This is a genomic window from Desulfurobacterium sp. TC5-1, from assembly GCF_000421485.1.
GTDB lineage: Bacteria > Aquificota > Aquificia > Desulfurobacteriales > Desulfurobacteriaceae > Desulfurobacterium_A.
This window is the reverse complement of the sequence record NZ_ATXC01000002.1, coordinates 1-115,343: the sequence shown is the minus strand read 5'-3', so window position 1 is coordinate 115,343 and position 115,343 is coordinate 1. Positions and strand designations below refer to the sequence as shown.

Annotated in this window: 114 protein-coding genes, 8 tRNA genes and 1 rRNA gene (1 of these 123 running past the window's edge); 59 read left to right on the top strand and 64 right to left on the bottom strand. The window is 41.1% G+C overall.

Features of this window, described 5'->3' with window-relative positions; translation table 11 throughout:
* The 3 genes in view from H153_RS0108205 to H153_RS0108195 are tightly spaced (each overlapping or abutting the next) and all read left to right on the top strand, a layout consistent with a single transcriptional unit that may run on beyond the window.
* Positions 1-204: the 3' portion of a replication-associated recombination protein A gene (locus H153_RS0108205; RefSeq protein WP_022847641.1), read on the top strand. Its footprint begins 1,089 nt before the window's first position; the window shows 204 of its 1,293 coding nt (coding positions 1,090-1,293); its start codon lies beyond the left edge, outside the window; its stop codon occupies positions 202-204.
* On the top strand, positions 179-1,018 hold the full coding sequence (locus H153_RS0108200) for a shikimate dehydrogenase (protein ID WP_022847640.1): 840 nt from the start codon (positions 179-181) through the stop codon (positions 1,016-1,018). The genes H153_RS0108205 and H153_RS0108200 overlap by 26 nt, the downstream gene beginning before the upstream one ends.
* Positions 1,015-2,286: an MgtC/SapB family protein gene (locus H153_RS0108195; protein ID WP_022847639.1), complete on the top strand. Its 1,272-nt coding sequence runs from the start codon at positions 1,015-1,017 to the stop codon at positions 2,284-2,286. Before H153_RS0108200 ends, H153_RS0108195 begins: the two co-directional genes overlap by 4 nt.
* Here H153_RS0108195 and panD read toward each other — a convergent pair.
* The 4 genes from panD to H153_RS0108175 all read right to left on the bottom strand — a co-directional run bounded on the left by panD (position 2,283) and on the right by H153_RS0108175 (position 4,385).
* A complete protein-coding gene (gene panD, locus H153_RS0108190; RefSeq protein WP_022847638.1) occupies positions 2,283-2,663 on the bottom strand; it encodes an aspartate 1-decarboxylase in 381 nt (126 codons plus the stop codon). The genes H153_RS0108195 and panD overlap by 4 nt on opposite strands.
* Before the next feature lie 115 nt (positions 2,664-2,778).
* Positions 2,779-3,168 (bottom strand): large-conductance mechanosensitive channel protein MscL, encoded by a 390-nt coding sequence (mscL, locus tag H153_RS0108185; protein WP_022847637.1) that lies wholly within the window; start codon positions 3,166-3,168, stop codon positions 2,779-2,781.
* Between the two features lie 180 nt (positions 3,169-3,348).
* On the bottom strand, positions 3,349-3,894 hold the full coding sequence (locus H153_RS0108180) for a hypothetical protein (RefSeq protein WP_022847636.1): 546 nt from the start codon (positions 3,892-3,894) through the stop codon (positions 3,349-3,351).
* On the bottom strand, positions 3,891-4,385 hold the full coding sequence (locus H153_RS0108175) for a hypothetical protein (RefSeq protein WP_022847635.1): 495 nt from the start codon (positions 4,383-4,385) through the stop codon (positions 3,891-3,893). The genes H153_RS0108180 and H153_RS0108175 overlap by 4 nt, the downstream gene beginning before the upstream one ends.
* A gap of 163 nt (positions 4,386-4,548) precedes the next feature.
* Here H153_RS0108175 and H153_RS0108170 point away from each other — a divergent pair, with 163 nt between their 5' ends.
* The 3 genes from H153_RS0108170 (at position 4,549) to H153_RS0108160 (ending at position 8,872) form a co-directional block, all read left to right on the top strand.
* Complete coding sequence (locus tag H153_RS0108170; RefSeq protein ID WP_022847634.1) at positions 4,549-6,483, top strand: DUF505 domain-containing protein; 1,935 nt, start codon at positions 4,549-4,551, stop codon at positions 6,481-6,483.
* A gap of 21 nt (positions 6,484-6,504) precedes the next feature.
* Entirely contained in the window at positions 6,505-7,578 is a 1,074-nt protein-coding gene (locus H153_RS0108165) for a hypothetical protein (protein ID WP_022847633.1), read from the top strand.
* A gap of 100 nt (positions 7,579-7,678) precedes the next feature.
* Positions 7,679-8,872 carry an amidohydrolase gene (locus tag H153_RS0108160; RefSeq protein ID WP_022847632.1) on the top strand — a complete coding sequence of 398 codons (1,194 nt, stop codon included), beginning with the start codon at positions 7,679-7,681 and terminating at the stop codon, positions 8,870-8,872.
* Between the two features lie 191 nt (positions 8,873-9,063).
* On the opposite strand, the gene H153_RS0108155 is transcribed toward H153_RS0108160, so the two are convergent.
* The 4 genes from H153_RS0108155 to H153_RS10010 are packed head-to-tail and all read right to left on the bottom strand — an operon-like array spanning position 9,064 to position 11,460.
* Positions 9,064-9,501 (bottom strand): methylated-DNA--[protein]-cysteine S-methyltransferase, encoded by a 438-nt coding sequence (locus H153_RS0108155; protein WP_022847631.1) that lies wholly within the window; start codon positions 9,499-9,501, stop codon positions 9,064-9,066.
* Positions 9,501-10,172, bottom strand: a complete 672-nt coding sequence (locus H153_RS09690) for a uracil-DNA glycosylase (protein ID WP_022847630.1) — start codon at positions 10,170-10,172, stop codon at positions 9,501-9,503. Before H153_RS09690 ends, H153_RS0108155 begins: the two co-directional genes overlap by 1 nt.
* Positions 10,165-10,989: a diaminopimelate epimerase gene (gene dapF / locus H153_RS0108145; protein ID WP_022847629.1), complete on the bottom strand. Its 825-nt coding sequence runs from the start codon at positions 10,987-10,989 to the stop codon at positions 10,165-10,167. The genes H153_RS09690 and dapF overlap by 8 nt, the downstream gene beginning before the upstream one ends.
* On the bottom strand, positions 10,990-11,460 hold the full coding sequence (locus tag H153_RS10010) for a DUF2062 domain-containing protein (RefSeq protein WP_022847628.1): 471 nt from the start codon (positions 11,458-11,460) through the stop codon (positions 10,990-10,992).
* A gap of 117 nt (positions 11,461-11,577) precedes the next feature.
* On the opposite strand from H153_RS10010, the gene gspG reads away from it, so the two are divergent.
* The 13 genes from gspG to H153_RS0108075 all read left to right on the top strand — a co-directional run bounded on the left by gspG (position 11,578) and on the right by H153_RS0108075 (position 21,760).
* Positions 11,578-11,994 carry a type II secretion system major pseudopilin GspG gene (gene gspG, locus H153_RS0108135; protein WP_040371919.1) on the top strand — a complete coding sequence of 139 codons (417 nt, stop codon included), beginning with the start codon at positions 11,578-11,580 and terminating at the stop codon, positions 11,992-11,994.
* A complete protein-coding gene (locus H153_RS0108130) occupies positions 11,994-12,296 on the top strand; it encodes a prepilin-type N-terminal cleavage/methylation domain-containing protein (protein WP_022847626.1) in 303 nt (100 codons plus the stop codon). The genes gspG and H153_RS0108130 overlap by 1 nt, the downstream gene beginning before the upstream one ends.
* Positions 12,283-12,813: a type II secretion system protein gene (locus H153_RS0108125; protein WP_022847625.1), complete on the top strand. Its 531-nt coding sequence runs from the start codon at positions 12,283-12,285 to the stop codon at positions 12,811-12,813. Before H153_RS0108130 ends, H153_RS0108125 begins: the two co-directional genes overlap by 14 nt.
* Complete coding sequence (locus H153_RS0108120) at positions 12,810-13,673, top strand: helix-hairpin-helix domain-containing protein (RefSeq protein WP_022847624.1); 864 nt, start codon at positions 12,810-12,812, stop codon at positions 13,671-13,673. Before H153_RS0108125 ends, H153_RS0108120 begins: the two co-directional genes overlap by 4 nt.
* On the top strand, positions 13,670-14,719 hold the full coding sequence (locus tag H153_RS0108115; protein ID WP_022847623.1) for a hypothetical protein: 1,050 nt from the start codon (positions 13,670-13,672) through the stop codon (positions 14,717-14,719). The genes H153_RS0108120 and H153_RS0108115 overlap by 4 nt, the downstream gene beginning before the upstream one ends.
* On the top strand, positions 14,719-15,180 hold the full coding sequence (locus H153_RS0108110) for a hypothetical protein (RefSeq protein WP_022847622.1): 462 nt from the start codon (positions 14,719-14,721) through the stop codon (positions 15,178-15,180). The genes H153_RS0108115 and H153_RS0108110 overlap by 1 nt, the downstream gene beginning before the upstream one ends.
* On the top strand, positions 15,177-15,806 hold the full coding sequence (locus tag H153_RS0108105; RefSeq protein ID WP_022847621.1) for a hypothetical protein: 630 nt from the start codon (positions 15,177-15,179) through the stop codon (positions 15,804-15,806). The genes H153_RS0108110 and H153_RS0108105 overlap by 4 nt, the downstream gene beginning before the upstream one ends.
* The gene (locus H153_RS0108100; protein ID WP_022847620.1) at positions 15,803-16,639 is read left to right on the top strand and encodes a PDZ domain-containing protein; all 837 of its coding nucleotides are present in this window, start codon (positions 15,803-15,805) and stop codon (positions 16,637-16,639) included. The genes H153_RS0108105 and H153_RS0108100 overlap by 4 nt, the downstream gene beginning before the upstream one ends.
* Positions 16,626-18,566 carry a type II secretion system secretin GspD gene (gspD, locus tag H153_RS0108095; protein WP_022847619.1) on the top strand — a complete coding sequence of 647 codons (1,941 nt, stop codon included), beginning with the start codon at positions 16,626-16,628 and terminating at the stop codon, positions 18,564-18,566. Before H153_RS0108100 ends, gspD begins: the two co-directional genes overlap by 14 nt.
* 8 nt (positions 18,567-18,574) lie before the next feature.
* Entirely contained in the window at positions 18,575-19,996 is a 1,422-nt protein-coding gene (locus tag H153_RS0108090; protein ID WP_022847618.1) for a GspE/PulE family protein, read from the top strand.
* 2 nt (positions 19,997-19,998) lie between these two features.
* Positions 19,999-21,189, top strand: a complete 1,191-nt coding sequence (locus H153_RS0108085; RefSeq protein ID WP_022847617.1) for a type II secretion system F family protein — start codon at positions 19,999-20,001, stop codon at positions 21,187-21,189.
* Positions 21,190-21,538: 349 nt separating this feature from the next.
* Positions 21,539-21,614: transfer RNA gene (locus H153_RS0108080), tRNA-Phe, on the top strand.
* Positions 21,615-21,673: 59 nt separating this feature from the next.
* Positions 21,674-21,760, top strand: a tRNA-Leu gene (locus H153_RS0108075).
* Between the two features lie 4 nt (positions 21,761-21,764).
* Here H153_RS0108075 and H153_RS0108070 read toward each other — a convergent pair.
* The 5 genes from H153_RS0108070 to H153_RS10005 form a co-directional block, all read right to left on the bottom strand.
* Positions 21,765-22,727, bottom strand: coding sequence for a pyridoxal-phosphate dependent enzyme (locus tag H153_RS0108070; protein WP_081638856.1), 963 nt, complete (start codon positions 22,725-22,727; stop codon positions 21,765-21,767).
* Between the two features lie 12 nt (positions 22,728-22,739).
* Complete coding sequence (locus H153_RS0108065; protein ID WP_022847615.1) at positions 22,740-23,774, bottom strand: radical SAM protein; 1,035 nt, start codon at positions 23,772-23,774, stop codon at positions 22,740-22,742.
* 4 nt (positions 23,775-23,778) lie between these two features.
* Positions 23,779-24,978, bottom strand: a complete 1,200-nt coding sequence (locus tag H153_RS0108060) for a radical SAM protein (RefSeq protein ID WP_022847614.1) — start codon at positions 24,976-24,978, stop codon at positions 23,779-23,781.
* A gap of 108 nt (positions 24,979-25,086) precedes the next feature.
* Positions 25,087-26,691, bottom strand: a complete 1,605-nt coding sequence (locus tag H153_RS0108055) for a cation acetate symporter (protein ID WP_022847613.1) — start codon at positions 26,689-26,691, stop codon at positions 25,087-25,089.
* Complete coding sequence (locus H153_RS10005; protein ID WP_022847612.1) at positions 26,688-27,419, bottom strand: universal stress protein; 732 nt, start codon at positions 27,417-27,419, stop codon at positions 26,688-26,690. The genes H153_RS0108055 and H153_RS10005 overlap by 4 nt, the downstream gene beginning before the upstream one ends.
* Positions 27,420-27,583: 164 nt before the next feature.
* Here H153_RS10005 and waaF point away from each other — a divergent pair, with 164 nt between their 5' ends.
* The 3 genes from waaF (at position 27,584) to H153_RS0108035 (ending at position 28,810) form a co-directional block, all read left to right on the top strand.
* Entirely contained in the window at positions 27,584-28,603 is a 1,020-nt protein-coding gene (gene waaF / locus H153_RS09675; protein ID WP_022847611.1) for a lipopolysaccharide heptosyltransferase II, read from the top strand.
* Between the two features lie 40 nt (positions 28,604-28,643).
* Positions 28,644-28,719: transfer RNA gene (locus H153_RS0108040), tRNA-Val, on the top strand.
* 12 nt (positions 28,720-28,731) lie between these two features.
* Positions 28,732-28,810, top strand: a tRNA-Asp gene (locus H153_RS0108035).
* Position 28,811: 1 nt separating this feature from the next.
* Here the strand turns inward: H153_RS0108035 and H153_RS0108030 are convergent.
* The 6 genes from H153_RS0108030 to H153_RS0108005 form a co-directional block, all read right to left on the bottom strand.
* Positions 28,812-29,543 (bottom strand): hydroxymethylpyrimidine/phosphomethylpyrimidine kinase, encoded by a 732-nt coding sequence (locus H153_RS0108030; RefSeq protein ID WP_022847610.1) that lies wholly within the window; start codon positions 29,541-29,543, stop codon positions 28,812-28,814.
* Positions 29,544-29,545: 2 nt separating this feature from the next.
* Entirely contained in the window at positions 29,546-32,173 is a 2,628-nt protein-coding gene (gene alaS, locus H153_RS0108025; RefSeq protein WP_022847609.1) for an alanine--tRNA ligase, read from the bottom strand.
* A 43-nt stretch (positions 32,174-32,216) separates the two neighbouring features.
* Positions 32,217-32,651 (bottom strand): RecX family transcriptional regulator, encoded by a 435-nt coding sequence (locus H153_RS0108020; protein WP_022847608.1) that lies wholly within the window; start codon positions 32,649-32,651, stop codon positions 32,217-32,219.
* Positions 32,635-33,723, bottom strand: coding sequence for a PilT/PilU family type 4a pilus ATPase (locus H153_RS0108015; RefSeq protein ID WP_022847607.1), 1,089 nt, complete (start codon positions 33,721-33,723; stop codon positions 32,635-32,637). The genes H153_RS0108020 and H153_RS0108015 overlap by 17 nt, the downstream gene beginning before the upstream one ends.
* Complete coding sequence (gene recA, locus H153_RS09670; RefSeq protein ID WP_022847606.1) at positions 33,707-34,708, bottom strand: recombinase RecA; 1,002 nt, start codon at positions 34,706-34,708, stop codon at positions 33,707-33,709. The genes H153_RS0108015 and recA overlap by 17 nt, the downstream gene beginning before the upstream one ends.
* A gap of 80 nt (positions 34,709-34,788) precedes the next feature.
* Positions 34,789-35,502 (bottom strand): metallophosphoesterase family protein, encoded by a 714-nt coding sequence (locus tag H153_RS0108005; protein WP_231378267.1) that lies wholly within the window; start codon positions 35,500-35,502, stop codon positions 34,789-34,791.
* Between the two features lie 119 nt (positions 35,503-35,621).
* On the opposite strand from H153_RS0108005, the gene queF reads away from it, so the two are divergent.
* From queF to H153_RS0107980, 5 genes are all read left to right on the top strand, one after another.
* Positions 35,622-36,110 (top strand): preQ(1) synthase, encoded by a 489-nt coding sequence (queF, locus tag H153_RS0108000; RefSeq protein WP_022847604.1) that lies wholly within the window; start codon positions 35,622-35,624, stop codon positions 36,108-36,110.
* Positions 36,111-36,114: 4 nt separating this feature from the next.
* Positions 36,115-36,972: an MTAP family purine nucleoside phosphorylase gene (locus H153_RS0107995; RefSeq protein ID WP_022847603.1), complete on the top strand. Its 858-nt coding sequence runs from the start codon at positions 36,115-36,117 to the stop codon at positions 36,970-36,972.
* A gap of 21 nt (positions 36,973-36,993) precedes the next feature.
* Complete coding sequence (locus H153_RS10115; protein WP_022847602.1) at positions 36,994-38,043, top strand: GGDEF domain-containing protein; 1,050 nt, start codon at positions 36,994-36,996, stop codon at positions 38,041-38,043.
* A 119-nt stretch (positions 38,044-38,162) separates the two neighbouring features.
* Positions 38,163-39,191 carry a GGDEF domain-containing protein gene (locus H153_RS10000; RefSeq protein WP_022847601.1) on the top strand — a complete coding sequence of 343 codons (1,029 nt, stop codon included), beginning with the start codon at positions 38,163-38,165 and terminating at the stop codon, positions 39,189-39,191.
* A 12-nt stretch (positions 39,192-39,203) separates the two neighbouring features.
* Complete coding sequence (locus H153_RS0107980) at positions 39,204-40,637, top strand: aldehyde dehydrogenase family protein (protein WP_022847600.1); 1,434 nt, start codon at positions 39,204-39,206, stop codon at positions 40,635-40,637.
* A gap of 6 nt (positions 40,638-40,643) precedes the next feature.
* Here the strand turns inward: H153_RS0107980 and H153_RS09660 are convergent, their stop codons facing one another.
* Complete coding sequence (locus H153_RS09660) at positions 40,644-41,069, bottom strand: transcriptional repressor (protein ID WP_022847599.1); 426 nt, start codon at positions 41,067-41,069, stop codon at positions 40,644-40,646.
* Positions 41,070-41,263: 194 nt separating this feature from the next.
* Between H153_RS09660 and H153_RS0107970 the strand changes: the two genes are divergently transcribed.
* The 11 genes from H153_RS0107970 to H153_RS0107920 all read left to right on the top strand — a co-directional run bounded on the left by H153_RS0107970 (position 41,264) and on the right by H153_RS0107920 (position 52,277).
* Positions 41,264-42,058, top strand: coding sequence for a purine-nucleoside phosphorylase (locus H153_RS0107970; RefSeq protein WP_196799803.1), 795 nt, complete (start codon positions 41,264-41,266; stop codon positions 42,056-42,058).
* A 160-nt stretch (positions 42,059-42,218) separates the two neighbouring features.
* The gene (locus H153_RS0107965) at positions 42,219-42,587 is read left to right on the top strand and encodes a hypothetical protein (protein WP_022847597.1); all 369 of its coding nucleotides are present in this window, start codon (positions 42,219-42,221) and stop codon (positions 42,585-42,587) included.
* A gap of 37 nt (positions 42,588-42,624) precedes the next feature.
* Positions 42,625-43,737 (top strand): hypothetical protein, encoded by a 1,113-nt coding sequence (locus H153_RS0107960; protein WP_027720108.1) that lies wholly within the window; start codon positions 42,625-42,627, stop codon positions 43,735-43,737.
* A gap of 1 nt (position 43,738) precedes the next feature.
* Complete coding sequence (locus H153_RS0107955; protein ID WP_022847596.1) at positions 43,739-44,662, top strand: cytochrome c; 924 nt, start codon at positions 43,739-43,741, stop codon at positions 44,660-44,662.
* Entirely contained in the window at positions 44,662-45,402 is a 741-nt protein-coding gene (locus H153_RS0107950) for a hypothetical protein (RefSeq protein ID WP_022847595.1), read from the top strand. The genes H153_RS0107955 and H153_RS0107950 overlap by 1 nt, the downstream gene beginning before the upstream one ends.
* Positions 45,403-45,406: 4 nt before the next feature.
* Positions 45,407-46,213 (top strand): NHL repeat-containing protein, encoded by an 807-nt coding sequence (locus H153_RS0107945; protein WP_022847594.1) that lies wholly within the window; start codon positions 45,407-45,409, stop codon positions 46,211-46,213.
* Complete coding sequence (locus H153_RS0107940) at positions 46,213-48,741, top strand: cytochrome c3 family protein (protein WP_022847593.1); 2,529 nt, start codon at positions 46,213-46,215, stop codon at positions 48,739-48,741. The genes H153_RS0107945 and H153_RS0107940 overlap by 1 nt, the downstream gene beginning before the upstream one ends.
* Positions 48,742-48,764: 23 nt before the next feature.
* Positions 48,765-48,926 (top strand): hypothetical protein, encoded by a 162-nt coding sequence (locus tag H153_RS10215; protein WP_022847592.1) that lies wholly within the window; start codon positions 48,765-48,767, stop codon positions 48,924-48,926.
* A gap of 14 nt (positions 48,927-48,940) precedes the next feature.
* On the top strand, positions 48,941-49,111 hold the full coding sequence (locus tag H153_RS10180; protein ID WP_022847591.1) for a hypothetical protein: 171 nt from the start codon (positions 48,941-48,943) through the stop codon (positions 49,109-49,111).
* A 19-nt stretch (positions 49,112-49,130) separates the two neighbouring features.
* Positions 49,131-50,873 (top strand): ABC transporter substrate-binding protein, encoded by a 1,743-nt coding sequence (locus H153_RS0107925; protein WP_022847590.1) that lies wholly within the window; start codon positions 49,131-49,133, stop codon positions 50,871-50,873.
* A 57-nt stretch (positions 50,874-50,930) separates the two neighbouring features.
* Positions 50,931-52,277, top strand: coding sequence for a sodium:proton antiporter (locus H153_RS0107920; protein WP_022847589.1), 1,347 nt, complete (start codon positions 50,931-50,933; stop codon positions 52,275-52,277).
* 27 nt (positions 52,278-52,304) lie between these two features.
* On the opposite strand, the gene H153_RS0107915 is transcribed toward H153_RS0107920, so the two are convergent.
* Together H153_RS0107915 and rd are read right to left on the bottom strand one after the other, a co-directional pair.
* A complete protein-coding gene (locus H153_RS0107915) occupies positions 52,305-53,279 on the bottom strand; it encodes a glycosyltransferase family 9 protein (protein WP_022847588.1) in 975 nt (324 codons plus the stop codon).
* Positions 53,279-53,446: a rubredoxin gene (rd, locus tag H153_RS10110; protein ID WP_022847587.1), complete on the bottom strand. Its 168-nt coding sequence runs from the start codon at positions 53,444-53,446 to the stop codon at positions 53,279-53,281. The genes H153_RS0107915 and rd overlap by 1 nt, the downstream gene beginning before the upstream one ends.
* A gap of 132 nt (positions 53,447-53,578) precedes the next feature.
* Between rd and H153_RS0107905 the strand changes: the two genes are divergently transcribed.
* Both H153_RS0107905 and H153_RS0107900 read left to right on the top strand, forming a co-directional pair.
* Positions 53,579-54,577 (top strand): DUF475 domain-containing protein, encoded by a 999-nt coding sequence (locus tag H153_RS0107905; RefSeq protein WP_022847586.1) that lies wholly within the window; start codon positions 53,579-53,581, stop codon positions 54,575-54,577.
* A gap of 70 nt (positions 54,578-54,647) precedes the next feature.
* Positions 54,648-57,374 (top strand): methyl-accepting chemotaxis protein, encoded by a 2,727-nt coding sequence (locus H153_RS0107900; protein WP_022847585.1) that lies wholly within the window; start codon positions 54,648-54,650, stop codon positions 57,372-57,374.
* Between the two features lie 44 nt (positions 57,375-57,418).
* Here H153_RS0107900 and H153_RS0107895 read toward each other — a convergent pair whose 3' ends face one another.
* From H153_RS0107895 to H153_RS0107880, 4 genes are all read right to left on the bottom strand, one after another.
* The gene (locus tag H153_RS0107895) at positions 57,419-57,658 is read right to left on the bottom strand and encodes a KH domain-containing protein (protein WP_022847584.1); all 240 of its coding nucleotides are present in this window, start codon (positions 57,656-57,658) and stop codon (positions 57,419-57,421) included.
* Between the two features lie 21 nt (positions 57,659-57,679).
* Complete coding sequence (gene rpsP / locus H153_RS0107890; RefSeq protein ID WP_022847583.1) at positions 57,680-57,910, bottom strand: 30S ribosomal protein S16; 231 nt, start codon at positions 57,908-57,910, stop codon at positions 57,680-57,682.
* Positions 57,911-57,976: 66 nt separating this feature from the next.
* Positions 57,977-59,323: a signal recognition particle protein gene (gene ffh / locus H153_RS0107885; protein ID WP_022847582.1), complete on the bottom strand. Its 1,347-nt coding sequence runs from the start codon at positions 59,321-59,323 to the stop codon at positions 57,977-57,979.
* A gap of 12 nt (positions 59,324-59,335) precedes the next feature.
* Positions 59,336-60,046 carry an MBL fold metallo-hydrolase gene (locus H153_RS0107880; protein ID WP_022847581.1) on the bottom strand — a complete coding sequence of 237 codons (711 nt, stop codon included), beginning with the start codon at positions 60,044-60,046 and terminating at the stop codon, positions 59,336-59,338.
* 114 nt (positions 60,047-60,160) lie between these two features.
* Between H153_RS0107880 and H153_RS0107875 the strand changes: the two genes are divergently transcribed.
* The 4 genes from H153_RS0107875 (at position 60,161) to H153_RS0107860 (ending at position 62,301) form a co-directional block, all read left to right on the top strand.
* A tRNA-Leu gene (locus H153_RS0107875) sits at positions 60,161-60,247 on the top strand.
* 59 nt (positions 60,248-60,306) lie between these two features.
* Positions 60,307-60,840, top strand: a complete 534-nt coding sequence (locus H153_RS0107870; RefSeq protein WP_022847580.1) for a hypothetical protein — start codon at positions 60,307-60,309, stop codon at positions 60,838-60,840.
* Positions 60,803-61,618, top strand: a complete 816-nt coding sequence (locus H153_RS0107865) for an NAD-dependent deacylase (protein ID WP_155883453.1) — start codon at positions 60,803-60,805, stop codon at positions 61,616-61,618. The genes H153_RS0107870 and H153_RS0107865 overlap by 38 nt, the downstream gene beginning before the upstream one ends.
* Positions 61,615-62,301, top strand: coding sequence for a hypothetical protein (locus H153_RS0107860; RefSeq protein WP_022847578.1), 687 nt, complete (start codon positions 61,615-61,617; stop codon positions 62,299-62,301). The genes H153_RS0107865 and H153_RS0107860 overlap by 4 nt, the downstream gene beginning before the upstream one ends.
* Here the strand turns inward: H153_RS0107860 and radC are convergent.
* Together radC and ileS are read right to left on the bottom strand one after the other, a co-directional pair.
* Positions 62,279-62,953 carry a DNA repair protein RadC gene (gene radC, locus H153_RS0107855; protein WP_022847577.1) on the bottom strand — a complete coding sequence of 225 codons (675 nt, stop codon included), beginning with the start codon at positions 62,951-62,953 and terminating at the stop codon, positions 62,279-62,281. The two genes, H153_RS0107860 and radC, sit on opposite strands and share 23 nt — an antisense overlap.
* A gap of 39 nt (positions 62,954-62,992) precedes the next feature.
* Complete coding sequence (ileS, locus tag H153_RS0107850) at positions 62,993-65,800, bottom strand: isoleucine--tRNA ligase (protein ID WP_022847576.1); 2,808 nt, start codon at positions 65,798-65,800, stop codon at positions 62,993-62,995.
* A gap of 300 nt (positions 65,801-66,100) precedes the next feature.
* On the opposite strand from ileS, the gene H153_RS0107845 reads away from it, so the two are divergent.
* From H153_RS0107845 to H153_RS0107830, 4 genes are all read left to right on the top strand, one after another.
* Positions 66,101-66,634: a NapC/NirT family cytochrome c gene (locus tag H153_RS0107845; protein ID WP_022847575.1), complete on the top strand. Its 534-nt coding sequence runs from the start codon at positions 66,101-66,103 to the stop codon at positions 66,632-66,634.
* 21 nt (positions 66,635-66,655) lie between these two features.
* The gene (locus H153_RS0107840) at positions 66,656-68,206 is read left to right on the top strand and encodes a multiheme c-type cytochrome (protein ID WP_022847574.1); all 1,551 of its coding nucleotides are present in this window, start codon (positions 66,656-66,658) and stop codon (positions 68,204-68,206) included.
* Positions 68,207-68,327: 121 nt separating this feature from the next.
* Entirely contained in the window at positions 68,328-69,032 is a 705-nt protein-coding gene (locus H153_RS0107835; RefSeq protein WP_022847573.1) for a hypothetical protein, read from the top strand.
* 11 nt (positions 69,033-69,043) lie between these two features.
* The gene (locus H153_RS0107830) at positions 69,044-70,222 is read left to right on the top strand and encodes a HEAT repeat domain-containing protein (RefSeq protein ID WP_022847572.1); all 1,179 of its coding nucleotides are present in this window, start codon (positions 69,044-69,046) and stop codon (positions 70,220-70,222) included.
* Between the two features lie 43 nt (positions 70,223-70,265).
* Here the strand turns inward: H153_RS0107830 and H153_RS0107825 are convergent, their stop codons facing one another.
* The 22 genes from H153_RS0107825 to thrC all read right to left on the bottom strand — a co-directional run bounded on the left by H153_RS0107825 (position 70,266) and on the right by thrC (position 92,429).
* Positions 70,266-70,442, bottom strand: coding sequence for a 4Fe-4S binding protein (locus H153_RS0107825; protein ID WP_022847571.1), 177 nt, complete (start codon positions 70,440-70,442; stop codon positions 70,266-70,268).
* Between the two features lie 11 nt (positions 70,443-70,453).
* Positions 70,454-71,008, bottom strand: a complete 555-nt coding sequence (gene frr, locus H153_RS0107820) for a ribosome recycling factor (RefSeq protein ID WP_022847570.1) — start codon at positions 71,006-71,008, stop codon at positions 70,454-70,456.
* Positions 71,005-71,730, bottom strand: a complete 726-nt coding sequence (gene pyrH, locus H153_RS0107815) for a UMP kinase (protein ID WP_022847569.1) — start codon at positions 71,728-71,730, stop codon at positions 71,005-71,007. The genes frr and pyrH overlap by 4 nt, the downstream gene beginning before the upstream one ends.
* A 38-nt stretch (positions 71,731-71,768) precedes the next feature.
* On the bottom strand, positions 71,769-72,365 hold the full coding sequence (tsf, locus tag H153_RS0107810) for a translation elongation factor Ts (protein WP_022847568.1): 597 nt from the start codon (positions 72,363-72,365) through the stop codon (positions 71,769-71,771).
* Positions 72,366-72,367: 2 nt separating this feature from the next.
* Positions 72,368-73,105 carry a 30S ribosomal protein S2 gene (gene rpsB, locus H153_RS09655; protein WP_040371933.1) on the bottom strand — a complete coding sequence of 246 codons (738 nt, stop codon included), beginning with the start codon at positions 73,103-73,105 and terminating at the stop codon, positions 72,368-72,370.
* A gap of 252 nt (positions 73,106-73,357) precedes the next feature.
* Complete coding sequence (locus H153_RS0107800) at positions 73,358-74,305, bottom strand: acetyl-CoA carboxylase carboxyltransferase subunit alpha (protein WP_022847566.1); 948 nt, start codon at positions 74,303-74,305, stop codon at positions 73,358-73,360.
* Between the two features lie 10 nt (positions 74,306-74,315).
* Entirely contained in the window at positions 74,316-77,753 is a 3,438-nt protein-coding gene (dnaE, locus tag H153_RS0107795) for a DNA polymerase III subunit alpha (RefSeq protein WP_022847565.1), read from the bottom strand.
* A 137-nt stretch (positions 77,754-77,890) separates the two neighbouring features.
* Positions 77,891-78,190 (bottom strand): hypothetical protein, encoded by a 300-nt coding sequence (locus H153_RS0107790; protein WP_022847564.1) that lies wholly within the window; start codon positions 78,188-78,190, stop codon positions 77,891-77,893.
* A gap of 105 nt (positions 78,191-78,295) precedes the next feature.
* The gene (gene pstB, locus H153_RS0107780) at positions 78,296-79,075 is read right to left on the bottom strand and encodes a phosphate ABC transporter ATP-binding protein PstB (protein WP_022847562.1); all 780 of its coding nucleotides are present in this window, start codon (positions 79,073-79,075) and stop codon (positions 78,296-78,298) included.
* A 15-nt stretch (positions 79,076-79,090) separates the two neighbouring features.
* The gene (pstA, locus tag H153_RS0107775) at positions 79,091-79,933 is read right to left on the bottom strand and encodes a phosphate ABC transporter permease PstA (protein ID WP_022847561.1); all 843 of its coding nucleotides are present in this window, start codon (positions 79,931-79,933) and stop codon (positions 79,091-79,093) included.
* Positions 79,933-80,871, bottom strand: coding sequence for a phosphate ABC transporter permease subunit PstC (gene pstC, locus H153_RS0107770; protein WP_022847560.1), 939 nt, complete (start codon positions 80,869-80,871; stop codon positions 79,933-79,935). The genes pstA and pstC overlap by 1 nt, the downstream gene beginning before the upstream one ends.
* Positions 80,872-81,076: 205 nt before the next feature.
* Positions 81,077-81,871 carry a hypothetical protein gene (locus H153_RS0107765; protein ID WP_022847559.1) on the bottom strand — a complete coding sequence of 265 codons (795 nt, stop codon included), beginning with the start codon at positions 81,869-81,871 and terminating at the stop codon, positions 81,077-81,079.
* Between the two features lie 21 nt (positions 81,872-81,892).
* The gene (locus H153_RS0107760) at positions 81,893-83,011 is read right to left on the bottom strand and encodes a glutamine amidotransferase family protein (RefSeq protein ID WP_022847558.1); all 1,119 of its coding nucleotides are present in this window, start codon (positions 83,009-83,011) and stop codon (positions 81,893-81,895) included.
* Entirely contained in the window at positions 83,008-84,306 is a 1,299-nt protein-coding gene (locus tag H153_RS0107755; RefSeq protein WP_022847557.1) for an FAD-dependent oxidoreductase, read from the bottom strand. The genes H153_RS0107760 and H153_RS0107755 overlap by 4 nt, the downstream gene beginning before the upstream one ends.
* Before the next feature lie 2 nt (positions 84,307-84,308).
* On the bottom strand, positions 84,309-84,776 hold the full coding sequence (locus tag H153_RS0107750) for a 4Fe-4S dicluster domain-containing protein (protein WP_022847556.1): 468 nt from the start codon (positions 84,774-84,776) through the stop codon (positions 84,309-84,311).
* 11 nt (positions 84,777-84,787) lie between these two features.
* Positions 84,788-86,305 carry a glutamate synthase-related protein gene (locus tag H153_RS0107745; RefSeq protein ID WP_022847555.1) on the bottom strand — a complete coding sequence of 506 codons (1,518 nt, stop codon included), beginning with the start codon at positions 86,303-86,305 and terminating at the stop codon, positions 84,788-84,790.
* A 112-nt stretch (positions 86,306-86,417) separates the two neighbouring features.
* Positions 86,418-87,731 carry an HD-GYP domain-containing protein gene (locus H153_RS0107740; protein WP_022847554.1) on the bottom strand — a complete coding sequence of 438 codons (1,314 nt, stop codon included), beginning with the start codon at positions 87,729-87,731 and terminating at the stop codon, positions 86,418-86,420.
* 111 nt (positions 87,732-87,842) lie between these two features.
* Positions 87,843-88,409: a helix-turn-helix domain-containing protein gene (locus tag H153_RS09995; protein WP_022847553.1), complete on the bottom strand. Its 567-nt coding sequence runs from the start codon at positions 88,407-88,409 to the stop codon at positions 87,843-87,845.
* 252 nt (positions 88,410-88,661) lie between these two features.
* Positions 88,662-88,738 (bottom strand) — tRNA-Arg (locus H153_RS0107730).
* Positions 88,739-88,778: 40 nt separating this feature from the next.
* Positions 88,779-90,068: an adenylosuccinate synthase gene (locus tag H153_RS0107725; RefSeq protein WP_022847552.1), complete on the bottom strand. Its 1,290-nt coding sequence runs from the start codon at positions 90,066-90,068 to the stop codon at positions 88,779-88,781.
* Entirely contained in the window at positions 90,068-91,345 is a 1,278-nt protein-coding gene (gene hisZ / locus H153_RS0107720) for an ATP phosphoribosyltransferase regulatory subunit (protein WP_022847551.1), read from the bottom strand. The genes H153_RS0107725 and hisZ overlap by 1 nt, the downstream gene beginning before the upstream one ends.
* Positions 91,346-91,367: 22 nt before the next feature.
* Positions 91,368-92,429 (bottom strand): threonine synthase, encoded by a 1,062-nt coding sequence (gene thrC, locus H153_RS0107715; protein ID WP_022847550.1) that lies wholly within the window; start codon positions 92,427-92,429, stop codon positions 91,368-91,370.
* 106 nt (positions 92,430-92,535) lie between these two features.
* Here thrC and dapA point away from each other — a divergent pair, with 106 nt between their 5' ends.
* Genes dapA through H153_RS0107685 form a run of 6 tightly spaced genes read left to right on the top strand, consistent with a single transcriptional unit; the run spans position 92,536 to position 98,382 of the window.
* Positions 92,536-93,408, top strand: coding sequence for a 4-hydroxy-tetrahydrodipicolinate synthase (gene dapA, locus H153_RS0107710; RefSeq protein WP_022847549.1), 873 nt, complete (start codon positions 92,536-92,538; stop codon positions 93,406-93,408).
* The gene (locus tag H153_RS0107705; protein WP_022847548.1) at positions 93,409-94,341 is read left to right on the top strand and encodes a protoglobin domain-containing protein; all 933 of its coding nucleotides are present in this window, start codon (positions 93,409-93,411) and stop codon (positions 94,339-94,341) included.
* Positions 94,341-95,123, top strand: coding sequence for a 4-hydroxy-tetrahydrodipicolinate reductase (gene dapB, locus H153_RS0107700; protein WP_022847547.1), 783 nt, complete (start codon positions 94,341-94,343; stop codon positions 95,121-95,123). The genes H153_RS0107705 and dapB overlap by 1 nt, the downstream gene beginning before the upstream one ends.
* A gap of 10 nt (positions 95,124-95,133) precedes the next feature.
* Positions 95,134-95,862, top strand: coding sequence for a 1-(5-phosphoribosyl)-5-[(5-phosphoribosylamino)methylideneamino]imidazole-4-carboxamide isomerase (hisA, locus tag H153_RS0107695; RefSeq protein ID WP_022847546.1), 729 nt, complete (start codon positions 95,134-95,136; stop codon positions 95,860-95,862).
* Positions 95,859-97,154: a 30S ribosomal protein S12 methylthiotransferase RimO gene (rimO, locus tag H153_RS0107690; protein WP_022847545.1), complete on the top strand. Its 1,296-nt coding sequence runs from the start codon at positions 95,859-95,861 to the stop codon at positions 97,152-97,154. The genes hisA and rimO overlap by 4 nt, the downstream gene beginning before the upstream one ends.
* A gap of 13 nt (positions 97,155-97,167) precedes the next feature.
* Positions 97,168-98,382 (top strand): homocysteine biosynthesis protein, encoded by a 1,215-nt coding sequence (locus tag H153_RS0107685; RefSeq protein ID WP_022847544.1) that lies wholly within the window; start codon positions 97,168-97,170, stop codon positions 98,380-98,382.
* Positions 98,383-98,408: 26 nt separating this feature from the next.
* Here H153_RS0107685 and H153_RS0107680 read toward each other — a convergent pair whose 3' ends face one another.
* From H153_RS0107680 to H153_RS0107630, 11 genes are all read right to left on the bottom strand, one after another.
* Complete coding sequence (locus tag H153_RS0107680; RefSeq protein ID WP_022847543.1) at positions 98,409-99,569, bottom strand: alanine--glyoxylate aminotransferase family protein; 1,161 nt, start codon at positions 99,567-99,569, stop codon at positions 98,409-98,411.
* 46 nt (positions 99,570-99,615) lie between these two features.
* Complete coding sequence (locus tag H153_RS0107675; RefSeq protein ID WP_022847542.1) at positions 99,616-100,077, bottom strand: nucleoside deaminase; 462 nt, start codon at positions 100,075-100,077, stop codon at positions 99,616-99,618.
* Between the two features lie 72 nt (positions 100,078-100,149).
* Positions 100,150-100,226, bottom strand: a tRNA-Arg gene (locus H153_RS0107670).
* Positions 100,227-100,274: 48 nt separating this feature from the next.
* Complete coding sequence (locus H153_RS09990) at positions 100,275-101,147, bottom strand: GAF domain-containing protein (protein WP_022847541.1); 873 nt, start codon at positions 101,145-101,147, stop codon at positions 100,275-100,277.
* Between the two features lie 42 nt (positions 101,148-101,189).
* Positions 101,190-101,945 (bottom strand): hypothetical protein, encoded by a 756-nt coding sequence (locus H153_RS0107660; RefSeq protein WP_022847540.1) that lies wholly within the window; start codon positions 101,943-101,945, stop codon positions 101,190-101,192.
* Positions 101,929-102,735, bottom strand: a complete 807-nt coding sequence (locus H153_RS0107655; RefSeq protein ID WP_022847539.1) for a tetratricopeptide repeat protein — start codon at positions 102,733-102,735, stop codon at positions 101,929-101,931. Before H153_RS0107655 ends, H153_RS0107660 begins: the two co-directional genes overlap by 17 nt.
* On the bottom strand, positions 102,732-103,292 hold the full coding sequence (gene folE / locus H153_RS0107650) for a GTP cyclohydrolase I FolE (RefSeq protein WP_022847538.1): 561 nt from the start codon (positions 103,290-103,292) through the stop codon (positions 102,732-102,734). Before folE ends, H153_RS0107655 begins: the two co-directional genes overlap by 4 nt.
* A gap of 10 nt (positions 103,293-103,302) precedes the next feature.
* The gene (ftsH, locus tag H153_RS0107645) at positions 103,303-105,189 is read right to left on the bottom strand and encodes an ATP-dependent zinc metalloprotease FtsH (RefSeq protein WP_022847537.1); all 1,887 of its coding nucleotides are present in this window, start codon (positions 105,187-105,189) and stop codon (positions 103,303-103,305) included.
* Positions 105,186-105,716, bottom strand: a complete 531-nt coding sequence (gene hpt, locus H153_RS0107640; RefSeq protein ID WP_027720098.1) for a hypoxanthine phosphoribosyltransferase — start codon at positions 105,714-105,716, stop codon at positions 105,186-105,188. Before hpt ends, ftsH begins: the two co-directional genes overlap by 4 nt.
* Complete coding sequence (gene tilS / locus H153_RS09645; protein WP_040371918.1) at positions 105,685-107,022, bottom strand: tRNA lysidine(34) synthetase TilS; 1,338 nt, start codon at positions 107,020-107,022, stop codon at positions 105,685-105,687. The genes hpt and tilS overlap by 32 nt, the downstream gene beginning before the upstream one ends.
* Positions 107,023-107,043: 21 nt before the next feature.
* A tRNA-Met gene (locus tag H153_RS0107630) sits at positions 107,044-107,120 on the bottom strand.
* Between the two features lie 94 nt (positions 107,121-107,214).
* Here H153_RS0107630 and H153_RS0107625 point away from each other — a divergent pair.
* The 3 genes from H153_RS0107625 to H153_RS0107615 all read left to right on the top strand — a co-directional run bounded on the left by H153_RS0107625 (position 107,215) and on the right by H153_RS0107615 (position 110,434).
* Positions 107,215-108,417 carry an argininosuccinate synthase gene (locus H153_RS0107625; protein ID WP_022847535.1) on the top strand — a complete coding sequence of 401 codons (1,203 nt, stop codon included), beginning with the start codon at positions 107,215-107,217 and terminating at the stop codon, positions 108,415-108,417.
* Between the two features lie 13 nt (positions 108,418-108,430).
* Positions 108,431-109,723, top strand: a complete 1,293-nt coding sequence (tig, locus tag H153_RS0107620; RefSeq protein ID WP_022847534.1) for a trigger factor — start codon at positions 108,431-108,433, stop codon at positions 109,721-109,723.
* Between the two features lie 246 nt (positions 109,724-109,969).
* The gene (locus H153_RS0107615; RefSeq protein WP_022847533.1) at positions 109,970-110,434 is read left to right on the top strand and encodes a hypothetical protein; all 465 of its coding nucleotides are present in this window, start codon (positions 109,970-109,972) and stop codon (positions 110,432-110,434) included.
* Between the two features lie 6 nt (positions 110,435-110,440).
* Here H153_RS0107615 and gmk read toward each other — a convergent pair whose 3' ends face one another.
* The 3 genes from gmk to H153_RS0107600 are packed head-to-tail and all read right to left on the bottom strand — an operon-like array spanning position 110,441 to position 113,253.
* Positions 110,441-111,073, bottom strand: a complete 633-nt coding sequence (gene gmk, locus H153_RS0107610; protein WP_027720097.1) for a guanylate kinase — start codon at positions 111,071-111,073, stop codon at positions 110,441-110,443.
* The gene (locus tag H153_RS0107605; protein ID WP_231378268.1) at positions 111,074-111,934 is read right to left on the bottom strand and encodes a YicC/YloC family endoribonuclease; all 861 of its coding nucleotides are present in this window, start codon (positions 111,932-111,934) and stop codon (positions 111,074-111,076) included.
* A gap of 11 nt (positions 111,935-111,945) precedes the next feature.
* Positions 111,946-113,253, bottom strand: coding sequence for a peptidylprolyl isomerase (locus H153_RS0107600; RefSeq protein ID WP_022847530.1), 1,308 nt, complete (start codon positions 113,251-113,253; stop codon positions 111,946-111,948).
* A gap of 83 nt (positions 113,254-113,336) precedes the next feature.
* Here H153_RS0107600 and H153_RS0107595 point away from each other — a divergent pair, with 83 nt between their 5' ends.
* Both H153_RS0107595 and H153_RS0107590 read left to right on the top strand, forming a co-directional pair.
* Positions 113,337-114,587, top strand: coding sequence for a tetratricopeptide repeat protein (locus tag H153_RS0107595; RefSeq protein ID WP_022847529.1), 1,251 nt, complete (start codon positions 113,337-113,339; stop codon positions 114,585-114,587).
* Between the two features lie 289 nt (positions 114,588-114,876).
* Positions 114,877-115,343: ribosomal RNA gene (locus H153_RS0107590) — 16S ribosomal RNA — on the top strand; the annotation flags it as partial.

The window sequence follows — 115,343 nt, the reverse complement described above, 5'->3', positions numbered from 1 at the left end:
AGAGATTCTCATTATAAAGGTGCAAGGGAGATGGGACACGGTAACGGTTACCTCTATCCTCACAATTTTCCCAAACATTACGTTAAGCAGAAGTATCTTGCTGAGGATAGAAAATTTTACTCTGACGACGGGATTGGATTTGAGAAACAGTTAAAACAGTGGCTGGAGGAGATGAAAAGTGTTGAGGATAACGGGAAAAACTGACGTTTACGGTATTTTTGGATTTCCGGTGAAACATTCTCTTTCGCCTCTTATGCAGACGGCAGCTTTTGAAGCGCTGGGAATAGATGCCGTCTATGTGCCGTTTGAGGTTAATCCTGATAATTTAGGTGGTGCCGTTTCCGGACTTCGTGCGATGAATATAAAGGGAATAAACGTTACGGTGCCTTTAAAGGAGAAGATTGTTCCGTTTCTTGATAGAATAGATGAGGTAGCAGCATTTTTGGGAGCTGTTAATACTGTTAAAAACGAAAATGGTGTCCTCTCCGGTTACAACACAGACGGCGATGGTTTTGTTGATTCCCTTGAGGAAGAGGGAGTTGACGTAAGAGGAAAGACAGTTTTGCTTATAGGTGCCGGAGGTTCCGGGAAGGCGGTTGCCTTTGCACTTTTAAATAGGGGAGCAGGAAGGGTTATTATTGCCAATCGGACGCTGGATAGAGCGGTTGCTCTTTCGGAAAAACTTAAAAGTTACGGTGATGTGGAGGCTATCTCTTTAGAGGATGTTGAAAGGGTCTTAAGCAGTGCAGACCTGATTGTGAATACTACTTCAGTCGGTATGAGGGAGACCGATCCGCCACTTTTTGATTATGAGGTTATCCCGCCTTCAGTGGTCGTTGTTGACATCATATATAAACCTTTTAAAACAGAGCTATTGAAGGTGGCAGAAGAAAAAGGTGCGAAGATTATAAATGGTCTTGGCATGCTCGTTCATCAGGGTGCACGGGCTTTTAGAATATGGACAGGGAAAGAGCCGCCTGTGGACGTGATGAAGAGGGTCATTCTGGAGCAGCTATGATAGAGTTTATGAGGGAACTTGTTGATTCTTCCGTCTGGAATCAGTACGAACCCTACTTCCTGTCTATAATTTTCGGTGCTCTTGTAGGGATAGAGAGAGAGTATAAAAAGCAACTTGAGGGGACACCGACTTTTGGCGGTATAAGGACGTTTATTCTTATATCTCTGCTTGGAACTTTATCGGCGCATGTGGCTGACGCTGTATCGCCACTTGTCGTTCCCATCGTTTTCGCGGCGGCTTCAGCTTTTATCCTCATGGCTCAAAAGAGCGAGAAGGAGCCCGGTTTAACTTCAGAGTTTGCAGCTCTTGTTACTTTCTTCACGGGTGTTCTCTGCTTTTTCAGAGAGTATCAGATTGCAGCAGTTATATCTATTGCGGTCTTTTCCGTTTTGACATTTAAAAAGCCGATGCACGAATTTGTCAGACATATCACTCTTGACGATCTTTTTGCCTTTTTGAAGTTTGCCGTTGTAACGGTTCTTATTTATCCTCTCCTTCCTGATAAAACCTTCTACGGCGTTAATCCGAGAGATGTCTGGGCAATGGTTGTTGTTATTTCTACGATAGATTTTATCGGCTACGTGCTTACAAAGTTTGTTGGAAGCAAGAAGGGAACGGTTATTACTGGACTGATAGGCGGGCTTGTGTCGAGCACTGCCGTTACCGTCACGCTCTCTTCATTTGCAAAGAGGAATCCTGTTATAGTTAGTGAGTACGCTGCAGGGATAGTTGGTGCCTCTGCGATAATGTTTTTCCGCATACTGACACTTGTTTTTATCGTTAATACTTCTCTTATAAAGTTTTTCCTCTTTCCCTGCGTTGTTGCTACCATTTTTGGTCTCTTATTTACCTACGCCAGAGCCAGGATGACAAAGGGAAATGAAAAGATAGAAGTTGAGAATCCCTACGAACTTTCAACTGCACTTAAATTCGGTGTATTTTTTGGATTTGTTCTCTTTCTCACAAAGTTTGCTGCAAGGTACGTTGGTGCCTGGGGACTTTTTGCGATAGCTGCCGTTTCCGGCCTCTCCGATGTTGACGCCATAACGCTTTCTATGGCAAAACTTTACTCTTCTGGTGAAATTACAGCTCTTGTTGCAGTTGCAGCGATATTCATTGCAGCAACTGTAAATACTCTGTTCAAATGGTTCCTCACTCTATTTATTGGCGGTGAGGCAATATTTAAGGAAAGCACAAAAGGGTTTCTTTTACTCCTTGCAGGTGAAACTTTGGGACTTGCAGGCGTTTTTGCGATTCTCTTTCGTTAGACAACCACACCGCCGGATTGAGAGGTGATCTTTACAGGTCTGTTCTCATCATCGACCAGAACAACCGTTGGTGAAAAGTGTTCAAGCTCATTTTCCTCAAGTTCGCAGTAGGATACGATTATGACTTTATCCCCAACTTGAACTTTTCTTGCAGCTGCACCGTTAAGACATATAACGCCACTTTCCGGCTCACCGGGGATAACGTAAGTGGAGAAACGCTCGCCGTTCGTTATGTTATATATGTCAACCTTTTCATAGGGAAGAATGTCTGCAAGCTTCATAAGTGCCGAATCTATGGTAATGCTTCCTTCATAGTTAAGGTCAGCCTGTGTTACCGTTGCTCTGTGTATTTTTGACTTAAACATAAATCTTCTCATCCTGTCTCTCCGTTAGAGAGTTTATCCAGAGTAAATATATGTAAATTTGGTGTAAAAGTGCAAAGCAGAGGGTATGATGAATTATTGGTGAAAGCGGGCAGAAGCCCGCAGGAAGTTATTTTTCAGCCATTTTCATTAAAAGGTCTCTTATTTCTGAAAGCAGAATTTCTTCTTTTGAGGGTGCAGGTGGAGTTGATGGTTTCTCCTCCTCTTTCTTTTTAAGTGAGTTTATAGCTTTTATAGCTAAAAATATTGCAAAAGCTATAATTGTAAAATCAACGACAGATTGTATAAATTTTCCGTATTTAATGGTGGCTTTTCCTACAGAAATTGACAGGCTGGTAAAGTTTACGCCTCCTATTAACAGTCCTATCACCGGCATAAGCACATCACCGACGAATGATGAAACAATTTTTCCAAAAGCCGCACCTATGATGATACCGACTGCCATATCAATTACATTCCCTCTCATGGCAAAATTTTTAAACTCTTTCAGCATTCCCATGTTCATCCTCCATTTGGTCTTATTTAATTTGCAGAGACAAACATCAAGTTGCTTAAATCTGATTGTGAATTTCAGAATTTATTTTAATATAACGGGGAAATTTTTGTCAAATTTTCGTTAATTTTTTAATTTTTCAAAATTAATTGAGAAATTTTAGAGCAAGTGAGGGGGGGGTCCCCCTCACTTGCTTATGTCTTCTGCAACCTTTTTGATTACTTCAGCAATGTAGTATCCTGAAAGAAGCTCAAGTCCCCATACGATGAGCGTTGGTATGGAGGCACCGTAAGTTAAAGCCTTTACTACTAAGGCTACCGGACCTGCAACGATTATGTTCATTCCAAGTATAACGGCGAATGTAAGGACGAGGAAAAAGCCGAGATAGTAAGCATATTTAAACGGTTCCAGTGAGTTGTACCATAGTATGAGCAGTGACGCTATGCTCATTTCCTTTATCTTTTCCGCTGGCTCTTTTACCTTTGCCATCAATGTTTCTCTATCAATTTTTTCTCCTTTTAAGAATGTTGAAGCTGCATTTGCCACACCTCCATATCCAAAGATGAGTCTGTTAGCAAACAGCCAGAATCCAATTAATCCTACTACGAATGCTGCTGTTTCGGGGCTGGACATTGCAACTGATATCAGGGCTGCTACTCCGAATGCTGCTGCAACTACAGTGATTCCGAAGATAATCATAAAAAGCCACCATACTAATTTTTCTTTTTTCATTTTTCACCTCCTTTTTTAGCACTTTGAGCGGTAGCTTTACCGGATACTCCCATTTTAAATGGATGAATTACTGTATAGAGGTCATTTGAAAGCGGGGTTACATAAGTGAATGTTGCCAGAACGCCGTCGCCAATTTCGAGCTTTTCGGTTCCCGGTTTAAGTTTCAAAATTACCTTTGTAACGACTCCCGGGGGTAAGGTTACTTTTACCGGAATGTTGGATACTACATAGCCTTTCTCTTTAGATTTGCTTCCTGGCGTAAATACAAAGGATTCCTGAATGATGGTAAGTGGCATTCCGCCCGGGTTGAGCATTGAGTAGGTAAGCTGGTGCTTATCTCTGTTGTAGTTTACTCCTGTGACGATCGGTGATGCGGGAATAGACGCTACCACCTTTGCCACTGTTACACCGGTGAAGAACGTCCCTATGCTCCATCCAAGGAGCAGTCCGATGGTTGTTAGAAGTACCACTATCCATGCCGGCTTTTTCATTTTTCACCTCCCTGTCTGATTTGAGATAAATTAACATAACTCAATTTAAAAATCTAAAGTACTATTGTCAAGCTTAATCATTCGTTGTTGCAGTTGACTTAAAAAGATTTATGATATATCTTCAAACATAGAAGCATATTGAAAATCACAACCGGAGGTGAAGATGGTAATCAGAAAGGAGCACGCACTTGCCCTTCTGAGGCTGAAAGGAGTAGAAAAGGGAAAGTTCTGCACAGTTCAGGAAACTGAAAAAGAGCCATTTGTAGAACTTGAGATGGCAAATCTTGCGAGGATGGGTAAGCCGCTTGAGTACGTACTTACCTATTGGGGCGAAGCCCTTGTTGATGTTTTAAAAGAGATGGTTGATAAGGGGATTCTTCCTCATCCTGAAAAGTGGGATGAGGAGTTCAGGTGGGTAGGTTCTGAAATAATAGCTATGATAGATGCGGCTGTCAGAAATGGTGATATTCCCGGAAAGCTTGCAGAGGAGTATCTTGAGGAAAGAGGTTTCATAGAGGAGAGGAAGATAGAGAAAAAAGGCACTTTTAAGGTTGTAAACGATTATGGAAAGGCCGTTTACGATATCTTCCAGAATGCAAGTCCAAGGCTTATCGTCTCAAAGGAACTTCACGACTATATCAGGTCAATTCCTTCTGGTCCTGCGGAAAGTTCTGTGCTAAAGGGTGAAAGCAGGCTTCCTCTCATTCTTGAGTCAATGAGGCTTATTGCCTTTTCCGTTCCGGCTTCGGATATATATACGTTTACAGCTCTTGGGTGTAAGGTGAAAGAGGCGTGTGAGCTGATTCCACCGGCTCTTGATGTTGTTATTTCTGAAGATATAATGGATACGCTTGCTAAGTGTTTTGATGCGGGCATTGAAGAGCTTAACGGGGAAGAAAAGGAGGTTCTCTGGCAGCTTGCCCTCGTTGACGATAAAGGTGAACTACTTCCCGCAGGAGAAGCGCTCCTTGAAGTTTATAGGGTCTGGAAGGATAAAGAATCTCTTCCGGTTAAAACGATAAACGTTGAAGACATTGATGCTGAACTTCTTAAAGCTATAGAAGAGGTCTGGAAAAGGCACAAGGATAATCCTGAAGTTGTTCCAACGGTTGATGAACTTGTTCACTACCTGTTCTACAAGCCGCTTAAAGATTACAAACATGTCATGGAACATTATGGAAGGAGACTCTATCAGGATATCGGTTATCAGAAAAAAGAGGAAATTAAGAAAAAGTTTTCCGAAGTTAAAACGGTTGAAGAGCTTTTCAAGAGTTTCTACGAGAAAGGTAACAGGTGGTATGTTAAGCTTTATGACATTGTACAGGAAAGCCTCTATACACTGGAATCCTTTAACCTTATAGAATCAAAGGATTACAATGGTAAAAAAGTTCACTATTTGACCGGCTGGGGTAAAAAGATCCTTGAAGATATGGAGACAAGGGGATTCAGAAAGATTTCTTCGACTGCCGTTAAAGCGATAACAATCAAGAATAGAGTATTTGGTGCTCCAAACGTTGAGTGGTACGAGGAGGCTGTTGCCGCTCAGCTTGTTGGTGGCGGTGAGCCGACGGTTGCTGGAAAGCTTTATGAAGAAGCTGCTTATGCTATAAGGAGGCTTCCTCACATAACAAGGTTTGAACTTCAGGTGCTTCACAAAATTCCAGAAACTGGATTCTTTGTAGATGACCTTTACGAATATTTTTATGAGACATGGCACGAAGAAATAGAGTATGCCGTTAACAAGCTTGAGGCGAGAGGGTATATTGATATTCTGCCGAACAGAGCAATTGTCCTGACGGAGGTGGGAAGACTTATAAAGAGAGCCCTTGCTGGAACGCCTGAAGGTTTTGCCAATCCTATTACGCCTCTTGGTGTTAGAGTTCTTGATGCACTTAGAAAAGTTGGAACGCTTTACGTTAAAGAACAAAAGATAAGGGTTCTTCCTAAGAATCTAAAAGAAGCCATAAAACTTTCAGGCCTTGATGAGAGAACATTTGGAGAGGAGCTTTTAATCCTTAAGAAGGCGAATCTTGTCGGTAAAAACAGCATTAACGAAGCTGGACTTTTGATTCTTGAGGCCTTTGACAGGCTGAACTAAACCTAATTAGGGGAGGGTATCATGGGAAGAATTTATGGAAAAGTGGATTCGCCGGAAGACATCAGACGTATCAACTGTATAATCAGAGACGAGATGCTTGAGGTGCAGGCAGTTGAGCAGTTGACAGACCTTAAAAAAAGGTCTGATTATCTGTGCACGTTAACCTACTCACCGTTCTGGCTTAAAAAGTTTGGGCCCATGATTGAAAAGCTAAGAGAAGTTGCCCTTGAAGAAAACAGGGCAACAGTAAGGCTTGCAAACTACATTTCAGCTTACAACGGATGGGAAAAGACTTATGATCCCTGGGGGAGTGATAACAGAAGTATAGAAGAGCGTCTTAAAGAACTGCCTGAAGAGATTATGAGAGAGATAAAAGAAGCTGTCACCGACCTGAAACTTTCTCCAGAAATTCTTGAGGAACTTCGCAGGGATTTCTGTGCTATAAGAAAGGCGATGGTGCTTGCTGAGTCTTCAGAGCTTCTGACGAAGTTAAAACGTCAGGCAGACCTGATTGTTGCGATTACTCACTTGAAGGATTTCAGGGAAAGATTTGGGGATATTCTTGACAGGATTGATGACATTGTGAATGTTGAGGAAGAAAGGACTGTTAAACTTGCCAATGTAATTTCAGAGGTTAACGGCTGGAGGATAACTTACGAAGTATGGGATGAAAGTGATGTGAGAGAAGATGAAACGCTAGAGCAGTATGTGGAGAGACTTCTGGAAGAAGAGAAGAAAGCTCAGGAGTATATTCCTACTGAAGCAAGATATAAAGAAGGTAAGGTTTTATGGCTTGTGTATCACCATCCTGTAAGGAACAGAGAGTATGCTAAAAGAATATACATTCCAGGAACGGCAAGAAACATTAAAATGGAAGGGCCGGGAAAATTTAAAAACAGGTTTGGACGCGAAGTTTACGGTGTGAGAATAACTTATGAAGCGAATATCAGGCCTACAGTTATTCACATAGGCGACAGAGTTATTCACCTTCCTGAAAGATGGGTTAAGAGGGAGAAGATTGTTCCTATTCCTGAAGGTGCCTACGATATTCGCCTTGTGGAAGAAAGGCCGGAAGTTGCTTATCCAGTTGCTTAAAATCTCTAAATTGCCGTGTGAAGCCCCGACTTAGGTCGGGGCTTTTTACTTTTAAAGGATTATATTCTAATAGTGAAATTTCCCTCTGAGAGGTGTAAAAGTGGATTTTCTAAAGGAGGCACAGGAGATAAAGGATTTCGTGGTTGGTTTAAGACGCAGGATTCATCAATATCCCGAACTTTCCGGGAGAGAGTTCAGAACTTCAGAGCTTGTGGCAGATACTCTCAGAAGCCTTGGGGTTGATGAAGTTATTGAAAACTTTGGTGATACAACGGCTGTTGTTGGCCTTATAAAGGGAAACGGTGATAAGACTGTTGCTTTAAGGGCTGATATGGATGCACTTCCAATAGAAGAGGAGACGGGGAAGCCTTACGCCTCTAAGATTAAAGGTGTTATGCACGCCTGTGGTCACGACGCCCATACGGCGATGCTTCTTGGAGCGGCAAAGTTGCTTGTAAAACACAGGGATAAACTTAAAGGAAATGTAAAGCTTATTTTTCAGCCTTGTGAGGAGAGGCAGGACTGCCGCGGCGCAAAAAAACTCGTTGCTGCCGGGGTCCTTAAAAACCCTGATGTCGGTGCTATTTTCGGTCTTCACGTTTTCCCGGAACTTGAGACAGGTAAGGTGGCAACCTGCCCGGGTGCTGTTCTTGCTTCTTCAGATGTATTCAGTATAAAGATTCACGGCAAAGGGACGCACGCTTCAAAGCCCCACATGGGTATAGATACTGTTTTGATAGCTTCTCAGGTTGTTAATACTCTCCACCACATTGTTAGCAGACGGGTTGATCCACTTGACCCTGCTGTCCTTACCATAGGAACGATAAGAGGTGGTGAGGCCGAAAACGTTATCCCGGATACTGTTGAGATGACAGGAACGATAAGAACTTTAAACGAGGATGTTAGAAAGAAGATTCCTCTCTGGATAGAGGAAGCTTTAAGGGGTATAACCGCTGCTTACGGTGGTTCCTATGAGTTTGAGTATGCTGAAGGGACGCCACCCCTCATAAATGATAAGAAAGTTACAGAATTTGCAATGAACAGTTTGAAAGAGTTTCTTGGTGAGGAGAACGTTCTCTACCTTGAAAAACCTTCAATGGGTGGGGAGGATTTTGCGGAGTATTTGAAAATTGTTCCGGGTACCTACTTCAGACTTGGAACGGGAAACAAAAAAAAGGAAACAACCTTTCCGCTTCACAATCCGAAGTTTGACATTGATGAAGATGCTCTTCCCGTTGGGACCGCTGTTTTATCTTTTCTTGCTTTTAAGTGGCTTTCTTCTATGGTTAAATAACTTTCTTCAACTTGTCGTTTTTGTCCAAAGGGTGTTGGAGGGGCAGAACTTGAAGGCACGCTGTGTCCGTTTCCCAAACTCATTGAAAGGTTTTTAGAGAGGGCGTGCTGCAGCAAGGTTGTTGTTGTTCCTGAGGGAATAGATAGGAAAATTCTTGTTAAAAAGGAAGGTTTTTGCATCATACACTACCGTTATATAAAGTGATTTGTTTCAAAGTTCAGCAGTAATTTTTTTATGGATATTCCAGCGGAAAAGCCGCCAATATTTCTGGATGATATAACCCTGTGGCAGGGAATGATAATTGGAAAGGGATTTCTTTTAAGTGCCTGTCCGACAGCCCTTGGCGATGTTTTAAGTGTCTTTGCGATTTGACCGTACGTTGCGGTTTTACCCGGTGGAATGGCTGTGACGGTTGAGAAAACTTTTAACTGAAAAGGCGTAAGTAACTCTTTTTTAAATGGGACAATGACTTTCCCGTATTTCTCGTAGGCTTGAAATCTTTTAACAATTAAAGGATGCCCCTCTGTTTCTACCAGCTTTTCTGCTGTTAAGTTCACTTTTGTTACGGTGTTGTCTATGTGTTCTACTATTACGGTGACTCCAAATGAGAACTGAACAATGGTTATCATTAGATCATTCCAGCTATCCTTAAAGCAACTTCAAGGTCTCTCTGGAAGTCTGTTTCGCCTCGCCTGTTTCTTAGAAGGTACGCAGGATGGAATGTCGGTATAACTATGTAATCTTTTACCTTGAATTCCTGTCCCCTAATCTTTGATATAGGGGTTTTTTCAGGCAGGTTTAGAACCGTTCTTGCGGCGAACGCTCCGAGACAGAGGATAACCTTTGGTTTTATTATTTCTATCTGTTTATTGAGGTAAGGGTAGCAGGTTTTTATTTCGTCAGGTTGGGGATTTCTGTTTTTTGGCGGTCTGCATTTTACGATGTTGGTTATGTAAACCCTTTCTCTTTCTATGCCGAACAGATTTAAAAATCTTGTCAGCAGTTGTCCTGCCCTTCCTACAAAGGGCCTTCCCTGAAGATCTTCTTGTTCGCCAGGAGCTTCACCTATGAACATTAGATTTGTTTTTGGATTACCTTCGCCAAATACAACGTTGTGGCGTGTTTCGGCAAGTCTGCACTTTTTGCATTTAAGGACTTCGTCTTTTAATTTTTCAAGAGCTGAGATATCATTTTCTTTATCTTTCGCAATTTCTTTCTCTTTCATAAAAGCTCCTTCTATTTTTATCTCTTCGTATCCAATTTCATTTAAAAATTTTATGAACTGTTGAACCTTATCCAAAGACTTCCTCCCTCAGCTTTCCGTCACATATCCAGGTCGTTCCTCCTTCAAGGAACACTTCTTTTAACTCTTCGTCAAAGTAGATGGTGAGCGGTTTGCCGGAACGGGTGATTACAGTAATGGGAGGCTTGCGGGAAAAGAGTTTCGAAAAGGTAATTGCCGCAGCGACGGAACCGGTGCCACAGGCGAGGGTTTCCCCTTCTACACCCCGCTCGTAGGTTCTGACAAACAATTTTCCGTCTTTAAACTGGACAAAGTTGGCATTAGTTCCTTCCGGTTCAAACGTTTTGTGGAATCTTATTTTTCTTCCAAAACTTTCTACGTTAACGTTTTCTATATTTTCAACAAACACAACGAAATGGGGCACGCCGGTGTTTAGAAAAGCACCTTTTACCTTTCCACCGTCTATCTCTATTTCACGGGTAAAGTTTATGCTGTGGGGCCGGGTCATCTGTACTTTTACGGTTTTACCGGTTACTTCAGCTTTTATTATTCCTGCCCCGGTTTCAAAACTCATCTTCTGAGGTGCTATTCCTTTTTCAAAAGCGAACCTTGCGGTACACCTTGCCCCATTCCCGCACATGGAAGCTCTTGAGCCGTCGGCATTAAAGAAATCCCATTTGAAGTTTGCCCGGAATGAATTTTCTATCAGAATTAGCCCATCAGCACCAATTCCTCTTTTTCTGTTACAGATTGTCTGAACGAAAGTTTCTACTTCTATTTCTTTCTTTTTAAGAAATGTTTTTATAGAGCCATTTCTGTCGTCTATTATTATAAAATCGTTTCCCGTTCCTTCTAACTTTGAAAATTCAATCACTTACGCTGTCTCCGCGTTTTGCTTCTCTCTTATATTTTCAACTAACTTTTTAAATCCAAAATATGAAAGTATGGAAAAGATTAATCCTAAAGAGGCACCGCCTACAAATGTTGGTGCTAAAAGTGCAAGGCCTGCTGAAAAGATTCTTGAAAGCGAAAATGTTGACAGTGAAACTCTCATTACCTGATATCCGAGAAGTCTCAAGATTCTACATCCAACGTAGTAGTCTATTACAAGAACGGGAACCGTGGTCCACGGATTTGTAACGTGAGTTCCTATGGCAGCGGCAATTTTGCTTGCCTTTGCAAATGCAGCTATTGTTATTGCTATGAGAACCTGGAATCCGTTTACGGGAAGGAAACCTATGAAAACACCAAGAGCCAGTCCCCTCGCAGTTTCTTCCGGTCTATCTTTTAATTCAAGTAGTTTTTTAATGTAGAATCTGAAGGAGAAAAGCTCTTTAAGCTTCATTCCCTTTCCTCATAGCAGCTGGTATTTACGACAACACATTCTACAAAAAAATGTATGCTTTTACAAATTTTTGTACAGCTTTGTTTTTAATTAGGGTAAAATAGTAATTTAGAAGAGATGTGGAGGTTTTCAGTGAAAAAGAGAGGTTTTACCCTTATAGAACTCCTTGTTGTCGTTGTTATTCTTTCTCTTCTTGCGGCGATTGTTGTTCCGAAGCTAACCGGAAGGGTTGATGAGACAAAGGTTAAAACGACAAAAGTTCAGCTTAAAGAAATCAAAAGAGCCCTTGAGATGTATAAGCTGGATAACGGTATGTATCCTACGACTTCTCAGGGATTGAAAGCCCTTGTTGAGAAGCCAGAAATACCGCCCGTTCCTGCCCACTGGCGTCAGTACCTTGACAGTGTTCCAAAGGACGGTTGGGGGAATGATTTTGTTTATGTCTGTCCCGGTGATAGGCATCCTTTTGAGTTAAAATCAAAGGGACCCGATGGAGAGTTGAATACTCAGGATGACATTTCCGTGTGGGAGTAATGAGAAAAGGATTTACACTTCTTGAAGTCCTTGTTGGTGTTACCATTTTTGCCGTAGCTGCTTCCGCTCTGATCTTTGTCTCTTCAAAAAATGTTGAAAGGTTGGGAAATGCGGAGGATGTGGTTAAGGGTCTTTATATAGTTAAGTCCCGTATTTACGGTTTATCTGGTAAGGGCAGGGGTGACGGATTTTCTGTGGAAGAAAAAGAGAAAGACCTTAATTATGGTGTGGTAGAGAGAATTTTTAAGGTTAAAAAAGGAGAGAAAAACCTTTTCACATTTTACTACTATGAAAAACGGTAAAAGCGCTTTTACGCTCCTTGAAATTCTTATAGTTGTTTCTCTTATGGCCGTTCTTTTTGCGGCTGTTGAGTTTTTTTACAGTGGAATTGTTTTTTCTTCGGGGAATATTGAGAGAAGGGCTGTTCAGTTAGAAGATACCCTTTCCCTCTATTCTCAACTTTCAAAGCAGTTGTTTTCTTTTTTTAAGCCTGAAAATGAAAATTTTTTGTTGACGCAAGATAGACTCTCTTTCTATACGCTCTATCCGGTTTTTTATACAGGTGGCGTTAGGGCAGTTTACCTTTTTGAAAAGGCGGACGACGGCAGGGTTAAAGTTATCTATCAGGAGTTTCCATATCCTGATGGGAAACTGGAGTCTAACGGTACAAAAGAAATTGTTTTGGGAGAGTTTTCGGGTTTTGATTTTAAAGTTTTAGATGGTAATCACTGGACGGAAAATTTCAAGGGGAATTTTACCGGTGTTGCAAAGCTTTCTGTCGACGGTAGGGAATTTCTTATAACTGGAAAGGTGGAATGATACTCCTTGTTATTTTAATGATTATAGGTACTGTGACGGCGGTTGTGACTGAGACGGCAAATGAAACCTTCTTCGCTTCTCAGTATGTAACGAAGGTTCTTCAGCAGGAACAGGTTATGGCTCTTGCTGATGCAATGTCTGCCGGTATTAGGGAGCTGCTTTCGCAGGATGATGGAAATGTTGATTACTATGGAGAATACTGGAGTTATCCGATACCCATTTCCCTGGACGGCATTGATCTGACTGTTGAGGTGGAGGATGAGGAGCGTTACCTTAATCCCAATATGCTTGTTGAAAATGGAAAGGTGAATGAAAAGGCAGAGGCTGTTTTCGATAGACTTTTTGATGTTACGGGACTTGGCGGAGAAACGTTAACAAAGAGTATAGAGGACTGGATGCTTCCAGATAGTTTGAACTTTAAACACGAGAAATTCAGTACCACTGAGGAGCTTGAACTTGTAGATGGTGTAACTGCCGAAATTTTTAACGGGACAATTGAAGGAGGTCAGTTTCGTCCAGGACTCCGCTCACTTTTGTCTGTATGGACAGACGGGAAGGTTAACATAAACACGGCGTCAAAGTGGATTTTAATGTCTTTAGACAAAAGTATAGATGAAAATCTTGCTGACAACATCATTGAATACAGAAAAAAGCACCCCTTTAAAAAGGTTGACGATCTTATAAATGTGGAAGGCATGACATCTGATATTATTTATAGAATAAAACCTTTTGTTGATGTAAAGAGCAGTTACTTTTTGGCAAAGGCCAGCGTTAAAACAGGTGGGAGTACTTATTACCTCTATATACTTTTTAAACGGGATGGCGCTTCTTTAAAAGAGGTCTGGAGAAAGATAAGGTGATAGTTAGAGTTGAATATCCTGACGGTTACGGAAAGAACTTTGATGTGAATGTTCTGAAGGCTGATGTAAGGCTTTCAGACAGGCAGAATTATGATAGACTGTTTGTTCTTCTTCCCGCTGAAAAGACGACCTTTAGAATCAGGCACTTTCCGTTTAACGATAAGAGGAAGATTCTTAAAATCGTTGAGAATGACATTAAGTCAAATCCTCTGCTTGCCCGGAAAGATTTGGTTTATCGTTCTCTCTTTTTTTCAAACGGTGAAGGAACAACTGTCTTTACCGTCATTGCAGAGAGAAAGGATGTGGAAGAGGTAGAAAAAAGGGAAGCCGATTCTCTTGATAGCGAGGTTGTCTCTCTTTTAAGGATCGTTCTATTGAATGAAAAGAGAGATGGTGAGTTTTACTACCCAAAGGAAGACAGCACTATCGTTATTTCCATTAAAGGCGGTGTGCCTGTTTCGGTTAGGGTTTTTGAAGGAAGCAAGGAAGAGGGAGAACTTATTACTTTGGAGGGTGTTGATTTAAAAACGCTTCCTCTATTTGGTTCAGCCCTTCAGGTTATAAAGAACATGGAATTAAACTTTTTAAAGGAAGAGTCTTCAGATATAGATGTTTCTCTTGTCAGGTCGGCGGTTTTTCTACTTCTTTCCATCTTAATTTTAAGTGGCACTCTGTTTGCAGGTGGATTCTTTTTTAAAAGGAAAATCAGGGATATAAGAAGAGCGGAAGCTGTGCTTTTTGAAAAGCGATTTCCAGGCATTCCTGCTGTTGATCCGCTTACGCAGTTAAGGGGAATGCTTGCGTCTAAAAACTTTGTAGAGGTGGATGCAGCCGATATTATGAACGATATAGGAAAGATGAGGAAAGATGCAATTTCTATCTTGAAATTTAACGCTGGAGACGGACGGTTTTCTATTGAAGGAGAAGCGCCTGATATCTCTTCCGTTACGACATTTGCAGATAGACTTAAGAAGTTTAACGCTGAGATTACCGAAACTGTTACACTTAAAAATAAGGTAAGGTTCAGGTTAGAGGGACGCTACTGATGGAAAAAGTTAAACTCTTTTTCTCGTCTCTTTCTGATAAGGAGAGATGGTGGCTGATTTTGGGTATCTATGCTGTGGTTATTTTGGGCGGTGGTTTTATTCTGCTTCCCTCTGCCTTTAACAGTTACTTTAGGGAAAAAAAAGAGCTAAAAAACGTTGTTTCAGAGTTTTATTCATTTAAAAAGCTTCTATCAGAGGCTGTGCCGGAAAAGAGCGGAAAACCCGTTTCCCTTAAAGACGTTTCCAGCGTTCTTACAGTTTCAGGGATAAAGCCTTTTGTGGTTTCTATTAAACCTTCTGGAAACAACTTTGAGATAAAGATAGACGGTGCGCCGATGGAGGTTTTCTCTTCGGCTTTAAAAATCTTTAAAAACAGGGGATTTTCTGTTTTATACATGAACGTGGACACTGTTACCGGAAAGGTTAAAGCACTTTTGACAGTTTCTGGAGAGAGGCAATGAAAAGAGGACTGCTGGCGATTCTGTGTCTGTTTTCTGTGATTTTTTCTTTCCTCTACTTTCTGCCGGCAGATGTATTTTTGAGTAATCTTTTGGCCTCTTCCGGTGCAGAATTTTCTTCTATTGATGGGAACGGTTGGTACATTAAGATACCTGAGTTAACGTTTAAAGGTGTGTCGGTAAGTGATATTGAGTGCATAAACAGGGTAATTTCTATCAATATCGTTTCAGGTAACAGTAGTATAAAGGTCTATCCCGTTAGCAAAAGGGCGGTCTTTTCTATTAAAGGGTTACCGTTTTCTGTAAACGCTGGTGATTTTAAAGGAGAAGGGACTGTTTATGTTAATGGATTTGTCAGGGATAATCTTTCTGGAGATGTAAGCGGGAAGATTCATGTTGAAAATGCCCTTTACAAAGGTGTTAACGCTGGAAAGCTGAATGTACAGTTTTCCTACAAAGACGGGGAGTTTTCGGCAGATTTTACATCTTCTTTCGTAAAGGGGAGAGCTACGGGAAACGTTAGTAAAAAAGGTGGCGATTTTGTCATTTCCGGTATTGTGAATCTTTTTATTGAAGGAGAAGGACTTTCGAAAAGGTTTAAATATGTTGTGGCAGGGTTAAGTCTATGAGGAGAGAAGAGCTTTTAAAGAGATTTATTTACATTTTGCCCGATGCTGTAATTTCTATAGCCGTTTCTATTGTCTCTGTTGCGCTCGGCATTGTTCTTTCTCTGTTTGTTTTTTACAAAAATTTCACCATTAACCAGTCTTTGTCGCCTGCTGGACACAAAAAAGTTCCGGAAAACAGGATAGACTATTCAGGTATTGATAAATTCTTCCTCTCTCTGTCCGGAGCGCCTCTGGTATCTCCTGATAAAAATGGTTCATCTGTTGTTTCTTTTGCTTCTGGAAGGGTTCTGGGAACGATAATAACAGGGAAGAACAGATTCTTACTTGTTTCTGACGGCAGTAGTTTTAAAATTTTAAAAGAGGGAGACACGCTTAATGGCAGAAAGATAGTAAAAATTACGCAGCTGTACTATCAGCTTGATGACGGAACAAAGATTTACATACTTTCGCCAGGCGGTATTTCAGCCGTGCAAAAACCTCATCAGTCCTTTCCGGTGGCAGGGGGAGGGAAGGAACACGTTGTCCATCTTGATAGGACGATGGTTGAAAAGGAGACAGCAGATATAGGTAAGTTGCTGAAGGATGTCAACATCGTTCCTGTTTTAAGGCACGGAGAGACCATTGGATATCGTTTTTTGAGAATAAGACCGGGAACAATTCTGACAAAGATAGGTTTTAGGAACGGTGATATAGTAACCGCCGTTAATGATATGCCTGTTAGAACAGTGGAGGATGCGTTCAAGATTTACAACATGTTGAGAAACGAAGATACGGTTAAGGTTGAAATTGAAAGACGGGGAAGAAAGGAGGTTATCATATATGAAATCAGGTAGGTTATTTTTAGCGTTGCTTTTTTCTGTTACTCTGTTTAATATTTCTTCTTTTGCCGCACAGGAGGTAAATCCGCAAATTTCTGTTCTTCTTCAAAACATTGACGAGATAAAGAAGAGCCGTGAAATTACTCTTAACTTTAGGGATATTGACGTTAGGGACTTAACATACCTTGTCTCTCAGATTACCGGGAAGAATATTGTCGTTCCATCAAATTTGAGCGGAAAGGTTACTCTCATTTTTTCAAAACCTGTTTCTATCGGTGATTTCTGGAACATCTACACGGCTATTTTGAAAACGAGGGGTTTTACAATCGTTGATAGAGGGAAGTTTTATGAAATTATTCCTCTTACGAGAGCAAAAGATGAAACGCCGCCTCTTGAAAAGAAGCTCTCTTCTGGCAGTATGCTTGTCACCTACGTTTACCGGTTCAAAAACGGTGATGTTACAAATGTTGAGAGGATACTTGGCCGTTTCAGGGGAAGAAGGGGAAATCTTCTTTTCTACAGACCCACAAACATGGTGATAATAACCGATACGGCAGAGAACATCAGAAACTTTGAGGCTGTTTTAAAACTCATAGATTCTGCTGAGAAAGGTACGGAAGTTAAAGTCTATCCGCTTAACTATGCAAAGGCGTCAGAAGTTGCCACGGCACTTAAAACCATCTACGCTTCAATGGCAAAGAGAGGTGTTCCGTTTACCTCTTTTTCCGTCAACTCTGAAAACAGCCTTGTTGTGAATGCGAGAAAGGATTTGATTCCAGAGATAGACAGAATTATTAAGGAACTTGATAGGCCTGCTTCTGTAGGCAAAGAGAGAACCTTTCACGTTATCTATCTTAAAAATTCAAAGGCAGACGACCTTGCCGATACACTTGGTAAGCTTGTTAAAAGCATTGCTATTTATTCGGAATCTCCTAAAAAGAAGGGAAAAGTGGTGCCTCTTCCCTCTTCAAAGGATTTAATAAAGATTGTTCCCGATACCTCTTTAAACGCTTTGATAGTTTACGCTAACGATAAAGAGTACAAGGCGATAGAGAATCTTGTTTCACAGCTTGACAGAAAGAGAAAACAGGTACTTGTTTCTGTCTTTATCGCCGAAGTTTCTCAGAAGGCGATGAAAGAGATAGGCATAAAGTGGCAGATTTTTGGTAAGAACGGTGGAGCTGCTTTCAGGGGAGGGCTTTCCGATGCTGATTTTTATTCATCGGTTGGTTTGAGTAATTTTGCAGCGGGATTTTTAAGTTCAAGCGGTCAGACTGTAAACATCGGAGGGACAAATGTTTTCTTTCCAAATCTTCTTGCCCTGTTTTCTCTACTTGAATCCGGAACCGGATTTAATGTTATTTCAGCACCGAAGATATTTACGATTAACAATAAGGAAGCAACAATAGATGTATCTCAGGTAACGCCGTTTGCAGAGAGCGTTAAGTTTGATGTTAATGGTAACCCAATAATAAATTACTCTTACAAACCCGTAGGGCTTGTTTTAAAGATTACGCCTCATATATCCGTTGACAAATCCGTCGTTATGGAAACACACCTTGAAGTTAATGATGTTATCGGTTACGAAAAGCCGGACATAGGAGGTATTCAGTACGTTGTTCCAATAACTTCAAAGAGGGAACTTGACACAACGATAAAGGTACCTGACGGAAAAACCATCGTTCTTGGCGGTTTGATTTCAAAGAGAACGATAAAGACGATGGAAGGCGTTCCGCTGCTCTCTTCCATACCTGTTGTGGGAAATCTTTTTAAATACAACTCTGAAGATACGGAGAAAACGAATCTCTTTATCTTTATGACTCCTTATGTTGTTGAAACGCCGGATGAGATTGCAAAGATAACAGAGTGGCACAAAAAGATGAGCGAACTGTTCATTAAATACCAGAAGGAACATAAGGGAAATATAAAGGGAAACGATTGAGGTAAAAGGTGAAGGCTGATCTTCCAGTGGATTTTATGAGGCGCTATTTTATCCTTCCTGACGGTGAAGGAAGATTTTTCATAACCGAAAATACACCCTTTTTCATTGTTGAAGACCTGAGGTTCACTTTCGGAAAAGTCGAGACGGTTCTTGTTGATGAAGAAACCTTTAACGAAAAGATGGAAGATTACATCTCTTCTTTAGAGAGCCGTCTTGAGGAGGGAGAAGAGGCTGAAGGAGCGATATTTGAAGATTTGCTTGCAGGTTCTGACGCTCCGATTATTCAGCTTCTAAACACGATATTTTTAAAAGCCATAAAGGTTGGTGCCAGCGATATTCACTTTGAACCTTACGAAAGGGATGTGATTGTTAAGTTTCGTCTTGACGGTGTTCTTCATGAAGTTACGAGAATTCCCTTTTCAAGTTATCCGAAAGTTGTTTCAAGGGTAAAGGTTATTTCCCGCCTCAATGTGGCTGAGAAACGACTTCCACAGGACGGCCGTATAAAGGTGAGGATTGGTAAAAAGCAGATAGATATGAGGGTTTCAACCCTGCCTACCGTTTTTGGAGAGAGAGTCGTTATAAGGCTTCTTGACCGTTCCCATAAGCTGCTTACGCTGAAAGAGCTGGGATTTTCAGACAGGGACCACGCTGTATTTGAGGATGTTATTACAAAGCCTCATGGACTTATCCTCGTTACAGGTCCCACCGGTTCAGGTAAGACGACAACACTTTATGCTGCCATCCAGAGAATATGGACGCCGGAAAAAAACATTCTGACGGTAGAGGATCCGGTTGAGTATCAGATGGAAGGGATAAATCAGGTGCAGGTTAATCCCAAGATAGGTTTAACCTTTGCTGCCGGTTTGAGAAGCATCTTGAGGCAGGATCCCGACGTTATCATGATAGGAGAAATAAGAGACCTTGAAACTGCCGAGATAGCTGTTCGGGCTTCCATGACGGGGCATCTTGTTTTTTCTACCCTGCATACGAATGATGCCCCTTCCTCTATTGCCCGTTTAACTGACATGGGGGTTGAACCGTTCCTTGTTGCATCTTCCCTTGAGTGTGTTCTTGCCCAGAGACTTGTAAGAAGGGTTTGTTCCCACTGTGCTTTTGAGTATGAACCAACAGAAGAGGAACTTAAAACCATTCACAGTGTTTTAGGGGATGTTAACGTTGTAAGATTGAAGCGTGGAAAGGGCTGCGAAAGGTGTCTTGGCACGGGTTACAGCGGCAGGATTGCCATATATCAGGTTATGAAGATAGATGAGGAGATGAGGGCCCTCATTTCGAGGACCTCAGATACTGAAAAGATAAGGGAACTTGCTAAAAAGAGAGGTATGAGAACGCTACTTGAGGATGGAATGGAGAAGGTTTTATCGGGAATAACAACAGTAGAAGAAGTTCTTCAGGTGGCAAGGGATTAGTTATGGCGGTTTTTGAGTATAAAGCTTACGATTCAAGCGGAAAAGAGGTAAAGGGAAAAGAAGAAGCTCTTTCAGAAGAGCAGTTGAGGCAGATTCTCGAGAAGCAGGGATTGATTCCTTTTGAAATAGTGCCAGCTGGGAAGGTAAAGAGAAAGCGTTTCTCTTTCTCCGTGGGAAAGAAAATTTCCGATTCCGATATCTCACTTATCCTATATGAAATGGGAACCCTTTTTGACAGGGGGATTCACATAACCGATGTTTTTGAAATTCTTGCCAATCAGTTTAGAGGGACGGAGCTTGAAGAAGTTTTTCTTTTATCCCGTTCAAAAGTTGCCGAAGGTATGTCTGTTGGGGAAGCTATGAGAGAGGCAGGCATATTTCCTGATTTTGTTGTTGAGATGGTGCTTGCAGGAGAAGAGTCGGGAGCTCTGGGGAAAGTTCTTATTTCAGCTTCAAAGTTTTTGGAAAGGGAAACTGATTTTAAAGAAAAGATAAAAGGTGCCCTGACCTATCCTGCTATCGTTGTTGTTATAGGCTTCATCTCAATGATTGTTGTGATGAAAGTTGCTGTGCCAAAAATAGTTAAAATTTACACCCAGTTTAACGAGGAAATTCCTCTATCGACAAGGATTATTATGGGATTTTCTTCTGTTCTATCCCTTCTTTTTAAGCTTTTGATTCCGGCTGGAATTTTAATTTTACTCTTTAAGGAAAAAATCTTTACAAGACAGGGAATGGATAGATTGAAATTAAAAATTCCCCTTTTTAGAAACATTCAACTTTTTTCTATCTACAGCTCCTGGGCAGGTACTCTCTCCATTCTCCTTTCAGGCGGTTTGACACTTGATGAAGCCGTAGTGGTGGCAAACAAGACAATAAGCAACTCTATTATTGTTGAAAAGTTTAAAAAACTTCCTGAGTGGATAAGGGAAGGTAAGCGGATGTCTGAGTTTTTGAGCAGAAGCAAAGCGCTTCCCGATGCAGCGGTGCGGCTTGTTGTTATTGGTGAAGAGACGGGAGAACTTGAAGAGATGCTTTCACTTGTAAGCTCAATTTACAGGAAAGAAACGGAAAAACTGATAAATAGGTTTATAACACTCCTTGAACCGGCCACGTTGCTTGTTCTTGCCGTTTTTGTGGCGTTTTTCGTTTTTGCAACGATTCTGCCGATATTTAACCTTTCTGTGAGGTGAATGCAGGGGGCTTAAAGCCCCTGCAGGATTACTGCTTTATCAGAATTTGCGGTCCTTTAAAGCCTGGAAAATCAAGGTATATAAGCACATTGCCGTTTTCATCCTTTAAAAGCGGATAGATTGTGAAGTCAAGAGTAGCCGAACCTATAACGGTTCCTTGTAAGTGCCGCTAATTCATTTTATCAAAAATTATTTAAAAATATTGCATTCGGTCATATGTATAATTTTGTGTAATCGGGGGTGCGGTTAAATAGACTCTGGCGGCAGCAACACCACCATTTATAAGCTTGTATTATTCTTTACCGTTGACATGAAGGGGCAAAAAGTTTATATTTCCTTCTACATGGTTGCCGAGGTAGCTCAGTCGGTAGAGCAGAGGACTGAAAATCCTCGTGTCGGCGGTTCGATTCCGCCCCTCGGCACCATTTTTATTTTCCCTCACTAAAATTACAATAAAAGTTTAATCTTGCATCTTTATCCGCCTGCCCGGGTGGCGGAATAGGCAGACGCACGGGACTTAAAATCCCGGGGCCGCAAGGCCGTGCGGGTTCGATTCCCGCCCCGGGCACCACGGCTTAAATATGAATCACCTGTTCTTCGTAGGGGGGATATTTTTTAACTTTTGAGTATCCACCGCCCGTTATGTGAACAACGATCTTTTCGTTTTCTTTTACGTCTCCATTTTTTATCGCTTTCAATACGCTTGCAACAGTTACACCGCAGGAATAGTCTATTTCGTCCTCTGTAAACGCTTCGAAAGCCTTTTTCGCTGATAGTAGTTCTTCGTTTGTTATTCCGTAAATTTTTCCGTTGCTTTCTCGTATCAATTTAGACAGTAGAGGAATGTTTGTTTTTGCATTACTGAGAACCTTTGCCAGTATCTTTTCTGCAATTTCCGGTTCAGGCACCTTTTCTCCTTGTACGGCGGAAAGAACAGGTGCGTATGGAAGGTTTTGTGATAGGAAAAGTTTTGGCAAAGATTTCTTGGTGGCTTTTGCTGTTTCATATATGCTCATAGGACCTACGCCACCGGATACAGCCTGAAAGTAGATATCAAACTGTGGAAGTCTTCTGAAAAGTCTGTAGAGGCCTTTTATTCGCCATTCATTGGAAAGGCCCCCTTCGTGCTCGTACTTTTCGGGATTTTTAGCCACTAATTCTCTTGAGAAGTCAATGGCGTCATTGTATTCGCCTTTTATTGCGTATATTGTTACAGTTTTTGAAGGTGGTACGGAGATTTTTAGTCCTTCTAAAGCATATTCAGGCAGAACGATGGTTAAGGGCCTTTTGAGGACAGATGCTTTGTAGAAGAATGCTCTTGCTACGTTACCTGCAGATACAACAACTAACTCTTTCTTTCTACGAAAGTATAAAGTTAAACCTGTTATGTAGTCTTTAAATGAACCTGTTGGACATTTTGCGCCAAATTTTTCAAAAAAGCCTGAAAGCAAAACACTTATGTTTTTCCTTCCAAAAAATTCTTCTACGAAAGGTGAATTTTCAACGAAAGAAGACATCAGAATTCGTTGGACGGTCATTTATCCTCCAGATTAACAGGAAAGGTCTGTGCAAATATCTTCTATTCTTTCTATGAGCTCTGGACAGAGAGAATTTTCTCTTACTTTACATCCGCCGCACAGTTCTTTGTATTTGCAGGAAACGCACTCTTTGAAGTAGTTTCTGTCTGCGTATATTTTAGCACCTTCACTTTCAAAGATTTTGTGCAGTTTTGTTTTTTGAAGGTTACCTATGGCTTTCTGTATTAACGGACACGGGAAGACTGAACCGTCGCTTGTTACATAAACAAAATCTTTAACGGCTCTGCATCCCGGGAACACCTTGTAGTAATAAGGCGGGACGAAAGAGCCTTTTTCTTCCATTTTTTTAAGAACGGCCCAGTAGTGGGGAATTGTTGTTGTACAGAGGGCAATATCTTTATACTTGCACTGGAGTTCGTATATAGTTCTCATCGATTCGGCAATTTCATCAAGACTCATTTCAGAATGAGGTAGCTCGATTTCACCTCTTCCAAGTTCAACGTAGTGGAAGATGATGAGGATTTCGGCGCCGAGCTGATGACTCAGCTCCGTTACAAAAGGGAGGTCTTTATAGTTGTACTTTGACATGCATGTTGTGATTCTAAGTGGTATACCGTATTTTTTAACGAGTTCAGCACCTTTCACTGCAAGGTCAAAATTTCCTTTTCCTCTCAGGAAGTCGTGGTTTTCCCTATTTCCATCTATGGCTATGATTATGTCGTCTGCACCGTAGTCTTTGAACTTTTTGACCAGTTCGTCCGTAAGGTATGTGCCGTTTGTAGGCAGTGAAACGTAGAATCCAAGTTTTTTGGCATATTCAAAGATTTCCCAGAATTCAGGATGTAGGGTCGCTTCACCGCCTGTTATCGTCACTTTTTTCCCGTCGGCAAATAGACCGTATTTTTCAAGGTCGAGATTCTTATACTGGTCAAGGACGTCCTTCCAGAAGGAGGCGGGAAGGACGTGTTTGTCAACATTTGTAATGTAATGACAGTACTTACATTTGAGATTACAGGCTCGTGTTATTGATAATTTCAAATCGTACATATAATCACTTCTCCTCTACGTTTTTCAGAGGGCACATTATATCTTCACCGAGGAAACTTCCCGTTTTTGCATAACCTCTTGCTCTGCATCCACCGCATTCCTGTTTATACTCACAATCTCTGCATATTCCGCCAAGCTCTGGCTCGTATCCATACTCTTTCTTAAATGCTTCTTTGAGCTCTTCAAGTTTGGCAGGATTTTTGATTTCATCAAAACCGTAAACATCAGGGTTGAAGCCCCTTGCCAATTTTATTGCTTTAAAGTCGGGTGTGTCTATGGCTATACGGCTGAGTTTTTTCTCTCTTATGTTTCCTACCTTCATGGGAACGTAAGCGCACGGCCACACGTCACCGTTTGGAAGTATATGGAATCTCGTAATTCCAGCAGGGCATCCTATGGGCTTTACCCTCGGAAATACATTTATCTTTCCGGCTTTATACTCTTCTGTCATTTTATCTTTTAGCCATGTTGTATAACACGGAGCACAGATAGGTTTTAACCATACGTTTGACGTTTTCTGCCTTTCATAGATGTATTCAAACACCTCTTTTGCCTCTTCAGGTGTCAGATCGGGAAGGTTTTTGCCTCTACCTGTTGTTATTAAGAATACGAAATATATTCTGTAAGTGCCCAGTTCTTCAGCAAGGTCTATGATTGCCGGAATTTCATCTTTGTTAAGTTTTGAGACCGTCGTATGAAACTGGAATCTCAATCCCATTTTCTTGGCAAGCTTGAGATTTTGATACACCGTTTCAAAACAGCCCTGAAGTCCCCTGATTTCGTCATGTTTTTCACCGACGCCGTCAATGGAAACACCAACACGCCACATACCGGCATCGAGGAGCTTTTTAATGTTTTCTTTGTTAAGAAGCGTTCCGTTTGTAGCCATGACAAGCTGCATTCTTGTGTTTTCAAAGGCAAACTTTATGATGTCGTAGATATCTTCTCTGAGTAGAGGTTCACCACCGGTTATTGCAAATTTAACAGGACCAAAATGTTCCCAGATATCCATGATCAGGGATTTTGCTTCTTCAGTTGTGAGTTCATCAGCCCATTTTCTGCCGTGGCCTGATTCTATTGAGCAGTGTTTGCACTCAAGGTTACATTCGTTTGTACACGCCCAGACAAATTCTCCAGGCAGATAGGAAAAACATCCTAATCCTACAGTATCGTTGTCAAAGATATACTCAAGGTTTACAGCCATTGAATCCTCCTGAAAAAGTCTTTCTACAAAGTATATCAAAAGTGAAGAGGAAAATTGGAAATTCAGGATGTGGTGAAAAGCTCCGGGACAACGCCCGGAGCGAAAAAGTTATTTTTTACAGTGGGCTATGGCCATAAACTCTTCAACTTTTCCTTTATCTTTTGTGGTGAGGCTCACGATGATAAATACAAGTAGAGCAACGGGAATGCTATAGAGGGCAGGATTGACGAGAACGGGAAGTCCCAAGAAAGTTTTTAATTTAAAAAATCTTGCGAACGTGAACAGAAGGGAAACTGCAAGACCGACCCACATGCCAGCGATGATTCCCTGTCTTGTTAGTCCTTTCCACCATACGGTAAGAACAAGGGCAGGTGCAAATGTACTTGCTGCAATTCCAAAGCTCATTCCCACTAACATCCCGACGTTTTGGTTTTTAAGCCATATTGCAAGCAGGAGGGATATTCCAGAGAGAATAAATACCGCTTTTTTAGCAAAAGAGACCCTCTGTTCGTCCGTGCTGTCGGGCCTGAGTATGGAGGCGTAAAGGTCGTGGGCAATGCTTGTTGTAGCGGTGATGAGAAGTCCTGTACAGGTACTGAGCATTGCTGCTAAGGCACCGGCCGCTATAAGTCCTAAGAACAGTTCACCGCCTAATTTCTGACCAAGCATTGGAACTGCCATGTTTGTTGCTATCCCTTTTTTTCCGGTTGCAACTAAGGTTACAAGGTCTGGATACAGGATGTACATGATTGCAAGTCCCACAAAGAGAACAGCAGTGTAGAAGATTGCGAGTCCCCATATGGTGAATTCGATGCTTCGTTGGGCAGCTTTTGCACTTTTAACGGTGTAAAATCTGATGAGAATATGCGGAAGTCCGAGAACCCCGAAGAAAAGTCCGAGAATAAGACTCAAATGGTTCCAGAAATCTCTAAGTCCAACGCCGGGCGTTAATCCTGAAGGTGCGCCGGAAAGGGCAGCTCTTACAGTTTTTATGGCTTCGTGGGCATTGCTTGCATTTTTAACAAGCTCCGGTGCCTGTTTTGCGGCAACAACTGGCGGCACTATCTCTTTTGCTGCTTTAACAATTCCGAAGGGATTTCCTTTAAAGAACATGACAGATGCTGCAATCAGCAGGAGTAGCATTGCACCAAGGAGAACGACACCCTGGATAGCCTGGTTGAATGTTGTTCCTTTCATTCCACCAAGAACAACTAAAACTGTTATTAAAACGCCGGATACGATAACGGTGGTTAGATATTCCCAGCCTAAAAGGAGTCTGAAAAGGTGTCCTGCTCCGACTATCTGGGGCACAAGATATAAAGCTGAGAGAACAAGTGTTATTATCATTGAAATAGTTCTTATGTTTTTATCCTGACCGAAACGTGTTCCTATGACATCTGCAACGGTGAATTTACCTGCATTTTTAAGGGGTCCTGCAACGAGGAACAGAACTGCCATCCATGTAGCGAAGAATCCCAGGGCGAGCCACCACCCATCTATTCCCATTATAGCTATGGCGCCGGCGACACCAAGGAAGCTTGCAGCACTGCAGTAGTCGCCGAACATTGCCATTCCGTTGATTTTCCAGGGAATTTCCCCACCAGCTACAAAAAACGAGCTTGATGTCCTTGTGTGTTTTCTGAAATAGAAGCTTACGTATATGGAGACAAGGACACTTATAGCTACTATTATGAATGCTATTGGATATGTCATTGTGTCTCACCTCCAATTTGTTTGTTTATGTATATTCGGGTTAATATGATTCCGGAAATTACAAGAAATATGCCTGACCATATTCCGAATGGAAGTCCTGCAATCTCAAGAGCGGCGATGTTTTTAAACGGTTTTGATGTTATTATGGCTGCAAAAAAGTAGATAACGCAGAGGATGAAAAAGAGCGTTCCCATTGATTTAAAATTCTCTTTAACAAGAGCAGGGTCATATTTACAGGGAATTTCCTCTTTTCTTTCCTCTTTACCAAGACTTTTTGCAAGGCTCAGTATGTCCTCAATGTTCATCCACCCCTTTCTTACGATGAGAACAGGTCTTTTAGAATTTTCAACTACTGCTTGAGCAATGCTTCCCAGGTATAGTTTTTCCATGCCTTTAATACCGGAATCGCCAAGGATTATAAGGTCTGCATCCTCTTCCTCAGCTGTTTCTAAAATTCCTCCGGCTATTGGACCTGTTTTCTTGACAGTTTTTACTTCTATGCCGTGTTTTCTGGCGTAGATTTCTGCCAGTTTTAAGGGATCATCCGTTACAAAGTGGTCTGGCGGTGCTTCAAGCATCTTTTCCGCTGGAAGGAGAGGAATTGCCTCTTCAACATTCACAACTGTAAGCGGGATTTTCTCTTCCCGTGCAATTTCCACCGCTTTTTTAAATGCACCGAATGAAGCGGAGAAATTGTCCACGGCTACAAGGAGTTTTCGGAACCCCATGTGTCACCTCCATAGATGTAAAAGAAAAGTTAAAGTCATGTAAAAATTATGTAAAATTTTTTACAAAAATGCAAGTTACTTTATATCTGTTTTTATTTATATTGTTACTAAAGAATTCTTCTTTGTGTATAATCGACTTTGAAACATGCAGGTTGAGGAAGTATATGAAGCGGATACTTATTTTTCAGACAGCGTTTATCGGTGACCTTGTTCTTGTATCGTCTCTTATTAAGTCCGTTGCAAAAACTTATTCAGAAGCTGAAGTGTTTTTGGTGTGTAAGAAAGGATATGAGGCGATATATGAAGGGTTTCAGTATCTTAAAGGGGTTATTCCTTATGATAAAAAGGGGATCAGGGGTTTTGCCTCTAAACTGAAAAGTATAAAATTTGATGCCGTTTTCTCACCTCACCGCTCTCATAGAACGGCCACTTTGCTCTTTTTAAGTGGAATACCTTTAAGAGTTGGTTTTGATACGGCTGGTTTTTCGTTTCTCTACACCAGGCGCGTTAAGTATAGACGGAATGTTCACGAGGTGGAGAGAAATATACAGCTCCTCCTTGCCGTTAATAAAGCTGCCAGGGTTGATCTTCAGCCGGAGCTTTTCGTTTCGAAAGACGAGGTTGGAAAGGTCAGGGAAAAGTTTTCTCTGGAATTTCCCTTTGCCGTAATATCTCCCGGTTCCGTCTGGCCTACAAAGAGGTGGCTTCCGGAATACTTTGCTTCTGTTGGAAAATATTTGATTGAAGAAAGGGGACTTGTTCCTGTCATTGTCGGTAGTGCCGCTGATATTCCTGTTGCTGAGAAGGTTTTCAGACAGATTCCTTTTGCTGTGAACACCGCCGGAAAAACGAATTTGAGAGAATTGATGGCGCTTATTGCCGGAAGCAGTGTAGTTATCACAAACGATTCGTCTCCGACCCACTTTGCTTCTGCGTTTAAAAAGCCTGTTGTTACGATGTTTGGTCCTACTGTTAAAGAGTTTGGATTTTATCCTCTTGGTGAAAAGGCTAAGGTGGCTGAAATTCCTCTTTACTGCAGGCCCTGTGGAATTCATGGTGGGAAAAGATGTCGTGAGGGACATTTTAAATGCATGAGGGACCTTACACCTGAAAAGGTTTTCCCTTTAATAGATGAAGTGCTAAAAGATGGTGATTTTGCGGAAAAAAGAGGTGTTGGTAGTTGACACCTTCGGAAATTATCCTATATTTGTTTATCGTCAATTCGGGCGGATAGCTCAGCTGGGAGAGCACCAGCCTTACAAGCTGGGGGTCACAGGTTCGATCCCTGTTCCGCCCACCATTTCCTTCCTTCGGGGACGTAGTTCAGTTCTGGTTAGAACGCCGGCCTGTCACGCCGGAGGTCGCGGGTTCGAGTCCCGTCGTCCCCGCCACTTAAAGGATATCAAGATTTATTTTCTGCTTCCTGCTTTCTAAAGATAGAGCCTTTTTTCTAAAATCCTGTAAGAATTGAGATGCTTCTCTGAACGCTGTTTTTAAATCTTTCTTTATTATCAGAGCAAGCAGGGCTGATGAGAAGGCGCATCCTGTTCCTCTTACTTCTTCTCCGCTTCTTAATGTATGGGATATGATTTCCGTTTTTTTTCCGTTTTGTATAAGAATGTCTTTTACCGTATTGTTTTCAAAAATTCCCTTTACGACTATGCTTCCCCGAAAACTTTTCAGGTATCCCCTGAGTTTCTGGTATTCTGAATAGTTTGGTGTTATTACCGTTGAAGCTTTCATCAGAGGCTCAATTGTTTCTATCTTTTTCACAAAAGCCTTTCCAAGTGTTGGTTTTAAAACAGGATCAAAAACTGCTGGTATTTTCTTTTCTGTAATAAATTCGGCTATCCAGGTATTTAGAGTTTTATCGTAATGGGGGAGTCCTATCTTTATTCCTGCAATTGAAAAGTCTTCATCAACGGCTTTTATCTGTTTTTTTATAAGCTCTGGAGGCTGGAATAGAACGTCTGTAACGCCTTTTGTGTTTTGAGATGTGTTTGCTGTGATTACGGCAGTTCCGTAAAATCCAAAGTGTCTGAATGTTGATATGTCTCTTAATATGCCGGCTCCCCCGGTTGGGTCAAAGCCGGCTATCGTTAACAGAACATCAGGTTTTTCCATGATTATTCAAAGATCTTCTTAAATGTTTCAAAAGCTTCGTTTAGTTTTGAGATGTCCTGGGCTGACCCTTGAGCCATGTCAGGTCTTCCACCACCTTTTCCTTTAAGAATGGGAGCTATCTCTCTCATAATGTTTCCAGCTTTAAACCTGTCCGTTAAATCTTTTGTTAGTGCGATTAAGAGACTATTTTTCCCATCTTTCTGGGATATTAACATAACGGCTGATGTTCCTGCTTTATTCCTTATTACGTCTGCAATTTCGACAAGTTCTTTACCTGTATATCCGTCAATTCTTGCCGTTACGACTTTTATCCCGTTTATAACCGGTGCTGAAGATACGATTTCATCTATCCCTGCTGTGGCGAGTTTTTTACGCAATCTCTCAATTTCTTTTTCTTTCTCTTTAAGTTCTTCTTTAAGTTTTTCCACTCTTTGGGGTATCTTTTCCTCTTTTGATTGGAGGGTCGCTTTGAGTCTGTTTATGATGTTTCTTTCTTCCCTTTCCTTTTCCCAGGCTTTAAAGCCGGTAACTGCCTCTATACGTCTTGTTCCAGATGATACGGAAGATTCAGAAAGGGTGATAAACATGCCGATATCGCCGCTTCTTTCGACATGCGTTCCGCCGCACAGTTCTACACTTACATCGCCTACGCTTACGACCCTTACAACATCGCCGTACTTTTCACCAAAAAGTGCCATTGCGCCTCTTTCAAGCGCCTTGTCGTATGGCATCTCTTCCGTAACTACGGGAAGGTTGTCTATAATCCAGCTAAAGATGAGTTTTTCTATCTCTTTCAGTTCTTCATCTTTTACCGAGTCAAAGTGTGTAAAGTCAAACCTCAGTCTATCTGGAAGGACAAGAGAACCTGCCTGTTTTACGTGGTTTCCGAGAACTTCCCTTAAAGCTTTATGTAAAAGATGAGTTGCCGTGTGGGCTCTTTTTATGGCTTCCCTGCGTTCTTTATCGACTGCCGCCTTTACAACTTCACCGGTTTTTATATTACCTTTTTCTACTTTTACTTTGTGTCCTATCAAATTTTCGGTTACGTTCTGGGTGTCCAGAACGCGACATTTACAGTTAGAGCTTTCTATGAAACCCGTATCGCCTACCTGGCCACCCTTTTCAGGATAGAATGGGGTTTCCTCAAGAAAAACTATACCCTCTTCGCCTTCTTTCAGTTCATCTGCTAAAGTTTCACCTTTAAGAATGCCGGTTACTTTTGTCGTTGTTTCGAGTTTTTCGTATCCCCTGAATGTGGAAGGATATTTTTCTGAGAGCTCGATTATTTGAGGTGAGACAACTTTTTGAATGCCTCCTTTCCACGCTTTTCTTGCTCTTTCCTTTTGTTCTTTCAGCAGTTTTTCAAATCCTTCAACGTCCGCTTCGAGTCTTTCGTCGTTTGCAACTTCAAGTATTAAATCGAGGGGGAATCCGTATGTGTCATAGAGTCGGAAAATTTCTTCACCGGGAATGGTTCCCGCGCCCTTTTCCTTAATTTTATCAACAACTTCCTGGAGAAGTTCAAGCCCTTTTTCAAGTGTTCTTGAGAACCGTTCTTCCTCTTTTTCTATGATTTGTTTAATAAGGTTTTCGTTTTCAACAATTTCAGGATAAACATCACCCATTATTTCAATAACTGCATTCACCCCTTTAAACAGAAAAGGGCGATTTATCCCGAGGAGTCTTCCGTGTCTTGATGCTCTTCTTATAATTCTTCTTAAGACGTAACCTCTCCCTTCATTTGATGGCAAACATCCATCTGCTATGAGAAAGGTCATTGCCCTTAAATGGTCTGCAATGACTCTCATTGATATGTCGCTCTTCTCCTCTTTTCCGTAAGGGATGTCTGCCATCTCCGAGGCCCACTTGACTATCGGGAAGAGGAGGTCGGTTTCGTAGTTTGAAGGAACGTTTTGTAAAACGGATGCAATTCTTTCAAGTCCCATCCCCGTGTCTATTGAAGGTTTTGCAAGGGGTGTAAGTTTGCCGTTTTCATCCCTTTCATACTGCATGAAGACGAGATTCCATATTTCAAGGAATCTGTCACAGTCGCATTTTCCTATGCCGCAGGTTTCCCCGCAGGCAAACTCTTCTCCTCGGTCGAAGTAGATTTCGCTACACGGTCCGCAGGGTCCTGTATCACCCATTGCCCAGAAGTTGTCTTTTTCACCGAGGCGGTAGATTTTCTGTTCAGGTATTCCTATTACCTTGTTCCATATTTCAAATGCTTCGTCGTCCTTCTCGTAAACGGAAACATACAGTTTTTCTTCTGGTAGTTTAAAAACTTCGGTTACAAGTTCCCAGGCAAATTCTATTGCCTCTCTTTTGAAATAGTCACCAAACGAGAAGTTTCCGAGCATTTCGAAAAATGTGTGATGTCTTCCTGTTCTTCCAACATTTTCAAGGTCATTATGCTTTCCTCCCGCCCTCATACATTTCTGGCAGGAGGTTGCCCTTTTAAAAGGCGGTTTCTCTTTCCCCAAGAAGTAGTCTTTGAACTGCACCATGCCTGCGTTTGTGAATAGCAGGGTTGGGTCGTTTGCAGGTATTAGTGAAGAACTTTTAACTCTTGTGTGTCCTTTGCTTTCAAAGTATGACAGGAAAGCTTCCCTTATTTCTTTACCGGTCATGGTTTCCTCTCTCAAAACTATAGTTGTTCGGGTAAAAATCGGGCTATATTTTACCAGAGATTAGATTGTGGATTTCAGTGTAGGAGAATCCTCTCTGCTGGAGAAAGCGCGTCACTTTTTCTCTTTTTGTATGGAGGTTATCCCCGAATCGCTTTCTCAGGGTTTTTTTAATGAAAGAGTAATCAAATTCTATTTCCATGAGTATTCTGTCTGCAATCTCTTCGGTTATGCCTTTTTGAACCATGTGAAACCGGATTTTTCGTTTTCCCCATCCTTTTTCCATTTTTGATATGGCGTAGTTGAAGCCGACTCTGTAGTCGGAAAGGTAACCGTTTTCTTTTAAATGCTTTATTACTTCTTCAGAATTAACTTCGGGGAAACGCTGCTTTATTTTGAAAAGTATTTCTCTTTCAGTGTAGTCCCTCCGGCTGAGTAGCCGGAGAGCGTAGGTTAAGGCTTTCTTAAATTTTGAGTTCACCTGAAGTGATTCCTTCCATTCTGAGTTTAAGGTCGTCTGGTCTTGTTGCATATTTGAGAGCATCTTCTCTTGTGATAAGTCCGTTTTTCCACAGTTGATAGAGTGATTGGTCAAACGTTTGAGAGCCATAAGTTTCTCTACCTTTTTCGATAAAGTTTGGAATTTCCTCTGTAAGTTCAGGATTTAAGATTCTTTCCTTTATTGCTTCCGTTGTTATCATAACCTCCACGGCGGGAACCCTTCCTTTTCCGTCAGCTTTAGGTAAGAGTCGTTGAGAAATTGTTGCCTTTAGAACAGAGGCAAGCTGATATCTGATTGCCTGTTGGTGATATGGAGGGAAAAAGGAGACGATACGGTAGATGGTTTCTTTGGCATCAAGTGTGTGGAGTGTTGAAAATACGAGGTGTCCGGTTTCTGCTGCGTCAAGAGCAGTTCTAACGGTTTCCGGATCCCTCATTTCACCTACGAGGATAACGTCAGGGTCTTCACGAAGGGCGGCTTTCAGTGCTGAGAAAAAGTCCTCTGCATCAACGCCGACTTCTCTCTGGTAAAAGATGGATTTTATGTCTCTATGAAGATATTCTATAGGGTCTTCTATCGTTATTACGACCCTTGAATCTTTATGGTTAAGTTCATTGAGCATTGCAGCTAAAGTGGTTGATTTACCTGAACCTGTCGTTCCTGTCACGAGAACAAGTCCTCTGTGCTCAAGAGCTATTTTTTTTATTATTTCTGGAAGGTTCAACTCCTCAATAGTGGGAATTTTGGTGGGAATTGCTCTCATAACTATTGCAAAGGTATTTCTCTGCTTGAAAATGTTAACCCTGAACCTTCCGACTCCGGGAATACTGTACGAAGTGTCGTAATTTTTCAGAATAGGTATTTCTTTCTTTTTCTCTATTGGAAGAATTGTCTTTACAAATTCAAATATTTCAGCACCTGTTAAAGGCGGGAAATTCGTTTTCACGAGCTTCCCCTGTATGCGAAATATCGGCACCATTTTCATTCTCAAATGGATGTCTGATGCCCCCAGGGCAAGGGCTTTTTCGAGTATCTCATTCAGAGTTGCCATAGAGCTTCTCCTTTATCTTGGTTTCGATCTCCTCTGCCACTTCCGGATGTTCTTTTAGATATTTTCTTGCATTTTCTTTACCCTGCCCGAGTCTTATGTTGCCGTAGGAGTACCAGGAACCGCTTTTCTTAATGAACCCTAATTTCTCGCCAAGAATAATGAGTTCAGCCCACCTTGAAATGCCTTCCCCGTAGTAGATATCAACAAAAGCCTCTCTAAAAGGTGGAGCCAATTTATTTTTTACTATCTTTACCCGTGCGGAATGGCCGAGCCGTTCGTCATTTTTTCCCTTTATAGCGCCTGCGTTTCTAACTTCTATTCTGAGTGAAGAGTAGAATTTTAGCGCTCTTCCGCCGGTCGTAGTTTCATTGGGTCCGTAATTTGTTCCTCCAATTTTTTCTCTTACCTGATTTATGAAGATTAAGGCGGCGTTACTTTTGTTGGTTGCGGCTGTGAGTTTTCTTAAAGCTTGACTCATGAGCCTTGCCTGTAATCCTACGTGAGAGTCACCCATATCGCCTTTAAGTTCTGCTTCAGGGACAAGAGCGGCAACGGAGTCTATAACTATTACGTCAACGGCACCGCTCCTGACGAGAGTTTCCGCTATTTCAAGGGCCTGCTCTCCGCTATCAGGTTGAGAAATAAGAAGTTCATCAAGGTTTATTCCGAGTTTTTTTGCATATAGAGGGTCAAGAGCATGTTCCGCATCTATGAAAGCAGCAATTCCTCCCTGTTTTTGAGCGTTTGCTATTACGTGAAGTGCAAGGGTTGTTTTTCCGGATGATTCCGGTCCATAGATTTCTGTTATTCTTCCTCTTGGAACACCACCTATACCGGTTGCATAATCTATACTTATGGAGCCGGTGCTTATTGATGGTATTTTTTCGCTTGGTTTTTCACCCAAGAACATTATGGCGCCTTCGCCATAATCTTTCTTAATTTGTTTAAGGGCTTCTTTTAAAACTTTTGCTTTTGCATCTTCCATATTTTTTTACCTCTGAAATCTTATGAGTTTTAATGGTATTTATGTATTGCGTAATATTATAACTTAAATTCTAAGGATTTTTATACTCCTTCCAGAAGTCTTGCGGCCATAATTATTGGCAGGTTTGCCTCTATTATTGCTTTTGCTGCTCCTTTTACATCATATTTGATTCTTTTTAGCCTGAGGGTGTTATCTTGAAGCACTATATATGAAGCAAGAGGCATGCCGTCTCTCGGTTGTCCCACGCTTCCAGGGTTGATCAAATGTTTTCTGGAGTCTATCGTGTAAACTGGAGTTTTGATAATCTCTGCACCGACAGTTGAAAGACGGTATCCTATGGGAATGTGAGTGTGTCCGAAGAAACATACATGAGCGGTGGATTTTAAGAGTACTTCTTCGGCTTCGCCTCTTGTTAAAATATACCGCATGCTCCCCGGGGACAAGGGGTTATCGTGTACAAGGGTTACGTCATCGAAAATTTTTATTACACTCTTAGTAGCAAAGTATTCTATGTAATCTTCTCTTATTACCTGTTTTGTCCATTTCAAACATGCGTTTACATATCTATTTTCTACGGATGCGAGCCCGAGAAGCATTAGTTCGTGGTTGCCCAGTATGTAAGAGGAAACATTTTCAATAACCCATTGGCAGCATTCGTTAGGGAAGGCTCCATAATTTATCGTGTCTCCAAGGCACCATACCTCATCTATTCCCTCTAAATCCATGTCCTTTGCCACGGCTTCGAGGGCGTGCAAATTTGCGTGTATATCAGATATGATTCCTATCTTCATCATGATTAAAATTTTATAACTTATGTTTGACTCGTGAAAGGTGCTTTTTTTCGTAAATGTATTAAATGTTAAAATTTTGTAGATTGGGTGTATATGCAGAACTTTTTTAAAAGAGGTCAATTATGAGAGAGGATTTTGGAACGGTGAGTTCTCTTGGAAAAAAAACTGAATATGTTTTTGATTACAAACCGGAAGTTCTTGAAAAATTTCCCAACAGGTTCCCTAACAACATATACTGGGTCTCTTTCAACTGTCCTGAATTTACAGCACTCTGTCCCATAACAGGTCAACCGGATTTTGCAACTATTTACATTCAGTACATTCCTGATAAGTGGCTTGTAGAAAGTAAATCTTTGAAGCTCTACCTTTTTTCATACAGAAACGCAAAAGATTTCCATGAAGATACCGTAAACAGGATAGCAGAGGACCTTTTCAGGCTACTTGAACCTTATTACATAGAGGTGTACGGTGAGTTTAATCCCCGCGGTGGAATTTCAATAGATCCATTTGTTCAGAAATTTAAGGAGATTGATTGGGTTAAGGAACTTGCTTCAGAGAGATTTAGACTTCACAGAATTAATCCTCCAAGGATATTGCGTAACAGGGGGTAACTTTATGATACTGATTCTTGGTGGAAGTGGTGCCTATTTTTTAGATAAAGAACGTTTTGGTAAGGTGTTGTGGAAGAAGCGGATAGAGACACCCTTTGGACTTTCCAATCCTGTTTATAAAATAAAGTCATTGGCCGGTTTTGAATTTCTCTTTCTCTCCCGCCACGGGGAAAAAGATTACGAGGTTACTGCTCCATTTGTTAATTATCGTGCCAACATCTATGCAGCAAAAGAATGTGGCGCCGAGCGGATCGTTGCCTGGACAGGTCCTGGTTCAATGAGAGAAGAATTTAAGCCGGGTGATTATGTAATTCCAGATGATTTAATAGACTTTACGAAGAAGAGAGATTATACATTTTTTGAAAATAAGGGCCTCGGTTTTGTGAGACAGAATCCTGTTTTCTGCCCCGAGATAAGGGCTGCTCTTAAGGAAGTGCTAACCAAGATGGGTTATGATTTTCATCCTGGCGGGACGTACGTGTGTACTGAGGGTCCACGTCTTGAAACGCCGGCAGAAATAAGGATGTATAGAAAGCTTGGTGGTGATCTTGTAGGTATGACCCTTGTTCCAGAAGTTTTTCTGGCTAAAGAATTAGAGATGTGTTACGGTGCGGTCTGTTATGTTACTAATTATGCGGAGGGAATAAAACCTTATGAGTTTAAAGCAGGAATTCTTTTTGAGGGTATGCTTCCCGAAGAACAGAAGAAGGTAGTTGATGAAGCAGTGAGCCGCTTTCCGGAAATTATGCTTTCTCTTTTGGAAGTTCTATATTCAAAAGACAGGAAGTGTCCCTGTAAGGACACGATGAAGAGGTACAGGATAAAAGGCATGATAGGTGAAGATTGGAAAACCTGGTTTTGATGTTGCGGTTGAGAGGTTTCAATGGATTTTAAAAACAGCTTCAGAGATATACAGTATTCCGTTTTTGTCAACGCTTCAAAAGAAGGAGAAGATTTTACGCCCTATCGACTTACGATTTTAAAGTACACGATTGTTATAGGACTTGTATCGATTCCTTTTGTTGCAGTTTTGCGCAATATATTGCTTGGTCAAACCAAGATAGCACTTTTTTCCGTGGTGGCGGAACTTTTGCTGTTTGTTGCCTATATATTTTTTAAACTTAAGAATTTTGCCTTTTCAAGAGCCTTTGTTATTACGGGCGTTTTTACGATTCTTGTGGGCATACTTGTTCAGGATGTACACTACAACTACATGTGGTTTGCGCTCTTCCCTGCCGTTGCGTTCGTTCTATTCCCTGCCGGTATAGCCCTCGGGGCTTCTATTATTTTTGGAGCTGCCATAGTTTTTATTGAGTTTGTTCTCCACGGCCGTGCTTTCTGGCTAAAGTTTTACTATGTGCAGGAAGTTTTGATTTTCTACTGTTTTATGGTTTTTGGCGGTTATCTTTACTCAAAGATTCTTGAAGAACATGAGTTGATTTTACAAAGACTCGCAACGAAAGATATGCTCACAGGGGCTTATAACAGGTGGAAATTTCTTGAAGATTTTGAGAGTGAGTTTGAAAGGGCAAGGCGTTACAACTATCCCATTTCGCTTATTATGTTTGACATAGACCACTTTAAAAAGGTGAACGACACCTACGGTCACGATGCCGGCGATAGAGTTCTTAAAAAGATAGCTAAAATAGTAAAAGATAGTATAAGAAAGGTAGATACGCTGGTCAGATGGGGCGGAGAAGAGTTTATTATATTTTTACCAAATACAAAAAAAGAAGGTGCGGCTGTTTTAGCGGAAAAAATAAGACAGAATATAGAGAAAGCCAACTTTGATGAGGTAGGAAAGGTTACCGTTAGCTTCGGTGTAGCCCAGCTTGAGAAGAATGACACAATAGATGATTTATTAAAAAAGGTGGATAAAGTGCTTTACAAGGCCAAAAGAGAGGGAAGAAATAGAGTAGAAGTGGCACCTTAAATTTTTCTGCTTTGTACTTGCTAACGATTAAAGAAATTTTTGTTAAAATCTTTTTGTGTTTGTATAGTCGGTAAGGAATCTTAAATGGATTTTTAAGAGTTTTGAGGGGGATTTGAGGAATGAATGTTGCAGGTTTGAAACGGGCTTGTTGTTTGACAGACACAACTGATCTTGAAGGGTTGAGGCAGGCGATATTCTATTATCTCCTGCTGGCAGGCATATTGACTGTACCGGTATTTGGCGCTTTGAGAAACTACATCTTTGGAAAGTACGTTATCGTAGAAGCTTCTCTAATAGCAGAGTTAATACTCCTTTTTGGTTTTTTTCTCTATAAAATAGGAAAGTATGGATATTCAAAGCTTACTTTAATGTTTGCAGTTGCCGTCATACTTTTGGGCGTTATTTTTCAAAATGTTCCGTTTATGTATATGTGGTTCGCCCTTTTCCCGGCCCTTGCTTTTATTCTGTTTCCTTCAGAAACGGCGCTTTTTCTCTCTTTTTTCTTTGGAATAGTTGTTTTTATTGTTGATTTTCTTTTTCGCAGGCAGTTCTCCGGCAATGAGCTCTACTTTCTTCAGGAGATGCTAATATTTTACCTTTTTATGATAGCTGGGGGATTTCTATATGCTAAGGTTATGGAGAAACAGCAATTTCTTTTAAAATGGTTAACATCCAAAGATGAGCTTACCGGAGCAGTTTCTCGTGCACGGTTTCTTGAAAATCTTGAAAAAGAGATTCCCCGGTCAAAAAGGTACGGTATTCCAGTATCATTGATAATGTTTGATATAGATAATTTTAGAGAAGTTAATAAAACCTTTGGTTACGAAGTTGGAAACACTTTTTTAAGACAGATAGTGAAGACAATTGAAAAAAATGTGAGAGGTGCAGATATCATTGTGAGATGGGGTGATGATGAGTTTGTCATTTTTGCGCCCCATACTGATATATACGGGGCCATTAAACTTGCAGAGAAGTTGAAAAGAGTAATGGATGGCATTTTTGCCAAAATAGGTGGTAAAATTACAGTAAGCATGGGTGTTACATCTTTAAAGAATGATGATACTATGGATGAACTTTTGCGGAGACTTGACGAAGCTCTTTATCTTGCTAAGAATCGTGGCGGGAACCGCATAGAGTCGCTTGAGTAAAGGGAGGTTGCAATGAAAGGTTACATGTTGATAGGTGGTGAGAAGATATTTAAAGATAAAGAAATAGAAATACTGTTCCCTTACGATAATTCTGTTGTCGGAACTATTCCTGACGGCGATGAAGAGGATGCGAGAAGAGCTGTTGATGCCGCCATTAAAGGTTTTGAGAAGATGAAAGAACTTACCGCTTACGATAGGTACTCTATTCTTTCGAAGGCGGCAAGGATACTTTCAAACAGGAGTTATGAGATTGCGGAACTTCTTACAAAAGAGGTTGGAAAAACAATAAGAGAGTCAATGGGGGAGGTTGGCAGGGCAGTTAATACTTTGACTCTATCAGCGGAAGAGGCGAAAAGGATAACTGGTGAAGAAGTGAATTTTGATGCAGCACCGGGAATAAGAGGAAAGGTCGGTTTTTACAGGAGAGTTCCTCTTGGTGTTATCGGCTGTATTACACCTTTCAACTTCCCTCTTAACCTTACCTGTCACAAAGTTGGTCCTGCACTTGCTGCAGGTAATAGCGTTGTTATAAAACCTTCCGAGAATACATCTCTTGTTGTTATAAAGCTTGCAGAAATTTTGATAGAAGCAGGATTTCCACCTGAAGCTGTAAATGTGATTACAGGTTACGGTGAGAAAGTTGGTGATGCTCTTGTGAGGGATGAAAGGGTAAGGATGATAACTTTTACGGGAAGCGTTGAAACTGGAAAAATAATAATGTCTCGAGGCGGTTTGAAAAAGTATGCGATGGAGCTTGGTTCAAATGCGGGGGTTTATGTTGACAAAGACCAATTGGTAAGGCTTGATTTTGTATCTGAAAAGATCTGTCGTGGCGGATTTGCCCTTGCAGGTCAGGTCTGTATATCTGTTCAGAGAGTGTTTGTTCATGATTCTCTCTTTGATGATTTTATTAACAGGGCTGTTGAATTTACAAAGACCTTGAAGATTGGTAATCCGCTTGAAGAGACTACCGATATGGGGTCTGTTATAGATGTTCAAGCGGCAGATAGAATAATGGAATGGATTGAAGAGGCAGTATCTGCTGGTGCCAAAGTTGTTTGCGGTGGTAAAAGGCTTTCCGATACAGTTATAGAACCGACTATAGTTATTAATGTTCCTGAGGATGTAAGGTTATTTATCGGTGAGGTTTTCGGTCCGGTTATAGTGGTGAACAGAGTAAAAAGTGTTGATGAGGCGATAGAAAAGGTTAATCTTTCAAGATACGGTCTTCAGGCAGGTATATTTACAGATGATTTAAGGGCGGCGTTTAAGTTTTCTGAAGAAGTTGAAGCTGGCGGAATAATGGTAAATGAAATTCCAACATTTAGGGTTGATCAGATGCCTTACGGTGGGGTAAAAGAGAGCGGAATTGGACGGGAAGGTCCGCTTTTTGCCATTGAAGAGATGACGGAAATAAAGACGATCTGTTTTGATATTAACTTTTGAAGGTTGTTAAGGTGTGGAAGGTGGAATGCCGGTTTTATCTTTTTCTTTCCGGGCGCAGATCTTACACTTTCCAAAGAATGTATGCTGCGCATTTTCTATGATGTGGCCTGGTTCCTCTACGAACTTTCTTGCCATGTCGCATATAGGGATATCGATGTCAAATATTCTACCGCAGTAAGTGCAGACAAAATGGTGATGATATTCAGTCTTGTAGTCATAACGAGACTGTTTGTTAACGACGATTTCACCGATTTTTCCTTCCCTTACCAGTTCTTTCAAAACTCTGTAAACGGTGGCAAGGCTGATGGTTTTAAGTTCTTTCTTTGCTCTCTCGTAAACCTGCTCGGCCGTCGGGTGGTCTTTGGATGACATAACTGTTTGATATATAACAATCTTTTGTTTTGTCTGTCTCTTATTTTTGCGGTTCTCCATAGAGGTATCTCCCGTGGTAAAAATAAGATTTATTATTAATTATAACCTGCTTGCAAATTTTTGTAAAATTGATTTTAGATATAACGGGTAATGATAATTGTCTGGTGTTGATAAAATTCTGTTTTTTTTATAAAATTCCCTTGATAAGGTTTTTGTGTGTATAATGATTAAAACACCTTTTATGAGGGAAATTGGTGAAAAGGGCAGCAGATTACATTAAAGAACTTTCCGGGACAGAAGCTTTTGACGTTGCTATTGTTCTTGGTTCGGGTGTCGAAATAGGGGATGTTTCTTTTGAGATACCTTACAATGAGATTCCTGAAATGCCCGTTCCCTCCGTCCCGGGTCACAGAGGAATCCTTAAGCTGGTTAACATAGGTGTTATTTCTGCTTTGGTTTTTTCAGGGCGGTTTCACTATTATGAGGGAAGGAGCGATGAAGAGATTAGAGCTATTCCCCGCCTGTCCCATCTGCTTGGCTGTAAGTTTTTCATAGCCACGTGTGCTGCGGGGGCTGTTTCGAGACGAGCTGCCGCTTCTCATCTTGTTGTCGTTGAGGATCATATAAACCTTATAGGCAAGAACCCTCTCACAGGATTGATAAAAACGTATGGGAGCGATGTTTTTGTAGATTTAAAGTTTGCCTACGATAGACAGTTTATTGATGCTTTTTTAGACTGTGCTTTTAAGTCTAAAGTGTCTGCTATGAGCGGAGTGCTTGCTGCAATGCATGGACCCAACTATGAGACGTTTGCCGAGATAAGAATGCTTTCAATGTTGGGAGTGGATGTCGTTAGTATGTCAACAGTTCCGGAAATTATTGCGGCGCGGTTTTACGGTATGAAAGTTGGTGCAGTAGCTGTGGTTGCTAATGATGCTTTAAGTGTGAATACAACCCATGAAGAGGTTCTTGAAAACGTCAGGTTAAAAAATGAGGCACTGACAACTACATTAAAGCAGACATTGATAAATTTATACAATTACATATAGATAATTAGCTTGACATGGGTGGTAATTTTTTCTAACATACCTTCCAGAATGTTTGTTTTATGGTGGGATAGGAGGTTTGTACATAGATGGTGGTGGAAAAAGGGGTGAAGTTTACAATAACCTTTCACATAAAAACAAATGTGCATAAGGATGGGTGGAGATGAGGAAAGTACTGTTTTTATCAGCGGCGGTTCTTTTTGCAGCTTCATGTGGTACGGTTCAGACAAAACCTGTTACGGAAAAACCTGTAACGGAAAATAAAACAGAGGAAGAGAAACCCAGGGTAGAGAAAAAGGTTGAAGAGGTTAAGCCAAAGGTAACCGTACCGGAAAAGGAGCTAACGCTTGCCAGGTTCAGTCACAGGGAACACATGGCTGTGATTTCAAAGTACGGATGTTTACCCTGCCATCACTTTAACGTGGAGATGCACGTTCCTGATGTGAAAAGGGCAGAGGTGATCTCTCAGAAATTCTTAAAACCGGGTGTGGCAAGCTGTAGGGCGTGTCATGCCCAGGGAGTGTCTCAATGAGAAGGAAACAAGAAACTTATAGTGTAGGGGGTCTGGAGTGAGAGCTTTCATAATGTTCTTGTTGGGAATGCTAACCCTCTGTGGAACAGCCCGTGCAAATGTGAACATAGGAGACGATGGATGTCTCTACTGTCACAGACTTAAGGGGCTGTCAGTTGTAGAGGTAAAGGAAAACGGTGAGAAGGAAATTGTGGACTGCAGCATTAACGATGCAAAGTATCTTCACTCAGTTCACAGAAACATCCACTGTACTGAGTGTCACACAAAGGCGACGTCTTATCCTCACAACAGGGCGGTCGTGAGAGAAGTAAACTGTGCGGCAAAGTGTCACGTGATTGATCCGGCAACGAAAAGGCCGTTTTCCCATGCTGCCGTCTATAAGACGTGGGAAGAGAGTGTGCACGGTAAAAATTACAAAAAGGCTCCGGATCTTTATCCAAACTGCCAGTACTGTCACACCAACAGACTTCTTGTTGACATCAAGAAATTCGAGACTCTTGAAGGAAGTTTTGACAGATGTTATCTCTGTCATACGAACAAGGAGTGGTCAGCTGATAGGCTTGCACACGTGGCAAGCAGAATGGACATTCCAGTAATTAGAAACGGCTACGTTTCTCAATTTGTGAAGACAAGGAGAGACGGCTGGGAAATTGTTGAACTTTGTGCAAGCTGTCATGAGAACGAGAAGAAAATGGAAGAAGCTATTGAAGTGGAGGGTATTCATAATAAATACCTGAAGCAGAGGATACTTGAGGCAGTCGATTCTTACGAAAAAACAATGCACTCAAAGATGTTGTATCTTGACAGGTCAGATACGCGGGCAGCAGACTGTCTTGACTGTCATACAAACAAAGGTGGAAACTTCCATGATATCTTCCACAAAGACGATCCAAGGTCATCCATTAATCCAAGGAATATTGAAATGACATGTGGTCGTTCAACAGAGTGTCACCCACTTGCTCCCAAGTATCATATGAAAAACTTTGCCCAGACCAAGTGGGTTCACGTTGACCCTGTGCTTGGTGAGGATCTTTCTCAAACAATAGCGTGGGGTGTTGAAGAGGGAATGTTCTGGATGGCTGCTCAAGTTATTCTCTTTGCAGCGATAGTTGTTATTCTCGATACCCTCAAATTCGTGAGGAGGAAGTAACATGGGATGGCTTAAAGAAAAATTCAGAATGAGAGAGGATTATGAGAAACTTATCATCGTTGATGGTGATAAGTTTTATGTCGAAAAGTGGACGACAATACAGTCGCTTATGCACGTAGGTATCATGACGATGATTATTCAAGTCATCACAGGTTTTCCCCTTAAGTACTGGAATGCTCCTTGGGCAAAGTACATTGTTAAGGCCCTGGGAGGGATAAATGGATTGATGATAATGCATAGAGTGGACGGTGCGATAATGTTTTTTGACTTCCTCTTTGTCGTTTTCTACTGCATAATGTTTATGATAGCCAACAGGGATAGGGTCAAAAAGTATGGGTTCTGGGATACTTACAGACTTCTTCCAGGTCCTTCGGATATTACGGTAGTTCATTATTTTAAATATCTTCTTGGCTTTAGAAAATCACCTCCAGATTATGATGAATGGATGTGGGTTGATAAATTTGACTTCTTCGCAGTTGGCTGGGGTATGCTTGCTATTGGTATTACAGGCTGGATTCTGTGGCTTCCGGAAGTTTTCACGGGATTTTTGCACCTCCCTCCTGTTACTATTCAGATAGCTTATTTAGCGCACGGTGACGAAGCTTTAGTTGCCGTTGGATGGATTGCCCTTGTTCACCTCTACATGACTCATTACGGTCCGCACAAGTTTCCGATGGACTGGATATGGCTTACAGGTATTTCACCTGAGATTGAGTGGATGGAAGAGAGGCCCCGCTCATGGAGAAGAATCATCAAGAGAACAGCCGAGCATGAGCCCGAGCTTCTTGAGAAGTATCCAGCTCTTAGAGAAAGGTATGAATTTGTTAAGTCTATAGAAAATCTGCCTAACGAAGAGATTGTTGCCAAAATTCACGAGTACGCACATCACCTTCTTGAAAAGGAACTTAGCGAGGAGGCAGCATAATGAGAAAACTTGTTTTTGTCATAGCAGCTATTTTTCCTGTTGCGGCTTTTGCTGAAGGTGTAATAAGCCCTCTCTTGAAGGGTTCACCTTCAAACATTTCAGGATGGGAAAAGAAAATAGAGGAACAGTTAAAAGAAAAGCCTCAGTTTCCAAAGAAATCTGAGTATCCTCAGCCGTTCCATGCGCCGAACGGTTATGAGTATCCTGTAAGGGATGTTTGTGTTGCATGTCACTCGTACGCAGCGCACACGAAAGATGAAACACTTGCGCCTTTTTACAATGCTCACTCAACGTTTATGAGCTGTACAGTATGCCACTATAAGGAGGCGGGGCTCACATATGCGTGGGTTGAGATAACAAAAGATGGAAAGATGAAAGTAGTAAAAAATACGGAAGATATGTACGGCGTTAGATACGTTAAGGTCGGTGATAGGGTTGCGCTTTCAGGCCTTGACAGTGATGCAAGAATAACGCCACTTATTAACGGAAAACCGGTTGATATTCCGTTAAAGGGTAACGAAGGATTGCTCCACGATGCAGCAGCTGTTTCGAAGATTTACAACAATCTTGCAAAGGATCCTTACAAGTGTGCAGACTGTCATAGAGGAAGGAATCCTCTTAACCTTGTTGGACTCGGATTTTCTCAGGAGAGGATAAACGAGATTGAGAACAACGAAGTCGTTAAGGGATTACTTGAGGAAGGAAAGATCTACTTCCCAAACTTCATCTGGAAGAGGTAAGGCGATGAGATTTTTAATAGCGGTGTTGTTTGCAATTTTTTCTTTCGCTGTTCCGTCTTTTGCCGGAGAAATAAGCGGGAACTTTAAGTTCCCGTCCGATATAGCTGTTTCAGCGGGAAAGGTTTATGTGGTTGACGGTCTTAATGGGAGGATTGTTGTTTTAAATAAGGATGGTGACGAAGTCGGGACTATAAAGGCTAACAATCCTTATGGTATTTCTGTTGACAGCAATGGCATCTATGTTGCTTCTCAATCCGGTAAGGTTTTGATTTTTTCAAAGGACGGAAAGCTAAAAAAGAGCATTGATGTTTCCGGCAGGCCTATAGATGTTGTTAGACTCGGAAACAACCTCTGGGTCACGGATGCCAGGAATGATTGTGTGAAAGTTGTTTCTATTGAAAGTGGTAAAGTGGTTAAGCAGATCGGTGAGAAAGGCTCTGTTCCTGGAGACTTTGTTTCGCCTTTCATGATTGCTACCGATGGAAAGAATGTTTACGTGGTAGATTCTATTAATGCCAGGGTTGAGGTTTTTGATAAGGATGGCAACTTCTTGAGAGTATTTGGTGATTTTGGCGTAGAAGAGGGTGATTTTTACAGGCCTAAAGGCATTGCCGTTTTCAACGGTGAAGTTGCCGTTTCCGATGTTGTTAACGGTGCTGTTCAGCTCTTCAATCCATACGGTGCTTTTGACGGTGTTGTTGCTAAAGGACTTCAATATCCAATATCCATCGCTTACGATGCAGGTGTTCTTTACGTTCTTGAGCCTCTGAAAAACAAGATACTTACATTTAATGTACAAGGGGTTAAATAATGAGGAAGACCTTAGCTATTCTCCTATCAGTGGTTGCGATACCAACAGTTTCTCATGCGAAGCTTGAGAAGAGCATGAAGAAGGACTGTCTGGTTTGTCACCAGAACTGGCTGCTGGAAGCTAAGGTGAGTTCTCCCAGGCTTCTTACCGATAGGACTTTAATGGCAGGGGATACGATAATGTGTTTAACCTGTCATGACGGCTCTATGGCCGATGACAGGTTAACTTTCCTTAACTTTGGTAAGCATTCCCACCCTGTTGATGTTAAAGTTCCTGAAGATATGAAGATTCCCAAGAAGTTCCCTCTCCATAATGGGAGGCTTTTCTGCGGTACCTGTCATACGCCTCACTCAGAGGTCGGCAGCCAGGACAAATTGGACTACACCTTCATGCGGTTTAAAAATACAGATTCAAGCATGTGTATAGATTGTCACAAGAACAATACAGGTCACGGTAACCATCCTATCCTTGCCGATACTGCAGGAAAGATGTCTTCATCCGTTATAGCCAAGATAGAGTCTCTACACGGCAGGGTCGGTAAGGATGGAGAAGTTACCTGTCAGTCATGTCACGCTGCCCACAAAGGTCAGGGTGAACATGCGCTTATTACATCAAATAAAGATTCTCAGCTCTGTTCAGTGTGCCACACAGAGGAGCTCAATTCACCTGAGCACAGGAATAAAATGTCTCACCCGGTTCTTGTTGCTGTAGATTCTCTTGGTGTTAAGCCTTCTGACACAGGCTTAAAGTTTGGTGATAGTGGTAAGGTTGAGTGTTACACATGTCACAAGGTTCACCATTCAGATGAAAAGAGGCTCCTTGCAGAATCACCCAAGTCTCTCTGTGTTGCCTGTCACGTTTCAGAGAAGACCATTCTCCATTCAAAACATGGATTCGCAGACAAAGACGCCTGTCTTGAGTGTCATACAGCGCACAAGGCAGTCGGTGCAAACCTCTGGGGTAGAAAGCTTAATGATAAAGCCACAGCTTATGCTGTTTATCTTGAGGCGTCTGACGCAGATAGAATGTGTATTTCATGTCACTATCCTGGCGGTGAAGCACCTGACATGGGTACTATTTCCCACCCAACAAATGTTGAAACGAAGTTTAGGTCTCTGCCGCTCAAAAAGGGCAGGGTTGCCTGTGTTACCTGCCACAATCCCCACAAGTGGAGTGCCGTTGGTGCTCCAAAGAGTGACAGGGCAAACGGCAGTTTCCTCAGGGTGCCAGAAAAAGACCTGTGTAGTAGATGTCATCCAGGCAACTGTGCATGTAAAAAGGGTGTTCACGGTGCCATTGACAATAGAAATGTTCTCGGAGAAACGCCAAGGAATGCTGGAAGGTGTGCCGCTTGCCACGTTCCACACAAGGCAGTCGGTGCATACCTTAAAGGTATCAGAGGAGGAGAAGGCCTTGATAACGTTTCAGCTTTCTGTATGGCGTGCCACGGTGAAGGCGGCGTAGCCAGAGCGAAAGTTATGGCGGGCAAGTTTAAAGATCACCCAATTGATGTCAGAACAAAAGACGGCAAAGTTGTTACATGTGCAAGCTGTCATAATCCGCACAGCGGTAATCCATATGCTCTCATTGTGCCGGTCGAGGGTGATTCAGCCCTCTGTCTTAAGTGTCATAAAGATAAAAATCTTAAAGGAACAGCACACTATCTTGTGGCTAAAAGTGAAAGTATTGAGAAAAACGGGCAGTGCTCTGCTTGCCATACACCCCACAATCCTAAAGGTCCGACTCTCTGGAATAGAGAGCTTGGTGAAGGCAAGACGATTAACGAGAGACAGTGTACTTCCTGTCACGCTCCCGGTAAAATGGCTGCAAGCCTCACGACCGGTAAAATTTCGCATCCGCTTGGTGGGAAAGTTGAAACGGACGCTGTTCCTGCTATTAATCAGAAGACAGGCGTTCCCGGTGAAGGTGTTGTTGACTGTGCAAGCTGTCACGATCCGCACGGTAGCGCTGCCGGTAAACCATTCCTCAGGGTTACAAACAGGGGAAGCAAGCTCTGTATCTCATGTCACAAGACAGAAGCGGCAATTAAAGGGACAGGTCATGATGTTAATGGGCAGATGTGTTCTGCATGTCACGTACCTCACCAGGCTAAAGGTGCTTTCCTGTGGAAGATTGAACTTAAGAACTTTACATATCCTAACGGCGAAACCGTTGATAGAGCATCATCCTACTGTCTCACCTGTCACAGCAAAGGTGGCGTAGCAGAAAATGCTACAGTTGAATACTTCTTCCATCCAAGGGCTGACTTTGATATTGTTGCCCAGGATAGACCCGGCAGGAAAGGTAAATGGCCTATATTTGCGGAGAATGGCACAGAAGTGAAGAGGGCTGGGGCAATTGCGTGTGAGACATGTCACGATGCACACATACATGGAAAAACTTACTTCTTAAGAAATAGGACGATTGCTGGAAGCACCTGTGTTGACTGCCACGGCGACGAGGCTCTTATTAGGTACATGTGGTACCATAAAAAGGAGGTTAGGCAGTCCACATCAAGCTATAAGTAAACTAAAGCAGGAGGAAGCTGCAGATGGCTAAAGAGATGACTGCAAAGGAGTTTGAAAGATATTCATGGAAGAAGGCCTGGATAGTGCTTGCGGCTGTATTTATCATCCTTTTCCTTCCATGGATACTTGTCTGGTTTGTTAAGTTTGTTCACTGGTACGCTCAATCATTCTTTATGTGGTTATAATTGGGAGGTGAGGAATGGCTCATAGCGGAGAGTTTCATAGTAAGATGGGAAAAATAAACTTCTTTAAAAGCTGGATATCTGCGTTTGAACTCATAGTTGCTATACTTACGGTAGGTATGGTGTCTATAAATTGTATGAAGCAGGGGCTTCACCTCTTCCATCTTTTCTTCGGTGGTGGGCACTAAATTTATAGGAGAGACATTTTTGAAACTGATAAAACTCAGGGGCAGGGTGCTTTTGGCGCTTCTGCCCTTTTTCTTTTTTTCCTGTTCTGAGCCTTCCGGCAAACCTGCAGGTGATGCTGTTCTTGGTGAAAGGGTGGATCCGTCAAAAGTCCATTTTCAGAAAGGTGCTTACGGGGGAACGCTTTACGACTCTTCCTCCTCTGATCCAAAAACTTTTAACCTTGTTTTTGCCCATGAGACGTCTTCTACAGGTGCTGTTGGTGGACTTTTTGAAGGTCTTACCGATGTTGACATTAAAACACTGAAACCTACAGGCAGGCTTGCAGTTTCGTGGGAATTTAAGGACAACGGCAGGAGGTGGATATTTCATTTAAGGAAAAATGTCAGGTGGTTTGACGGTAAACCTTTTACAGCTGACGATGTTGTTTTTACTTACAGAGATATCTACTTCAATCCCCGCTATCCCAATTCTGTTAAAGATATGTTTGAGATTGACGGTAAGTTACCGGAAATCAGGAAGATAGATAATTACACAGTTGAGTTTGTTCTGCCTGAGCCTTTTGCTCCACTTCTCTATTCACTTTCAGCAGCTATTTTCCCCAAACATGTTCTTGAAAAATCTGTAAATGATGGAAGTTTTGATAACGTATGGACTGTCTCAACGCCGCCAGAAGAAATTGTAGGGACGGGACCCTATAAACTTGTGAAATATGTTCCCGGTCAGTATCTGATTTATGAGAGGAATCCTTACTACTATATGAGAGATGATTACGGCGATAAATTACCCTTTGTAGAAAAAAAGGTTACATACATTCTCCCGCAGAAAGACACAGAACTTCTTAAGTTTAAGAATGGTGAGCTGGATTTTTATGGACTTTCCGGTGACGATTTTCCAGCCTTAAAACAAGAAGAGAAAAACGGCAACTTTACCATATATAACTTAGGTCCTTCTCTTACCGCTGATTTTTTGTGTTTTAACGAGCGAAAAGGTGCTGTTCCTGACTGGAAGTGGAGACTCTTTTCAAATGCGACTTTCAGGAGAGCCATTTCTCACGCCGTAGATAGAAAGGGTATTGTTCTGACGGTTTATAATGGGCTTGGTTTTCCCGTTTATACGCCTGTTACGTCTGCCAATAAACTCTATTACGATGAGAATGCACCTAAGTTTCCTTATGATCTTAAAAAGGCAAAGGCGTTGCTTGAAAGTATTGGATTAAAAGATAGAAACGGAGACGGGTGGCTTGAAACGCCGGATGGCCATAAAGTGGAGTTTAACCTCCTTACGAATTCCAACAATCCTGCAAGAGTTCAGATAGGCACGATTTTGAAGTTTGATTTTAAAAGACTTGGTATAGATGTTCACTTTCAACCTCTTGATTTTAACAATCTTGTTGATAAGCTTCTCAACACTCACGACTTTGATGCTGTGATTATAGGGCTTACAGGTTCTATGGATCCAAACGGCGGAAGGAATGTCTGGAAAAGTTCTGGACAGCTTCACCTGTGGAATCCGGGGCAGAAAAAGCCGGTGACCAAATGGGAAGCCGAGGTTGATAGACTTTTTGACGAAGGGGTGAAAGAGCTTGATTTTAAAAAGAGGGTGAAGATTTATAGAAAGGCGTACAGAATAATCTGTGAACAACAACCTCTCATTTACATAGCGGCTCCTGTTGTTCTTGAGGCAGCGAGGAATAGAGTTAGAAACTATTTTCCTACTATATGGGGTGCCTATAAGCCGGAACGTATTTTCATAAAAGAGTGATATAATCTTTCCTGTTGAAATCTAAAAAAAGAATGAGCAAATCTGAGGGAGGAACCTATGGTTGAAGAGATTGGAGCCCACATGCCCCTATGGTTGACCATACCTTTTGCTGGAATTCTCCTTTCCATTGCCATTTTGCCTCTTGTTGCTTCACACTTCTGGCATAAACATTTTGGTAAGGTTTCAGCCTTTTGGGCAGTCGCATGTGCAGTTCCTTTTATTGCTATGTACAAAGGTATTGCAGTTCACGATATTTTGCACACGATTCTGGTTGAATATATTCCGTTCCTTGTTCTCCTTGGAGCTCTTTATACGATTGCAGGGGGTATCTATATAAAAGGTTCCTTTGTGGGGAAGCCGATTTTTAATACGGCTCTTCTCTTTATAGGTGCTATGCTTGCATCTCTTATGGGAACTACAGGTGCGGCTATGCTGCTTGTGAGGCCTTTAATAAGGGCTAACAGGTGGAGAAAGTATAAAACGTTTGTTATTGTTTTCTTCATTTTCTTAGTCGCAAATATTGGTGGTGCTTTGACGCCTCTTGGTGATCCGCCTCTCTTTCTTGGTTTTCTAAAAGGGGTTCCCTTTTTCTTCACTCTAAGGCTTATTCCGATATGGATAACAGCTGTGTTGATTGTTCTTGGTATCTTTTTTGCAGTTGATTCTTATTACTATGCAAAAGAAGATAAAACGACCATTCCGATAGGTGATGAGAAGTTTGAAATTCTTGGTTCTATTAATTTTCTGTTTCTTATAGGCGTTTTGGGGGCTGTTCTCTTAAGCGGCATTGTACATCTCCCTCAGATAAGTGTTTTTGGGGTGCATCTTCATCTACAGGATGTTTTGAGGGACTTGATTCTCGTCGTTCTTGCGGTTCTTTCAATTCTTTTAACGCCACCGATGGTAAGAGAAAAGAACGAGTTTACCTGGTTTCCAATAAAAGAGGTCGCTATCCTATTTATAGGTATCTTTATTGCGATGATTCCGTGTCTTAAAATTCTTGAAGCTGGTGAACATGGACCGGCAGGTGGGTTGATCCATATGCTTTCCGAACCTTACCACTATTTCTGGGCTACAGGTTCCCTTTCTTCTTTCCTTGATAATGCACCAACATACCTTACATTTTTAATGACAGCTCTTGGGAAGTTTTATCCGGGTGTTCCTGTTAAGGTTGCTGTCCATAAATTGATAGCGACACATTCTATATATCTTGAGGCTATTTCTGCAGGTGCCGTTTTCTTTGGTGCAATTACCTATATTGGAAATGCGCCAAATTTTATGGTTGCTTCTATCGCAAGGGAACAGGGCGTTGAGATGCCTTCTTTCTTTGGATATATAATAAAGTATTCAATTCCTGTTCTTGTTACGACTTTTGTGATTCTTACTGTTGTCTTTTTTAAATAATAAGTCCGGGGCGTCTTTTTCGCCCCTTTACGATATCATTTGGAGTGCTTTTGTAACTACCTCTTTTGGCGGTATGTCAAGGCACTTGAGGTGTTCGCATCTAACCTTCCCGTGGAGAGAGCACGGGTTACAAGGGAGTTCTTTCCTTATTACGGTTCCTTCGGATTCAAGGGGAGCAAATCCAAAACATGGATGGGTTGCACCGTAAATAACTGCTACTTTTGTTTTTACAGCCCTTGCCATGTGAACTGCAGAGGAGTCGTTGGATATGACGAATTCGGCCTGCTTTATTACCGCCATTGATTCAAGGAGGGTTAATCTTCCGCAGAAGTTCAAATTGTAAGCGCCCGTTATTTCCATACCGGCTTCCACATCTTCCTTTCCGCCGACTGTAACGACCTCAAAACCAACCCTTCTCAATATCTGTGCAATTCGCTTGTACTTCCTTATTGGGTAAGCTTTACCTTCCCATCTGGCTCCCGGTGCGATTACAACAAATTTTTTGTGGGGTAAAAGTCTTGATATGTGTAATTCCGTTTCTTCAGGAATGAATATTTCCGGGGTGGGATTTTCTTCGACCTCTATACCGGCTTTTCTGACGGCTTTTGCATAAAGTTCAGGGATGAAAAGCTGCTTTTTCCTTTTTAAAAACTTGAAGAATATTACCTCTCTTCGCCAGAGGGACTGTTTGTTGTACCGTATGGTTTTAAAAGGTAAAAACTTTGAAAGTAACCGCGTTTTCAGGATGTTATGTAAATCAAAAACATAGTTGTAGTTTTCCTTTTTAAGGTTATCCGCTAACTCTTTTATAGCCTGAAATGATAGTCTGTTTTTGTTGACGCCCATGACCTTTCTGATGCGGGTATCGGGCACGAATATGGGGGCTATGGATTTATCTGTTAGTATGTCAATTTCCGCTCCGGCTTTTTTGAGTGCGTTAAAAACAGAAGAGATAAGTATAACGTCCCCTATTGAAGAAAGTCTTATGAGTAAAACTTTCATCATTCCTCTAACGGTTCAAATTTGTCTTTTGATGCCCCACATATTGGGCACACCCATTCATCAGGAATTGCCTCAAATGGTGTTCCTGGAGGCACGCTGTTTTCAGGATCACCATTCTCCTGATTATATATGTAACCACATATTGTGCATCGCCATTCTTTAGCCATCTTTTCCCCTTAATTTTCTTTGATAGACTATGATAGATTATAGCACACCCTTCTTCTGTATTGGGAAATCCTAAAGGACCTATTCCATTTGTGTTATTATAGGACACTGGCAGTTTATGTTTGGAGAGCAGTATGGGTAGATTTAAGAAGTTGCTTGTTGAGTTTGGAATTATTTTTCTCATAAGCTGGATAATTGAATTTGCCTATATGGGAATAAAAGGTGTTCTTGAGGGGACGCTTCTTTCGTTTCTTGAGGTTTCTCTTTCCTTTGACAACGCTGTTATGAATGCTCTTGTCTTAGCTACGATGACACCAAAGTGGCGGAAAAGGTTTATTACTTGGGGGATTCTTACGGCTGTGTTTGGCATGCGGTTTCTCTTTCCTGTTTTGATAGTTTCTCTCACTGCCGGGATTTCTTTTAAAGAAACGATAGATATAGCTTTCAAGCATCCTGCCATTTATGCGGAGCATCTTGAGCATGCAGAACCGCTTATCCTTGCTTTTGGCGGTTCTTTTCTTTTGATGGTATTTATAAACTGGTTGTTTGATGCTGGGAAGAATCTTCACTGGATAAAATTTTTTGAAGAGGGAGCTTCAAAAGTTGCAAGGTTAGGAGAGATAAAACTTATTTTTGCCCTTGCTATTGTTTTTGTAATTGGTTTGTTAAAGCAGCAGGAAAACATCACGCTTGCCATGATTTTGGGAGTTCTCCTTTTTGAAATTGTTCATTTTGTTAAAAATGCTATTGAGTATTTTAAAAAGAAAGATTACTTTTCAGGAGACAGCGGTTGGGCAAGCTTTCTCTATCTTGAGCTTTTAGATGCTTCCTGTTCGCTTGATGGAACGGTTGGTGCATTTGCTATAAGCCAGAATCTCATAATTATCACTCTCGGCCTTTCTGTCGGTGCTTTTATCCTTCGTTCACTTACCGTTTATTTTGTGGATACCGGTAGGTTACAGCATCTTCCCTATCTTGAACACGGAGCTCACTGGGGTATCGGTGGTTTAGGGATAATGATGCTGCTTGAACTATTCTTCTCAATTCCTGAGGTGGTTATAAGTTTGACGGCTCTTGTTTTTATACTCTCTTCTCTTTACTCTTCCTTAAGGAAAGGAGGGCAGCTGCTATAATTACAATAAAATTGCCTGGGAAATTACCGATAGTAATATCATTAATATTTTATGAATTGGGGGACGGTCAATGGGCTTTTTAAAAAAGCTTGGCATGGAAAAGGTAAGCAGACAGATTCTTGTTGTTGTATTTATTCCTATTTTTGCCGCTGTTATGGTGCTTGGCAGGCAGGCAAGAGAAGTTTACAGGAAGATTTATGCTCCTGCCAGGATAATGGAAGTTCATTTTCCCATGGTTGAATCAGTTGCAAAACTTGTCCATGACCTTGCTGTTGAGAGAGGGTTATCAACGGCTTTTGTTACTCAAAACAGAGATAAAACTTCTCCTGTATATATGAAGCTTTTATCCCAGAGGAAGAAAGTGGACAGGGATATTAAAGATTTTCAGTATGTTGTTTCTCATTATCTTTCATCTGACGATGTGCATAAAGTTTCCGCGATGGAGCTCAAAAAATTGAGGCAGGAAGTTGACAGTGGAAATGCTTCCAACATAGATGTTTTAACGGCTTATACAGGCTATATTGATGAAGTGAGAGGTAACATTCACAAGCTGGCCGAGAAAGAACTAAAGGATACTGTTTTTGAAAGAGACCTTGTTGCTTTTAACCTTTTCCTGAAGTACAAAGATACTTTTGGTGTTGAAAGAGCTCTTGCATCAAGTATTGCTTCTTACGTAAATTCTCATGGTGCAAACGCTACAATACCGAAAGCGCTGCTTGCCTTTTATAAAACTGTAAACGACGAAGAGAAGGTTTTGAGAGGAGTCGTTGATACGCTTTCTTTTAACGAATTAAAAAAGAGATTCCGTTCTATACAGACAACACCTGAATTTAACAGGGTTAAAGAAATAAAAAAGATAATAGACGGTGAAAGATATCAGGAACTTGCCGCATATAAGCCTCTTCAGGTTTTCCAGATTTACACAGACTTTTTGAAGGTTTTAAAAAGGTTTCAAGATGAGTATCTCGGTCTTCTGAAAAAAAGGACGTTAAGTTTTTCCATGGATGCAAAGAAGGAGATGATTGTATCTTTATCTCTTGTCGTCGGTCTTTTGTTGGTTTTGATGTTTGTTGCCGTTTTGAGACGGAAGATACTTAATTCAACAAATGAGATAAAAGGGCTGCTTGAAACCATTAACAGGGGAAATTTAAAGGTTTCAATGGATGACGTTTCAGGTAATGATGAATTTGCCGAAATGAAGCGTTTGATTAATGGACTGATAGGAACTTTTAAAAGTGTAATTTCCGAAGTCGATAAAGTTTCTGAGAAAATTTCAAGAGGTGATTTTGAAATTTCAACGAGTAAGAGTGTGTTCAGGGGAGACTTTAAAGTTCTTGAGAGGAATCTACAAAAAATAGTTGAAACACTGAAGGCTTTTATGTCTGAAATGAATCTTGTTACGGAGAGTCTATCTAACGGTAGATTGGATGTGACTGTAAATGAGAAAGGTTTTGAGGGAAGATACAGGGAGATTGTTCACGGTTTATCAGAGATAGTTGATAACTTCAGGAAGGTTGTTGATGTAGTCAATAAAATGGCTGAAGATCTTGCAGATGCGAAGTTTAAGACATACGACGAAACACTACTGCCAGGGGAACTTAAGTCTATTGTAAAGAATATAAATCTTGCTTCTAACGACATAAAGAAGGCCATGGATACACTTGCCTCTATCTTAGAGCAGGCTGATATACAGCAGGAAATAGATGTTGAATCGTTCAAGGGAGACTTAAGAAAAGTTGGGGAGGCGGCAAATACATTTGCTCTCACGATGAGAAACATAATCAGGGAAATAAACAGGTTTGTTAATGAGCTTGAGAGTGGAAACTTAAGTGTTGAGCTTGACGATTCAAAATTCCCGGAATCTTTGAAAACCCTGAAGGATGCCCTTGTAGGTATTCAAAATACTTTCCTTACCATAAGAGATTCTCTTCTCCTTGCTACTCGTAAACTTGCAGGTGGTAATCTTATGGTAAGGATGAATGAAGATGAACTTAAGGGTGACCTGAAAGAGATAGCTGTATCGTTCAATAAAGGTATTGAATCTCTTGGGAAGTCTATAGGTCTATCTATCGATACGCTTAAGAAGGCGGTAGTTCTCCTTGAAAACAAGGTTGATAGTCTTTCAGAAGTAATGGAGAAGATTCTTTATCAAACTGATAAGACCAACGCAGTTTCTGGCTCTATAGAGAAGACCTCAAAGGATATAGCTGATCTTGCGGGGGAAGTTCTTGAAGTTAACAAGCTTTCTTCTAAAAACTTACAGATAGTTGACGAAGCGGAGAGTATTATTGATGAAATTAAGAAGCTTCTTGATGAAAGAACGAAGGAATTGGGTTCGATTGTTGAGATTATCTTCCAGATAGCAACTCAGACGAACCTTCTTGCTCTCAACGCTGCCATTGAAGCTGCAAGGGCAGGTGAAGCTGGTAGAGGTTTTGCCGTAGTTGCTGACGAGGTGAGGAAGCTGGCTCAGAAGGTTGTTTCTGCTACGGATCAGATAAAGGCGACAGTTTCCAACATAAACAAAGATATAAGAGAGAAGGTTATAGATAACGTTTCAAGGGCTTTTGAAAACATAAAAGAGTCGATGGAAGAGCTCGAAAAGATTGTAGTTAAGGTTTCTGAAGAGGCGAAGTCAGAATCTGAGTCTATAGAAGAGGTTGCTAAGACGGTAAAGGAGGTTGCAGAGATAGCCACAAGAAATGTGGATGATTTAAAAGAAGTGGTTGAGGGAATAACCAGAGTTTCTGAAAAGATTAAGGAACTTGAAGAAGAGCTAAACAGGTTTAAGGTTTAAAAGTGAAAAGTTTATCTTCCCGGCGAAAGAACCGGGAAGATTTCTTATTCTATTATTTCAAGGACTGCTCTTTTACCGCTCTTTGCAGCAACTGAAGAGATTAATGTCCTTACTGCTTTTGCAGTTCTTCCCTGTTTGCCGATAACCTTGCCGAGGTCTTTAGGGTCAACCTTCAGTTCGATAATTACAGTTCTTTCTCCTTCCGTTTCAACAACGTTTACAGCATCCGGGTTGTCAACTAACTTTTTAACGATGCACTCAACTAACTCTTTTACTGCAGACATGGTCGCCTCCCGTTTCCAGTATTACTGGATAGCTTGCTTTAGAAGTGCAGCAACCCTCTCAGTTGGCTGAGCTCCTTTAGCAATCCATTCTTTTACTTTTTCAACGTCAATTTGAAGTTCTTTTGATTTAGGGTTGTAAGTTCCAAGGATATCTACCGCTTTTCCGTCTCTCTTTGACATACCTTCGGCAACAACAATTTTATAGACTGGAAGCTTCTTTCTTCCTACTTTCTTGAGTCTTATCTTTACCAACTTCTCTCCTCCTTAAAGACAGTTTTGTAAAAGGTAATTTTATACCAATCGTAATTTAATACAACCTTACATGAATGGGAAGGGGAATTTCCCGCCTTTTTTGGCCATCTTTTTCTGCATCTTTTTCATCTGTTTCATCATCATTTTTGCCTGTGCAAACTGCTTCAAAAGGGCATCGACATCTTTGACACTTGTGCCACTTCCTCTCGCTATTCTTCGTTTTCTGCTGGCGTTTATAATTGCGTGGTTTCTCCTCTCTTCCGGTGTCATGGAATTTATGATAGCTTCAATCCTTTTAAGTTTTTTGTCGTCTATTGCTTTGTCAAGTTGCTTGAGCATCTTCTGGCTGGAAAGTCCCGGAATCATCTTTATAAGCTGTTTTATAGGTCCCATTCTCTGTATCATTTCAAGCTGTTTCTTAAAGTCTTCAAGTGTGAACTCGCCGGATAAAAGTTTTTCCTGCATGGAGATGGCTTCTTCTTCATCTATCACTTCCTGTGCCTTTTCTACAAGACTTACAACGTCACCCATTCCTAAAATTCTTGATGCCACCCTGTCAGGATAGAACGGTTCAAAGTCGTCTATCTTTTCACCGACGCCGGCAAATTTTATCGGTTTGCCTGTTACGCCTTTTACGGAGAGTGCAACACCACCCCTTGCATCAGAATCAAGCTTTGTGAGGATGATACCTGTCATACCGACGTTTTCATCAAAAGCTTTTGCTATGTTTACGGCTTCCTGTCCTGTCATGGCGTCGGAGACAAAGAGCACCTCATCAGGTTTGATTCTTTCTTTTATCTCTTTTGCCTCCTTAAGCATCTCTTCGTCTATGTGAAGTCTTCCTGCTGTATCAACTATGAGAACGTCGTAGTTCTCTTCCTTTGCCTTTTTAAGTGCATCTTCTGCAATCTTTGCTGCGTCTTTTTCGTTCTCTTCAAGAAATACCGGAACACCTATCTGCTGGCCAAGTTTTTTAAGCTGAAGCATGGCAGCAGGTCTGTATATGTCAACGGAGGTAAGTAGAACCTTTTTGCCCTGCTTTTTGAGTAGTTTTGCAAGTTTTGCAGATGTTGTGGTTTTACCTGAACCCTGAAGACCTATAAGTAGGATCACTGAAGGCTTGCTTTTAAGGTTCAACGGTTCAGCTTTTTCACCTAAGGCTTTTACAAGTTCGTCGTGAACTATCTTTACAAGTTGCTGAACGGCTGTAACCCCTTTTGTTACTTTGGCTCCTAAAGCTTTCTCTTTAATCTCTTTTATAAAGTTTGAAACAACTTTGTAGTTTACATCTGCTTCAAGTAGTGCAAGCTTTATCTCTCTCAACCCTTTGTTAAGAGTCTCTTCATCTATTCTTCCCTTTTTTGCTATTTTGCCTATTGCAGATTGTATCTTTTCCGCAAGTGCGTCAAACATTTCTCCTCCATCTTAAAAAGCGATTTCGGTTCCCGCCCTGCAGTCAATAAATCTATCCTTAAATGTTTCTTTGAAAACCTCTATCCCGCTGTTTCCCGTACAGTGGCAGGGGGCAACAAATTCTGTAAAATCCATCAGTTTTTCAGCGATTTTCTTTATGCTTGTTTCATCTTTTTTGTAAAGGTGAAAGCCGCCAATTATCATGTAGAGTTTTTCTTCAGAGAGTCGTACAGCTTCTTCTGCTATTCTCTCTATTCCTGGATGAGAGCATCCCGTTACCAAAATACTTCCTTTCTCTGTCTTTGCTACTAAAGCGTGTTCAAAGGCAGGATCTCTCATTCCTGTAGGCATCATGCCGGTTGAGAAGATTTCAGGTGCTATGACTGTTGGATCTTCGACAGGTATGACGATGCCTTTTTCACCAACTTCTTCCTCAAAAAATTCTGCATCGCTTTCGGGGACGAATATGTCCGCATGGGGAGCTTTTTCTGTGACGGTTTTAAGTCCGCCGGTATGATCCCAGTGGTTATGAGAGATGAATATACCGTCTATATCTGATAGATTTATGGAGAGTGTGGCGGCGTTTTTTTCGAGTATTTCAGCTTTTGCACCTGTGTCAAACAGTATGTTTGTTTCCCCTTCTATAAAGGTTGAAAATCCCCAGTCCGGAATTAATCCTTCGGCGGCTCTATTGTCGTACAGGATTACGATTTTCTCTGTCATCTGTCACCTCCTTACGGATGGTTTCATTATATATGATTCTCTTTTGGTTGCCTTGAAAAAAAAGATTTCTTATATTTCTATCTCATCAATAACAATTAAAGACAATCTATTTCTGCCCGGGTGGCGGAATTGGCAGACGCGCAGGACTCAGGATCCTGTGGTGGCAACACCGTGCGGGTTCAAATCCCGCCCCGGGCACCATCAAACTGCAACCGTTTTAATATAATGGTTGTATGGAGAAATCTCTTTAGAGGATTAAAATGTTTTCTCTTTTATCAGGGGCTGCTGCTGACTTTTTTCAATTTTACCTGGAACTTTTAAAAGATGGGAAACTTTCTGACGCTGTTAGATGTTGGGATTTTTCTGCCGCTTCTTCAAAGGTTTCTCTTGTCCCTATTTTTTTAGTTGCTGCACTTTTCATTTTCTCCTTCATTTTCTCCCGGCGTGGATTTTTCCTCGTTGCCTTTTTAAGGAGAGTTATGGAGAGCGGAAAACTGCTGTTTCTTTTTATTATTTCTGTTGTTGTTTTCAGTTTTATTCTGCGTTTTTCTCTCGTGTATGGGGCTTTGAGGTTTATGGTAGGTGCGGATAGCTCTATTTTAGGAAACCGGAAAGTTAAGATTGTTGCCGAAGAGGATAGAGGCGACACAGTTGTTGTGAGGTATGTTCTGGGAAGGGATGCCTTATATGAAGCTGTTTTGAAAAAGGACGATGATAGCTTTAAAATTTTACAATCTAAGCGGTTTGTCGGAAGGTATAAAGATGGAATTAAGCCGTCTGATAAGAAACGCTAAGAGAATTGTTTTCTTTACAGGTGCTGGAATAAGCGCGGAGAGTGGAATTCCTACGTTTAGGGGAAAGGATGGTCTCTGGAACAGGTATTCACCGGCTGAACTTGCTACGTTTGAGGCGTTTTTAAATGACTCTTTGAAGATCTGGAAGTGGTACCTTTACCGTATGTGGCTCATTGCTAAGGCTCAGCCAAACCCCGGACATACTGCGATTGCTGAGTTTGAAAAATTGTTTAGCGGAAAAGTTATAGTTGTTACTCAAAATGTTGACGGACTTCACGAAGAGGCAGGTTCTGTAAAAGTTTTGGAGCTTCACGGTAATATTTTTGAGGGAAAGTGCAGGTTCTGTGGTGCATTTTACAGTAAGGAGCGGTTTTCTGAGATTTTTCCAATTGCCAGTAAGTGCTTTTTAAAGAATCTTTCAGAAAGTGATTTTAAGGAGAAAATACTGAAAGGACTTTCTGAAGACTCTCTCCCTGTCTGTCCTGTGTGCGGTGAGCTTGTTGGTCCTGGTGTCGTATGGTTTGGGGAAGCTCTTCCTGAAGATGTTTTGTCTCAAGCCTTTTCTGTGTCTAAAGGTTCGGACCTCTTTTTCTCTGTCGGGACTTCTGCTCTTGTTCAGCCTGCAGCTTCACTTCCAATAGTTGCGAAGGAATCCGGTGCTGTTTTGGTTGAAGTTAATCCTGAGGAAACCTTTCTTTCAAAACAGTGTGATTTTGTTTTTAGAGGTTCTGCTGCTAAAGTTTTACCTTCTATTCTTAAAGAGGTGAAAAATATATGAAGAAGTGTTCTTGCAGGAAAGGAAAGAGTTACAGGTTGCTTATTTCTAAAGAGATGGAAAGGCTTTTCCGTTTTATGAAAAGGTATCCGGAAGTTAAATCCTGTATTTTTGTTCTTATTAATACCTACCGGCCTACAGATTCAGAAAGGATAACAGCCGAGAGGATTTTTCATACGGTAAGGGAGTGTTACGATGCAGGGTTAATCTCTTTTTCAGCCGCAGTTGAATTGCTGAATGTGTTGAAATCTTTTTTTATCAAAAGAACAGACACGCGGAGAGGTAATTTTCTTGAGGTTGTCCTTTCTAAGAGGGGTGCAATTCGTTTAAAAGGTAAAGTTAGGCGTCTAAATCAGTGCAGACTATATAGAGGGAGGGTGAAGATTTCTGACAAAGAAATAGATGTCGCTTTTTCAGGACCTGAAGGACTTGAGATTCACGAGTGTAAGGCAAATATGATTCGTCAGTGGCGGGATCCACTGTTCAAGAGGACAAAGAAGGGCAGGAAACTTGGGTTTTTAAATGAAGTTGCGAGGGAATGTGGGCAAAGGACATTTGCCTTCTGTACAGGACTTGATGGGAGTTTCGCGACGGAATATATAAAAGAGCTCTTAGAAGCTTACGGTTATAAGAATCTGTTAGTTGCGGGGAAGGAAGAGTTGATTAAATCAGGTGATTTTCTTTAAAGCTGAAAAATCTGTCTCTTCCTATTATGATGTGATCAATGATTTCTATACCTAAAATTTCGCTTCCCTGAACGATTTTTCTGGTTACTTTTATGTCGTCTGTTGAAGGTTCAGGATTTCCTGATGGATGGTTGTGAAACAGGATAACAGCAACGGCTAAATCCTTTACTGCCGGATGGAAGACCTCTTTAGGTTCGATGTGTGCAAAGTTTACCCCACCTTTTGAAACTGTATGGATGTTTATAAGCTCTCCTTTTGTGTTTAGTGTTAATATACCGAACGTTTCTACCTTTTCATATCTGAGATGTTCAAGAAGATTAACGACAGCTTCAGGTGAGTTTATCTTTCTCTTTTTTTTCAGTTTGCCTGCTCTTCTTCCTGCTTCGATGGCTGCTTTCAATGTTATTGCTTTTGCCTTTCCCAATCCTTTAAAGGTGGAAAGTTCTCTTACTGAGGCTTCAGATATACCTTCTATTCCGCCGAACCGAATGAGGATTTCCCTTGCAAGATCTATTACATTTTTCCCTTTAATACCTGTTCTAAGAAGTATGGCAATTATTTCAGCGTCTGTCAGGTTTTCGGCACCCAATTTAAGGAGCTTTTCTCTTGGACGATCGGATTCAGGAAGATCTTTAACTCTGTAAAAACTCAAGGCTTCTCCTTTGAGCGAAGGTTAGTAAAGGGGGGAAGATTATTCCCCCCTGCTATCTATCTTCTTTAAGACTGCGGCACACCTCGGGCATACGTCCGGATATTCTGGATCTTTTCCAACATCTTCTGAGTACATCCAGCACCTTTCACACTTTTTACCGGGTGCTTTATTTAAGCTGACCTTTGCTCCTTTTATTATTTCAGCATCTTCTATGGCTGTTTCTGGTGCTTCTTCGATCGGTTTAACGGTTGCCTTTGATGTTATGAAAATGTACGGAAGCTCATTTTCGTATTTTTTAAGGAGCTGGTAAAGGTCACCGTCTGCATAGACCGTTATTGCAGCTTCAAGGGAGTGGCCAATTAATTTTTCAGCTCTTGCCGTTTCCGTAGCTTTGTTTACGAGACTTTTCACCTTTATAAGTTTTTCCCAAACGGGAAGGAGTTCTCTCTCTTCTGGGATTTCGCCTTTGAACTCTTCGATAAATACCGATTCCTCTTTCTTTCCCGGGATATGAGAATAGACTTCTTCCATCGTAAAGGATAGTATGGGTGCGAGAAGTTTTGTGAGTTCTCTTATGATTATGTAAATTGCGGTTTGCGCGCTTCTCCTCTTTTTAGAGTCGGGAAGTTCGCAGTAAAGTGTGTCTTTAAGAATGTCAAGATATGTTGCGCTGAGTTCTGTTGCACAGTAGTTATATACCAAGCGATATATTCTGTTAAATTTAAAGTCCTCGTAATGTTTAATAATCTCTTTTTTAAGGTCGGAAAACTTTGTAAGTGCCCACCTGTCTATCTCTTCCATTTCGTTGAATGGGACAGTGTCCTTTTCAGGATCAAAGTCGTTCAGGTTCCCAAGTATAAATCTCATTGTGTTCCTTATCTTTCTGTAAACATCAGCTATTTGTTTAAGGATTTCGTTTGAAATTCTTACGTCTTCTGTAAAGTTTTCACTTGATACCCAGAGTCTGAGGATGTCAGCGCCAAACTGTTTTATGACATCCTGAGGTGGAATAACGTTTCCGAGGGATTTGCTCATTTTCCTTCCCTGTTGGTCAAGGGTGAAGCCGTGTGTTAGAACTGATTTATACGGAGCTTTTCCCCTTGTTCCGCAGGATTCAAGGAGGCTTGCCTGGAACCAGCCTCTGTGCTGGTCTGAGCCTTCAAGATACATATCTGCAGGCCATGAAAGTTCTTCTCTCCTCTCAAGGACAGCGGCATGAGAACTTCCGGAGTCAAACCATACATCCAGGATATCCATTTCTTTCTTAAACTCTGTACCGCCACACTCTGGACATGTAAATCCCTCGGGCAGAAGTTCTCTTGCCTCTTTTTCGTACCAGGCATCGGCGCTTTCTCTCTCAAAAATATCTGCAACGTGATCGGCTATTTCTTTTGTTGCGATAAGCTTGCCACACTTTTCGCAGTAGAATGCAACAATTGGAACACCCCATATTCTCTGTCTTGAAATGCACCAGTCGGGTCTCTGCTCAACCATGTTGCTGATTCTTATCTCTCCCCATTCAGGAATCCACTTAACCTTTTTAATCTCTGAAAGGGCTGTTTCTCTAAGTGTGGGTTCACCTTTATCGAGGGCGATAAACCACTGAGGTGTTGCCCTGAAGATTACAGGTTTTTTACACCGCCAGCAGTGAGGATAGGAATGGACTATCTCTTCGACAAGCAGGAGGTGACCACTTTCCTTTAACTTTTCTATGATAATATCGTTTGCCTTCCATATCTTGATGCCGTGGAGCCACTCCGGTGCCTCTTCTGTAAATCTTCCATAATCGTCAACAGGTGCAAGTACTGGAAGGTCATAACCTTTTGCCGCTATGTAGTCCTCTTCACCATGACCGGGTGCACTATGAACCACACCGGTTCCCGTTTCGTCGGAGACGAAGTCTGCCAGTATGGCGAAGCCTTCTCTATCTACGAATGGATGCTGGTATTTTACTTTCTCAAGCTCTTTGCCTTTAAAGGTTTTAACAGGTGTTAGCTTTTTCCCTGTTTTTTCTTCAAACTCTTTTACCAGAGTGGTTGTTATTATGTAATACTCGCCCGTTTTTTCATCTTTGAGCAGTTGATATTCAAGTTCTGGATGGAGGATAACGGCGACGTTTGCAGGAAGAGTCCACGGTGTTGTTGTCCATATTACGAAATAGCTCTTTTCCGGAAAGTTTTCATCTTTTATTTCAAACTTTACATATATGGACTTTGAAGTTTCGTCTTTGTATTCAATTTCTGCCTCTGCAAGGGCGGTTGTGCAGTTAGGACACCAGTAAACGGGTTTTTTGGCCCTATAGACGAGTCCTTTGCCGTAGAATTTCGCAAGTTCTCTTAAAATGTCTGCCTGATAGCGTGGCTTCATCGTTATGTAAGGGTTTTTCCAATCACCCATTACACCGAGTCTTATAAATTCTTCTTTTTGAATTTTTATCCAGTTTTCAGCGTATTCCCGGCACTTTTTTCTTACCTCTACTGGGTCAACTTCGTCTTTTCTCTTTTTGAGCTTCTGAAATACAGCTCTTTCGATAGGCAGACCGTGGCAGTCCCAGCCGGGGACATAAGGCGTGAAGTATCCTGCCATTGCTCTTGACTTTACGATGATGTCTTTTAAAACCTTATTTAGAGCATGACCTATGTGAATGTGTCCGTTTGCGTATGGTGGTCCGTCGTGGAGGACGTACTTTTTGTTTTTATCTTTCCTTTCCAGTACTTTTTGATAAAGGTCTATCTCTTCCCACTTCTTGAGTATCTCTTTCTCTTTTTTTGGAAGGTTACCTCTCATAGGGAACGATGTTTTTGGAAGGTTCAGTGTCTCTTTGTAATCTCTCTTCTCCTCTGACATTTTAAGTCCTCCGCTTTTATAAGCTTTCAGTAGCCAATAATTATACTACTTTAAGTTCATTTTCAGACAGAGGAGAATCTTTCTTTTGTAAGACCGTTGTTCAAGCGATAACGGTTATCAATAAAATTATTGATTTTAAAATATCTTTTCACCACTTGACGGTGATAATAGCAGGTTGTACATTTAAAAATGTAAACAAAAATAAGGGAGGGGTAAAAATGTACGGTTCAGGGTTTGTCTGATAGGGTTTGTTAATAAAGAATTAAGGTTTTTAAAAGAACCTGCACGAAGGGGGATTAAATGTCTGCTAAAAAACCGTTTCTCATCTGTGCAGGGGGGCTTGTTTTGGGACTCTTTATCTCTCTGTTGGTGGCACAGGGAGTTAAGTATTCTTCTACCGAGCAGTTCTGTGCCTCCTGCCACGAAATGAAGTTTGCCTACGATACCTGGGAAGAGAATGCTCACGGACCACTTAGCGGGTCTGCCGGGGCGTGTAAGGCTTCATGTGTAGACTGTCATATGCCCCATAACGCTAATGTGGTTGTATATCTATTTGTTAAAACCAGAGCGGCAGTTAAAGATGCTGTCGGACATATAACGGGGCCCGAGAAATTTGATTGGGTTAAGAACCTTGAAGAGAGAAATCGTTATACATACGAGTCTTCATGTAAGGGATGTCACAAGGTTCTATCAGATAACGTTATGCATGAGAAGTATAAAGAGGGTAAAACTGACAAGACCTGTATCGACTGCCACCACGGTGTAGGGCACGGTGATTACTTCAAAGAGAAAATTGAAGCGATGCTTTCAAAGAGCGCGGTAGCTCAAAAGTAATTTGAGGCAAGGGAGGTAATGATGAGAAGTCTTATGAAAGCGGTAACGCTTCTTGGAATAGGATTTTGTCTTTCATCATCCGTATTTGCTGTTCCGTCCCACGCAGCAACAGAAAAGCCCGGTGTTGATGGAATGTTCTATACATCAACGAAAGAAGCTTTTTCAAAGGAAAGTCAGGCCTGTATAGAGTGCCACATTAAAAAGACACAGTTTGTTGTAAACGACTGGAAAAGATCAGCTCACTACAGGTTTAAAGTTGGATGTTACGAGTGTCATAAGTCTGACAGGAGCAACCCGGCAGCTTATGAACATCACGGCTTTATAATTTCTACACTTGTTACACCTAAAAGTTGCGCCAAGTGTCATCCGAAAATTGTTAAAGAGTACACAGCTTCCATTCACGCTCACTCTGGGTTAATTGCTCAGAAGGCAGAGGCAAAAGCCGGCGGCAACTTTGCTGTTATTGTTCTTAAGGCTCTTGGATGGAAAGCCACAAAAAGAATTCCTCATCAGAACACTTACGGTGAGTCAACGTGGAAAGACATTGTTAATGACCCTGTCTGGATTTACGCCGGTGTACCAAAAGAGCTTCAGTCCCCGGCTCCAGAGGCAGGTGCTGTTGTTAAAATCTTTGCAAACTGGGGATGTTACTCATGTCACGGAACTAAAATCAGCATAGTGAAGAAGACAAAAGATAGGGTTGTCTTTGACTTTAGAACCTGGCCAATGATGGGTGCTGGAACGATTAACCCTGATGGAAGCATTGGAAACTGTGCGGCCTGCCATCCGTTCCACAGCTTCAGGTTGAAAATTGTAAGGGCAGGTATAGGTGCGTGCGGAAGATGTCACGAGTCTGAAGACCATCCAAACTATGAGATGTTTGGAAAATCCATGCACGGTGCAATGTTCCTTTCACAGTTTAATGAGTGGAATCTTGATAAACCTATCCTGAAGGCCGGTGTTGATTACTTCGCACCAACGTGTGATAGCTGTCACATGGGTGCTGTCTTTAAAGGTGATAAGATGGTTTATGCACCGACCCACAACCCGGCATCTATCTGTAAGTGGAAATTGGGAATGTGGAAGCTTGTATTTGTAAGGAAACCCGGTAAACCTCACCCGGCACTGCCGTCTGTTAAGTATCCTACCGATGGTCTTGAAAACAGGAAAAGGGCTTTCGCGGTATGTACCCAGTGCCATAGTAAACAGTGGGCGGCAAACTGCTTTGTCGGTGGTGACCTTTCCATCGGATTTCTTGATAACCTGAGGAGAATCGCCTTTGATGTTGAGAAACAACTTGAGAAAGAGGGACTTGCAACACCTATTGATAGAAAAATAGTCAGGAACATCGGTGCTATGGCAGTTAGACCTACAGAGATTGCCATGTTCCACTATGCACCGGGTTACATCTGGTGGGATGGTGCATTTAAAGCTTCAACTGAACTTGTTGAGTGGCTTGAGGACAGTGTAACGCCAAGACTTGGTGCAGACTATGTAAGCAAGTATGTGCCATGGATTAAGAGCTATGAAGAAAAGCTTAAAGCTTATAAAGAGACGCATCACATAGAGTAAATTTTAGGGCGGGATTATCCCGCCCTTTTTAGTTTAATTTCCGTCTTGGGTTTTGTATGATTTAACTTTTGAATAGACTTTTATGCGGGTCTGTCCCGCACTTTTTTAATGGAGGTAGTCTATGAAACTGTTCCTTTCAATTATCTTTTCTATCTTTGTTTTCTCAGGAAATATTTATGCGGCAGAGTGTGTTGCTACTACGAAGTTTGATAATCTCTGTGTGACGGTTTCTGAGATTAAAAGCTATTATAAAAAGTATAAAGAGGAGAAGTTGTCGGAGGTTGGTAAAGGTAACTGGTACTTTACTTTAGCGGACCTTATCGATGCCACGAAAGCTTTAACATTTGAAAAGATACTAACCCATGAAGCTGAAAAGAGCGGTGTTGAAAAAACATCGTATTTTAAAAGGTATGGAAAAGATATAGAAAGGAAGTATAAAGAGATAAACCGTTATGTTGATGGGCTTTTAAAAGAGAAAAAGATTACAAAACAGGAGGCTGAAAAGTTAAGAAAAAGGCTTAAGAAAGCTGTTTATTTAAGATATCTTAAAAAGGCTTATCTGAATATGGAGCTTGCTGATTATCTTAAAGTGACTTCTGACGATATAGCTAATTTTATGGAAGCTCATAAGGGTGAATATGGTTTTAAGAAGGATCCAAAGCATCCCAAAATGAAGGTTATATCCAAGGTTGAGCTCGTTAATCTGATAAGGAAAGAGAAGAGAATGCGGGTTGCCCAGGAATTTGGGGAATCTCTTTGGAAAAAGTATGGGGTTACTCTCAACAAAAAACTACTTGAAAAAATCGATGAAGAACTTGATAAGTGATGGAGTTGTATATGAAAAGGTTTATTGCGGTTTTGTCCGTTTTAATGATGGGAATGTCAGCTTTTGCAGCGCCTTTTAACTTGAATGCTAAAGATCCTCAGGATAGAGTACTGGCAGTTTTTTACCTTTCAAGGACAAAAGATCCTGTTTATGTTAAACCTTTCTGTCAGCTTCTTTTAAAGGATAAGAGTGAAAAGGTTAGAAAAGCAGCAGCAGAAGGTCTTGGGTATTACGGAAATAGTGCAGAAGCTCTTAACTGTCTGCTTGATGCTTTTAAAAAAGAAAAAGCAGAGGATGTGAGAGAAGCTGTCTTAATTTCCCTCTTTTCATTTTCTGACGGAAGGGCCGGTAAGCTCTTCTGTCAGGTTTTAAATGGTAACTATCCTTCGAATTTAAGGGTGGTGGCTATTAAAGGCCTTGCTAAATATGACATCTGTAGTAAAGAGTTACAGAAGGTTATTGAAATTGGGAATAGAGATGAGGTAAAGGCGGCTCTTTTTGCCCTTTATTTCAGAAGGGATAGTGTGAAGGGTGTATCTAAGTATCTTGGTTCGAAAGATTCTGACTTGAGATTTCTGGCCATTTCTTACTACTTGACGCACAGCCCTTCCGAAGCTGTTTTGAAAAGGATAGAGGAGAACCTTGGTACCGAAACAGATCCTAAAGTGAAGGCAAAGGCACTTGAAGTTATACTTACCTATGACAAAAATCCTGATATAGACACGTTTCTATCTGCTATATCTGATGAAGATATAAAGAGGCGTCTTGCTTTAAGGCTTCCTTTTGTTAAGAATAGAAAGATATCTTCGAAACTTTTAAAGCCTTTTTTGAATGATAATGATACGATTATTTTAACCTCCGCACTTACCTACATAGGAAATTCAGGAAACAGGAGATACTGCTCCCTTGTAAAGGATTTTCTCTTTTCGCCTGATGAGTCTGTTAGGAGTGCTGCTATGTGGGCGGAGGGGAGATTGAGCTGTCCCGAAGGTGTAAAGTATTTGCTGGGGATTGTTTCAGATTTTAATAACGACGATTCTTTAAGACTTCAAGCTGCAAAAATGCTTTTGATGTTTAATAAAGATATTTTGAAAAAGAACCTTTCAGTTCTACAAAAGGTTTACAACAATGAAATCCTTGACGATGTAAAAGATAATCTCTATAAAGTTATTGCTAAAGCTAAGGGTTAAAAAAAAGAGAAAGGGGGAATAAAATCCCCCTGCTTTCAGGCTATTACTCAGCACTGATGCAATCTGTTGGGCACACTTCAACGCAGGCGCCGCAGTCGATACATTCTTCTGCAGCAATGGTGTACTTTCCATCATCTGTTGGGTGAATAGCGTTTGTAGGACATACAGAAGCGCAAGCGCCGCATCCGATGCATCCTTCTTGGTCAATTACGTGAGCCATTTTCACCTCCCTTAGACTGTGAGAATTTCCTCCTCTTTTTTCTTGAGGAGTTCATCAACCTGTTTTACGTATTTATCAGTAACTTTCTGGAGTTCGTCTTTAAGCCTTTTAATCTCATCTTCGGATATGCCGCCCTCTTTCTTCATCTTATCGAGTTCTTTCATAAGCTCGTGGCGAATGTTTCTGATGGCTATCCTTGCCTGTTCAGCCATCTTTCCAGCCTTTTTAACTAACTCTCTTCTCCTCTCTTCAGTTAGAGGTGGAAGGTTTATTCTTATCACGTTTCCGTCTGTTTGAGGCATTACGCCAAGATCGGAGTTCCTTATGGCCTTTTCAATGTTTGGAACAACAGAGATGTCCCATGGCTGGATGGCTATCTGTGTCGCTTCTGGAACAGAAATCTGGGCGAGCTGCTTTATTGGTGTCATTGTTCCGTAGTAATCAACCTTTATATCCTCAACAAGAACGGTTGATGCTCTACCCGTTCTGAGTCCGGCAAATTCAGACTTTAACACGTCAACGCTTTTTTTCATTCTTCTTTCGGCATCTTTTATAATGTCATTCATAGTGCCTCCCCTTCTACAACTGAACCTACATTTTCACCTTTTACTACCTTCTCAAGGTTTCCCGGTTTACGGACGTCAAACACAATTATCGGTATGCCGTTCTCCATGCAGAGTGATACCGCAGCTGAATCCATCACTTTTATACCTTTTACTATAACATCTTTATATGATATTTTGTCAAGTTTTACAGCATTCTTATCCTTCATGGGGTCTGCCGTATAAACACCGTCAACCTTCGTTGCTTTTAGAAGGATGTCAGCATTTATTTCTGCGGCACGAAGTGCTGCCGCCGTATCGGTTGTAAAGAACGGATTTCCTGTGCCTGCGGCGAATATGACCACCCTTCCCTTTTCAAGGTGTCTGATAGCCCTTCTTCGGATGTAAGGTTCTGCGATTTCTCTCATCTCTATAGCGGATAAAACGCGCGTTTTCAAACCTTTCTTCTCAAGGGCGTCCTGAAGTGCAAGGGCGTTCATAACCGTCGCAAGCATTCCCATATAGTCTGCAGTTGCTCTGTCCATTCCCTGAGTTGCGCCTTTTACGCCTCTAAAGATGTTACCGCCGCCGATGACTATAGCAAGCTGAACGTCCAAGTCGGCAACTTTTTTTATCTCTTCAGCAAGGGAACTTAAAAATTCCGGGTCTATACCGTAGGGAAGATTTCCCTGAAGGGCTTCGCCGCTGAGTTTAAGGAGGATTCTTTTATATTTTATTTCTTCCATAACCCTTTTCCCTGAAGAAGGTTTAAGGAGAGGGGATGTTACTCCCCTACTCCGAATCTGCAGAATCTTTTTACTTTGATGTTTTCACCAAGCTTTGTGATGTATTCTTTGATAAGATCACCAATTGTCTTGCTGTCGTCCTTAATCCATGGCTGGTCAAGAAGGCAGTTTTCTGAGTAGAACTTGTTAAGTCTTCCTTCAACGATTTTCTCAACGATGTGTTCAGGTTTTCCTTCTGCAACAGCCTGCTCTTTGAGAATTTCTTTCTCTTTTTCTATCACTTCAGCAGGAACCTCTTCCCTGCTTACGTATTTTGGTTTCATTGCGGCCACCTGCATGGCTATTTCGTGGCCTAAAGCTTTAAAGTCATCTGTTCTTGCCACGAAGTCCGTTTCACAGTTAATCTCAACTAAAGCGCCGACTTTGCCGCCTGCGTGGATGTAAGAAACAACGATACCCTCAGCCGTTGCTCTGTCTGCCTTCTTTGCAGCTTTTGCAGCACCTTTCTTTCTGAGAATTTCAATAGCCTTTTCCATGTTGCCTTCAGCTTCCTGAAGGGCCTTTTTACAGTCAACGATACCGGCACCTGTCTTTTCTCTAAGCTCTTTTATCATCTGTGTTGTTATTTCAGCCATTATTATTCCTCCTCTGGAACGAATTCAGCTTCTTCAATAGCCTCTTCGCCTTCGGCAAGCTTTATAGCTTCTCTTCTCATCTTTCCTTCAAGGACAGCATCTGCGATTCTTGACGTGAGAAGTCTTATTGCTCTAATGGCGTCGTCGTTTGCCGGAATTGGGTAATCAATAAGGTCAGGGTCGGCGTTTGTGTCAACGAGGGCAACGATAGGAACACCTGCCTTTCTTGCTTCTGTAACGGCGTTTTCTTCCCTTACCACATCAACGATGAAGAGGGCGTCAGGAATTCTTTTCATGTTTTCAATTCCGCCGATGTACTTCTCAAGCTTCTCTTTCTTTCTTTTAAGCTTCATAGCCTCTTTCTTGGGGAGCTTTTCAAAGATGCCCTCTTCTTCCATCTTCTTGAGCATTTTAAGTTTGAAAATGCTCTTCTTGATAGTTTCAAAGTTTGTAATTGTTCCACCTAACCATCTCTTGTTAATGTAGAACATGCCACATCTTTCGGCTTCTTCTTTTACGATGTCTTGTCCCTGTTTCTTTGTGCAGACAAAAAGAATTGTTCCGCCGTTTGCCACTAAGTCGGCAACGTAGTCGTAAGCTTCATCAAAGTACTTGAGAGTTTTTTGAAGGTCGATAATGTGGATACCGTTTCTCTCTGTGAAGATGAACCTCTTCATTTTGGGGTTCCATCTCTCTTTCTGGTGACCGAAGTGAACCCCGGCTTCAAGAAGTTCTTTCATTGTGATTCTTGAGCCTTTTGGTCTTGGCTTGAATGTTTCTTCCTGTGTTTCTTCCTGCTCTGTCGCTTCTACTTTCTGCTCTTCTGCCTGTTCTTCTTTTCTGATCTCTTCAGACATCTTTCCTCCTGTTTTCTGGTTTAGCCTCCCATCCCGTCGTCTTCGGAGAGAACCCGTTAGGGCACCCCTCTCCGAATCAGGGAAGGTGAGTTGTCGTTGGTAATATATTGGAAATTGACTATACAGTCAATAGAGCTACTCCTGACTCTGATAGCTGCCAATCTTTCTAAATTTTCTATATCTATCTTTTTTAAGCTCTTCCGGGCTCATTTTTAACAGCTCTTTAAGGTGTTTGTTCACATATTCCTCAAATTTCTGGAATGTGAATTTGTAGTCCTTGTGAGCACCTTCAAGAGGTTCAGGTATTATGTCATCAATGATTCCTAACTCTTTTAGGTATTTGGATGTTAGCTTTAGAGCTTCGGCAGCTTCCTTAACCTTGTCTTGTGACTGCCACAGTATTGCGGCGCATCCTTCCGGTGATATTACCGAGTAAACAGCGTTTTCATACATTAAAAGTCTGTTAGCAACACTTATGGCCAGAGCACCACCACTTCCGCCTTCACCAATTACAACGCTTACAACGGGGACTTTCAGCCTGGACATTTCAAGAAGGTTCCTTGCTATGGCTTCTGATTGCCCGTGTTCTTCTGCTTCAATTCCCGGAAATGCGCCGGGGGTGTCAACTAACGTGATTATTGGTTTTCCAAACTTTTCTGCAAGTTTCATGACTCGGAGGGCTTTTCTGTAGTCTTCAGGTGTTGGCATTCCAAAGTTTCTTGCTATTTTGTCCTTTGTATCTCTTCCCTTTTCCTGGGCTATGACACATACAGGAATGCCTTTAAAGTATGCAAATCCAGCAATGATTGCCTTTCCGTCGCCGCAGTGTCTGTCGCCGTGAAGCTCAATAAACTCTTCGAAAACGTTGTTTATAAAATCAATAGCGTGGGGACGGTCAGGATGCCTTGCCAGAAGCACCTTGTCCCACGGCGTAAGGTTGGAGTAAAACTCTTCAATCTTTTTTTGAAATTTCTCTTCTATCTCTCTAATCACCTGCGGGTCGTGTTTCCCTTTTTCTTTCAACTCTTCTATTTTTCTTCTCAGTCTTTCTACCTTCTTTTCAAATTCTAACAAAACTGCCATTTTGTCCCTCTCAAAGGATTTTTATCCTCTCTTCACCTATCATCTTTTTAAGGCTTCTTAAAATAGCCGCATCAACCGGTATTGCAAAGTCTGGATGTGTTTGCAACTGTATTATGTATCCGTTTGTTTCAAGTTCAATTACTACCGGTTTTCCATCAGGAGAACTGTTTGTTTCTAAGAATTCTCTTAACCGTTCTAAAAATTCTTCGGAAAAGATTGTATCATCAATTTTAAGGACAATTCTGTTTATAACATCAGAAAGTTTCTTTTCAAAGCGTCCAATTTCTCTGGCTATTATGGATATGCTTCCCTCTTCTTCTCTTACAGTTCCTTTCACTATGACAACGTTACCTTCTGTTAGAAGTTCTGCCGATTCTTTGAAAACGTTTGGGAATACAAGGACATTGAGAACACCTTCGAGGTCTGTTATTTCAATGTTTGCCCACATTTCTCCTCTTTGGGTTCTTTTAGTTTTAACGGAGGTTATGGCACCAGCTATGGTAACCTCCTGTCCGTCTTTCCACTCGCTCTTATGAGAAGATGTATCAAGGCGCAAGGGAACAAGTGCTTGATACTCTAATAGAGGATGCCCGGATAAGTAGAATCCTATAGCTGCCCTTTCGTACTCTAACTTTATCCTTTCAGGCCACTCGTCTGTTTCAACATACTCTTTCTGTATAACTGAAGATTCGTCTCCAAACAGACTCATTAGGCCTTTGTTTTTAGTTTTCTGAATGCTCTGAGCTGCTGCCATTGCCTTTTCAAGTGTTGCAAGGAGGGTTGCTCTGTTATATCCTGTAGAATCAAAAGCCCCCGCTTTTATAAGTGCTTCAAGAACTTTTCGGTTTACCTGTCTCATGTCCACTTTTTCGCAGAAGTCGTAAAGGTCTGTGAACTCTCCTTCTCTTTCTCTTGCCTCTACTATGGCTTCTGCAGCTTTTTCACCAACGCCTTTTATCCCTGCCAGTCCAAACCGTATTGCACCATTCTCAATTGTAAACTTGGCGCCGCTCTTGTTTACGTCAGGTGGCAGTATTTCAATATTGTTTTCCCTGCAATCTTTTATGAGTTTAACTATCTCATCGGCGTTGTCATAGTCTATGGACATCATTGTTGCCATGAGTTCCTGAGGGTAATGGGCTTTTAGGTATGCAGTAACGTAGGCAAGATATCCGTAAGCGGCGGAGTGAGATTTGTTAAATCCGTATTCTGCAAACTTTGCAATATCGTCAAACAGCTTTTCTACTTTGTCTTTTGGATAACCTTTTTCAACGGCACGTTTTACAAATATGGAACGTTGCTCTTCCATTATCTCTTTCTTCTTTTTACCCATTGCACGGCGCAAGAGATCAGCTTCTCCAAGTGAGTAACCGGCAAGAACGTTTGCTATCTGCATTATCTGTTCCTGATAGATGAAGAGACCGTATGTCTCTTTTAGGTAAGGTTCAAGTTCCGGGAAGATGTAATCGACTGGTTCCTGACCGTGTTTTCTTTTTATATAACTTTCAGCCATTCCTGAGTTGAGAGGTCCTGGACGGTAAAGGGCAACGAGAGCGACGATGTCTTCTATAGATTCTGGTTTTAGTCGTTTCATCAGGTTTCTCATACCCGGTGATTCAAGCTGGAATACGCCTACGGTGTTTCCTTCCTGAAGCAGTTTGTAGGTCTTTTCATCATCAAGGGGAAGTGTTTTCAGGTCAACCTTTTCGTTTCTTGTCTTTTCAACAAGTTTTATGGTTTTATCAATGATGGTAAGGGTTTTTAGTCCTAAAAAGTCCATTTTAAGGAGACCTAACTTTTCAACCTGTCCCATTTCGTACTGGGTGGTTATGTCTCCATCTTTACTCCTTGCTAAAGGAATGAAGTTTGTCAGTGTTTCTGGTGTAATAACGACACCGGCAGCGTGTACGCCGGTTTGCCTTGTTAATCCCTGAAGTTTTGAGGCGATTTTCGCCATCTTTTTATAAAGTTCGTTACTCTCTATAAGTTCTTTCAGTTCTGGTGCTTTCTCTATTGCGTCTTCAATTGTTTTGGCGTCATCGGGAATAAGTTTTGCTATTCTGTCAACTTCTCCGTAAGGAATGTCAAGAACTCTTCCCACGTCTCTTATTACGCCTTTTGGTTTCAGTGTTCCAAAGGTGATAATCTGGCAAACTTTGTCGTTTCCATATTTTTCCCTTACGTACTGGATAACTCTGTCTCTTCCGTCCTGACAGATGTCGACGTCTATATCGGGCATTGTTACCCTTTCCGGGTTGAGGAATCTTTCAAACAGAAGGTTAAACCTTAAAGGGTTTATGTCCGTTATGCCTATAGCATAGGCAACAAGTGAGCCTGCTGCCGAACCTCTTCCCGGTCCTACAGGTATGCCGTTTTTCTTTGCCCAGTTGATAAAATCCCAGACAATAAGAAAGTATCCCGGAAATCCCATGTTATCTATGATTTTAAGTTCGTAGTAGAGCCTTTCTCTATACTGTCTTTTGGTTTCTCCGTCTTTTATTCCGAGTTCTTTGAATCTTCTTTCAAGACCTTTTTCTGCAAGCTCTTTTAGGTAACTTGAGTAAGTGTATCCTTCCGGAACTTTGTATTTTGGCAGATGATAGCCGTCATTTTTTATTTCAACGTTTATCTTTTCCGCTATCTTGAGCGTGTTTGTTATGGCTTCGGGAACTTCTTTGAACAGTCTGAACATTTCTTCGCCGTTTTTAAAGTAAAACTCTTTTGTCGGAAAGCGCATTCTTTTTTCGTCGTTGAGTTTTTTTCCTGTTTGAATACAAAGAAGAATATCGTGGGCTTCCCAGTCCTCTTTGTTAAGGTAGTGGGCATCGTTTGTCGCCACGAGTTCTATGTCTAACTTTTTCGCTATATCTATGAGGCCTCTGTTGGCTTTTTTCTGTTCTCTCATTCCGTGGTCTTGAAGCTCGAGGTAGAAGTCTTCACCGAATAGGTCTTTGTACCACTTTGCCGCCTTTTCGGCTTCTTCGTACTGTCCCTTGAGGTAAAGGAGGGGTATTTCTCCCTGGATGCAGGCAGACATTGCTATAAGTCCTTCGCTGTACTTTTCAAGAACTTCTTTGTCTATGCGGGGCTTGTAATAAAATCCCTCTATAAAGGCAATGGAGCTTAACTTCATGAGGTTTTTTAAGCCGGTTTCGTTTTTGGCAAGAAGCACAAGGTGGTAACTTCCTTTCTCTCCCGCTTCTTTTCTGTCAAATCGGGAGCCTTTTGCTATGTAAAATTCCTGTCCGATTATCGGTTTTATGCCTTCTTCTTTACATGTATTGTAAAGTTCAAGGGACGCGAACATGTTGCCATGATCTGTAACGGCAACAGCGGGCATGCCAAGTTCTTTGGCCTTTTTAACCATCTCTTTTATCTTTATGGCACCGTCAAGAATCGAGTACTGAGAGTGAAGGTGAAGATGAACGAAATCGCCTTTGCCTACCATTTAAATGTCTCCTCCGCTTTTTCTATCTTCCACTTAAATTATAACTTTCCCCTCAGGTAGGCATTAAATTTAAGTTGACAAAAAAATTCTGGTTCGTCTGAAAGGTTTGGGTAAGGGGGGCTTGCGGATGAAATAGTTTACCAATACCCTAAAATTGATCCGTTAAGGAGAATGCATAAAAAGATGCCCGCAGTGATGAATGCAATATCAGCTGCTTTTATATGTCCCATCTTTTCAACGAACCAACCTCTTATGCCGTACATGCCGTGATAAACCATGGCCGTTACAAAGAGACAAAATGCGTACGGACATGATGGATATAAAGCATATACGAAGGTAAATGGTGTGTGCATAACAAGAAGGTGGACAAGGACAAAAATAGGGATGGTAATGGCTGTTATTAAGTGGAGTGAATAGAAAAACTTTTCAGCTCTCATTGGAGCCTCCGTAAAAAATCTGCACCACGGAGGTAAATATATTTATTGTTTTCTAAAAGTGCAAGTTTTATCAAAATCTTAAAAGGGGCGAAATGCCCCTTTTTATTATCCAAAACGGCCTGTGATGTAGTCTTCAGTAAGTTTTTCGTGTGGTTTAACGAATATCTGATCCGTTCTATTGAATTCAATAAGTTCTCCCATGTACATAAATGCCGTGTAATCAGAAACCCTTGCAGCCTGCTGCATGTTGTGGGTTACAATTAGGATGGTTAATTTTCCTCTTAAGGAGGTAATAAGCTCTTCTATTTTCATCGTGGAGATTGGGTCAAGTGCCGATGTTGGTTCGTCAAAGAGGAGGACTTCCGGTTCAACGGCTATTGCTCTTGCTATGCATAATCTCTGCTGCTGACCACCAGAAAGTCCAGATGCAGGTTGGTTCAATCTATCCTTTACCTCTTCCCACAAAGCAGCGTCCTTCAACGCCTTTTCCACCCTATCGGCAAGTTCAGTTTTATTTTTTATTCCTTTCAACTTCAGGCCGTAGGCTACGTTATCAAATATGCTCATTGGAAATGCGGTGGGTTTTTGAAAAACCATACCGATGCGACTTCTCAACCTGATAAGATCTATGTTCTTGTCTAAGATGTTTGTTCCATCGAAGATAATTTCACCCTCGTATCTGTTTCCGGGATAAAGGTCATGCATTCTGTTAAAGCACCGCAGCAGTGTTGTTTTACCGCATCCGGAAGGTCCGATGAGGGCTGTAACTTTTAATTCCGGCACTTTAAAAGAGATGTTTTTAAGTGCGTGTTTGTCACCGTAGTAGAAGTTAAGGTTCTTTACCTCAATCTTTGCCGGTTCGGTTATCTCAGCTATATAACTCAAAACACCCTCCGATTACTATTTTTTAAATTTCCACTTGGCTATGGCACGACCTATGAGATTAAGAGCAAGAACGCCAAATGTGAGTATTATGGCTGCTGCCCAGGCAAGTTTCTGCCAGTATTCGTAAGGACTCATGGCGTAATCGTACATCGTTACTGTAAGTGACGCCATGGGCTGAAAAACGTTGTATGTCAAAAAGTTGTTGTTAAAGGATGTAAAGAGAAGTGGAGCCGTTTCACCACCAATTCTTGCAACGGCAAGTATCACGCCCGTTATGATACCTGTTATGGCACCTTTATAAACAACGGAGGTAATTACTTTGGATTTTGTTGCGCCAAGGGCATATGCTGCCTCTCTGAGTTCTCTTGGAACCATGTTTAACATATCATCAGTTGTTCTAACTATTATGGGAAGCATCATAATTGCAAGGGCAACAGAACCGGAAATACCCATAAAATGTCCAAAAGGTTCAACTAAAATTGCATAAACAAACGTACCTATTACGATTGAAGGAACGCTCATGAGGATGTCAGAAATGTCCCTTACTATATTTGCAAGTCTGCTGTTTTTTCCGTATTCGGAAAGGAAAGTTCCGGCTAAGATACCTATGGGAACACCGATTATTACTGCTATGGACACGATTAAAATTTGACCTATTATTGCGTGCTTTAAGCCTCCTGTATTGTCTCCCGGGGCAGGAGGATTTCCGACGAATACCTGCCATGATAAGGTAGCCCCGCCTTTATATACAAGGGTCCCTAATATCCATACAAGCCAAAGAATGCCGAACAATGCCGCTAATGTTGAGAGTATAAGAACAATGTTGTTAACGATTTTTCTCTTTTTAAAGGCGTCCACTATCTACCTCTCTCAACTTTCTTGAGGAAGAGAAACTTTCCTATGGCTATTACGATGAAGCTCATAACAAAAAGTATGAGTGCGAGGAAGAAGAGGCTGGATAGATATATTTTTGTATCTGCTTCAGCAAATTCATTTGCAAGAGTAACTGTTATTGATGTTGCAGGTTGAAGTATTGATTGGGGAATTACCGGCTGGTTTCCCATAACAAAGGTTACTGCCATCGTTTCACCCATGGCTCTGCCTAAGGATAGAATAATACCGCCTATAACACCTAACTTTGCGTAAGGTAGAACGACATCTTTCATAACGTCCCACTTTGTTGCGCCTAATGCGTAGGCAGATTCTTTAAGAATAGGCGGGACCATGTTGAAGGAATCTCTTGCTATTGCTGCGGTAAAAGGTAGAATCATGACGGCAAGGACTAAAGAAGCAGTAAGCAGGCCTATCCCGGGAGTAAATCCGGAGAACCATTCACCGATAACGGGCAATTTCCCGAGAGTTGCATGTATAATCGGCTGAAGGCGGTCCCTTACAAAAGGTGCAAAGTAGAAAAGTCCCCACATACCGTAGATGATACTTGGAATGGCTGCTAAAAGTTCTATTGCTATGCCGATGGGTGATTTAAGCCTGTCTGGTGCTATTTCTGTTAAAAAGATGGCAATTCCAATTGCTACGGGGACTGAAAGAACAATAGAAATAATAGTGCTGACAATTGTTCCGTAGATTGCCGGTAGTCCGCCAAACTCATCCATTGGCGGATTCCAATCGGGAGACTTTATAAAGTTAATAATTCCAAATTTGTGGATAGCAGGAGCTGCCTCTTTATAGAGAGTGACACCTATGGCAAAAAGAGATACTACAATAATAACCGTTGATAAGAATGCGAGGGTTTGGAATAGCCTGTCACCTATATAAAGTCTATTTTTCCCTTCCATATGTCCTCTCTAAGACAACAAACTTTTTCGTATGGATAGTATATCAAGTCGTTCTATAAAATTCTATGCATTGAATGTTAAGAAAGGATAGGTTTGATTAATATGCTTTTGTTCACAGCCAAAACTGTGTGCATTTTGAAAACCTGCTGACATAAAGGTCTGGATAAGGCTTGTATAAGGCGGGGATGCCCGCCTTAAAGAATATTTACTTTATTATTCCGCTTGCTATTCCCCATCTGTGGGCGTACATTCTTCCGTAAGGTCTTGCGCTTACGGGAACGATTTTTGTAAAAGGTTCTGACATTATCTCTTCAACACTTAAATTGAACGCTTTAGCAAAGCCTTTAAGTTCTGTTTCAAGTATCTCCCTATCTTTGTCGTCTATTTCGAAAATTTTCACCTCTTTACCAAGATACCTTTTAGGTACTTCACCTCTAACGTATATGACTCCACCGTGCATTCCTGTAGCGCAGTAGTCACCTACGATATCTTCACCGCTTTTTCTGTTGAGTCCTAAAAGTATGAGTTTTCCACCTGCCATGTATTCACCGAAGAAATTGCCAGCTTTTCCGCCTATGATAAATGTTGGGACGAACTCTTTGTATCCTTTCATGTGTATGCCAACTCTATAGCCTACGTCTCCTTCTATATAGACTTTTCCGCCTCTCATTCCATATCCGCAAACGTCACCAGCATGGCCTCTTACGATGATTTCTCCTTTCATCATTGTGTTGCCGACGCAGTCCTGGGCATTTCCGAAAACTTCAATCTTCGGGTTGTAAAGGAATATTCCAAGGTCATTTCCAGCGGTTCCGTGAATCTCTATTTTTACAGGTTCTTTTATTCCCGTTCCTATGTACCTCTGTCCGTAAACTTCTCTGAGTATTATCTTTTCAGCACCGTTTTTAACTAACTCTTTTATCTTTGCGTTAACGATTCTGTAGTGGGCTGTCCCGCACTTTATCTCATAGGTTGTTTCGTTAAGCTGTTTAACTTCCATTTTCCTACCTCTTATAAGATGTTATCCCGGGTGGCAGATGCCGTCTTTACAGTAATTCATAAGTGCGATAACCGGTTCCCCGGCTCTTGGCATCCACACCTTTTCTGGATTTTTGCAGATAACCTTTATAGCTGACTCTTCGCTTGCCATATATACGGTGTCACCATTAATTGCCGCAACGAAAGGACGAAGTTTTATCCTGTCGTTGAATCCTATGAGACCGTCTTTGTAGGCAAAGAGCATTGCGAATGGTCCATTTAGCATTGCGGAAGAGTAGATTTCTCTTATCTTCTTAGCCATTTCTGCAACTTTATTAAGCTTTTTCTCTTTCAGGTATTCAATGTCTTTCCAGAAAGGTGCAGCAATTGCCATTAGAGTTGCCTTTATTGGGAGTTTGTGTTTTCTAAAGAGAAGGTCAAAGATGTAGGCTGCAACTTCTGTATCGGTGAGCAGTGTACACTTGTAACCGTACATTTCAACATACCTTTTGTTCGTTCCGTAAGAGGTTATCTCTCCGTTGTGGACTATTGACCAATCAAGTAGCGTAAATGGATGGGCACCTCCCCACCAACCTGGAGTGTTTGTCGGAAAGCGGGTATGAGCTATCCATATGTATCCTTCATACTGATCTATCTCAAAGAATTCACCAATTTCATCCGGTTCGCCTACACCTTTGAAAGCCCCCATATTTTTACCGCTGGAAATTACGTAGGCACCTTTTACATTTTCGTTGATGGTCATCACCGCTCTTACAACCATGTCTTCTTCTGTTTCAAGGGGAAGCTTCACATCTTCCCTTGGTGTTACAAAGTATCTGTAAAATACAGGGGGCGTTGTCTTTTTGTAGAGGGATGGGACGCTCTTTGTAGGTATCATTTCGCTTTTGACGATGTGGAAGAATCTATTTAAAACAGCCGTAATTTCGGTTGCTATGTCCATGCTGTCCATCATAACGTGGAATGCGTAGTATTCGGCCATATCCGGATAGATACCGTATGCGGCGTAGCCGGCACCCATACCGTTTCCACGTTCCTTCATGGATGTTATAGAGTCAAAGATGTCTTTTCCAGAGACTCTTTTTCCGTCTCTGTTAATAAAACCTGCGAGACCGCAGCCAGACATTTCAGAGTAACTCATCATTCTTCGGGCCTCCAGTCGTTATAGCCTGTTTTATCCTGCTGGATTCTTGCCTCTCTCCAGCTCTTTGGAAGGTGAACAAGACCAAAGTCTATATCAACCAGCTTTTCTTTAAACGTTGATACGTCAAGTTTCTGTCTGATAATACCTGTGAGAATACCGACGCGGTCAATTTCTCCTATGGCAACAAAGCCTACAAGGCGGTTATCTTTAATTATAGCTTTTCGGTAGTATCCCCTCTTTTCGAACCTATCGTTTACGAGGACTTCGTATGTTGAGTCCGGTGGTTCCACGATGCCTGCGTTGAGGACCGGAACCTCTTCAAGGAATTTTAATGAGTTGAGAGGCAGTCCGCCCAGATATTTCATCTTCTTTCCAGCCATATTAAGTCCAGCAACAAGTCCCTGTTCAAAGGCAAGGGGAAAGAGGGGAAGATTTTTCTTTGTACCGTCTGTAATGTCTATGTTTTCTACACAGTCTCCAGCAGCATATATATCCGGGATGGATGTTTCCATGAACAGATTTGTGTCAATGCCGCGGTTTACTTTTATTCCTGCTGTTTGGGCAAGTTCTGTGTTCGGTCTAACACCTATTGCAACGATTACCATTTCAGCATTAATAATTTTTCCGGATTTAAGTTTTACGCTTTCTACTTTTTCGTTTCCAAGGATTTCCTCTACAGTATCTTCAAAGAAGAAGTTTATGCCGATATCTCTCATTATTTTCTCTACGATTTCAGAGCCCCTGTTGTCAAGTGCTTTTCCAAGTACCTTGTTGAGAAGTTCCACAACGTAAACGTTTATTCCTTTCTTTCTCAGGAAGTAGGCAACTTCAAGACCTATAAAACCGGAGCCAATTACAACAACGTCTTTGATGCCGTTTTTTGTTATGTACTCTTTTGCGGCCTTTGCTTTTGATAACTCTGTAAATGTGAAGACGCCTTCTTTTTCGCTGCCTTTGATTGGAGGTACAAACGGTTTTGCACCTGTAGAGATTAAAAGTTTGTTGTAGTTTTCAGCTATTCCGGTGTCAAGAACGACTTCTTTCTTCTCTGGATCAATCTTTATTGCCTTTGTTCCAAGTAACACTCTTACGTTTTTCTGTTCAAAGAACTTTTTACCTTTGTAGATAAGTTTCTCTTCAGGAAGGTCAACGAGAATATCGGCTATCATTGGCTTTGAGTAGCAACCTTCCTTTTCGTAGGTGATAACGGTTATTTCGCCTTCTTTATCGACTTTTCTAATGCCGTTTATACAGCCTACTGCTGCAGCACTGTTGCCTACTATTACATATTTCATTTTCACCTCTCCCTGTCGTAAACGAGCGCTCTGTTTGGACATGCTTCAACACATGCGGGGAAATCTCTCCCTTCACAGAGGTCACACTTGAAAGAGTGTCTTTTATTAAGATGTGGATGAACTGCACCGAAAGGACACACTAAAACGCAGCTCCAGCATCCAACGCACACATCTTCGTCAAGGTGAACAACACCGTTTTTATCCTGCCAGATAGCACCTGATATGCAGGCGTCAAGGCAAAACGGGTGTTTACAGTGTCTACACATCACAGATAGGGAAACAGGACCTTCCACCTCAACGGTTGGTCTCGGCAAAAGATCTTCAAGTTTATAGGCCTTAATGGGATCTTTTGATTCACTGTGAACCATAGTGCAGGCAACCTCGCAGTACCTGCAGGAGATACAGTTTTCCTCTATGGGATAAACCTTGTAAAGGTTTCTTCTCTTTTTCTTCTGCTGTTTCTGCTCCATGGTCTCTCCCCTTACATTCCAGCGGGCAGAACGCCCAGGATTTTATTTTCCTGCTCTGTCAGGCCGACGCTTCTAAGGCGAAGTCGGTTGCCTTTTATACTTTCAATTGCGTTAATTCCCATGGCACCCAACATCTCTTTGATGTCATGTTTCCACGCTCTTAAAAGGTTTGACAGGTTTTCAGCAACTATATCCGGGTTGAGCCTCTTTGCAAGCTTCGGGTCGTTTGTTGTAATACCCCATGCACATCTACCGGTGTGACACTGCTGGCACTGTGTACATCCGGCTGCAAGAAGAGCCACAGTACCTATGTAGACAGCGTCTGCACCGAGGGCTATCGCTTTAAGTACGTCGATAGGATTTCTGAATCCACCGGCTGCTATTAGTGATACGTTGTTTCTTAATCCCTCTTTTCTCAATCTCTCATCAACTGCTGCAATTGCAAGTTCTATTGGGATACCAACGTAGTCTCTCAGGGATTTTGGTGTTGCACCTGTTCCGCCCCGGAAGCCATCTATCGCTATAATATCGGCACCTGCGTGGGCAATACCGGTTGCAATTGCAGCAACGTTGTGAACGGCTGCGATTTTTACAGATACGGGTTTTTCGTAGTTTGTCGCCTCTTTGAGTGCGTAAATTAACTGTCTTAAGTCTTCAATAGAGTATATGTCATGATGAGGTGCCGGAGAGATAGCATCCGCACCAACTGGAATCATCCTTGTTTCTGCAATTCCTTCGTTTACCTTTTCACCTGGCAGGTGTCCGCCGATTCCCGGCTTTGCACCCTGTCCAATTTTAATCTCTATTGCCGCTGAAGTTTCAAGATAATCTATGTCAACTCCAAATCTTCCTGACGCTACCTGAACGATTGTGCAATCTTTATACTTTCTAAGGCTTTTGTGAAGTCCACCTTCACCTGTGTTCCAATATGTTCCGTTTTCCTCTGCTGCTATTGCCATTGCTTTTTGAAGGTTGAGGTTGATAGAACCGTAGGACATTGCAGAGAATAGAACGGGTATTTCAAGTTCAAGTTGTTTTCCAATAGTTGTTTTTATGGATACTTCATCTTCTTCAAATTCTAACCTGTCAGGTTTCCTTCCTAAGAAGGTCTTTAGTTCCATCGGTTCTCTTAACGGGTCAATTGATGGGTTTGTTACCTGACATGCATCGAGGAGAAGGTGGTCAAAATAGTTTCTGTAAGGTTTGTCGTTTCCTGTGGATGTGAGAATAACGGCGCCTGTGAGCATCTGGACGTGAATGTCTCTAATTGCTTCAGGTGTCCAGTTAGCATCTGGATGGAATGTTGAAGGGTTTGGGACGACCTTTATGGCATCTGTTGGGCAGAATGCTTCACATCTTTTGCAGTTAACACAGTTTTCGTTACGGTTCATAATCCTGTCGTAATCTTCATCATAGTAAGTTGCGTCAAATGTGCACTGGTCAACGCAGGACTTACATTTGACACATCTGTCAGGATCCCTTAAAACCATGAAGGGATAGAATGCCACCTGTGGTTTTTTAAAAAGCATCTTTAACCTCCGAAAAACGGTAGAAGGAGATAACAAGCAAAAGGTGGAAGGTATTATAGCAAAAATTTACAGTTAAGCTGGGGTTTTATTTAGAGCTGTCTTCAGGATGGTGTTATTCTTTGTACATGGAGACGATTCCTCTTAATTCGTGATAAAGCTCTTTTGCACGTTTTTGAGACTCTTCAACCTGCATACTTATGTTGCTGAGATTTTTTCTTAAGACGTTTACAACTCTCTTGTCCAGCTTTTTCTTTTTAGAAAGCTCATCTATTATTGATATTGCCCTTTCTGGAGGTAATCCTTTCTTGTAAGGCCTGTCTTCTCGCAGAGCTGTGAAGATATCTGCAACAGCCATTATTCTTGAACCGAGAGAAAGTTCTTTTGCCGTTAACCTGAAAGGGTATCCTTCTCCGTCCAGAGTTTCGTGGTGGTAAGAAGCCCACTCTATTATATCGTTGTCCACGTTAAGTCTGGATATTATTTTATAACTGTAAAATACGTGAGATTTCATTATGTTAAACTCTTCCTCTGTTAGCTTGCCCTGTTTTTCCAGAATGGAAAGGGGTATGGCCACTTTTCCTATATCGTGAAGCAGTCCTGCTATTTTTATTTTTTTCAGGTCGGGAGATGTAAATTTGAAAAAACTTGCAAGTGAAGCAGCTGTTTGAGCTACGCCGGAAGAGTGGGTTGCTGTAAAAGGACTTTTAAAGTCTATCAGGTATGCTAACATCTGTGAGAGGTCGTAAAACGCTTCAGAAGGTAATTTATTATCAAAACTTTTTAAGAGGCGTTCGAGACTTTCTTTGAGGCAGTTTTCATTTAATATTTCGTACCAAAACGCTTCCTGATGGGATACTTTCTGGAGGAATATATCTACCAGCTTTGGACTGAATATTTTCCCTTCTTGCCTTTTCAAGAATTTTTCCAATTTTGGTAAAACTCTTGAAATGTTTGAGTATGGCTGTTCCGTATCTGCGTTGTTTATTATGAAAATATCTATTCTGTCGGCCAGATTGACTATTGCAGCACTAAAAGGTATGTCTTTATTCTCAATAGCTTCCTGATATGAATAGTGATGGTACTTGACAATTTTAGCTATTTTTGAAAAATAGGGAAATTTTCTCAGGAGCTCGTACCCTACTTCCGCATGAAGATGAACTTTTCTTGTTTCTTTAGCAGAAGGATTTTTGAGAAGAGCAACATCTTCTCTTATGTGGACGAGCAGAAGACCTATGTCGTGTAGTAATCCTGCAACTAACAGGTTGTACAAGAACTCATTGGAAAAACTGATTTCTTTACCTATTAGATAAGATATAAAAGCAACTCTGTAGTTGTGGTTATTTATCGCCGGGTCAGAGAGGCCGTTCATTGAGGATATGGCAAGCAGAAATTTTGATATATCAATGGTTTGCCCGAGCGCCATCATTTTAAGCCCCCCTATTTTTAATTATATTGCATTATACATCTTTTTAGCGATAAAAAAAGATAGAAAGCAACTACTGGATTTAGCTATAAAGCACAGGTTATTTGAACTGTTTTACCTTAAAGGCTGATACTTTCCAAGTATTAAGTATAGATGTTTTTCCATTTCAGAGGCCTTTTCTTTATCAAGGATTATAATTTCTTCTGAATCGCTCATCGGGATTAGGAAAACTGTACCTTCTTTCATGAAATATCTTCTTATTTCTTTTTTTCCTTCTTTTGATATCAGAACTTTTTCACCATTTTTAAGAGACTTCAGGGGCACTTTGGCCACTAATAGTATGTCACCGGCTTTCACTACGTTGCATAAGTCCTCTTTAATTTCTATCCATAAAGCCTGATATGGAATATTCCCTTCTGGGTAGTGTGGAAATTCAATTTTCTCAATTTTTCTGTTATTGATTTTATATTCTATGTTTTGTTCTTCCTTAAAAAAATATTCTGGGGAAGTGCCAAGAATTTTGGCCAGTCTTATAACATATTCGGCTTTTGGCTCCCTCAATCCTGATTCCCACCTTGCATAACTTACCGGATGTACTCCCAGTATTTCTGCCAGCTCTTCTTGAGTTAGATTTTTTTTCTTCCTTAGTTTTCTCAGTTTTGAAGGATCAAACTTTTCCATAAAGCCTTCCCTGTATTTCGCTTATTGATGTTTCACTTTCTTTCTAAACAATTTCTGCTGCTTATTGAAAATTGTTATCATTAATGGCCTTTTGTTTTCGCTGTTTCAATGTGTAACGTAAATTTAGAAAAATTTTTCGGAAAAGCCAATAACCGTGAGGCTGGATAGGAAAGCCGATAGGTTATAGTTGGAAAGTTACATTCTATCGCTTGAGGTTTTAAAAATTTAATCGGGACTTATGTTTACAGGAAGTGGCGCGCCCGGCAGGGATCGAACCTGCGACCTCGAGATTAGGAATCTCGCGCTCTATCCTACTGAGCTACGGGCGCAGCACTAAGGAAATATAGCTTTTTTTGTTCTAAATTCAACCTACCACAGCGGTGTTCTACATATAATTTCACTTCTCTGAGGTCCTGTGGATACAAGTGATACGGGGATTCCTATGAATTCTTCTATAAATTTAATGAATTCTTTTGCGTTTTCCGGAAGTTTATTAAACTCTTTTACATGTGTAGTCTCTGTATGCCAACCCGGTAGTGTTTCATATACTGGTTTTACAGATTCAAGTTCTTCTACTGTTGATGGGAAACTATCAACGGTTTTTCCATTTAGCCTGTATCCGGTACATACTTTTATCTCTTCAAATGCATCAAGAACGTCAAGTTTTGTGATTACAAGGGAATCAAGATCATTGACTGTTGTAGAGTATTTCACAGCAACAAGGTCTAACCAGCCGCACCTTCTTGGCCTTCCCGTTGTTGAGCCGTATTCGTGTCCCCTTGCCCTTAAAAGCTCTCCTAACTGGCAGCCAAGTTCTGTCGGGAAGGGTCCGCTTCCCACTCTTGTCGTGTAAGCTTTTGCAATTCCCGCTACCTTCTGAATCTTCTTGGGGCTTATGCCTGTTCCGGAAGCTATACCTAAAGCCGAAGAGTTTGAAGATGTAACAAACGGGTATGTTCCTGCATCTATATCAAGTAGTGTTGCTTGTGCACCTTCAAAAAGAACGTTTTTTCCTTCATCAATGGCTCTATTTAAAAAGGATATTGTGTCGGCCACAAAAGGTTCAAGCTTTTCAAAGGCACGCATGGTTGATGTGTATATTTCATCAGCGTTTAAGTCGGGTTCGTAGCCGTAAACATACTTGAGGATTATGCTCTTTTCTTTAATATTTTCTACAAGCCTTTTCTTAAAGGTTTCCGGGTTCTTAAGGTCTGCAACCCTTATACCCATTCTTCCGGCCTTGTCCCTGTATGCAGGCCCAATACCTTTTAGTGTTGTTCCTATTGAGCCGTCGCCTTTTTTAGCTTCCGAGGCAGCATCAAGTTGTTTATGATATGGAAGTATTATGTGTGCTCTTTCAGACAGGAGAATTCTTCCTTCTACAGATTTACCTACTCTTTTTATGAACTCTATTTCGTTTATGAGAGCTTCAAGATCTATTACCATTCCGTTCCCTAAGACACATACTTTGTTATCGTGGAGAATTCCGGAGGGTAAAAGGTGAAGGACGTACTTGTTGCCGTTTATTACGACGGTGTGTCCGGCGTTATTACCGCCCTGAAATCTTGCTATGATATCTGCCCTGTCTGAAAGGATATCTACAATCTTGCCCTTTCCTTCGTCGCCCCACTGGGTTCCTACTATTCCAAGAGTTGCCATTAATGTTCCTCCAGGCTTTCTATTATCTTCTCTACAGTTTCTTCAATCGTTTTGCCTTCCTTAACTACCTTTCTAAACTTCCGTCCCGTTATGATTACCCTGTTGCTTTCATCCTGCGGATTGAGGACTATAGCATATTTGAATCCTTTGTTGAAGGCCACATCTATTGAGGCTTCCACAGGTCTTTTAACGATGTCCCTTGCAACCTTATATCCCTTTTTCCTGAGCAGTTTTGCAACTTCATAGGCCTTTTTCAGTTCTTTCCTCATGTCTATTATATAAATATCACAGGGAAGTTGGAGGTTAAGCGTTTCTTTCCTTTTTAAGAGTTGATATATGCGATCTATTCTGATTGCCGCTCCTGTTGCTGGAAGATTTCTCCCAAAACTTTTAACGAGACTGTCGTATCTTCCGCCGTTTCCAAGAGATATACCTGAAAGGGGGTGAAATATTTCGAATGTTATGCCACTGTGGTACTTCATACCCCTTCTTTCTGAAAGGTCAAAGATTATGTTGCCTTCGAACCCGTAGGTTTTTAGTATTTCGAACATCTCTTTTAATGTTGATACGGCTATTTTTGCCCTTTCATTGCTGAAGATATCAAGAGCTGTGTCGAGTATCTCAGCTTTTCCGTAGAGTTCCAGAAGTTTTTCCACCTTTTTTCTTCTTTCTTCTTCAAAGTTGTTTTCATCCATGAATATTTCTATACCTGAAAGGTCTTTATGGGAAAGGAGTTTGATGAATCTCATCTTGTCATCGTTTTCAATTTTAATCTCTTCCAGAACTCCATCTATAAATTCAACGTGTCCTATGTCAATCTGAAATGATTTGAGGCCCAGATTTCTGAGTATGTCAACGATAATGCTTACAACTTCGGCATCAGCTTCTATGTCATTTACACCGATAAGTTCAAAACCGAATTGAGGAAATTCTCTGTTTCCCTTAGTATCTCTAAAGATGTTTCCTTTATAGTAGAACCTGAAAGGTGGTTCTTCGTTTTTGAAGGATGCTGCTACGATTCTTGCAATTTGTGGTGTAAAGTCCGGGCGGACAGATATCAGCTTTCCGGTCTGTTTATCAACAAGTTTGAAGGCAAGTTCTTCAAACTGCTCATCTATCTTTTTAAATGTTGCAAGGTACTCTATTGTGGGTGGAACAACGGGAAGGTAGCCCCACTGCTGTGCAACGTCTTCCATTTTCTTAAAAATGTGGCCTATTTCAAGGGCTTCTTTAGGCAGATGTGTTTTAAATCCTCTTGGAATCTCAGTTTCTCTCATTTTTCATCCTTATTTAAAGGTTTTAAAATCCTAAATATTTAACTATCTCTTTTTCATCAGCAGGCAATGTAACCGGTTTTACGCCCATTGACATAGCCGTATCGGGATCTTTAAGACCGTGTCCAGTTAATGTGCAGACAATAACGTCGCCTTTTGAAAAGAGTTTTTTCTCTCTGTTGGCTTTGATTACGCCTGCTATTGATGCTGCAGAGGCTGGTTCGCAGAAGATTCCTTCCGTTCTTGCAACCAATCTGTACGCTTCAAGAATCTCTTCGTCAGTTACCATATCTATGAGACCGCCAGATTCTTCTGCTGCATTTACAGCTCCTTCCCAACTGGCCGGATTTCCTATACGAATAGCTGTTGCTATTGTTTCGGGATTTTTAACAGGATGTCCAAGAACGATTGGTGCTGCACCTGCTGCCTGCCAGCCGCACATTTTAGGTTTGGATAGAACTTTTCCAGCTTCGTAATACTCCTTGTAGCCCATCCAATAAGCTGTTATGTTGCCTGCGTTTCCGACGGGAATAAAATGAAAATCCGGTGCTCTTCCAAGCTGTTCGCATATTTCAAAAGCTGCCGTTTTTTGTCCCTGTAATCTGTAGGGATTTATTGAATTGACAATTGTTATGGGATAGTTTTTTCCTATGTCTCTAACTATATCAAGAGCTTCGTCAAAATTTCCTTTTATCTGAATTACTTCTGCACCGTACATTACTGCCTGTGAAAGTTTTCCGAGGGCTATTTTCCCCTCGGGTATTAAAACTACCGCTTTTATTCCTGCTTTTGCAGCATACGCTGCAGCTGCAGCAGAGGTGTTACCGGTAGAGGCACATATTACGGCTTTCGCGCCGTCTTCCATCGCTTTTGAGACGGCCATGGTCATTCCTCTGTCTTTAAAAGAGCCGGTAGGATTCAAACCTTCATATTTAAGGTATATTTTAATGTCAGGATTAATTGCGGCAGCTAAGTTGTCAGCTTCTATAAGCGGTGTGTTTCCTTCTCTTAGTGTTATAACCGGCGTTTTTTCTGTTACAGGTAAAAATTCTCTGAATTCTTCTATTACTCCTCTCCATAGTTTCATCTAACTTTACCTCCATTTTCAAGCCCGTTTCAGCTCCAGAAGTGAATTATATAAAAACTCTATATTTGTTAAAATTCCAGTAAGCTTTAATTTTTCGGAGGCGGTAATGTTTGAAGGAATACATGTTGCCATACCAACCCCTTTTAAAGATGGAAGGGTTGATGAAAGGGCGTTGAGGGAGCATATAGAGTTTCTTATAGAAGGCGGTGTGAACGGCATCGTTCCCTGTGGAACGACAGGGGAGTCCGCCACTCTTTCCTATGAAGAGCACGAAGAGGTTATAGCTATTACAATTGACCAGGTAAGAGGGAGAGCTAAAGTTATAGCTGGTACAGGTTCCAACTCTACCAAGGAAGCGATAGAACTTACAGCTTACGCAAAAGAAGCAGGTGCTGATGGAGCACTCCTCATTACACCTTACTACAATAAGCCCAGTCAGGAAGGTCTTTACCGTCATTTTAAGGCAATTGCTGAAGCCGTGGATATCCCCATTGTTCTATACAACGTTCCTGGTAGAACCGGTGTTAACATGCTTCCGGAAACGGTTGCAAGGTTGTCAGTTATGGAAAACATTGTTGCAATTAAAGAGGCTACTGGAAGTACGAATGTCGCAACCGAAATTGTTAACCTTTGTGGTGATAAGATAGAGGTTCTATCAGGTGATGATCTTACGTTTTATCCGTTGCTTGCCGTTGGCGGGAAAGGTGTGATTTCTGTTACGGCAAACATTGTTCCAGACAGAATGGTGAAAATGTATAGAGCCTTTGTAAAAGGTGATATTGATGAGGCAAGAAGGCTTCATCTATATCTTTATCCTCTGCATAAGACGATGTTTATTGATACAAATCCTATTCCCGTTAAAACGGCGCTTTCAATGATGGGAAGGATGGAAAAAGAGTTTAGGTTGCCTCTGTGCCCGACAACGCCAGAGAAAGAGGAGATTATAAGGAAAATGCTGAAAGAGAAGGGGGTGCTCTAAATGGGTGTTCAGATAAGTTACGCAGATATGGAGCGTCTCCTCTATCAGTTTGAGTTTCGGAAAAAAGATGTCGATAACCTTAAAGAGATCGGTCATATGCTTATCTCTTTTAAGGATGAATTTGCAGAGGCTTTTTCCAATCAGCTTTTAAAGTATGATGAGGCTTCAAAATACATTTCGGAAGATGATTTAAAAAAGATAAGGGATGAACTTATTCACTGGTATGAGCAGCTCTTTTCTGGTAAGTATGATTCAGAGTATCTTACTTACATACTGAGAATTGCCAAGATTCACGCTGACCTTGGAATTCCTACAAATCTTATCGTAGCTATGATGAATTTTGTGAGACGGTTTTGCACCAAGAGAATTGTTAAGGTGCTTGTTGAACAGAAAGGTGAGGGGTGTACTCTTATAGAGGAATACACCCGCTCTCTCTCAAAACTTCTTGACCTCCACCTTTCTGTTATGCTCTCTTTCTATATAGATCATGAAATGAGAACGTTCATTGAGGCAGATCCCGCCGAAAAGTTTGTTATAAGGTTTACGAAAAAGTTTGCCTTTGTTATGGATGTTGCAATTATTTTGGGTTTGATGGTTCTTGGCATTGTGGTGGCAGGTCTCTTTGTTATGGATGTCGCCCATTTCTTCCATGGAGATCTTTCTCACGGTCTGATATCTGCTCTTGGTGATCTGCTTATCTTGTGGACTGTTCTTGAGCTCCTCAACAGTGAGATAAAGTTTATGATGGGTGGAGAGCTTGCAGTTAGTGCGTTCGTTAGCGTGGCGCTTGCTGCAACCATCAGGGAGGCTCTTGTTCTTTCTCTTGAACATACAAAACCTGTTTCTTTTAAGCTCGGTATAGGTGCGTTAATCCTTATTTTGGGCATTGTTTTCGGTATTGTTAAATGGTTTGAGTATAAGAGAGGTGATTGATGGTAAAAGTTGCTGTTAATGGTGCTAATGGTAGAATGGGAAGGCTTATCTCTTCTCTTGTTAAGGCTGAAGATGGTATGGAGCTTGTTGGAGTTCTTGAGAAGCCAGATTCGCCACTTATAGGAAAACCTTTTGACGAAAAGTTAAGTTTTGTTTCATCCCTGTCGGAAGTTGATAAAAAACCTGATGTTGTAATAGACTTCACCGTTCCGCCTGCGACTCTCGGACTTTTGAAAGAAGCTGAAAAGAATAATGTTGCACTTGTCATAGGAACGACGGGATTTAAGCCAGAAGAGGTTAAAGAGATAGAAAGAATTGCCCGGAACGTTCCTGTAGTTTTTTCGCCAAACATGAGTCTTGGTGTGAACATACTCTTTAAAATTGTTGGTGAAGTTGCAAGGGTCTTGAAGGATAAGGGCTACGATATAGAGATATTTGAAATTCACCACAGGTTTAAAAAAGATGCCCCTTCAGGTACTGCTATGAGGCTCGCTGAAGTTATAGCAGAGGCAGTTGGTAGAAACCTTGAAGATGTTGCTGTTTACGGCAGGAAAGGTTTTGTCGGAGAGAGAAAACCCGAAGAGATAGGTATCCTTGCAGCCAGAATGGGAGATGTAGTTGGAGACCATACGGTCTTTTTTGCCACACCCGGCGAGAGGATAGAGCTAACCCACAGAGCCACAAGCAGAGAGACTTTTGCTAAAGGTGCTGTTGTTGCTGCAAAGTGGGTTTTTGGAAGACCGGCAGGTCTTTACACTATGTTTGATGTTCTTGGTATTTAAGGGAGGATAGATGTTTGAACTTATTCCTGCGGTTGACATAAAAGGTGGTAAATGTGTAAGGCTCTACAGGGGAAGGGCCGATGCAGTGAAGGAGTACTTTGAAAATCCTGTTGATGCTGCACTTCTGTGGCAGGATAAAGGGGCAACAAGGCTTCACGTTGTGGATCTTGATGGAGCTTTTGATGGTGTCCCGGCCAATATTAGAATAGTTGAAGAGATTGTTAAAAGACTTTCCATACCTGTTCAGTTTGGCGGAGGTGTCAGGACTATAGATGCTGTAAAGACCTTAAAAGATATAGGCGTTGACAGAATTATCGTTGGAACTGTTGCTGTTGAAAATCCTGAACTTTTCCTTGAGATGGTTGAAACCTTTCCGGGCGGTATGGTTTTAGGTGTTGATGCAAAGGATGGTTTTATGACAACGAGGGGATGGGTGGAGAAAACGGATCTGAAAGCGGTTGATTTTGCTAAAAGGTACGAGAATATCTCTATCTGGGGATTTGTTTACACCGACATCTCAAGGGATGGGACTCTTGAAGGACCAAACTTTGAAGAGGTGGCTAACTTTGCAAAGAGTGTTAGAAAACCAGTCATAGCCTCCGGTGGGATTGCTACGGAAGATGATGTTATCCGTCTTTCCAAAATTCCGAATGTGGTTGGTGCTATTACGGGGAAGGCACTTTATGAGGGTGCGATAGATTTTGAATCGGTTATAAAAAAGCTGAAAGGTGATTTATGAAAAAGGTTGCCGTTATAAGTCTTGGATGTCCCAAAAATCTTGTTGATACTGAACATATGGTAGGTCTTTTAAAGGCCACAGGGGACGTGCTTTTTGTTGATAACCTTGAGGATGCGGACATTATTATCGTTAATACCTGTGGATTCATCACCCCTGCTAAAGAGGAGTCTATAGACGAGATACTAACGGCTATTGAGGAGAAGAAAAGAGACCCGGAGAAAAAGGTTGTTGTTGCAGGATGTCTCTATCAGAGATACAGAGATGAACTTAAAAAAGAGCTTCCAGAAGTAGATGTTTTTATAGGTGTTGATGAACTTGAGAGGAGTGTTGAGAAGATACTTGATAGACAGTTTCAACCTGAAAAACCATTTCTTTATAGACATATTCTCACGCCACCCCATATAGCCTATCTTAAAATTGCTGAAGGATGTTCAAACAACTGTACCTACTGCGCTATTCCCCTTATAAGGGGACCTTACAGGAGCCGTCCTGAGGAAGAGATTATTGAAGAGGCAAGACTTCTTGCTAAGAAAGGCGTTAAAGAACTTTACGTTATAGCTCAGGATACGACTGCCTACGGTATGGATAGGAAGGAGAAAAACGGTTTGCTGAAGCTTTTGAAAAAGCTTGAAACGGTTGAAGGAATTGAGTGGATAAGACTTATGTACACCTATCCTTCTCACATTACCGATGAGTTGATAGATTACATCGCAAATAGTGAAAAGGTTCTTCACTACCTTGATGTTCCGTTTCAACATGTTACGGATAAAGTTTTGCTTTCAATGGGGAGAAAGTATTTTCGTAAATACATAGATGAGTTAGTAGATAAGATAAGAACAAAGATTCCGGATGTTACGTTAAGAAGCACATTTATCGTTGGTTTCCCTTCTGAAACGGAAGAGGATTTTGAGCAGCTTGTTGAATTTCTAAAAGAGAAGAGGCTTGACTGGGTTGGTTTTTTCAAGTACTCAAGAGAAGAGGGCACTGCTGCTTACAATATGGGAGACCTTCCCGAGGATATTAAAGATTCGAGGCTTAACTTTTTAGAGGAAGTTCAGTATTCCATCTTTGAGGAGAACAACAGAAAGCTCATCGGTAAAAAGCTGAGACTTATCGTTGACGGTCCGGCGGAGGATATGGAAGGTTATGTTGAGGCAAGGAGTTACAGAAATGCGTACGAGGTTGACGGGATAGTTTACTTGAAAGGAAATTATGAGCCGGGCACATTTGTTGATGCGCAGATAACCGCACTTGCCAGTAATGTTGACCTTATCGCCGAACCGATTGAGTGAACGGAGAAGAGTTATGGAAGAGCAGTTTAAGGTTAATAAAACCTATGAAGAGATAAATGAAAAGATAAGGCGGGGCGAAGCGGTTGTTGTAACCGCCGAAGAGATGATTGAAATTGTTGAAGAGATGGGCGTTGTAAAAGCCGCCGAGGAAGTGGATGTTGTTACCACAGGTACTTTCGGTGCGATGTGCTCTTCAGGTGCCTTTTTGAATGTAGGTCATACAAGGCCTAAAATGAAAATGGAAGAGATCTACCTTAACGGCGTTCCTGCCTACGGTGCCCTTGCTGCTGTTGATCTTTACATTGGAGCAAGTGCCCTTCCTGAAAATGATCCTCGAAACGAGGTTTATCCCGGTAGGTTTGAGTATGGAGGTGCTCATGTTATAGAAGAGTTAATTGCAGGTGAGGATATAGAACTTGAGGCGTATGCCTACGGCACCGATTGTTATCCGAGGAGGGAGATTAAAAAGATTATTAACATAAAAACCGTTCGAGATGCTATCTTGTGCAATCCAAGGAACTGCTATCAGAACTATAACGTTGCAGTTAATAAATCTTCCAGAACGATTTATACCTATATGGGGATACTTCGTCCAAACATGGGAAATGCCACGTACTCAAGTGCCGGACAGTTGAGTCCGCTTCTCAATGATCCGTTTTTTGAAACGATAGGCATCGGGACGCGGATATTCCTGGGTGGCGGGGTTGGATATATCGCTTTCCATGGAACGCAACATGCACCTTTTGGCGTGAGGAGGACCAAAAAAGGACAGCCCGTTGAGGGAAGCGGTACCATAATGACTGTTGGTGATATGAAGCAGATGAGTACCGATTTCATTAGGGCTGCTTCAATTATTGGTTACGGTGTTTCTCTCTTTGTCGGGATCGGGATTCCCATACCTATACTTAATGAGAGGATAGCTTTTTACACTTCCGTTAAAGATTCCGAAATACTTGCACCTGTTTACGACTACTCTTCCGATTATCCGAGCGGTGAAGCGGTCGAGCCAATAGCTTATGTTAACTATGGTGACTTGAGGAAGGGACAGATAGAGATAAACGGCAAGAAGATTCAGACGTGTCCTCTCTCTTCCTACTACAAGGCAAGGGAGATAGCAAACATTTTGAAAGATTGGATAAAAGAGGGGAGGTTTGAAATTTCAAGGCCTGCAGAAAGACTTCCCGCACCAAAGCCAGACGTGAAGATTGAGTATGACGAGAGAAAGTAAAAAGGGGCTCTAAAGCCCCCTTGCTGTTAAACGGGTCTTCTATGAACGGCTTTTATGAATGTATCCATTGCCGCTTTCACGGATGTTCCATACTCTATCCTGTATCCCATCCTTGTTAAGGCAAACTCAACAGCTTCAAGTTCTGTCAAAAGGTCAAAGATATCAACATAGCCCATGTGGGAGAGCCTAAAGATTTTTCCTTTAAGGTGATCCTGTCCACCGGCTATGACGATTCCGAACTTTTCCCTTATCCATGAAACGAGCTTCTGCCCGTCTATTCCTTCGGGAACCTTTGCCGCTGTTACACCGTTTGCTGGCACTTCTGATAAAAGTTCAAGACCTAAGGCTTTTATTCCTTCTCTTGCACACATTGCTAATATGCGGTGCCTTTCGGCAACATTTTCAAGTCCTTCTTCTTCAATCATCTTTAGCGCTTCGTTTAGTCCCACTATAAGGTTTACAGCTGGTGTGTATGCAGTTTGTCCTTTTGCTTGATTCTTAATCTCTTTTGCAAGGTCAAAGTAATAGACACTCCTTTTCCCTTCAAGGCGCTTTTTAGCCTTCTCGTTGAGTGAAATAATGGCAAGTCCAGGCGGTGTCATCAGAGCCTTTTGGGAACCTGTTATGGCAACGTCTATATTCCAGTCATCAACAGGAATGTCATACACACCAAAAGCTGTTATACCATCAGCAACTAATATCACATCATCATATTTTGATGTAATTTCACCTATCGCTCTTACATCGTTGTAAACACCTGTTGATGTTTCGCATATTTGAACAAGAACACCTTTTACGTTTGGGTTTTTCTCTATTGCTTCCTTTATATCTTCAACCTTTACCGCTCTTCCCCATTCAAGTTCTATTACTACAGGTTTGACGCCAAACGCTTCACAGAGCTCTTTCCACCTTTTTCCGAACTTTCCGCCTACCACGACGACGGCGCTATCACCGGGAGCAAACAGGTTGGCAACGGCTGCTTCCATTGCACCTGTTCCGGAAGCTGTTAGAATAAGCGTGTCTCTTTCGGTTCTGAAAAACTTTTTCAGTCTTTCTATCGTTTCGGAGAAGATGGCTTTAAATTCCGGTGAGCGGTGATATAGCGTGTGGGCTGACATTGCCTGAAGAACCCTTTCGGGAACTATTGTCGGTCCCGGGGTTAGCAGTCTTGTTTTGATCGGTTTCAAAGCAGCCTCCTTCTATTTTAAGTTTTTTTATTTCGCTGGTTAGAAATTATACCCGTTTTTTCTCTCTCAAATTTTTGAAGAAGTTTTTCATCAACATTTCCACTTCCGGAATGTAAATTTTTGCCGTTTCAACCCGGTGGTTTGTTTCCGGATGGGAAAGTGTTGAGAAGAGACTTTCAACACCCCCGAATTTTGGATCCGGAATGGCGTAAACTACTCTTTTTATACGGGCTTGAATGATGGCACCGCAGCACATTATACACGGTTCTACCGTTGAGTATAAAGTGCAATCGTTAAGTCTCCAGGAATTTAATCTTCTTGAAGCTTCCTCTATGGCGATGATTTCTGCGTGGGCTGTTGGTTTTTGAAGAAACTCTTTTCTGTTAAATCCTCTTCCTATAATTCGGTCATCCTTCACGATTACAGCACCTATAGGGACTTCCCCGTATCTGTATGCCTTTTCTGCTTCTTTTAAGGCTTCAAGTAGAAATTCAACATCTCTTTTCACGGAAAATTCCTTTAGAGGGATTTAGAGAAAATTTATGATTGATAATGTTTGAGGGGAAGGGATGATGGAAAGTGGCGCGCCCGGCAGGAGTCGAACCCGCAACCTTGGGATCCGTAGTCCCACGCTCTATCCAGTTGAGCTACGGGCGCGCGTACCGAAGGTAAAATATAATCAAAATCTTCCCAGTTGCAAGTTGTTTAAACGTTTTCATCCAGTAGGGTTGCGAAGTATTCGGCAAGAAAAGAGAGAAAGGTTATGTCATCTTTTGAAAAGCCCTCTTTTTTATTTATAGCCTGAAAAACCCCTATAACTTTTCCATTTTTATCAAACATTGGAACCGTAGCTATGTTTTTTGTTTTGTATCCTGTTTGTTTGTCTATTTCTCTGTAAAATCTTTCATCCTCATAAGGGTTATTGCTTATGACCGGCTCTCCGGTTTTAAAGGTAAATCCCGCAAAACCTTTGTCTGCAGGAATTACTATTTTGTCAACTCCATGGGCAAGTTTCGTCCAAAGTTCATCTGTTTTTTCATTGTAGAGGTATAAACTGCATCTTTCAGCGCCGATTGATTTTCGTGCAAGGTTTGAGAAATATATAAGCAAACTTTCTATATCTCTTTTTTTCAGTTCTTCGGCAGTGTTTATTAATCTTTCTAACTGGAGAATCATTTCTTTTTTCATAACTGCCTTTTCTTTATGAGTAGTGGCAAGTTTCCATCCTTCAAATGTGATCTGGAAAGCTTCATAAAAAAGTCCCTTTTGTTCGTATATTTTTGACAGAAGTTTCCGCATTTCTACACTATCAGGTTTGTACTTCAGTCCTTTTTTTAATAGGGATTCAGCACTATCAAGGTATCCATCTGAGAATTTTCTTTCTGCTAAGGTTATAATCAGGTTGATGCCGCTTTTTTCTTTTCCGGATCTGAAAAATAAATCGAGAAGTCTGTCAAGAATATAGGTATTTGCTGGATTTTTATTTAGAATTTTCACACCAAGCTCAATGGCTTCCAGTGTATTTCCTGCTTCTAATAGCGCTTGAAATTCTCTGATGTTTTCTTCACTTTTCTTCATTAAATTCCCCGTTAGAATAGGCAGGTTTATTTTAATTATACTTTATTTCTGTCTATTCTCGGTTTGATTGGTGCTATTTTCAGTTTGATTGGTACTGTTGGTTGAGTTGCCAGCGGAAATGGTTTTATTTTCGTTTTCTTCTTTTAGACAGGGTGTACAGGTTGATGGGTTTAAGGTTTCTATAAAGTTTGATGGTACGAATTTGCCGTTTACGCACACGCCGGCAAAGTCACCAAAGTTGTTAAAGACAAACCCCGAGGTTTGAGTGCAGTTTCCGTAAAATGGCATAATGAGGGGTTCTCCGTTATCCATCCCCGGGACAATGACTCCTTTATCTATGAATGGTCCGGATTTAACCGCCGGTACCCACATGCCGGTTATGTCATAGTCTATCAGATAGAGACTTCCACATTTGTAAACTTGTTTGGCATTTTCAAGTGTTATGCCGCCCTGTATTAGTGTTTTTATAAACGGCCATTCAAGTTCAGATATTGTAAGAACATAAGCTTCTGTTTGATTCCCGTTCTGCGTCACTTTAAGAACGACAGCTGGGTGCAGTGTGATGCCTTCTTTGATTTCTGATAGGTTCTTTGTTACAACTTCCTCCAGTCGGTAGAGTTCTTTCTGTGTTAATGTTGTGTTTTCTTGTTTTTTTACTATTGGAATTTCTTTTTTTCCAAAAATTAAGGATAAAAAGAAAGATGGCTTATAAAGGAAAAGGAAAACGGCCGCCATAAATGTAACTGCTAATCCTGCAAAAACACCTATAACTATTAGAAGTTTATTCTTTAAGGCCATATTTTGCTATCACCTCTTGAGCTTTTATGCCCCATTTTGAGTCAGGATTGATTTTATAACATTTTATCAGGAATTTCTTTGCAAGGGGTGTATTTTTTTCGTTTAGATAAATAATGCCGAGGCGATAGTACACTTCCTGCATGTCTGGAAAGCGCTTTATTATCTGATAGTACAGCAGTTTTGCGTCTTCGGTTTTTCCTTCTTTTTCAAGTATTTCACCAAGTTTCACATAGGCCGGTGCAAAGTCAAGGTTGTTTCTTATTGCAAGATTAAGATATCTTTTTGCCTTTTTTAGGTGTCCTTCTTTTTCTTCTATAAGAGCCAATTTGTAATATGCAACTTCAGGTTTTAGAAATAACGGGTTAGACAGGGCTTTAAGGTAATACTGCTTTGCTTCTTCTATTTTTCCTTCATCTTCAGCTATTGCTGCTAAATTCATGTAGGCTTCAGAAAAGTTAGAATCGATGTCAAGAGCTTTACGTATATATTTCACTGCCGATTTTGTATCACCTCTAACGTAAAATGCATACCCTATCATGTTGTAAATTTTTGGGTCATCTGGATTTAAATCTTTTGCCTTAAAAAGGTATTTAAGTGCAAGTGGAATGTCACCAAGTTGCAAGTAGGAAACCCCTATTTTGTAGAAACCATCTGCCTTTTCTTTCTTCGAAAGTGCCTTTGTTTCCTGAATAGGCGGTGCCACTGCAGGTTTTGGCTTGTCCTGAGGTGTTCCCGTTATGCACGAAGAGGTTATAATTGCAGGTATTACTGCTATCAGCAGTTTTCTCATCTTCCACCCTTTATTAGAAATAAAGCTTCGGTTCTTGTGGGTTCATTTCTCAATATACCTTTAATTGCACTTGTAATGGTAAAAGAACCTGGTTTTTTAGCGCCTCTCATTATCATGCAGAGATGCTGAGCTTCAACTATTACCATTACACCTTTTGCGTTAAACTTTTCCATTATGGCATTGGCAATCTGTTCTGTCATTCTTTCCTGAAGTTGAAGCCTCTTTGCGTAAACATCGGCTATTCTGGCGAGTTTTGAGAGGCCTGTAACCTTTTCCTCACTTGGTATGTACGCTATATGTATCTTTCCAAAGAACGGCAACATGTGGTGTTCGCACATTGAGAAAAAAGGTATGTCTTTAACTATTATCATTTCGTCGTACTTTTCGCTGAATAGAACTGAGTGGTTTTCCGGTGAGTCTTCGTAGCCTGCTAAAATCTCTTCGTACATGTTTGCAACGCGTTTCGGCGTGTCTTTCAGCCCTTCTCTTTCAGGGTTTTCACCGATAGCCATGAGGATTTCTCTTACAGCCCTTTCTATTCTCTTTTTGTCTATCACTTTTCCTCCACTACATTTCAAGTTGAGGGTTGAAGCCCGGTGGTAAATCTCTCTTCTCTTCTTTTCTGTTTGTGTTTTGAGGAGGTGTTGGATTTTCAGGGGGCTTTTTTTCGCTGCTAAGTTCCCCGTTCATTGCAAGGTCAATCTCTTCCCCTGTTAAGGTTTCTCTTTCAAGGAGAGCTTTAGCAAGATTTTCAAGCTTTTCAAAGTTGTTTGTAATCAGTTCTTTTGCCTTTTCGTAAGTTTCTGTGATTATCCTTTTTACTTCTTTATCAACTAATCTTTTGAGGTCTTCACTTACTATTTCTGTAGGTTCACCAAACTGCTCTTTCATTTTTATGGCAATGGGTCCTATCTTTTCACTCATTCCCCACTCTGCAACCATCTTTCTTGCGATTTCAGTTGCTCTCTCTATGTCGTTACCAGCACCGGTTGATATTGTTCCAAGGGCAACTTCTTCGGCAACTCTTCCACCGAACAGGACGCATAATTTATCAAGGAGGTATTCTTTGGTGTAAGTGTACTTATCATCTTCTGGCAGTTGCTGCGTAATTCCAAGAGCTTTTCCACGGGGAATTATCGTTACCTTGTGAACCCTGTCTGCATTTGGCAGAAGTTTTGCCACAAGTGTGTGTCCGGCTTCGTGGTAAGCGGTTGTTATTTTCTCTCTTTCATTTAGAACCATGCTCTTTCTTTCAATTCCCATTGTTACTTTGTCTTTTGCCTCTTCAAAATCTTCCATCATTATCTTTCCATGTCCCTTTCTTGCAGCTATGAGTGCTGCTTCATTAACTATATTCGCAAGGTCGGCGCCTGAGAAACCTGGAGTTGAACGGGCAATAACTTCAAGGTCAACATCTTCTGCAAGTGGTTTGTTCTTGGTATGGATTTTGAGGATTTCAAGTCTTCCTTTAACGTCTGGAAGAGGAACGTAAATCTGTCTGTCAAACCTTCCGGGTCTTAGCAGTGCCCTGTCAAGAATATCCGGTCTGTTTGTTGCACCGATTACTATGATACCTTCGTTGCTTTCAAAACCGTCCATCTCTACAAGGAGTTGGTTTAGTGTTTGTTCCCTTTCGTCATGACCGCCTGTGAATCCTGCACCTCTTTTTCTGCCGACTGCGTCAATTTCGTCAATAAATACTATACACGGTGCGTTTTTCTTAGCCTGGTCAAAGAGATCTCTTACTCTTGATGCACCAACACCAACAAACATCTCTACAAATTCTGAGCCACTGACGGACAGGAATGGAACGTTGGCTTCTCCTGCTATCGCCTTTGCAAGGAGGGTTTTACCTGTTCCGGGCGCTCCTGCTAAGAGGATGCCTTTTGGAATTTTTCCACCAAGCTGCTGGTACTTTTTGGGATTTCTCAAGAATTCAACAATTTCAGCCACTTCTTCCTTAATTTCATCAATACCTGCCACATCTTTAAATGTTACTTTGGGTTTGTTGTCTATAAATATTTTTGCCCTGCTTTTTGCAAAGGAAAGTGCTTTGCTTCCGCCGGCGTTCATCTGTCTCATCATGCTTATCCAGATAACTATTAAAAATATCATAGGCAGCCAGGATACGAGAACAGTTATGTACCAAGGACTTCCCTCTTCAGGTTTTACGTTTATTTCAACTTTCTTTTCTGTTAACTGCTTAACAAGGTCTGGATAGTACGGCGTGTAAGTTTCAAACTCTTTTCCTTCTTTCGTGATGCCGGTTATCTGCTGTCCTTTTATCGTTACCTTTTTAACTTCACCTTTTTCAACCTCTTGGAGGAATGTAGAAAACGGGATGTTCTGTCTTGTAAACTGTGGTGAGCTGAAGAAGTTGAAGGCTATTATCATAAGGAGAGCTATTGTTATCCAGAGTGCTACGCTTTTTAAAATATCTTGAAGCCGGTTCATCTTTCACTCCTTATGTTGTCGTTTTCTGCAACTGCTATGTATGGAAGGTCTCGGTAGAGTTCGTTCACATCAAGTCCGTATCCAACAACAAATTTATCAGGTATTTTAAATCCTACAAAGTCTGCCTTGAAGTCTTTCTCTCTCTCTTTTTCAAGAAGCACGCACGTTTTTAGCTGTGCGGGTTCTCTCTTTTTCAACTCTTTCTTTGCGAACTTTAGAGAACCACCAGTATCAAGTATATCATCTATGATAAGGACATTTTTTCCTTTTATGTCACATTCTACATCGTATAGAAGTTTATCCTCTCTCTTTTCCATTCCGTCGTAGCTTTTGATTCTCATAAATTCTACTTCAACTTCCGTTTTCATTTCTCTAATGAGGTCCGCTGTAAATATAAAAGCTCCCTTTAATATGCACACTGCTGTAACTTTTTCACCGTTGAAGGCTTCTGAGATTTCCCTTCCAAGTTCTTTAAGTCTTTTCTTGATCTCTTCTTCAGGTATCAATATTTTCAATTCCACCTTCATACCTCACCGATATTTTCTTTTTGCTTTCCTTAATATATGTTTTTTTGTAGAGACCTGGAATCCATATGACTTCATTTTCACCTGTAACCAGGAGGGGTATGGCGTTACGGATGTTAAAAGGAATTTTCTTTTCGTTAAAAAACTTCTTAAGTTTTTTCTTCCCGTATGGGAAAGAGAGCCATTCGCCGCCTTTTCTTGTTCTTAAGAACAACTTCTTCTTGATTTCACTTTTTGAAAATTCAAAGTCACCCTTTCCGCCTTCAAGAAATTCAAACGTTCCTGAAGGTGTTTCTATCTTTGCAGGAATTTCTTTTATTTCAATCTGAAAAGAGCTTTTCTTGTCATCTTTTCTACATAAGATAAGGTGTGTCTGTGTTTTTAGAACCTTAAAACCGTTTTTTAAGTTTAAACTTCCGCTTTTTTTTCCTTTTGCGAGTTTAATAATAGAACTGAGCTTGTTTGCGCTTAATGTTTCACCTGAAAGTTTTGAAAATGCTTTTTGAAGGATGGTTTTTGCCATGAACGGATGGAGGGATAATAGTGATTTTAGATCGATTGAGAAGCTGTTTTCTGTAAAGATTCCCTGTTTTAGTGCTGTTTCCGTTTCGTTTTCTATGAAATCTTCCAATTCCCTGAAAGTTTCGGCTTCTTTAAGGAATGTTCTTTCTAGAGAAGGATTTATCCTTTTAAGGTGCGGTATTACGTGAAGCCTTATAAGGTTTCTTGAGAACTTTGTATCAAAGTTTGAAGAGTCTATTCTAAAGTGTATGTTGTTGCTTTTAAGATACTCTTCAACCTCTTCACGAGTGATTTCAAACAGTGGCCTTACTATATTATCCCTCTTTGGGAGAAAACCCCTTAATCCTTTTATACCAGTACCTTTAGATAGGTTAAATATGATGGTTTCACACAGGTCAGATGCGGTATGTCCGACGGCGATTTTATCGGCTTTTAGTTTATTGGCTGTTGCTTGTAAAAATTTGTATCTTTCTTTTCTTGCAGTATCTTCAACGTTTTTTCCCTGAGATATTCTTTTGACATCGGTGCTTCCCACGATGAGGGGAATAGACAACTTTTGACATAAGTTTTTAACAAAAATCTCATCTATGTCTGATTCTTCGCCTCTAAGTTTGTGGTTAAAGTGAGCAGCGTATATTTTTATGTTTAAAGTTTGTGAAAAATTTTTTAATATGTGTAAAAGTGCAACCGAATCAGGTCCTCCGGATACTGCACAGAGAACTGTGTCATTTGGTGCTATTAAAGAGAACTTCTTAATGGTAGAGAGAACCTTCTCTTCTGTTTTCATTATTCCTGATGGAAGGAAATTTGGTGGCGACGGGTGGAGTCGAACCACCGACCTGGCGGGTATGAGCCGCCCGCTCTAACCACCTGAGCCACGTCGCCACTTTTGATGGCTTCAAATATAGCCATTCTGCCTTTAAATGTCAACGAATTTTGTATAAAATTCACCATCTACCATTGAATTATGGAGGCGATTGTGGGAAAGAGAGTTGTTTTAGCCTATTCAGGTGGACTTGATACATCTGTAATAGTTAGATGGTTAACAGACAGAGGTTTTGAGGTTATAACTTACACTGCTGATGTTGGTCAGGGTGAGGAGCTTTCGGAGATAGAACCGAAAGCCAGGATGGCCGGTGCCGTAGAGGCGGTTATAGATGATATTAAAGAGGAGTTTGCAAGAGAGTACTGCATGCCTTTGATGAGGGCTGGCGCTCTTTATGAGGGTAAATATCCTTTGCTCTCTGCCCTTTCAAGGCCTCTTATAGCGAAAAAACTTGTTGAACTTGCTCACAAAGTTGGTGCCGATTATGTTGCTCACGGTTCGACGGGGAAAGGTAACGATCAGGTGAGGTTCGAGGCTTCTGTCTGGGCACTTGATCCTGATATTGAAGTTCTTGCACCTGTTAGAGAGTGGGAGTTTAAATCAAGGGATGAAGAGATTGAGTACGCTGCAAAGCATGGAATTCCCGTTGTAGCCACTAAGGAAAAACCCTATTCTTACGACAGAAACCTATGGGGTGTTGCGATAGAGTCGGGTCCCCTTGAAGACCTTGAGACAGAACCCCCTGAAGATGCTTTCGTTCTTACGACTTCACCACTTAAGGCACCTGACGAGCCTGAGTATGTTGAGATTGAGTTTAAGGAGGGAACGCCTGTTGCACTTAACGGAAAAGTTTATTCTGAGCTGTGGAAGCTTATATGGGATTTAAACGAGATTGCCGGTAGGCACGGTTTCGGAAGAATTGATATGGTTGAGAACAGACTGGTGGGAATTAAAACGAGGGAAGTTTACGAATCACCTGCCGGTCTTATGCTTATAAGGGCTTATGATGAGCTTGAGAGTATCGTTCTTGACAGATTCACATATCACTATAAGATTACTCACATCAAACATCCTTACGCAGAAGTTGTTTACAACGGATTGTGGTTCACAACGTTGAGGGAATCCCTTGATGCATTTAATAACAATATAGCTAAGCTTATTACCGGTAAAGTTAGATTTAAGCTTTTCAAAGGTAATGCCACCGTTGTCGGAAGAAGTGCAGAGAAGTCTATGTATCTTGAAGACTTAGCAACATATAGTCCGAAAGATGCTTTTGATCACAAGGCCGGAGCTGCCTTTACTAAGGTGTGGAGTTTACCTTTGAAAGTTGCCGGAAGAGTTAGAAGAAAATCCTAAGGAGGAACTATAAATGGCTTGCACGTTGAACAAGAGAGAGGGAGTTGTTTACGAGGCTAAAATTTCTTTTGAGCCTGAGAAAGTTGAGAAGGAAGTAAATGAGATCTGCAAGGAGATAAGGAAGAGTGCCAAGATTCCCGGTTTTAGACCCGGGAAGGCACCGGTAAACATAATAAAGAAGCAGTATAAGGATCTTATAGAAGAAAATCTTGTAAGAGCTCTTGTTCCAGAAGAGCTTGACAGTGCGATAAAGGATGCAGGTTTAACTGTAATATCGGAACCTCTAATAGAGGAGCTGAACTTTGATGATAAGAAGAACACTCTAAATTGTGTTGTTGTTTTCGAAGTTAAACCGGAAATTGATATTAAGCCTGAAGATTATAAAGGAGTGAAGGTTACAAAAACTGTAAGAAAGATAACTGATAAAGATGTTGAGAAGGTTGTAGAATCTCTTTTAAACAGAGAGGCTAAATTTGAAGAGGTTGACAGACCTGTAGAAAAAGGTGATCTTGTAGAGCTTGAATACACGGCGATTATTGATGGTGAAGAGAAGAGCGGTAACGTTGTTGCTGTTACTGGAGAAAATCAGCTCTGGCCTGAAGTTGATGAGGCAATTGTAGGTAAAAAGAGAGGTGATGAAGGTGAAGTTTCCTTTAGAGCTGCAGAAGATGAAAAGTATGGAGATGCTGCAGGAAAAGATGTTACGCTTAAGTTCAAAGTTCTTTCTGTAAAGGCGAAGAACCTTCCTGAGCTTAACGATGAGTTTGCCAAAAAGTTTGGTGCTGAATCTGTTGAGGACCTCAAGAAAAAGATAAGAGAAGATCTTGAAAAAGCTGAAGCGGACAGGCAGCAGGAAGAGGTTGAAGATAAGATAGTTGAAGAACTTCTTAAGAAGGTGGATATCCCTGTTCCCGTGTCTTTACTTAAGATGGAAATACAGGCCCAGGCTGAGAATCAGATAATGAGGCTTGCGCAGTTTGGGGTTGATGTTAAGCAGATTTCACCACAAACAATAGCAGAGATGGTTAAGCCTACTGCAGAGAAGACGGTAAAGGTTAAACTCCTCCTTGAGAAGATTGCAGAGCTTGAAGGAATAGAGGTTACAGATGAAGATGTTGAAAAAGAGATAGAAAGACTTGCGGATATGGCTTTTGGCGGTGATACTGTTTTAGCAAGGCAATCTCTTGAAGAGAGAGGGCTTCTTCCTATGGTAAGGCAGGATGTTTTAAGGCAAAAGGCTCTCGATAAACTTATTGAGCTTGCTGAAATTAAAGAAGTAGAGGCTGACGCGGAAAGTAAGGAATAATAAAAATTAACGTTTGGAAAGTTGTTTTACCCCCTGCATTGCAGGGGGTTTTTATTTTTGTTTAAGTTTTTCTTAATGATTTTGTTTGCTAAATTTCTAATGCAGCGCTATATTCAATGACAGCAAATGTTCTTGATATTAAATGGCAGGGGGATAAAAAGATAAGCTGTTGAAAATTTCTTAACCGATTGGTATTATTTTGAATATAGTTTATAAGGTTATTTTTAACCGTTATAAGGAGAAAGAATGAAAGTTATCTGTGTGGCACTTTTCCTGGTTTTTACTTTTGTAGCTCCATCGTTTGCGGATCCTAAGCCTCTTGGTTTTGAACTTGGGAAGGCATCTTATTCTCAAATGGCAAGTAAATATGAGATGGTAAAGGAGAAACCTTTACCGGGTATGGATGTAGATGTTTATGAGATTAATCCTAAAAGTACCGGTTTGAGGTATATTGAAAAAGTAACGGCAATTTTTAATAAAAAGTCGCTACTAATGTCAGTAATAATGATTTATCCTCGAACATATTTTGATTCTCTTTACAGGCAACTTGTTTCAAAGTATAAAGTGATTTATTCTCACCTTCCAGTGGTTGGAACGAAGTATGTGAGGTTTATAGATGGAAATACGATTATTATTCTGAAACAGCCGTATCTAAAATACACAACAACAGTTATCTACGTTCGTAAAGAACTTTTAGTACCGCCACGCTAACGGTTATTAAGTATTTAGCAGCTGGAGCATCTCTCTGTCATTTATGAGTTCGGAAAAGTGCTCTTTTACTCTTTGGGTTTTCCACCTTTCAGCAGTTACAATTGATTTAAGCTTTTCAAAAGCCTCTTGAAGCCTATCATTTATTATGATGTAGTCATATCTGGTTGCAAGACTTAATTCCCTTCTTGCTATTAGTAACCTCTTTTCAATTGTTTCCTCATCTTCCGTTCCTCTGCTTCTCAGTCTCCGTTCAAGTTCTTTTAGGGATGGTGGAAGTATGAATATCAGAACCGCTTCCGGATAATTTTTCTTTACCTGCAAAGCCCCCTGCGTGTCTATGTCAAGAAGGACATCTTTTCCTTCGTTTAACGCTTTTAAAACTTTATCTTTTGGTGTTCCGTAGAAGTTCCCGTAAACTTCTGCCCATTCAAGTAGTTCGTTCTTCTCTATTTTTCTCTCAAACTCTTCAAGGGATATAAAATAGTAATCTTTTCCATCAACTTCGCCGGGTCTTGGTTTTCTCGTTGTGCACGATATGGAAAACTCTATTTGGGGAAAAGATCTCATTAGCATGTTTACAAGTGTTGTTTTTCCCGTTCCGGACGGTGCTGATATAACAATTAGAAGTCCTTTCATCATTTACTCCACGTTCTGGACCTGTTCCTTTATCCTTGCTATTTCTGTTTTAATTTTCAAAACTGATTCGGTTGCATTTATCTCTTTCAGTTTTGATCCCAATGTGTTTATTTCTCTATGCATTTCCTGACATAGAAAATCCATCGTTTTACCTGAAAAATCTTCATTTAAAAGCTGATAAAACCGCTTTATATGAGATTTAAGCCTTGTAATTTCTTCTGTGACGTCTTGCTTTTCAGCAATTAGTACTATCTCAAGCTCAATTCTTTTGCTGATTTCTTCATCATCTGGTTCAAACAGTTTTTTAACTTTTTCCGTTAAGCGTTCTTTGATTTTCTCATTTATGGAATTAGCCTTCTCCTCAATATCGTGAAGGATTGCTTCTATTTTTTTTAGTCTGCTTTCAATATCTTTTTTTAGCTTCTCACCCTCTTTCTTACGCTCTGCGTCCAGCTGCATCAAGGCGTTTTCAAGGGCCTCTATGAAGACCTCTTCGCTTCCCGATATATCTATATCTTCTTTAGAGAAGATGTCGTGCATGGATAAGAGGTCTCTCATATTTATCTCTATCTTTCTTCCAGAAGTTCCTTCTATTTTCTTTATGGCGTCTATATAGGTTTTTGCCATTGAGTAGTTTATACTTACCGGAATTTCAACGTCGGGACTCAGCTTATAGTTTATGTAAACATCGACCTTTCCCCTTTTCACGTACTCTTTCACTTTACTGTTTAACCTATTTAGAAGATTGTTAACAATTCTTGGAAGGTTGATTCTCAAATCTAAATTCTTGCTGTTGATAGATTTTACTTCTACCGTAACGGTGATAAAGTCATTGCTTGCTTCACTTTTTCCATAGCCTGTCATACTCTTCACGTTTACTCTCCCTTAAAAAATCTTGGATTGACCTGAATTTTGGCTTTGTTCTGCAGGAACTGTATGTATGATTGAAGTGCTGCTTTACGCTTTTCACCAAGCAGGAACTCCTTCAATGTTTTGACTTTTTCTTTATCCATGCTTTTAACAGTTGCTGCTGTTATGGGTTCCACGACCACATATCCTTTAAGCGTTTTGAAAGGACCGTACACTTTACCGGTTTTACCTTTAACTATCATTGCTGTTATTTCGCCGTTTAAGTCTATTAGTTCAAGCCTTTTTGCAAGTTCTTTCCCGCTAATTTCTCCCGTCTCTTTTCCTTTATCTAAATTTCCGCTATTTGCTGCTTTTTCAGCCTTGCTGAATGCCAGTTTTACCGCTTTTTCTTTTTTAATCAGATTTATAATTTCCCTCCTGGCTTTTTTTAATGAAAGGGTTCTGCTTTTCTGTTGTTTTTGATAAATAATAAATTTGTTTGGCTTTTCTACATAGCCGTAAAGACCCCCTCTGGAGTTGATGTCTTTAAGTAAGTTTTTATCTTTAACGATGACCGGTTTAATTTCATTAAAAGACGACAGTTTCCCTTTTTTTGCAAGTTCATATGCTCTTTTAACAAGCTCTTTTGCGTTTTTCGTTTTCGCTGGGATTTCAACAGCAACGATAACTACTTTATTTTCTTTGAACAAATTGCGGTGCTTATTGTAGTAATTTTTTATTTCTTCTGAAGACACTTTAACTTTTGAGGGTTCTATGTTAAACATTTCATACTTGTAATTCCTTTTTCCAAAAACAGCTTTGTAATAGATTTGTAGCTCTGTAGGTGTAACTGATGCTACATTTTCAACAATTGTTTGAAGCTTCTCTATTAGTAGATCTTCTCTTATCTGATTTTCGAACATTTCTGGAGGCATATGGTTTTGCTGAAGCCACTTTTTGTAAAGTTCCACGGAGAATTTGCCGTCCTTTTGAAAGGCAGGGAAGCTTTCTATTTTATCTGCGACAGCCTCATCACTTACCTTTAATCCTTCTCTTTCCGCTGCATCAAGCAAAAGTGTTCTTAGCAAAAGCTGACGGAGTGCTTCGGATTTTGCCTGCTTTTCCTTCATTCCAGATGAAGTTAACCTGTCAACCAATCTATAAAACTCATCTGCCGGTATGGCTTTATCGTTAACGGTCGCAACTTCGTTTGTTCCCGGTCCTGATACAGAACCTTTTCCCCATACTAAGAAAATAGTTAAAACAAAAGAAGCAGTTACTATCCAGAGAGGTATGCTAAATAACTTCATGTTTTTTCTGATATTAGCAAGCATTAATAAACCTCCAGCCTATTGAAAATTCTCGAATTAAATTTATACTTTAAAATTGAAGATATCTCAAGCAGGAGTTGTTTCATTTGAAAGGTTATAAGAAAGAAATAGATTCTGTCATTAAAGAAGCGCGTCGTTTAATTGAGAGTAAAAAATATCATCGTGCTATTTCCGAGCTGGAAAAACATAAAGCCTATTCAAGAGATGTTGAGTATTTTCTTCTCCTTGCAGAGGCTTACGAAAGGATAGGAAATGAAGAAAAGGCGGAAGAATACTTTGAACAGGCGAGATTCCTTGAGGCGGCTATAAAGTCAAAGGAGCAGCTTAAAAAGAGTCACTTCCTTATAAAGAGAAAGGAATATGTTAAGGCAAGGGAGGCGCTTCTTGAGGCTATAAATCTTAATCCATTTGAACCTGAAATTTATGTTGAACTGCATAAACTTTATAAACGGCAGGGGTTAAAAAAAGAGGCGGCTAAAGTGCTTAAAAGTTTAATGACAGTTTCTCCTTTTTTAGACTATCCTTATCTTGAACTTGCAGGTCACTATTACTCTACCGGTAATTACGATATGGTAGCTCATATCCTTGAACAGGGTCTTGAAAGGATAAATAAAACTTCGTTTCTCTATGAGAGTGCGAGACTCTATCAGCTTATTGGAGAAATGGAAAAGGCAGAAGATCTTTTAAGGGAAGCCTGCAATAGAGAACCAAAAAATGTGGATCTTCGTCAGAAACTTGTAGATGTTTTGATGGGACTTTCAAAGATAGAGGAGGCCCTGTCTCTTTTACTTGATACTTTGGAACTCTATCCAGACTCACCCTACCTCTTGCAAAGTGTTGCCACTGTTTACGAAATGATGGGTGATGATGAAAAAGCTGAATTCTTTATGAGAAAGGCTGTTTCTGTTAGTGACTCTTTTATAAAAGAAGACAGTCTGAGAATGTTGGCGGATTTTCTTATAGAAAAGGGCAGGATTGATCAGGCAGAAGAAGCGTTGATGGAGATTATAGATACGGCAGAAAGTTCATGGCTTATAATGGATGCCTTTATTGAGCTGGCCCTGATATGTATGGAGCAGAATAGAAATCGATGCGTTATTGATGTTGCTAAAAGGATATTAAAGTCTGATCTATTATCTGAAGAAGAAGTATTTGAACTTTTGGAGATCCTCTCCGACGTTCTGGAAGAGGAAGGCTATATTTTTGCTGCAAGAAGAGTGTGTAAATACATCATTGAGCATTCAAAAAATGAAAAGCAGTTAAAGCGTTGTTATGCAACTGTTAACAGGCTTTCAGAAGTTATTTCCCTTGAGAAAATGTGGAAAAAATGCAGATAACCCCTTGACACGCATCGCCATAGTTTCTATATTTTCCCGCGTCAGGTTTGAACCCGCAGAAGCGGGATGGGGCTTGACACTGGTGAGTTGAAGGTATAAATTTAGCACTCGCCGAAAAAAAGCTCTTTGACAACAGAATAAGGGGTGTGTGCCTGCGGAAGCTGGAAATACAGGTTACCTGGAGAGGTAACTTTTAATTGAGGTGTTCCGCAGGTTCGCGAGATAGAGCCTTGCGTACTCTGAAGTATAGATTGAGCTTAGAGATAGAGAACTTGAAAGCGATGAAATATTGCTGGAGAGTTTGATCCTGGCTCAGCGCGAACGCTGGCAGCGTGCCTAACACATGCAAGTCGTGGGGCAGCAGGCGGGTTCCTTTGGAACCCGTGCTGGCGACCGGCGAACGGGTGAGTAACGCGTGAGCAACCTACCCCAAGGAGGGGGATAACCGGTGGAAACGCCGGCTAATACCCCATAAGCGCACGGTCTGCATGGACTGTGTGAAAAGGGGGCCTCTGCACAGCAAGCTCCCGCCTTGGGATGGGCTCGCGTCCCATCAGGTAGTTGGTGAGGTAACGGCTCACCAAGCCTACGACGGGTAGCTGGTCTGAGAGGATGGCCAGCCACACCGGGACTGAGACACGGCCCGGACTCCTACGGGAGGCAGCAGTGGGGAATTTTGGGCAATGGGCGCAAGCCTGACCCAGCGACGCTGCGTGGAGGAAGAAGCCCTTCGGGGTGTAAACTCCTGTCACCGGG

Coding starts and splice junctions, on each gene's coding strand:
- gmk (WP_027720097.1), bottom strand. CDS start 111,073: ATGATGAAAGGACTTCTAATTGTTATATCAGCACCGTCCGGAACGGGA.
- dnaE (WP_022847565.1), bottom strand. CDS start 77,753: ATGGTAGGCAAAGGCGATTTCGTTCATCTTCACCTTCACTCTCAGTAC.
- H153_RS0107725 (WP_022847552.1), bottom strand. CDS start 90,068: ATGGCAACTCTTGGAATAGTAGGAACCCAGTGGGGCGACGAAGGAAAG.
- H153_RS0107830 (WP_022847572.1), top strand. CDS start 69,044: ATGAAAAGGTTTATTGCGGTTTTGTCCGTTTTAATGATGGGAATGTCA.
- gspD (WP_022847619.1), top strand. CDS start 16,626: ATGAAATCAGGTAGGTTATTTTTAGCGTTGCTTTTTTCTGTTACTCTG.
- H153_RS10180 (WP_022847591.1), top strand. CDS start 48,941: ATGGCTCATAGCGGAGAGTTTCATAGTAAGATGGGAAAAATAAACTTC.
- H153_RS09995 (WP_022847553.1), bottom strand. CDS start 88,409: ATGGAAAAGTTTGATCCTTCAAAACTGAGAAAACTAAGGAAGAAAAAA.
- H153_RS0107615 (WP_022847533.1), top strand. CDS start 109,970: ATGAAAGTTATCTGTGTGGCACTTTTCCTGGTTTTTACTTTTGTAGCT.
- rimO (WP_022847545.1), top strand. CDS start 95,859: ATGAAAAAGGTTGCCGTTATAAGTCTTGGATGTCCCAAAAATCTTGTT.
- rpsB (WP_040371933.1), bottom strand. CDS start 73,105: ATGAAAGAACTTCTTGAAGCCGGGGTTCACTTCGGTCACCAGAAAGAG.
- H153_RS0108125 (WP_022847625.1), top strand. CDS start 12,283: ATGAAAAACGGTAAAAGCGCTTTTACGCTCCTTGAAATTCTTATAGTT.
- ffh (WP_022847582.1), bottom strand. CDS start 59,323: ATGTTTGACGCACTTGCGGAAAAGATACAATCTGCAATAGGCAAAATA.
- tig (WP_022847534.1), top strand. CDS start 108,431: ATGGCTTGCACGTTGAACAAGAGAGAGGGAGTTGTTTACGAGGCTAAA.
- H153_RS0107755 (WP_022847557.1), bottom strand. CDS start 84,306: ATGAAATATGTAATAGTAGGCAACAGTGCTGCAGCAGTAGGCTGTATA.
- H153_RS0107895 (WP_022847584.1), bottom strand. CDS start 57,658: ATGTCTGCAGTAAAAGAGTTAGTTGAGTGCATCGTTAAAAAGTTAGTT.
- waaF (WP_022847611.1), top strand. CDS start 27,584: ATGAAGCGGATACTTATTTTTCAGACAGCGTTTATCGGTGACCTTGTT.
- H153_RS0108005 (WP_231378267.1), bottom strand. CDS start 35,502: ATGATGAAGATAGGAATCATATCTGATATACACGCAAATTTGCACGCC.
- H153_RS10000 (WP_022847601.1), top strand. CDS start 38,163: ATGAATGTTGCAGGTTTGAAACGGGCTTGTTGTTTGACAGACACAACT.
- H153_RS0108110 (WP_022847622.1), top strand. CDS start 14,719: ATGGAAAAAGTTAAACTCTTTTTCTCGTCTCTTTCTGATAAGGAGAGA.
- H153_RS0107945 (WP_022847594.1), top strand. CDS start 45,407: ATGAGATTTTTAATAGCGGTGTTGTTTGCAATTTTTTCTTTCGCTGTT.
- H153_RS0108120 (WP_022847624.1), top strand. CDS start 12,810: ATGATACTCCTTGTTATTTTAATGATTATAGGTACTGTGACGGCGGTT.
- H153_RS09660 (WP_022847599.1), bottom strand. CDS start 41,069: ATGGAGAACCGCAAAAATAAGAGACAGACAAAACAAAAGATTGTTATA.
- H153_RS0108055 (WP_022847613.1), bottom strand. CDS start 26,691: ATGACATATCCAATAGCATTCATAATAGTAGCTATAAGTGTCCTTGTC.
- tsf (WP_022847568.1), bottom strand. CDS start 72,365: ATGGCTGAAATAACAACACAGATGATAAAAGAGCTTAGAGAAAAGACA.
- H153_RS0107685 (WP_022847544.1), top strand. CDS start 97,168: ATGGAAGAGCAGTTTAAGGTTAATAAAACCTATGAAGAGATAAATGAA.
- H153_RS0107845 (WP_022847575.1), top strand. CDS start 66,101: ATGTCTGCTAAAAAACCGTTTCTCATCTGTGCAGGGGGGCTTGTTTTG.
- H153_RS0107655 (WP_022847539.1), bottom strand. CDS start 102,735: ATGAGAAAACTGCTGATAGCAGTAATACCTGCAATTATAACCTCTTCG.
- H153_RS0108030 (WP_022847610.1), bottom strand. CDS start 29,543: ATGGAAAAACCTGATGTTCTGTTAACGATAGCCGGCTTTGACCCAACC.
- H153_RS0107750 (WP_022847556.1), bottom strand. CDS start 84,776: ATGGAGCAGAAACAGCAGAAGAAAAAGAGAAGAAACCTTTACAAGGTT.
- H153_RS0107950 (WP_022847595.1), top strand. CDS start 44,662: ATGAGAAAACTTGTTTTTGTCATAGCAGCTATTTTTCCTGTTGCGGCT.
- H153_RS0108165 (WP_022847633.1), top strand. CDS start 6,505: ATGGGAAGAATTTATGGAAAAGTGGATTCGCCGGAAGACATCAGACGT.
- H153_RS0107995 (WP_022847603.1), top strand. CDS start 36,115: ATGATACTGATTCTTGGTGGAAGTGGTGCCTATTTTTTAGATAAAGAA.
- hisA (WP_022847546.1), top strand. CDS start 95,134: ATGTTTGAACTTATTCCTGCGGTTGACATAAAAGGTGGTAAATGTGTA.
- H153_RS0108100 (WP_022847620.1), top strand. CDS start 15,803: ATGAGGAGAGAAGAGCTTTTAAAGAGATTTATTTACATTTTGCCCGAT.
- alaS (WP_022847609.1), bottom strand. CDS start 32,173: ATGACCGGTAAAGAAATAAGGGAAGCTTTCCTGTCATACTTTGAAAGC.
- H153_RS0107705 (WP_022847548.1), top strand. CDS start 93,409: ATGGGTGTTCAGATAAGTTACGCAGATATGGAGCGTCTCCTCTATCAG.
- frr (WP_022847570.1), bottom strand. CDS start 71,008: ATGAATGACATTATAAAAGATGCCGAAAGAAGAATGAAAAAAAGCGTT.
- H153_RS0108105 (WP_022847621.1), top strand. CDS start 15,177: ATGAAAAGAGGACTGCTGGCGATTCTGTGTCTGTTTTCTGTGATTTTT.
- H153_RS10215 (WP_022847592.1), top strand. CDS start 48,765: ATGGCTAAAGAGATGACTGCAAAGGAGTTTGAAAGATATTCATGGAAG.
- H153_RS0107765 (WP_022847559.1), bottom strand. CDS start 81,871: ATGGAAGTTAAACAGCTTAACGAAACAACCTATGAGATAAAGTGCGGG.
- H153_RS0108180 (WP_022847636.1), bottom strand. CDS start 3,894: ATGAAAAAAGAAAAATTAGTATGGTGGCTTTTTATGATTATCTTCGGA.
- rd (WP_022847587.1), bottom strand. CDS start 53,446: ATGGCTAAAGAATGGCGATGCACAATATGTGGTTACATATATAATCAG.
- H153_RS0108195 (WP_022847639.1), top strand. CDS start 1,015: ATGATAGAGTTTATGAGGGAACTTGTTGATTCTTCCGTCTGGAATCAG.
- tilS (WP_040371918.1), bottom strand. CDS start 107,022: ATGAAAACAGAAGAGAAGGTTCTCTCTACCATTAAGAAGTTCTCTTTA.
- H153_RS0107900 (WP_022847585.1), top strand. CDS start 54,648: ATGGGCTTTTTAAAAAAGCTTGGCATGGAAAAGGTAAGCAGACAGATT.
- H153_RS0107980 (WP_022847600.1), top strand. CDS start 39,204: ATGAAAGGTTACATGTTGATAGGTGGTGAGAAGATATTTAAAGATAAA.
- pstC (WP_022847560.1), bottom strand. CDS start 80,871: ATGGAAGGGAAAAATAGACTTTATATAGGTGACAGGCTATTCCAAACC.
- gspG (WP_040371919.1), top strand. CDS start 11,578: ATGTGGAGGTTTTCAGTGAAAAAGAGAGGTTTTACCCTTATAGAACTC.
- thrC (WP_022847550.1), bottom strand. CDS start 92,429: ATGAAACTATGGAGAGGAGTAATAGAAGAATTCAGAGAATTTTTACCT.
- H153_RS0107605 (WP_231378268.1), bottom strand. CDS start 111,934: ATGACAGGCTATGGAAAAAGTGAAGCAAGCAATGACTTTATCACCGTT.
- H153_RS0107920 (WP_022847589.1), top strand. CDS start 50,931: ATGGTTGAAGAGATTGGAGCCCACATGCCCCTATGGTTGACCATACCT.
- recA (WP_022847606.1), bottom strand. CDS start 34,708: ATGGAAGATGCAAAAGCAAAAGTTTTAAAAGAAGCCCTTAAACAAATT.
- H153_RS0107870 (WP_022847580.1), top strand. CDS start 60,307: ATGTTTTCTCTTTTATCAGGGGCTGCTGCTGACTTTTTTCAATTTTAC.
- H153_RS0107955 (WP_022847596.1), top strand. CDS start 43,739: ATGGGATGGCTTAAAGAAAAATTCAGAATGAGAGAGGATTATGAGAAA.
- H153_RS0107880 (WP_022847581.1), bottom strand. CDS start 60,046: ATGACAGAGAAAATCGTAATCCTGTACGACAATAGAGCCGCCGAAGGA.
- H153_RS0108170 (WP_022847634.1), top strand. CDS start 4,549: ATGGTAATCAGAAAGGAGCACGCACTTGCCCTTCTGAGGCTGAAAGGA.
- H153_RS0107860 (WP_022847578.1), top strand. CDS start 61,615: ATGAAGAAGTGTTCTTGCAGGAAAGGAAAGAGTTACAGGTTGCTTATT.
- H153_RS0107965 (WP_022847597.1), top strand. CDS start 42,219: ATGAGGAAAGTACTGTTTTTATCAGCGGCGGTTCTTTTTGCAGCTTCA.
- H153_RS0107835 (WP_022847573.1), top strand. CDS start 68,328: ATGAAACTGTTCCTTTCAATTATCTTTTCTATCTTTGTTTTCTCAGGA.
- hisZ (WP_022847551.1), bottom strand. CDS start 91,345: ATGAGAGAAACTGAGATTCCAAGAGGATTTAAAACACATCTGCCTAAA.
- dapA (WP_022847549.1), top strand. CDS start 92,536: ATGTTTGAAGGAATACATGTTGCCATACCAACCCCTTTTAAAGATGGA.
- hpt (WP_027720098.1), bottom strand. CDS start 105,716: ATGAAGGTGGAATTGAAAATATTGATACCTGAAGAAGAGATCAAGAAA.
- H153_RS0107940 (WP_022847593.1), top strand. CDS start 46,213: ATGAGGAAGACCTTAGCTATTCTCCTATCAGTGGTTGCGATACCAACA.
- H153_RS0107825 (WP_022847571.1), bottom strand. CDS start 70,442: ATGGCTCACGTAATTGACCAAGAAGGATGCATCGGATGCGGCGCTTGC.
- H153_RS0108130 (WP_022847626.1), top strand. CDS start 11,994: ATGAGAAAAGGATTTACACTTCTTGAAGTCCTTGTTGGTGTTACCATT.
- H153_RS0108070 (WP_081638856.1), bottom strand. CDS start 22,727: ATGACCGTCCAACGAATTCTGATGTCTTCTTTCGTTGAAAATTCACCT.
- H153_RS0107915 (WP_022847588.1), bottom strand. CDS start 53,279: ATGAAAGTTTTACTCATAAGACTTTCTTCAATAGGGGACGTTATACTT.
- H153_RS0107600 (WP_022847530.1), bottom strand. CDS start 113,253: ATGCTTGCTAATATCAGAAAAAACATGAAGTTATTTAGCATACCTCTC.
- H153_RS10010 (WP_022847628.1), bottom strand. CDS start 11,460: ATGAAGCTTAAAGAGCTTTTCTCCTTCAGATTCTACATTAAAAAACTA.
- mscL (WP_022847637.1), bottom strand. CDS start 3,168: ATGGGAATGCTGAAAGAGTTTAAAAATTTTGCCATGAGAGGGAATGTA.
- H153_RS10115 (WP_022847602.1), top strand. CDS start 36,994: ATGGATTTTAAAAACAGCTTCAGAGATATACAGTATTCCGTTTTTGTC.
- H153_RS09990 (WP_022847541.1), bottom strand. CDS start 101,147: ATGAAGAAAAGTGAAGAAAACATCAGAGAATTTCAAGCGCTATTAGAA.
- H153_RS0108155 (WP_022847631.1), bottom strand. CDS start 9,501: ATGATAACCATTGTTCAGTTCTCATTTGGAGTCACCGTAATAGTAGAA.
- H153_RS0107745 (WP_022847555.1), bottom strand. CDS start 86,305: ATGCTTTTTAAAAAACCACAGGTGGCATTCTATCCCTTCATGGTTTTA.
- H153_RS0107760 (WP_022847558.1), bottom strand. CDS start 83,011: ATGATGAGTTACTCTGAAATGTCTGGCTGCGGTCTCGCAGGTTTTATT.
- H153_RS0108060 (WP_022847614.1), bottom strand. CDS start 24,978: ATGGCTGTAAACCTTGAGTATATCTTTGACAACGATACTGTAGGATTA.
- H153_RS0108015 (WP_022847607.1), bottom strand. CDS start 33,723: ATGGCAACTCTGAATGAGATACTCGAAAAAGCCCTTGCCCTGGGGGCA.
- H153_RS0107840 (WP_022847574.1), top strand. CDS start 66,656: ATGAGAAGTCTTATGAAAGCGGTAACGCTTCTTGGAATAGGATTTTGT.
- H153_RS0107660 (WP_022847540.1), bottom strand. CDS start 101,945: ATGGCCTTAAAGAATAAACTTCTAATAGTTATAGGTGTTTTTGCAGGA.
- dapB (WP_022847547.1), top strand. CDS start 94,341: ATGGTAAAAGTTGCTGTTAATGGTGCTAATGGTAGAATGGGAAGGCTT.
- pyrH (WP_022847569.1), bottom strand. CDS start 71,730: ATGGAAGAAATAAAATATAAAAGAATCCTCCTTAAACTCAGCGGCGAA.
- ileS (WP_022847576.1), bottom strand. CDS start 65,800: ATGTCAGAGGAGAAGAGAGATTACAAAGAGACACTGAACCTTCCAAAA.
- H153_RS0107800 (WP_022847566.1), bottom strand. CDS start 74,305: ATGGCAGTTTTGTTAGAATTTGAAAAGAAGGTAGAAAGACTGAGAAGA.
- H153_RS10005 (WP_022847612.1), bottom strand. CDS start 27,419: ATGGGGTTCCGAAAACTCCTTGTAGCCGTGGACAATTTCTCCGCTTCA.
- ftsH (WP_022847537.1), bottom strand. CDS start 105,189: ATGAACCGGCTTCAAGATATTTTAAAAAGCGTAGCACTCTGGATAACA.
- H153_RS0107790 (WP_022847564.1), bottom strand. CDS start 78,190: ATGAGAGCTGAAAAGTTTTTCTATTCACTCCACTTAATAACAGCCATT.
- queF (WP_022847604.1), top strand. CDS start 35,622: ATGAGAGAGGATTTTGGAACGGTGAGTTCTCTTGGAAAAAAAACTGAA.
- H153_RS0108085 (WP_022847617.1), top strand. CDS start 19,999: ATGGCGGTTTTTGAGTATAAAGCTTACGATTCAAGCGGAAAAGAGGTA.
- H153_RS0108065 (WP_022847615.1), bottom strand. CDS start 23,774: ATGTACGATTTGAAATTATCAATAACACGAGCCTGTAATCTCAAATGT.
- H153_RS0107905 (WP_022847586.1), top strand. CDS start 53,579: ATGGGTAGATTTAAGAAGTTGCTTGTTGAGTTTGGAATTATTTTTCTC.
- panD (WP_022847638.1), bottom strand. CDS start 2,663: ATGAGAAGATTTATGTTTAAGTCAAAAATACACAGAGCAACGGTAACA.
- H153_RS0107740 (WP_022847554.1), bottom strand. CDS start 87,731: ATGATGGCGCTCGGGCAAACCATTGATATATCAAAATTTCTGCTTGCC.
- H153_RS0108175 (WP_022847635.1), bottom strand. CDS start 4,385: ATGAAAAAGCCGGCATGGATAGTGGTACTTCTAACAACCATCGGACTG.